The 115,343-nt window shown below is 68.7% G+C and carries 97 protein-coding genes and 1 pseudogene (1 of these 98 only partly in view); 31 read left to right on the top strand and 67 right to left on the bottom strand.

Going from position 1 to position 115,343, the window contains the following annotated elements:
- The first annotated feature begins 19 nt into the window (after nt 1-19).
- Complete coding sequence (locus C8E96_RS24395) at nt 20-1,948, top strand: putative adhesin (protein WP_133794732.1); 1,929 nt, start codon at nt 20-22, stop codon at nt 1,946-1,948.
- A 364-nt stretch (nt 1,949-2,312) separates the two neighbouring features.
- Entirely contained in the window at nt 2,313-2,672 is a 360-nt protein-coding gene (locus C8E96_RS34220; protein ID WP_228769588.1) for a CAP domain-containing protein, read from the top strand.
- Between the two features lie 32 nt (nt 2,673-2,704).
- Here the strand turns inward: C8E96_RS34220 and C8E96_RS24405 are convergent, their stop codons facing one another.
- The 4 genes from C8E96_RS24405 to C8E96_RS24420 all read right to left on the bottom strand — a co-directional run bounded on the left by C8E96_RS24405 (nt 2,705) and on the right by C8E96_RS24420 (nt 6,550).
- Nucleotides 2,705-3,499 carry an alpha/beta fold hydrolase gene (locus tag C8E96_RS24405; RefSeq protein ID WP_091368522.1) on the bottom strand — a complete coding sequence of 265 codons (795 nt, stop codon included), beginning with the start codon at nt 3,497-3,499 and terminating at the stop codon, nt 2,705-2,707.
- 141 nt (nt 3,500-3,640) lie between these two features.
- Nucleotides 3,641-4,387, bottom strand: coding sequence for a hypothetical protein (locus C8E96_RS24410; protein WP_133794734.1), 747 nt, complete (start codon nt 4,385-4,387; stop codon nt 3,641-3,643).
- 21 nt (nt 4,388-4,408) lie between these two features.
- A complete protein-coding gene (locus C8E96_RS24415) occupies nt 4,409-5,065 on the bottom strand; it encodes a hypothetical protein (protein WP_091368529.1) in 657 nt (218 codons plus the stop codon).
- A 108-nt stretch (nt 5,066-5,173) separates the two neighbouring features.
- Nucleotides 5,174-6,550, bottom strand: coding sequence for a Vps62-related protein (locus C8E96_RS24420; protein WP_166658097.1), 1,377 nt, complete (start codon nt 6,548-6,550; stop codon nt 5,174-5,176).
- A gap of 477 nt (nt 6,551-7,027) precedes the next feature.
- On the opposite strand from C8E96_RS24420, the gene C8E96_RS24425 reads away from it, so the two are divergent.
- Entirely contained in the window at nt 7,028-7,657 is a 630-nt protein-coding gene (locus C8E96_RS24425; RefSeq protein WP_091574797.1) for a VOC family protein, read from the top strand.
- Nucleotides 7,654-8,202, top strand: a complete 549-nt coding sequence (locus tag C8E96_RS24430; protein WP_091368544.1) for a fasciclin domain-containing protein — start codon at nt 7,654-7,656, stop codon at nt 8,200-8,202. The genes C8E96_RS24425 and C8E96_RS24430 overlap by 4 nt, the downstream gene beginning before the upstream one ends.
- 17 nt (nt 8,203-8,219) lie before the next feature.
- On the opposite strand, the gene C8E96_RS24435 is transcribed toward C8E96_RS24430, so the two are convergent.
- The 18 genes from C8E96_RS24435 to C8E96_RS24515 all read right to left on the bottom strand — a co-directional run bounded on the left by C8E96_RS24435 (nt 8,220) and on the right by C8E96_RS24515 (nt 29,584).
- Nucleotides 8,220-11,156: a BTAD domain-containing putative transcriptional regulator gene (locus C8E96_RS24435; protein ID WP_166658098.1), complete on the bottom strand. Its 2,937-nt coding sequence runs from the start codon at nt 11,154-11,156 to the stop codon at nt 8,220-8,222.
- 112 nt (nt 11,157-11,268) lie between these two features.
- Nucleotides 11,269-12,681 (bottom strand): hypothetical protein, encoded by a 1,413-nt coding sequence (locus C8E96_RS24440; RefSeq protein WP_091368550.1) that lies wholly within the window; start codon nt 12,679-12,681, stop codon nt 11,269-11,271.
- 4 nt (nt 12,682-12,685) lie between these two features.
- On the bottom strand, nt 12,686-13,648 hold the full coding sequence (locus tag C8E96_RS24445) for a hypothetical protein (protein WP_091368553.1): 963 nt from the start codon (nt 13,646-13,648) through the stop codon (nt 12,686-12,688).
- A 67-nt stretch (nt 13,649-13,715) separates the two neighbouring features.
- Complete coding sequence (locus C8E96_RS24450; RefSeq protein ID WP_133794736.1) at nt 13,716-14,489, bottom strand: hypothetical protein; 774 nt, start codon at nt 14,487-14,489, stop codon at nt 13,716-13,718.
- Nucleotides 14,490-14,691: 202 nt separating this feature from the next.
- The gene (locus C8E96_RS24455) at nt 14,692-15,231 is read right to left on the bottom strand and encodes a response regulator transcription factor (RefSeq protein ID WP_228769589.1); all 540 of its coding nucleotides are present in this window, start codon (nt 15,229-15,231) and stop codon (nt 14,692-14,694) included.
- Nucleotides 15,232-15,373: 142 nt separating this feature from the next.
- Nucleotides 15,374-15,949, bottom strand: coding sequence for a phage tail protein (locus C8E96_RS24460; RefSeq protein WP_091368565.1), 576 nt, complete (start codon nt 15,947-15,949; stop codon nt 15,374-15,376).
- Between the two features lie 41 nt (nt 15,950-15,990).
- On the bottom strand, nt 15,991-16,947 hold the full coding sequence (locus C8E96_RS33520) for a discoidin domain-containing protein (RefSeq protein ID WP_228769590.1): 957 nt from the start codon (nt 16,945-16,947) through the stop codon (nt 15,991-15,993).
- A gap of 893 nt (nt 16,948-17,840) precedes the next feature.
- Entirely contained in the window at nt 17,841-19,796 is a 1,956-nt protein-coding gene (locus C8E96_RS24470) for a putative baseplate assembly protein (protein ID WP_091368572.1), read from the bottom strand.
- Nucleotides 19,796-20,200 carry a GPW/gp25 family protein gene (locus C8E96_RS24475; RefSeq protein WP_091368576.1) on the bottom strand — a complete coding sequence of 135 codons (405 nt, stop codon included), beginning with the start codon at nt 20,198-20,200 and terminating at the stop codon, nt 19,796-19,798. Before C8E96_RS24475 ends, C8E96_RS24470 begins: the two co-directional genes overlap by 1 nt.
- 9 nt (nt 20,201-20,209) lie before the next feature.
- Nucleotides 20,210-22,042 carry a VgrG-related protein gene (locus C8E96_RS24480; RefSeq protein WP_091368581.1) on the bottom strand — a complete coding sequence of 611 codons (1,833 nt, stop codon included), beginning with the start codon at nt 22,040-22,042 and terminating at the stop codon, nt 20,210-20,212.
- Nucleotide 22,043: 1 nt separating this feature from the next.
- Nucleotides 22,044-23,348, bottom strand: a complete 1,305-nt coding sequence (locus C8E96_RS24485) for a phage tail protein (protein WP_091368585.1) — start codon at nt 23,346-23,348, stop codon at nt 22,044-22,046.
- Complete coding sequence (locus C8E96_RS24490; protein ID WP_091368589.1) at nt 23,348-23,836, bottom strand: phage tail protein; 489 nt, start codon at nt 23,834-23,836, stop codon at nt 23,348-23,350. The genes C8E96_RS24485 and C8E96_RS24490 overlap by 1 nt, the downstream gene beginning before the upstream one ends.
- A 9-nt stretch (nt 23,837-23,845) precedes the next feature.
- A complete protein-coding gene (locus C8E96_RS24495; protein WP_166658099.1) occupies nt 23,846-25,861 on the bottom strand; it encodes an eCIS core domain-containing protein in 2,016 nt (671 codons plus the stop codon).
- Between the two features lie 433 nt (nt 25,862-26,294).
- Entirely contained in the window at nt 26,295-26,471 is a 177-nt protein-coding gene (locus C8E96_RS33525) for a DUF6760 family protein (RefSeq protein ID WP_324187116.1), read from the bottom strand.
- Entirely contained in the window at nt 26,465-26,887 is a 423-nt protein-coding gene (locus C8E96_RS24500; protein WP_228769591.1) for a phage tail assembly protein, read from the bottom strand. Before C8E96_RS24500 ends, C8E96_RS33525 begins: the two co-directional genes overlap by 7 nt.
- Before the next feature lie 45 nt (nt 26,888-26,932).
- Nucleotides 26,933-27,415 (bottom strand): phage tail protein, encoded by a 483-nt coding sequence (locus C8E96_RS24505; protein WP_091368601.1) that lies wholly within the window; start codon nt 27,413-27,415, stop codon nt 26,933-26,935.
- A 105-nt stretch (nt 27,416-27,520) separates the two neighbouring features.
- Nucleotides 27,521-27,988: a phage tail protein gene (locus C8E96_RS24510; protein WP_091368604.1), complete on the bottom strand. Its 468-nt coding sequence runs from the start codon at nt 27,986-27,988 to the stop codon at nt 27,521-27,523.
- Between the two features lie 27 nt (nt 27,989-28,015).
- Nucleotides 28,016-29,584: a phage tail sheath family protein gene (locus tag C8E96_RS24515; RefSeq protein ID WP_091368608.1), complete on the bottom strand. Its 1,569-nt coding sequence runs from the start codon at nt 29,582-29,584 to the stop codon at nt 28,016-28,018.
- Between the two features lie 182 nt (nt 29,585-29,766).
- Here C8E96_RS24515 and C8E96_RS24520 point away from each other — a divergent pair, with 182 nt between their 5' ends.
- From C8E96_RS24520 to C8E96_RS24530, 3 genes are all read left to right on the top strand, one after another.
- On the top strand, nt 29,767-30,375 hold the full coding sequence (locus C8E96_RS24520) for a Pvc16 family protein (RefSeq protein ID WP_166658101.1): 609 nt from the start codon (nt 29,767-29,769) through the stop codon (nt 30,373-30,375).
- A gap of 72 nt (nt 30,376-30,447) precedes the next feature.
- Complete coding sequence (locus C8E96_RS24525) at nt 30,448-30,696, top strand: hypothetical protein (protein ID WP_091368616.1); 249 nt, start codon at nt 30,448-30,450, stop codon at nt 30,694-30,696.
- A gap of 141 nt (nt 30,697-30,837) precedes the next feature.
- Nucleotides 30,838-33,633: a helix-turn-helix transcriptional regulator gene (locus C8E96_RS24530; RefSeq protein WP_091368622.1), complete on the top strand. Its 2,796-nt coding sequence runs from the start codon at nt 30,838-30,840 to the stop codon at nt 33,631-33,633.
- An 11-nt stretch (nt 33,634-33,644) separates the two neighbouring features.
- Here the strand turns inward: C8E96_RS24530 and C8E96_RS24535 are convergent, their stop codons facing one another.
- Nucleotides 33,645-34,979 (bottom strand): COG1470 family protein, encoded by a 1,335-nt coding sequence (locus C8E96_RS24535; protein ID WP_091574789.1) that lies wholly within the window; start codon nt 34,977-34,979, stop codon nt 33,645-33,647.
- A gap of 311 nt (nt 34,980-35,290) precedes the next feature.
- Between C8E96_RS24535 and C8E96_RS24540 the strand changes: the two genes are divergently transcribed.
- Nucleotides 35,291-35,770: an NUDIX domain-containing protein gene (locus tag C8E96_RS24540; RefSeq protein WP_091368627.1), complete on the top strand. Its 480-nt coding sequence runs from the start codon at nt 35,291-35,293 to the stop codon at nt 35,768-35,770.
- Between the two features lie 11 nt (nt 35,771-35,781).
- Nucleotides 35,782-36,798, top strand: coding sequence for a transposase domain-containing protein (locus C8E96_RS24545; RefSeq protein ID WP_091368632.1), 1,017 nt, complete (start codon nt 35,782-35,784; stop codon nt 36,796-36,798).
- Between the two features lie 20 nt (nt 36,799-36,818).
- On the opposite strand, the gene C8E96_RS24550 is transcribed toward C8E96_RS24545, so the two are convergent.
- From C8E96_RS24550 to C8E96_RS24560, 3 genes are all read right to left on the bottom strand, one after another.
- Nucleotides 36,819-37,931: a hypothetical protein gene (locus tag C8E96_RS24550; protein WP_133794740.1), complete on the bottom strand. Its 1,113-nt coding sequence runs from the start codon at nt 37,929-37,931 to the stop codon at nt 36,819-36,821.
- Between the two features lie 91 nt (nt 37,932-38,022).
- Complete coding sequence (locus C8E96_RS24555) at nt 38,023-39,192, bottom strand: lipase family protein (RefSeq protein ID WP_166658102.1); 1,170 nt, start codon at nt 39,190-39,192, stop codon at nt 38,023-38,025.
- Between the two features lie 102 nt (nt 39,193-39,294).
- Entirely contained in the window at nt 39,295-40,113 is an 819-nt protein-coding gene (locus tag C8E96_RS24560) for a hypothetical protein (RefSeq protein ID WP_091368641.1), read from the bottom strand.
- Between the two features lie 403 nt (nt 40,114-40,516).
- On the opposite strand from C8E96_RS24560, the gene C8E96_RS24565 reads away from it, so the two are divergent.
- Complete coding sequence (locus C8E96_RS24565; RefSeq protein ID WP_091368643.1) at nt 40,517-41,782, top strand: ABC transporter substrate-binding protein; 1,266 nt, start codon at nt 40,517-40,519, stop codon at nt 41,780-41,782.
- A gap of 23 nt (nt 41,783-41,805) precedes the next feature.
- Here the strand turns inward: C8E96_RS24565 and C8E96_RS24570 are convergent, their stop codons facing one another.
- From C8E96_RS24570 to C8E96_RS24580, 3 genes are read right to left on the bottom strand one after another with little or no spacing between them, the layout of a single operon-like run.
- Complete coding sequence (locus C8E96_RS24570) at nt 41,806-43,056, bottom strand: hypothetical protein (RefSeq protein WP_091368646.1); 1,251 nt, start codon at nt 43,054-43,056, stop codon at nt 41,806-41,808.
- Between the two features lie 44 nt (nt 43,057-43,100).
- Nucleotides 43,101-44,282, bottom strand: coding sequence for a hypothetical protein (locus C8E96_RS24575; RefSeq protein ID WP_091368649.1), 1,182 nt, complete (start codon nt 44,280-44,282; stop codon nt 43,101-43,103).
- Nucleotides 44,283-44,336: 54 nt separating this feature from the next.
- On the bottom strand, nt 44,337-46,823 hold the full coding sequence (locus tag C8E96_RS24580; protein WP_133794742.1) for a choice-of-anchor D domain-containing protein: 2,487 nt from the start codon (nt 46,821-46,823) through the stop codon (nt 44,337-44,339).
- 459 nt (nt 46,824-47,282) lie between these two features.
- On the opposite strand from C8E96_RS24580, the gene C8E96_RS24585 reads away from it, so the two are divergent.
- The 4 genes from C8E96_RS24585 to C8E96_RS24600 all read left to right on the top strand — a co-directional run bounded on the left by C8E96_RS24585 (nt 47,283) and on the right by C8E96_RS24600 (nt 51,627).
- Nucleotides 47,283-48,695, top strand: coding sequence for a hypothetical protein (locus tag C8E96_RS24585; RefSeq protein WP_133794744.1), 1,413 nt, complete (start codon nt 47,283-47,285; stop codon nt 48,693-48,695).
- A 35-nt stretch (nt 48,696-48,730) separates the two neighbouring features.
- Nucleotides 48,731-49,930 carry a lytic transglycosylase domain-containing protein gene (locus tag C8E96_RS24590; RefSeq protein ID WP_133794746.1) on the top strand — a complete coding sequence of 400 codons (1,200 nt, stop codon included), beginning with the start codon at nt 48,731-48,733 and terminating at the stop codon, nt 49,928-49,930.
- Between the two features lie 117 nt (nt 49,931-50,047).
- Nucleotides 50,048-50,746 carry a response regulator transcription factor gene (locus C8E96_RS24595; RefSeq protein ID WP_091368660.1) on the top strand — a complete coding sequence of 233 codons (699 nt, stop codon included), beginning with the start codon at nt 50,048-50,050 and terminating at the stop codon, nt 50,744-50,746.
- A gap of 44 nt (nt 50,747-50,790) precedes the next feature.
- Nucleotides 50,791-51,627: a hypothetical protein gene (locus C8E96_RS24600; protein WP_091368662.1), complete on the top strand. Its 837-nt coding sequence runs from the start codon at nt 50,791-50,793 to the stop codon at nt 51,625-51,627.
- A gap of 14 nt (nt 51,628-51,641) precedes the next feature.
- Here C8E96_RS24600 and C8E96_RS24605 read toward each other — a convergent pair whose 3' ends face one another.
- Together C8E96_RS24605 and C8E96_RS33530 are read right to left on the bottom strand one after the other, a co-directional pair.
- Nucleotides 51,642-53,714: a hypothetical protein gene (locus tag C8E96_RS24605; RefSeq protein WP_133794748.1), complete on the bottom strand. Its 2,073-nt coding sequence runs from the start codon at nt 53,712-53,714 to the stop codon at nt 51,642-51,644.
- Nucleotides 53,715-53,752: 38 nt separating this feature from the next.
- Nucleotides 53,753-53,911, bottom strand: a complete 159-nt coding sequence (locus C8E96_RS33530) for a hypothetical protein (protein WP_166658103.1) — start codon at nt 53,909-53,911, stop codon at nt 53,753-53,755.
- Nucleotides 53,912-54,145: 234 nt separating this feature from the next.
- Between C8E96_RS33530 and C8E96_RS24610 the strand changes: the two genes are divergently transcribed.
- Complete coding sequence (locus C8E96_RS24610; protein WP_091368668.1) at nt 54,146-54,544, top strand: PAAR domain-containing protein; 399 nt, start codon at nt 54,146-54,148, stop codon at nt 54,542-54,544.
- Between the two features lie 14 nt (nt 54,545-54,558).
- On the top strand, nt 54,559-55,560 hold the full coding sequence (locus C8E96_RS24615; RefSeq protein WP_133794750.1) for a hypothetical protein: 1,002 nt from the start codon (nt 54,559-54,561) through the stop codon (nt 55,558-55,560).
- On the opposite strand, the gene C8E96_RS24620 is transcribed toward C8E96_RS24615, so the two are convergent.
- The 8 genes from C8E96_RS24620 to C8E96_RS24655 all read right to left on the bottom strand — a co-directional run bounded on the left by C8E96_RS24620 (nt 55,539) and on the right by C8E96_RS24655 (nt 63,930).
- Nucleotides 55,539-56,192, bottom strand: a complete 654-nt coding sequence (locus tag C8E96_RS24620; RefSeq protein ID WP_091368674.1) for a GNAT family N-acetyltransferase — start codon at nt 56,190-56,192, stop codon at nt 55,539-55,541. The two genes, C8E96_RS24615 and C8E96_RS24620, sit on opposite strands and share 22 nt — an antisense overlap.
- An 83-nt stretch (nt 56,193-56,275) precedes the next feature.
- On the bottom strand, nt 56,276-56,839 hold the full coding sequence (locus C8E96_RS24625; RefSeq protein WP_091368676.1) for a dihydrofolate reductase family protein: 564 nt from the start codon (nt 56,837-56,839) through the stop codon (nt 56,276-56,278).
- A 50-nt stretch (nt 56,840-56,889) separates the two neighbouring features.
- On the bottom strand, nt 56,890-57,720 hold the full coding sequence (locus C8E96_RS24630) for a carbohydrate ABC transporter permease (RefSeq protein WP_091368679.1): 831 nt from the start codon (nt 57,718-57,720) through the stop codon (nt 56,890-56,892).
- A complete protein-coding gene (locus tag C8E96_RS24635) occupies nt 57,713-58,669 on the bottom strand; it encodes a carbohydrate ABC transporter permease (RefSeq protein WP_091368682.1) in 957 nt (318 codons plus the stop codon). Before C8E96_RS24635 ends, C8E96_RS24630 begins: the two co-directional genes overlap by 8 nt.
- Nucleotides 58,666-59,964, bottom strand: coding sequence for an ABC transporter substrate-binding protein (locus C8E96_RS24640; RefSeq protein ID WP_091368684.1), 1,299 nt, complete (start codon nt 59,962-59,964; stop codon nt 58,666-58,668). Before C8E96_RS24640 ends, C8E96_RS24635 begins: the two co-directional genes overlap by 4 nt.
- Nucleotides 59,965-59,972: 8 nt before the next feature.
- Nucleotides 59,973-61,160, bottom strand: a complete 1,188-nt coding sequence (locus C8E96_RS24645) for a Gfo/Idh/MocA family protein (RefSeq protein WP_228769594.1) — start codon at nt 61,158-61,160, stop codon at nt 59,973-59,975.
- 159 nt (nt 61,161-61,319) lie between these two features.
- Complete coding sequence (locus C8E96_RS24650) at nt 61,320-62,465, bottom strand: ROK family transcriptional regulator (protein ID WP_091368691.1); 1,146 nt, start codon at nt 62,463-62,465, stop codon at nt 61,320-61,322.
- A 91-nt stretch (nt 62,466-62,556) separates the two neighbouring features.
- Nucleotides 62,557-63,930 (bottom strand): Vps62-related protein, encoded by a 1,374-nt coding sequence (locus C8E96_RS24655; RefSeq protein ID WP_133794753.1) that lies wholly within the window; start codon nt 63,928-63,930, stop codon nt 62,557-62,559.
- 101 nt (nt 63,931-64,031) lie between these two features.
- Between C8E96_RS24655 and C8E96_RS24660 the strand changes: the two genes are divergently transcribed.
- A complete protein-coding gene (locus tag C8E96_RS24660; protein ID WP_091368696.1) occupies nt 64,032-65,081 on the top strand; it encodes a putative adhesin in 1,050 nt (349 codons plus the stop codon).
- Nucleotides 65,082-65,156: 75 nt separating this feature from the next.
- Here C8E96_RS24660 and pntB read toward each other — a convergent pair whose 3' ends face one another.
- From pntB to C8E96_RS24675, 3 genes are all read right to left on the bottom strand, one after another.
- Complete coding sequence (pntB, locus tag C8E96_RS24665) at nt 65,157-66,575, bottom strand: Re/Si-specific NAD(P)(+) transhydrogenase subunit beta (RefSeq protein WP_091368698.1); 1,419 nt, start codon at nt 66,573-66,575, stop codon at nt 65,157-65,159.
- Nucleotides 66,576-66,586: 11 nt separating this feature from the next.
- A complete protein-coding gene (locus tag C8E96_RS24670; protein ID WP_091368701.1) occupies nt 66,587-68,113 on the bottom strand; it encodes a Re/Si-specific NAD(P)(+) transhydrogenase subunit alpha in 1,527 nt (508 codons plus the stop codon).
- Nucleotides 68,114-68,281: 168 nt separating this feature from the next.
- Nucleotides 68,282-69,424, bottom strand: a complete 1,143-nt coding sequence (locus C8E96_RS24675; RefSeq protein WP_091368704.1) for an alkaline phosphatase family protein — start codon at nt 69,422-69,424, stop codon at nt 68,282-68,284.
- A gap of 224 nt (nt 69,425-69,648) precedes the next feature.
- Here C8E96_RS24675 and C8E96_RS24680 point away from each other — a divergent pair, with 224 nt between their 5' ends.
- Nucleotides 69,649-71,187, top strand: coding sequence for an LVIVD repeat-containing protein (locus C8E96_RS24680; RefSeq protein WP_091368706.1), 1,539 nt, complete (start codon nt 69,649-69,651; stop codon nt 71,185-71,187).
- Between the two features lie 64 nt (nt 71,188-71,251).
- Here C8E96_RS24680 and C8E96_RS24685 read toward each other — a convergent pair whose 3' ends face one another.
- Entirely contained in the window at nt 71,252-71,533 is a 282-nt protein-coding gene (locus C8E96_RS24685; RefSeq protein WP_091368708.1) for a GlsB/YeaQ/YmgE family stress response membrane protein, read from the bottom strand.
- Nucleotides 71,534-71,698: 165 nt separating this feature from the next.
- On the opposite strand from C8E96_RS24685, the gene C8E96_RS24690 reads away from it, so the two are divergent.
- Nucleotides 71,699-72,703 (top strand): helix-turn-helix transcriptional regulator, encoded by a 1,005-nt coding sequence (locus C8E96_RS24690; RefSeq protein ID WP_091368711.1) that lies wholly within the window; start codon nt 71,699-71,701, stop codon nt 72,701-72,703.
- 66 nt (nt 72,704-72,769) lie between these two features.
- Here C8E96_RS24690 and C8E96_RS24695 read toward each other — a convergent pair whose 3' ends face one another.
- Both C8E96_RS24695 and C8E96_RS24700 read right to left on the bottom strand, forming a co-directional pair.
- On the bottom strand, nt 72,770-74,017 hold the full coding sequence (locus C8E96_RS24695) for a hypothetical protein (protein WP_091574783.1): 1,248 nt from the start codon (nt 74,015-74,017) through the stop codon (nt 72,770-72,772).
- A 207-nt stretch (nt 74,018-74,224) separates the two neighbouring features.
- Nucleotides 74,225-75,040: a class I SAM-dependent methyltransferase gene (locus C8E96_RS24700; protein ID WP_091368717.1), complete on the bottom strand. Its 816-nt coding sequence runs from the start codon at nt 75,038-75,040 to the stop codon at nt 74,225-74,227.
- Nucleotides 75,041-75,115: 75 nt separating this feature from the next.
- Here C8E96_RS24700 and C8E96_RS24705 point away from each other — a divergent pair, with 75 nt between their 5' ends.
- Nucleotides 75,116-75,541, top strand: coding sequence for a helix-turn-helix domain-containing protein (locus C8E96_RS24705; protein ID WP_091368720.1), 426 nt, complete (start codon nt 75,116-75,118; stop codon nt 75,539-75,541).
- A 43-nt stretch (nt 75,542-75,584) separates the two neighbouring features.
- On the opposite strand, the gene C8E96_RS24710 is transcribed toward C8E96_RS24705, so the two are convergent.
- Nucleotides 75,585-76,058: a M15 family metallopeptidase gene (locus C8E96_RS24710; RefSeq protein ID WP_228769595.1), complete on the bottom strand. Its 474-nt coding sequence runs from the start codon at nt 76,056-76,058 to the stop codon at nt 75,585-75,587.
- Between the two features lie 105 nt (nt 76,059-76,163).
- Between C8E96_RS24710 and C8E96_RS24715 the strand changes: the two genes are divergently transcribed.
- On the top strand, nt 76,164-76,871 hold the full coding sequence (locus C8E96_RS24715) for a response regulator transcription factor (protein WP_091368727.1): 708 nt from the start codon (nt 76,164-76,166) through the stop codon (nt 76,869-76,871).
- Complete coding sequence (locus C8E96_RS24720) at nt 76,864-77,970, top strand: sensor histidine kinase (RefSeq protein WP_091368731.1); 1,107 nt, start codon at nt 76,864-76,866, stop codon at nt 77,968-77,970. The genes C8E96_RS24715 and C8E96_RS24720 overlap by 8 nt, the downstream gene beginning before the upstream one ends.
- A 50-nt stretch (nt 77,971-78,020) precedes the next feature.
- Here C8E96_RS24720 and vanX read toward each other — a convergent pair whose 3' ends face one another.
- From vanX to C8E96_RS24735, 3 genes are read right to left on the bottom strand one after another with little or no spacing between them, the layout of a single operon-like run.
- A complete protein-coding gene (gene vanX / locus C8E96_RS24725; RefSeq protein ID WP_091368735.1) occupies nt 78,021-78,629 on the bottom strand; it encodes a D-Ala-D-Ala dipeptidase VanX in 609 nt (202 codons plus the stop codon).
- Nucleotides 78,626-79,666, bottom strand: coding sequence for a D-alanine--(R)-lactate ligase (gene vanA, locus C8E96_RS24730; protein ID WP_091368739.1), 1,041 nt, complete (start codon nt 79,664-79,666; stop codon nt 78,626-78,628). The genes vanX and vanA overlap by 4 nt, the downstream gene beginning before the upstream one ends.
- Entirely contained in the window at nt 79,659-80,693 is a 1,035-nt protein-coding gene (locus C8E96_RS24735) for a D-isomer specific 2-hydroxyacid dehydrogenase family protein (RefSeq protein ID WP_091368742.1), read from the bottom strand. The genes vanA and C8E96_RS24735 overlap by 8 nt, the downstream gene beginning before the upstream one ends.
- Nucleotides 80,694-80,841: 148 nt before the next feature.
- On the opposite strand from C8E96_RS24735, the gene C8E96_RS24740 reads away from it, so the two are divergent.
- Genes C8E96_RS24740 through C8E96_RS24755 form a run of 4 tightly spaced genes read left to right on the top strand, consistent with a single transcriptional unit; the run spans nt 80,842 to nt 85,227 of the window.
- Nucleotides 80,842-81,945, top strand: a complete 1,104-nt coding sequence (locus C8E96_RS24740) for a polyprenyl synthetase family protein (RefSeq protein ID WP_166658104.1) — start codon at nt 80,842-80,844, stop codon at nt 81,943-81,945.
- An 8-nt stretch (nt 81,946-81,953) separates the two neighbouring features.
- Nucleotides 81,954-83,018 (top strand): terpene synthase family protein, encoded by a 1,065-nt coding sequence (locus C8E96_RS24745; protein ID WP_091368749.1) that lies wholly within the window; start codon nt 81,954-81,956, stop codon nt 83,016-83,018.
- A complete protein-coding gene (locus C8E96_RS24750; protein WP_091368752.1) occupies nt 83,015-84,316 on the top strand; it encodes a cytochrome P450 in 1,302 nt (433 codons plus the stop codon). The genes C8E96_RS24745 and C8E96_RS24750 overlap by 4 nt, the downstream gene beginning before the upstream one ends.
- Nucleotides 84,313-85,227, top strand: coding sequence for an alpha/beta fold hydrolase (locus C8E96_RS24755; protein ID WP_228769596.1), 915 nt, complete (start codon nt 84,313-84,315; stop codon nt 85,225-85,227). Before C8E96_RS24750 ends, C8E96_RS24755 begins: the two co-directional genes overlap by 4 nt.
- On the opposite strand, the gene C8E96_RS24760 is transcribed toward C8E96_RS24755, so the two are convergent.
- The 13 genes from C8E96_RS24760 to C8E96_RS24815 all read right to left on the bottom strand — a co-directional run bounded on the left by C8E96_RS24760 (nt 85,216) and on the right by C8E96_RS24815 (nt 104,668).
- Nucleotides 85,216-85,944 (bottom strand): GAF and ANTAR domain-containing protein, encoded by a 729-nt coding sequence (locus C8E96_RS24760; protein ID WP_091368758.1) that lies wholly within the window; start codon nt 85,942-85,944, stop codon nt 85,216-85,218. The genes C8E96_RS24755 and C8E96_RS24760 overlap by 12 nt on opposite strands.
- Before the next feature lie 26 nt (nt 85,945-85,970).
- On the bottom strand, nt 85,971-86,735 hold the full coding sequence (locus tag C8E96_RS24765; protein ID WP_133794755.1) for a GAF and ANTAR domain-containing protein: 765 nt from the start codon (nt 86,733-86,735) through the stop codon (nt 85,971-85,973).
- A gap of 2 nt (nt 86,736-86,737) precedes the next feature.
- Nucleotides 86,738-87,187, bottom strand: coding sequence for an STAS domain-containing protein (locus tag C8E96_RS24770; RefSeq protein WP_166658105.1), 450 nt, complete (start codon nt 87,185-87,187; stop codon nt 86,738-86,740).
- Nucleotides 87,184-87,384 (bottom strand): hypothetical protein, encoded by a 201-nt coding sequence (locus C8E96_RS33535; protein WP_166658106.1) that lies wholly within the window; start codon nt 87,382-87,384, stop codon nt 87,184-87,186. The genes C8E96_RS24770 and C8E96_RS33535 overlap by 4 nt, the downstream gene beginning before the upstream one ends.
- A 130-nt stretch (nt 87,385-87,514) precedes the next feature.
- Nucleotides 87,515-89,452, bottom strand: a complete 1,938-nt coding sequence (locus C8E96_RS24775) for an amino acid adenylation domain-containing protein (protein ID WP_091368768.1) — start codon at nt 89,450-89,452, stop codon at nt 87,515-87,517.
- A complete protein-coding gene (locus C8E96_RS24780; protein ID WP_091368772.1) occupies nt 89,449-92,328 on the bottom strand; it encodes a type I polyketide synthase in 2,880 nt (959 codons plus the stop codon). Before C8E96_RS24780 ends, C8E96_RS24775 begins: the two co-directional genes overlap by 4 nt.
- The gene (locus C8E96_RS24785; protein WP_091368779.1) at nt 92,325-95,738 is read right to left on the bottom strand and encodes a non-ribosomal peptide synthetase; all 3,414 of its coding nucleotides are present in this window, start codon (nt 95,736-95,738) and stop codon (nt 92,325-92,327) included. The genes C8E96_RS24780 and C8E96_RS24785 overlap by 4 nt, the downstream gene beginning before the upstream one ends.
- Nucleotides 95,738-96,022 carry a phosphopantetheine-binding protein gene (locus tag C8E96_RS24790; protein ID WP_091368783.1) on the bottom strand — a complete coding sequence of 95 codons (285 nt, stop codon included), beginning with the start codon at nt 96,020-96,022 and terminating at the stop codon, nt 95,738-95,740. The genes C8E96_RS24785 and C8E96_RS24790 overlap by 1 nt, the downstream gene beginning before the upstream one ends.
- Nucleotides 96,022-98,289: a type I polyketide synthase gene (locus C8E96_RS24795; protein WP_091368788.1), complete on the bottom strand. Its 2,268-nt coding sequence runs from the start codon at nt 98,287-98,289 to the stop codon at nt 96,022-96,024. Before C8E96_RS24795 ends, C8E96_RS24790 begins: the two co-directional genes overlap by 1 nt.
- A complete protein-coding gene (locus C8E96_RS24800) occupies nt 98,282-101,461 on the bottom strand; it encodes a non-ribosomal peptide synthetase (RefSeq protein ID WP_091368792.1) in 3,180 nt (1,059 codons plus the stop codon). Before C8E96_RS24800 ends, C8E96_RS24795 begins: the two co-directional genes overlap by 8 nt.
- Nucleotides 101,462-101,649: 188 nt before the next feature.
- Entirely contained in the window at nt 101,650-102,912 is a 1,263-nt protein-coding gene (locus C8E96_RS24805) for an MFS transporter (RefSeq protein WP_091368796.1), read from the bottom strand.
- Between the two features lie 152 nt (nt 102,913-103,064).
- Nucleotides 103,065-103,898, bottom strand: a complete 834-nt coding sequence (locus tag C8E96_RS24810; RefSeq protein ID WP_166658107.1) for an aminoglycoside phosphotransferase family protein — start codon at nt 103,896-103,898, stop codon at nt 103,065-103,067.
- A 14-nt stretch (nt 103,899-103,912) separates the two neighbouring features.
- Nucleotides 103,913-104,668, bottom strand: a complete 756-nt coding sequence (locus C8E96_RS24815) for a LuxR C-terminal-related transcriptional regulator (protein ID WP_091368807.1) — start codon at nt 104,666-104,668, stop codon at nt 103,913-103,915.
- Between the two features lie 434 nt (nt 104,669-105,102).
- Here C8E96_RS24815 and C8E96_RS24820 point away from each other — a divergent pair, with 434 nt between their 5' ends.
- Nucleotides 105,103-106,506, top strand: coding sequence for an aminopeptidase P family protein (locus C8E96_RS24820; RefSeq protein ID WP_228769597.1), 1,404 nt, complete (start codon nt 105,103-105,105; stop codon nt 106,504-106,506).
- Nucleotides 106,507-106,740: 234 nt separating this feature from the next.
- Here the strand turns inward: C8E96_RS24820 and C8E96_RS24825 are convergent, their stop codons facing one another.
- The 4 genes from C8E96_RS24825 to C8E96_RS24840 all read right to left on the bottom strand — a co-directional run bounded on the left by C8E96_RS24825 (nt 106,741) and on the right by C8E96_RS24840 (nt 111,484).
- Nucleotides 106,741-107,976, bottom strand: coding sequence for an alpha/beta fold hydrolase (locus C8E96_RS24825; RefSeq protein WP_091368810.1), 1,236 nt, complete (start codon nt 107,974-107,976; stop codon nt 106,741-106,743).
- Between the two features lie 85 nt (nt 107,977-108,061).
- Nucleotides 108,062-109,513 carry a phospholipase D-like domain-containing protein gene (locus C8E96_RS24830; RefSeq protein WP_091370097.1) on the bottom strand — a complete coding sequence of 484 codons (1,452 nt, stop codon included), beginning with the start codon at nt 109,511-109,513 and terminating at the stop codon, nt 108,062-108,064.
- A 12-nt stretch (nt 109,514-109,525) separates the two neighbouring features.
- On the bottom strand, nt 109,526-110,569 hold the full coding sequence (locus C8E96_RS24835; RefSeq protein ID WP_091368814.1) for an NADP-dependent oxidoreductase: 1,044 nt from the start codon (nt 110,567-110,569) through the stop codon (nt 109,526-109,528).
- 72 nt (nt 110,570-110,641) lie between these two features.
- Nucleotides 110,642-111,484: an alpha/beta fold hydrolase gene (locus C8E96_RS24840; protein WP_091368818.1), complete on the bottom strand. Its 843-nt coding sequence runs from the start codon at nt 111,482-111,484 to the stop codon at nt 110,642-110,644.
- 76 nt (nt 111,485-111,560) lie between these two features.
- Here C8E96_RS24840 and C8E96_RS24845 point away from each other — a divergent pair, with 76 nt between their 5' ends.
- Entirely contained in the window at nt 111,561-112,493 is a 933-nt protein-coding gene (locus C8E96_RS24845) for a short-chain dehydrogenase/reductase (RefSeq protein WP_091368821.1), read from the top strand.
- A 40-nt stretch (nt 112,494-112,533) separates the two neighbouring features.
- Here C8E96_RS24845 and C8E96_RS24850 read toward each other — a convergent pair.
- Nucleotides 112,534-113,100: pseudogene (locus tag C8E96_RS24850) on the bottom strand (TetR/AcrR family transcriptional regulator); the annotation flags it as partial.
- 108 nt (nt 113,101-113,208) lie between these two features.
- Here C8E96_RS24850 and C8E96_RS24855 point away from each other — a divergent pair.
- The 3 genes in view from C8E96_RS24855 to C8E96_RS24865 are tightly spaced (at most 20 nt apart) and all read left to right on the top strand, a layout consistent with a single transcriptional unit that may run on beyond the window.
- Nucleotides 113,209-114,183, top strand: coding sequence for an enoyl-CoA hydratase/isomerase family protein (locus tag C8E96_RS24855; RefSeq protein ID WP_091368825.1), 975 nt, complete (start codon nt 113,209-113,211; stop codon nt 114,181-114,183).
- Complete coding sequence (locus C8E96_RS24860) at nt 114,180-115,088, top strand: alpha/beta hydrolase (protein WP_176926701.1); 909 nt, start codon at nt 114,180-114,182, stop codon at nt 115,086-115,088. The genes C8E96_RS24855 and C8E96_RS24860 overlap by 4 nt, the downstream gene beginning before the upstream one ends.
- Nucleotides 115,089-115,108: 20 nt before the next feature.
- Nucleotides 115,109-115,343, top strand: partial view of a class I adenylate-forming enzyme family protein gene (locus C8E96_RS24865; protein WP_091368828.1) — the 5' end (the start) only. 1,226 nt of this gene lie beyond the right edge of the window; 235 of the gene's 1,461 nt are visible here — the first part of the coding sequence; it begins with the start codon at nt 115,109-115,111; its stop codon lies off the right edge, out of view.

Here is a 115,343-nt window from a genome sequence, read left to right on the forward strand (position 1 = left end):
TGTTGTCAGGGGTAGCGTCGTGGAAGCTGATGGAGCGGGCCGGGCCGCGTCTCCGCCGCGGTCGGTGGACGTGGCGGGCCTACGTGCCCAGGCTGAGCGGGTCTACGCGCCTGTTCGGGAGCTCTGGGGTCAGGCGGAGAGCGCTCGGGCTCTATACGACCGCGGTAACGCCGCGCTGGCGTTGGCTCGTGTCGCCGTGCGGACCAGAGATCTGACCGTGGAGTTGCTGCGCTCCCACGAGCAGGAGACGGTGACGACGGCGGGCCGGGAGTGGGGAACCGGGGACTCTCACGCGCTGCTCGCGCGAGTCGCTGAGGCCGCTTATCAGGCCACCTACAACCAGTTCGCGACCCGCTTGCGGGAGGCCGCCGAGGGCTCGGCTGAGGGCTCGTCCGCGCGCACTGACGTTCTCGACGAGCTCAGCCTGCGGGTGCGGCGCTATCTGGATGAGGTTGTCGACGCCTACGGCCGGTACCTGATCGCGGTGGCCCCGACCCCACACGCCTACGCCCGAAGGTTCCCCGCAGTCGGCCTCGATGATCATGGCCGAAGCCGGGCGGTGGCCGGTCGGACGGGCACGGCGTTCGTCTGCGGCCACGGCGAAGATCTCGGCACCGGTGAGGTGCGGGTACCCCGGGGCAGGAGCGTGTCCTTCTACGCCGACCTCGACACCAGCATGGCCTCGACCGTCGCCCGGGCGGTGCTCACGGCCGGGGACATCCGCCCCCGGGAGACCTACCACGCGGGTCAGGACATCCCCAACTATGTGCTCACCACGCTGGAAGACGTCGATACGGCCGACGACCTGGCGTCGGTGTCCGATCGGCTGCCCGGCAAGGTGTACCTGGTGGGTGCGGACTGGCCCCTGGGTGATTCCCCGCTGCGGTTGTGCACCACACGGTCGGCGTGCGCCGATCCCGATCCCGCTGTGGGATACGAACCCGACCTGTCCACCCGGCACCACCCCGGCTGCGACGGGTTGTTCAACCGGCTCGCCGAAGCCGACCTGCACCTGCTCATCTGTCGCCAGGCGCCTGAGGGTCCCCCCGTGGACACGACGGAGATGGACGTGCGGCCGGTCCTCGACGACCAGGGCCGACCAGTCGGCCACGCCACCCCCTACGGGGACGAACCCGACGCCTACATCACCAGCTTGAAGGAACAGGTGGAGGCCATCTACGGGTGGGCGGCGGTCGACTTGGCCGCGGCGGTGACCTATGTGCACTCCCTGCCCCAAGCCACCCTCGCAGCCCTGCGCTCGTATGACGATTTCGCGCAGTGGCTGGAGTGCACCCAACACACCCCAGACCGCCGACAGGCCCAAGCCGCGGCCGAGGTTTTGGTGCTGGGCTACGAGCAGTCCCCGACAACGGCCCTACTCTGGTGGCGGGCCTTGCCGCGGGTCACCCGCGAGATCCTCTGGACCAGACCCGACGTGCGTCGTTGTCTTCGCCCCCACGGCGAACGGGTCGGCGAACCCCACCGGCCCCGCGGCCCGGCACCGGCCGAGTTCTCCACCGCCTGGACCGACGTCCACTGGCGCAATGCCTTCAGCACCTGGTTGGTCGCCGCCGTCCGCACACCCCCGCAGCAACCCCTTCTCACCCTCTACGCCCAATTGCATCCCGTCAGCGCCGGCACTGTCGGCGGCATCACCATGACCACCGGCTCCGCCTTCGGCGCCCTGTCCACCCTCGCCGACACCGACGTCCTCCCCGCGGCCGAGCACATCGTGGCCTACTGCGACGGCCACTTTCCCGTCCTGCGCGAACCCCGCGTCCTCGATGCCCTCGCCACCGATCTCCGCGACTCCGGCCTCGTCGCCCCTATCCGCAAGGACCTCGAACGGCTCGACATCTCCCTCACCCGCCAACTCGACACCCACTACCAGGCGTTCCGCCAGGTTGCCGTGAGCAGGTCTGCCGAACCCGCCGGAAGCGCCACCTGACCCGTTTGGCATCGACCCGAAAGGATCAAACCCCGTGTCCCACCCCTCGCGTCGCCTCTGGCTGGTCGGGGCCGGGCTCTCGGCTCTCCTGCTGACCGCGGCCGTGCCTGTGCTGCGCGTTTCGCAGCCGGTGCCCGGCTCGTCGTCTACTTCGGACGCTCGCACGACCGCGGCGACGACCCCGGCGACCGTCGGGACCCCCATTCCCACCTCCACAACGACAACCAGTGCCACGACGACCACCAGGTCCACCACCACAACGACCGGGACTTCTGGGACTTCCAGGACTTCCACGACGAGGACGAAAACGACTGGTCCGACGACTTCCTCACAGCCCTCCGCCCAGCCCTCGTCGGAGACGACCGTGCTCACCCTGGTCAACCGCGAACGCGCGGCGGCGGGATGCCCAGCGCTGCGCTGGGACGACCGCCTCGGGGTGGCGGCCCGTGCGCACAGCGTGGACATGGCCGCCAGGAACTACTTCAGCCACACCTCGCTCGACGGCCGGAGTTCGGCCGACCGGATGAGGGCGCAGGGCTACCCCAAACCGGGCGGGGAGAACATCGGAGCGGGATATCGCACGCCCGAGGCGGCGATGAAGGGCTGGATGAACAGCTCCGGGCACCGAGCCAATGTCCTCGACTGCCGGTACCAGGCCCTCGGCGTCGGTGTCGGCAAGGGCGGGAAATGGGGCATCTACTGGACCCAGAACTTCGGGTTCTGATCGTCGCGCCGCTGGTGCGCGCTGAGGCCGGGTCAAGCCGCCCGGGTCGCCACGGAGGCTCCCGCGCCGACGATGAGTCGTGCTGTCAAGCTCGGTGCCACGACTGGAAGCATGTGGCCTTCGCCTGCCGCGAGCAGGAATTCGCCATGCGGCAACAACATCGCCACCTTGCGCACGTCCGACGGCGGCGCGTCGGGGTCCCGGGCGGCCGCGACGAAACGCATGGGGAGGTGGATCGATGTCAAGTCCGCGTGCATGTCGAATCGGCTCATGGCGGACAAGGCCTGTCGCCACGCGCGGAGATCGGCGGTGAGTACCTGCTCGCGGAGGTACCACGCCTCGTACGACGTCCGTGCGGCGGACTGCCCGAGCCATTCGTGCACAAGACGTTCGACATCGGGACGGCCCTGGGACCTCAGTCGCCGCTCCAGCCTGCCCGCGGCCATGCACGGATCAACCGTGGTGCACACCAGCGATCCAGCCGACACCCGCTGCGGAAACCACCGCGCCAAGGTGAGCGCGACCTGGCCGCCGAACGCGTGCCCGACCACCTGTGCCCGCCCGATCCCGAGATGGTCGAGCAACGCCACGACATCCTTTGCCAGCCGCGGGTAGGAGAATTCGAGAGTGGCGTCGGACGCGGACCCGAACCCCCGCGGGTCGCATCGGATCACCCGCATCCCGCGCCGGGTGAGCAACGGGACCACCCCATCCCATGAGCGCAGATCCAGGGGCACCTCTGGGAGGAGCACCACGGGGTCGCCTGCGCCCTCGTCTCGGACGCACGTGCGGTAACCAGGTGCCAGTTCGACTCTGTTTCCGATCATCGCGCAACACGGCTTTCACACTGCGGCTCCATCAGTACGGTGGAACCAGCATGCGCCCGGACCTTCTCCGTGGCCCTGGGGATGGTCCCTAGGCTTCACTCGACCGCCCCCAGGTAGACCGTGGTCTGCCGCTCCGACCAGTTACTGGTTCTGCTGGTTCTGCCGGTTCTGGCGGGAACCGCCGATCACGGAGTCGCGGGTCAGCGGGTCCGCGCCCGATCGGGCCGAGGCGGTCACATCGTTGATCGCTTCGTCGAGCAGTGCCGATAGCTGACCGGTCGCGACCTTGCTGCCGCCTGCGAAGAAGTGTCTGAGCTGCTCGTCCAGGTCGTGTGCGGCCTTGTCCGGACTGACTCGCCTCGCCAGTGCTACCCGCAGGACGCGATCCTTGATGAGCTGGATCCACCGCTTCCCGATGAGAAGCACGCGTTCCTTGTCCTCGATCCAGCCGTGCGTTCGGAAGAGAGGGTGGCACATCCTGAGGGCTTGGTGGTCCGTCAGGTACCTCCGGCGGCTGACCAGCTCCCAGCATTCCTCGATGGACGGCGGGGTGCTGCCGTGGTGTTTCCACCCGGGTGTCGGAGCGCCGCTCCCGTCGGCTCCGGGATCCGTGGGCGCGGCGTCGCGGCGTGTTCCCTGTGCCAGGCGGGCCATTTCCTCGAAGGCCATGGCTCTGCGGTCTTCGTCTGTCTGCGCATGCTTCTCACGAAGATCGAACAGCGTGTTGTGCGTGACCTCGTAGCCGCGGATACCCGCTCCCTTGAGGCGGTCGACCAGGCGGCTCTTCAGGGACTGAGACGGCGGTGGCGGCTGCGCTGACCGTGGCCGCCGGTGCTCGTGTTCCTTTCCCTCGTCGTCAGAACTGTGAGGGCTGTATCCACGTTCCATCGGTGTCTCCTGGGTGGTTGGTCAGTGGTCCTGGTGTTCGCCCAGTTCGGCGGCGATCTCGGCGGCCAGGGCGGCCAGCTGTTTGTCATCGAGTTCGGCGAGCTCGGCGGCGAGGTCGGCGAGCTCGCCATCGTCTGGTGCCGGGGCGGCGGGGGAGACGCTCAGGCCGTACTGGGCGAACGCGGCGACCTTGTCCGCGCTGCCTTCGACGTAGCTCAGAAATGTCGCCGCGGCGTTGCCGACGCCTGCCTGCGCCGCGCCGCGGGCAAACCGGTCGCGAAAGCCTTTCCAGTGCCGCTCGGTCCCGTCCCAGGCCGGCCCGTTGGCGGACAGGTAGGCGTTCCAGGTGTCCGGGTCCTCCGCCTGCTCGGCCGCGTATGCCCGCGACAGCAGGACTTCGTAGTGAGTGGTGAGTTCGTCCGGGCCGTGCCTTCCTGCCACGGAGAGGAGTTCCCACGGGTTCGAGACGTACCCGAGTACCATCAGCAGGTCCTCGATCGCCACTCTGTGGTGACCCGATCCGTCAAGCTCGGCCAGCCGCGCGGCGAGGTCTCCCAGGCCGTAGTTTCCTGCCTCGGCCGCTTCGGCCTGCACTTGGCACAGCAGCGTGAACCACGCGTGGGCGGTGGGGGTATCGGCGTGCCAGGACGCGGCGATCACGCGGTCCAGGTCTTCCATGTCGGGGCCCTCCTCGCTGACCGTCCTATGTGGAACCCAGTGTCCGCGTACCGCCCGCGCGGACGGGATAGTCGAACGGGCAAGCGTTAGGGCAGGGGGCGGGGGAGTTCACTCCAAGGGCTTCAATGGGGGCTGGGAGTAGCTTTTGAACATCGGACCGGCGGGCCCGTCGTTGAGAACGCATTCGCCGCTGACCGGCTCGACCACGGCACAGCCGGACTTGGGGTTGCCCCACCGACTCGCGATGTCGAGCCAGCTGAGTGACCCGGTGTAGGAACCCTTCGGGCGCCAGGGGAACGAGATCAGATTCGTCCGGGTGTCCCATCGCGTCCCGTCGGCGGTGTCGTCGGCCAGGTCGCTTCCGTTGGGCAGGGTCCGGTACACGTGTCGGCCCGCGTCCGGGTAGGCGCCGTGTGAGCCGAGTGCGGAGTACACCCCGATGCGCCAGTTGGCCAAGGGCACGTTCTTGTCCCCGAAGGTGAACGTTTCGCCGCCCGAGTGTTGGCTGTAGAAGATCTTCTCCGGCAGCCCTTCGCGGAACCTGACGGTGATGTGCTCCCAGTCGCCGACGTGATTCCCGAAAGTCGACCAGCCGCCGACGCAGGTGCCATCCGTCTCGACCCCGATGCAGACGCGCTTGCCGTTGTTGTAGGGATAGAACATCCAGTAGATGATGTCCACGGTGTCGGTGGGGGCGCCGTTCGAGGTCCGCGGCACGATGAGTGCGTAGGCGTTGACCGCCTGCCGACCGGGATTCTGACCGTCGAGGAACGCCGGGTCCGTGCACGAATCGCAACCCAAGGGCTCGTTCGTGACCAGGTGCCCGTCGCGTTCGTGGGTGTTCGCCAGGAAGTGTTGGGTCGTCGAGGGGAAGTATCGCTCGCGCGGATGCAAAGTGACCACGGGCGCGAACAGTGTGGCTCGTGACCCGTCCATCGGAGCGGCGGACAGCGCGGCCGCGTTGGTCATGCGTTTGTCCAGCACTCGAAAAAGTGAGGGACTTCCTGGATCGGTGTGCGACGCCCTGGCAACGAACGTCGACGGCGGCAGTCCTCTGTGGTCGGAGGGGTCCGACTGCCAGATGCCCACATCACTGTCCGCGCCGGATTCCGAGTCATCCCAGATCTTGACCGGTGAACCGGCTCGGGTGTAATCGCTGCGAACGCATCGGATGCGGTCGGTCGACGGCTGCGAGTACGACGGACTCGCCACGTTGCCCAGACAGGTGTAGCCACTCGGCGGAACAGGTGCCCACAGGGAGACGTCATGCGTTCCGCCTGAGCCGTGGTCGCTCCAGACGAGCCGGTAGCCGGTGGGCCTGGCCACCACGCCGCTGTCGCCCGCTACCAGGAAGACGTTGGCCGGTCGTTTCCCATGCGCACCCATCGCCACGTCGCCCAAGGAGTAGTAGCCCGGATACGCCGTGGTGTCGGGGCGCCAGAGGGACACATCCCTGGCGGCGCCGGTCCCGGCATCGTCGTACACCCACACGAACCGGTCGACCGGCTGTATGCGCAGCGGAGCCGGTGGGGCCGCTGCGTTAGCGGCGACGGGTTGACCAACTGAGGCCAACAGCGCGGACGCCAGTAACAGAGATTTGGTTCGACCTGAGGACATCGGCTACTCCCGGTGAACAAGCCCGTGATTGCGGCGTGATTAAGGCAGCTTTTCCGTTGACTCTGATATCACCGAACGCGACCAATCTCATGAAGAAGGCGACGAAGGTCGCCGAGTTCCACCTCGTTTGATTCGTCGCCGATTCTGTTGCGATGCTATCCATCGGGTTCGAGGTGATCCATAGGGATGGCCCCAACGGGAAGGTGTTTTGCCCACAAGGGCAACGGCGGCTCGCATACAGTTATCCGACTCGGTACTGCAGCAGTGCATCGCCCTGTTTCGGAATAGAACCTGGATGGAGACGACATGCGAGGCATTTCTCGAATGCGAAGGCGGCTCGTTGCGGTGGCCGCGGTCATTCTGTCAATGGCGATGATGCTGACCGCCCCTGGCGCGCAGGCGCATCCGGGGTCCCCAGCCGATCCCGCGTCGGTCGACCGCGAAGCCGCGAAAAGATCGGCGGCGCAAGGTGCTCAGTCGGCGACGTCGGCCGGTGTCGCGGACATCCTGGGCGCGCCGGACGCCATGGGCATCGGCGTCGTCGACGTGGAAGCGGCGAAGGCTGGCCTGACGAACGCGACCGGGGTGAGCTGGCGGCCCAACCGGCCGACGGAGAACGCCGCGGTGCTCTACCCCAACGGAGTCGTGATGATCCTCGACTTCAACGTCGGCATCTCGGTGGAAGGCCCGCCGTATCTCGTGCTGGACGAGGTCCACCCACAGCTCTCCCCGTGGCAGGCCAGTGAGAACCATTCGTCCTACCACCTGATGTACATCGTGCCTGATATCGCGGCCACCTCCGCGGCGCTGGAGGCGAGAGGACTGCCCCGGATGGTGACCGCCTCGGTGGTGGAGAACCAGGACTTCGCCGTCGCGTACGCGATCCACCGCGGTGTCAACGGGATCAACATCGAGGTGATCGACGACGATTTCGGGTGCCCGCTGATCGACAACTGCGAGAACCTGCTCCCATGAGCTCGCGCCGGTCCATCCCCGCCCTGAGCCTGGTGGCTGTCGCGTCGGTCCTCGCGGGATGCACGGCAGGCGAGCCCGCCCGGGCGGCGGACCGGGTCGACTGCTCGGAAACCACGACGGAGCTGCGCACGGCGATGGCGGACAAACCGGTGTTCAGCGCGGCGTCCGCCCACCCGAAGCTGTCGGTCCTGGTCTCCCTGATGGCGGAGGCGGAGATGGCGAAGGCGCTGGACACGGCGCGCAACCTGACGCTGTTCGCCCCGACGGACGCCGCATTCGCCGCCGCGGACCCCAATGCGATGGCGGCAGTCCGCGCGGACAAGCGCAAGATCGCGAATCTGGTGAGCCACCACATCACCGGGGTTGTTCCGCAGCCCGCGAACGGGTCTCCCGCCGCGCTGCAGACCCTGCGGGGCACCTCGCTCGACGTCACGGCCGACGGCGCGGGCCTCCGCGTCGATCAGGCGAAGGCGCCGTGCGCGAGCGTCGAGATCGCGGGCGGGACGATCTACCTGATCGACTCCGTCCTGTTCCCACCCCCCTGACCCGAGGGCGCCGCCGCTTACCGAGGTGCTTTCCGCGGCGCCTGCTCGGGCGGTTCGTGAACTCCCAGCTCCGCCAGCACGTCCCGATACTGGCTCCGCGCCTGGTGTGCCGCGGCAGGCTCATTGCCGAGTTGATAAGCGTGGATCAGCAGGTTCCAGGCCGGATCGTGGAACCGGTCGATCTCGATCGCCCTGGTGCACACCGCGGCCGCGCGTCCCGGATTGCCCAGCTTCACCTCGATCCTGGCCAGGGCGCACGCCACGTCGAGTACCAGAGCCCGGTACCGCGCCCGATCCGCCAACACCCACTCGGCGGCGCCCTCCTCTGGCAGCAGATCGCCGGTATAGAGCGAGAACGCCGTGCGGAGCGGCTTGAGCAGGCTCGTCGGGTCCGCATTCCCGGTCGCTACGCGCCACTGGTGCAATGCCTCGCCGAAGCGCACGGTGTCGGCGGTGCCACCCGGCGGGATCGCCAACACGTACATGTCGCCCCGGCGTTCCACGGGAGACTGTGGCCAGCTCGGCGCCGGGGCGTCGCCGAGCACTCGGCGGATCATGGACACTGCCACGTGCAGGCTGCGGCGCGCGGAATCCAGCGGCGCCCCTGGCCAGAAGCACTGGTAGAGAGTGTCGACGTGCACACCCCGGTTGGCGCGCAGTGCCAGCAGGCGCAACACGGATTGGACCCGGGGCCGCAGACCACGCCAGTCGAGAAGCTGGTCGCCGACGGCGATCTCGAATTGCCCGAAACACCGGATCCGCATCCTGGGGTCCGGGCCGGGCCGCGGGGTCGCCACCGTGCTCGTGGGCAGCGGGGCGATGCGGGCGGGGGCGGCGGGTGATCGCTGCACGGCCGGACTGAGCGGGTGCCGGCCCGCGGGCGACACCGTGGCGTCGCCCGCCCCACGCGCGGTCTGGTCGAGCTCGGCCGAACCGGGGTCGGCCAGGTACCCGGCCATGATCACGCGTGCCCAGGTCGCGACCGCGGCGGCTTGCAGGCTCGCGGCGCGGCGCTCGCACCGGTGCAGTGCCTTGACCGCGTCCACACCGGACCGGCACCGGCCGATGGCGGCCGCGACGCAGCCGACGAGCGAAACCCATGGCCGCTCGTCCTGGTTGAGCGATTCGATTCGTTCGGCGTTCTCGATGTGCGCGGCCACCCCTGACAGCGCCGACAACGCGCGGACCACCGCCCCGACGGCGTCGAGGAAGTCGCCCTCGGCCTGTGCCGCCAGCGCTTCGAGCGCGGGTGCCATGGCGTCCGGCTTCGTCCAGTTGTCGGCCACCACGCGCACCGCCGTTCCGAGCAGGCCGATGACATCGGTTCGCGTCGGCAGGATCCTGCTCCAGTGCCGCACCGCTTCGGTGGGCCTGCCGTCCAGCAGCGAGGCGATACCCGCTGCCAACGACCAGCCGTCCGAGGTGTCGGCCATCGGGTGCTCGGCGAGCGCCGCCGGACGCTTGTCCAGCGCCCGCCGCAACTGGCCCAGCCAGTGCGCCGCCGTGGTGTCGGTCGGCGGCGCGCCTGGCGAGAAGGCGGCCACCAGTTCTTGCTCCCGCACGCAGTCCTCGTGCAGATCGGTCCCGGCAAGGGCGGTCGTCGCCTCCTGGTACGCGGCCAGCGCGGCGTCGAGCTGATCGTTCAAAGCGCGGGCGCGGGCCTGTGCCAGCAACACGGCACCGACGTCGTGGCGGTGTCCTGCCATGAGCGAAGCCTGACCCGTTCGGGGCGCGTTGAGGATCCGACTGCTCGCCCGCACATCGGCGGCGCGCAGGTACGCCACGAGCGCTTCGTGGTCGCGCCCGACGGATTCGTGGAGCCGGGCGATCTTGCGGTAGTGCTCCCGAAGTGCCTCGGGGCTGATCCGGGCGCGCAGTTCCGCGACGAGATGCGCCTGGAACAGCGGATGGTAGCGATATCGAACCTGGTCACCGTCGATATCGCGACGCACCAGGAGGTTCTGTTCCACGAGTTGGTCGAGGGTCCAGCCGCTGTTCGACCGGTCGAGCAGTGCGTCGCACCACTCGGGGACGACCGGTGTGCAGGCGCTGCTGAACAGCAGAAGGTCCACCGTGTCCGAGGGAAGGTCGGCCAGCACGGTGGCCGTCAGGTGGTGTCGGAGCAGCCGCGACCCGGCAAGTGTGGCGATGGCGGCGGCCCGCTGCTCGGGCGAGTGGCCCCGCGTCGCCGCCTGGAACAGGTGGATCGCCATGATCCAGCCCTCGGTGCGCTCAGTCAGCTCCGACACGGCGGCCTGGGTCAGGGGTGCGTCGTAGTGCTCGCGGAACAGCGACTCGACCTCGTCCTCGCGGAACCGCAGCGCCTGCCCGTCGATGCTGTGGACGTGTCCGGCGAGTCGGACCGGGGTGGACCACTCGGCGCGTTCGGTCCGGGCCGCGAGCACGAACCGGGTGTCCCGGGACAGGGCGTTGATCACGCGGCCGAGCACGACCGCCGGCTGGCCGGTCAGGAGGTGTGCGTCGTCGACCACGAGCGTGCAGGGGCCGATCGTCCGCCCCACCTCGGCCGCGAGTCTGCGCACCGAGATCTGGTGATGGTGCGGCGAGGTGCCCAGCAGTGCGTCGGCGACACCTTCGACGACCTGCCGCGGGTGGCAGAGCGAACCGTCGACGCCGAGCCAACCAACCTTCTCACCGCGCTCCCGCAGGTGTTCGGCGAACTGCGCGACGAGCTCGGTCTTGCCCGCTCCGGGCGGGCCGGTCACGATCACTGAGCCTTCGGTGTGCGCGGACACGCAGTGGTCCAGAAGTCGTCCGCGACGAAACCCGGAAGGGGTCGGAACGCCGATGGCCCCGGTGTCCTCGTCGACAGCGCGGAACTGCCCCGGCCGCGGCGGCGGGGGTTCGAGGAAGGCGGGTCGCGTCGCCGCGCGCGGCCCGCGGCGGCGGTCCAGCCAGGCCGCCGCGGCACCGATGTCGAGATCAGCCGCCATCGCGATCACTTCCACAGGTCGTGGATGTTGTCGCTTTCGAGGCTGCCCGCCAGCCGCCGTCATGTCCCTAGGGTCGGTCCCTAGTGCTGGTCCCTGTGCCCCCAGGGGCGGTTCAGAATCGACCAAAGTACTTCACGGTCGACGCGTCCGCCTTGAGGGTGCGGTTGATCAGGTCGATCTCGATCCGGCCCGCCACCCCGGCTTGTGGTGCCGCGCCGCCCGGCCAGGTCGGCTGGGCTTGCCAGTCCAGCAGAACGCGCGGGTACTGCGAGCCGACCACGTTGCCCGCTCTCGACTCCAGCACCAGGTTGACGGTGAACCCCGTCGCGTCGGCGGGCACGTCGACCCGGCAATCCGCGACACCGGCGAACGGGACGAACCCGCGCGCGCCGATCATCAGTCGCAGCTGGTTCTCGGGCTCGAGGTCGTGCTCTCCGATCTTGACGACCTTGTAGCCGCGGAACTTGCACATGATTCCGATGTCGAATTTCTCCCGTTTCCTGGGGAGGAAGCCGATGACCCGATTGCGGTGGAGAACGCGGATCCGTCCTTTGCCCCGGCGGTAGGTTCGACGTCGATGGAGCCCAGGGGCGATCTCCTCGTCCAGCTGCGCCACAAAAGGAAGAACGGACAGCTCGCCTTCGGGATCGTCGCGCTCGGTGTCGCGCAGGCCTTCCCGCTTCCGGTCGACGCCCGGGTTCTGGTCGAGGCGCGGGCGCTGTCCATGTTGGCGCTGGGCGGCGAGCATCCGCGGCAGTCGCTCCATCTCGCTGTCGGCCAGCATGACGCCGGCCCACTGCGGGTCATCGAATTTGGTGTTGAAGGTATCGTTGACCAACAGGCCGGTGATCTGATCCGGGAATGAGAACTGCGGGAACGCGCCGGTGGCCACGTGCACGGGCAGCGGAATCGCGCTGACGTCTATAGTGCGGGCCACGAAGCCTCTGCATTTCGTCCGGCTGGACAGGATGAAGGCTTTCAGCGGCATTTCTCGGCGTAAACGTTCGCGAAGGTCGCCGAGGTCGGCGAGTGTGACTCTTTCGACGTCGAGCCCCTGGGGTGGGCGGGCCTTCGTGGTCAGCTCTTTGACGACAAAGGTGTCTGATTCAGATTCGGTTTCGTCGTCTCCTTTGATGACGAAACCGCCGTCTTCGGATTCCGATTCCGATTCCTCGTCGACCTGGACGATGGCACTACCTGGGCCGGCTTCGCGGTCGTACGATACGGGATGGCCGTCTTTTTCCTTTCCTTTGGTTTGCTGTCGCTCCTCACTCCGTTTCAGCAAGGTGTCCAGTGCGGTCCAGGCCAGGCTCGGCGGAAAGTGCGCCGGAGTGGAATCCTGATCCCCGAGGCGTTCGTTGAGCACCGCCAGGAGCTCACTGTGTATCCCCGCGCCCCATTTGTGGTCCAGGTTCGCGACAGCGGTGAGGGTCACGCCATCGGCCACCTGGCTCCTCCACTGCTGCAGAAGTGCCTGGGCGTCCAAGAGCAGCATGTTGCGATCGATCTTCTCCTGGGACTGCATGGTCTTACCTCCTTGATCGCCCGGTCATCCGCCGGAACAGCCTCGCCACGCCGGTTTTCCTCGGCTGCTCGGGTTCACCTTCCGGGCTTCCCTCGCGCGGCACGGCGTGGGCGGCGTCGCGTGCCTGCCCGCTCTTGAATCGAGTCTTGCGGCCACGCTTGTCCTGCACGCTTTCCGGGAAGATCCGCGCCTGGGCTCCCTCCGGCTCCCGGCGGGTCGAGACGATCTCGCGTGCGGGCAGTTCGGGAAAGGGGGCGGGGACCACGAGGGGGTGGATCTTGAAGTATTTTCGGGAGTCCGCACCGACCGGGGTCAGCACGCCGCCATCGGTGAGCAGAAAGCGCCCGCTCTTGGCCTTGCTGAGCGCGAGCGGCATGCCGCCCGGAGCGAGCCCGCTCGAGGTGGCTGTCCAAGTGAACTCGAGAACACCACTGCGTCTGAGTGAGACCTGCCAGTTGAATACGGTGAGATCGTTGAACTTGCTGAATGGGAACGTTTTCATACCGGGATTGTCACCGATCCCGAGGCTGACATGCGCGAAGCCGTAGATCGGTTTCCCGTCGCGGTCCACCGCGGGCTCCACAATTTCGTCCCAGGAGGTCGGGGAAAGCCGGTCCTTGTAGACCGCGACGTACGGCGCGACTGATCCCGTCAACCGTAGATCCAGGCGATGGCGAACGCGCCGGACGCCTGCTACCCGGCAATGCCGCGTGTACTCGAGCCGGGTCGTGAACGGTTGGGCATCCAGATCCCGCAATCTGAATTCGACCATGTGCCCGTCTTTTTCGTCATCCGGCAGCGTGGTGCGAATCTCGGACAGCTCCGTGAGGTGGAACCTGTTGTACTGAGCTTGAGCGATCGCAAACTTTTCACTGATTGTCATGGCGGTGTTGACGATATTGAGGCCGGCGTTCAGGGTGACCGGCACTGCCGTGATCAAGGTGGTCGGGTCAAAAGGGGCAGCCATCGCGCATCCCAGCTATTCTCGACAAATTCCTTCGGCCGTGGTCGTCGGGCATTCGAGTCCAGAATGGTCAGTCGTCGTCTTCGAAGGTGATGATGCCCGCGTCGACCGCTTCCTTGACCTTCGCCATCCCCGCCTCGTCGAGCGGCTCCTCGCTTTGGAAGAGGGCGAGAATCTCCTCGACGAACTTGGGATCGATCTCCTCGTCCTGAAGCTGGTTCGTCGCCTCCCATGCCTTCGCCCCGAGGTAGAACCTGCCGATCTCGTCCATCGACAGGACGGTGCCGTCCGGAGTGGACACACCCGTGGGGAAGTCGGTCTGGAACCGGGCCACGATCGCCTCGGGCCAGAGATCCTTGCCGAACCACGAGCCGATGGTCGCCGCGTCGGGCAGGCCGCCACCCTCACTCAGGTAGTAGCTGACGTAGCTGGCGAAATCCCTGGCGAACTCGGGCTGCTCGGCCGCCGGTGCCGCCACCCAGCCGATCTGCACCGGGTCCACTCCGAGGTGCGCGGCCAGCCCGACCAGGTCGGTGGTGTCCTGGTGCCAGGTCTCCAGCGCGGTGCGCGCCATGGTGCCCGCGTAGAGCCACTGTTCGTCGGTCAGCCGAAGCGGGTTGTTCCGGTCCATCTCCGCCGCGGCGTAGAGCACCCGCTGCACGATCGCGTTGGTGCCCCAGTCCGACCGGCCGAAGGTGGTGTCGAGCTGTCGGGTGAAGTCGGTCCAGGTGGCGCCGTCGTCCGCGCCCCGCTGGTGCAGCCCGGCAGCGGTGATCTTCATCGCCTGCACCGCCCAGACGGTCGCGCTTTGCGCGTCGGACCACTCGTACCATGGCGATGCCATCCAACTGGGGTTGAAACCCGAAACCTCGATCAGCGTTTCCATCGTTGTTCGTTCCTTTCAGGATCGGTTCGATGATCTTGAGTGGCCGTCGCCAATGTGGTCTGCCACCCAGAGTCTCCAGCGCCCGAGCGGGGCCATCGAGGTAATTCGGTCCCAGTTGTTGGGGCCAAAGGATGTGCATCTCCGGGCATTTCCGAGTCGGTCAGATGAGACCTTCATGCAACGCGTAGGCCACCGCGTGCGACCGGTTGCGCAGTTGGAATCTCGTGGTGACGCCATGCAGCACGTTTTTCACGGTGCGTTCGGAGTAGTTGAGTTCGCCCGCGATCTCGCGGGTGCTCATCCCGCGGGAGACCAGTCGCAACATCTCGGTTTCCCGATCGGACAAGCCGACGACGTTGAGCCCCTGCGGCGCCAGGACGTCGTGCTGCAGACGGGACACGTGCTTGAGCAGCCTGCCCAGGACGTTGGCGGGCATGGTCGCCTCGCCCTCCGCGGCGACCCGGAGAAGCTGGACCAGCCGGGTCGCCGTCGCTTCGGCCCGTCCGGCGACGGCACACACGCCGAGTTCCACGGCGTGCATCAGCGTCATGTCCTGTTCCACACTGCTGATCAACACGAACTGCCTGCAACCGAGCGCTCGAACGTCCTTGATCAGGTCGATCGTCGCGTCGTCGAGCGCCGTCGCGGCGATGACACCCACGGTCCCGGAATCGACTTCCTCCGCGCTGACGACCGCCACTTCGGGGCATGTGTGCAAAGTGGCCGTGAGACCGGCTGCCGAGATCATGTCGAGGCTTCGAACATAAGTAGGAATACGTCTGGTCATCGGTCGTCCTCCCCGCTTGGCTGCTGGTACGAAAGCAGTCTGCGGAGCGTCCTTATCAGGCACCTATCGGCTGCACTGTTGCCTTATCGTGCAGCTGGGCCACGAGCTCGACCTGATGCAGGACATGGGCGGGCTTCGCCTCGGCCACCAGCTTCTCGACGGTCGAGACATCGACCGAACCGGACCGCGGTGGGCAAACGCGGACCGTCAGCCGCTGTTGGTCGCTGCCCGGCAGCGCGCCGCCCGGCGTGGTGGACACCGCGACGCCGCCCGAGTCGACGACGTCTATCCGCCCACCTGTGGCAGCCTCAAGGTATGCCCGCAATCCACGTGCGGTGCCCCTGGCCCGGTGTAAGTCGACCGCGTGGGCCACCGTTGCGCGCCGGTGCTCCATCAACCAGTTCTCGTCGAGCGTCACGCCGACCCACCCGGCGAGCCAGTCGAGGAAGTCCGGTGGCGCCAGGGCCGGATCGACGTAGCACCACAGGCAGTCGAGGGTGGCGATCACAGGCGTCAGCACCTCGTCCAACGCGGCCGTGATCCGCATCGCGACGGCGTCTTCCTGCAGCACGGGGGGCAGCAGGGTGCCCAGTGGATACGGAGTGCCGAGTCCTGGTGCCGCTGCCCGCATCGTTTCTCCTTCTGTAGTAGGCGTGGTCCGCACTCCCGCAGTCAGCCGATGCCGAAGAGCTCGATCTCCGTGATGGCCACCGCGCTCGCGCCCGCCGCCTGGTGAACGTCCAACACCTCGATGGTGAGGGTTTTCGCGCCGAGCCCGGCTTGCAGTTCGATCTCCTGCGGTTGCGGGGTGTCCTGCACGGCGACCGACTCGTTCCGTTCGTTCGAATACGCCAGGTGCAGCCGCGCGGGCCGATGGTGGGTCGCGAAGTCGGCGCCCCCGCCCGCGGTGATGATCAGCTTGCGCAAGGCAACCGTCTTGCCGAGGTCGATCGTGAGCTTCGGCCGGTCGCCCGTGGCCCACGGTGCGGCCCAGTAGGTGTTGGTCGCCAGGTCGAAGGCCGAGGTCGCCTGATGGGTGTCCAATGCCCCGTTGGCCTCGGTGACAGCGGGCCGCACGGGAGAGTCAGGACTCGGGAGCGCCTCGGTCACCGTGTTCCTGAGCGACTGGACTTGACTCATCACATAGGTGCGGAAAGGCGGGTAGACGCCGAACAGGACACCGCTCAACACCAGTGCCACGGCGGCGACTCCCCGCACCTTCCGGAACAGTCCGCGGAGGTTGACCCTCGAACGGGTGCCCCCGGCCCCCCGGTTCCTCGGTCGCGTACCTGCCTTCTTGACCTTCGTGCGGGATCGGAAGACGCGCCGCCACCACGGCGGCTTGACCACCTCAGCCCGCAGGAGGGACTCCCCGCACCGGTGGCAGAACTTGCGCGGCGGGCGGTTGCCCTCGCCACACTCGCCGCACACCAGGTCGCCCGGCATGAGCTTGCGGGTCGGGCCCTGCTTGCGCACTGGCGCGACTCGTCGCTGCGCGGCCTGCGGAAGCATCTCGTCCAGCCGGGTCTGGGCGTCCGACGCCGCGGCCTTTCCGACGACTGGCGCGGCCAACGCGCCGACTTCGGTGTCGATCGGGCCAGGGCGCAACTCACCTGGACCGGGGCTCACCTCGTCGACGTCCAGCTTGTCGAGCCAATCGTCATCGGTCGAGTCATCGGTCGAGTCATCGGTCGGGTTTTCGGCATCGTCCGCCGCACCGGGAAAGCCGATGCCACCAGGAGGGCGGCTCGGTGGATCCGGTGGTCGCAGAACATCGGGTACACCGGTCGTTCGAGGCAGTTCGTCCACTTCGGATGGTTCAGCGAGGCTGGGCGGTTTTCCGAGGCCGCGTGGTGGTCCGCCTGCCTCGGGGGGTCCGAGAAGGCCAGGTGGACGGCCGAGGGTCGGTGGCCCACCCGCGCCGGGTGGCCCCCCGAGGCTGGGCGGTCCGCCGAGACCGGGTGGTTTACCGAGCCCGGGTGGTTTACCAGGGCTGGGGGGTCCGCCGAGACCGGGTGGTTTACCGAGCCCGGGTGGTCCACCAGGGCCGGGGGGTCCGCCGAGACCGGGTGGTTTACCGAGCCCAGGTGGTCCACCAAGGCCGGGGGGTCCGCCGAGACCGGGTGGTTTACCGAGCCCAGGTGGTCCACCAAGGCCGGGGGGTCCGCCGAGACCGGGTGGCTTGCCGAGCCCAGGCGGGCCTCCGAGGCCGCCGCCGAACCCGCCAAAGCCGGGACCCGCCATCGCGCCGCCGTCCTTGGCCATGACAGTCGGGCCCGCGAGCACCGTTCGGACCGAGTTCTGCACTCGTTGGATGAAGCCCGCGCGCGGCGAGGCGGCCTCTTCGTCGGCCTCCGCGACCAACTCGGGGGAGACCGTGGTCTCCACCTTCTCACCGGACCACTCCAGGAAACTTCCGCAGGACCCGCAGAACGCATCGTTGTCCTTGTTGCGGAACCCGCAGTCCTCGCAGATCATCATCGCCACTCGCCGCCTCTCACCACCGGCCCCCGCGCGGTCCGTCATCGCCCTTCAACCCGGACCTTGTGTTCGAAGGAAAAGATCAAGCTGTTGGGCTCGACGTCGACCCGACCGGTCTCCGCACCACGCTCACCGGTCACCGGATTCGCGGTGAACAGCCGGACATCCTCGACCAGCTCCAAGCCGCGCACGTGCTGCAGGACGGCGTAGACGTCGCCCGACAGCACCGGGCGGCCGAACGGCCATCCCGTTCCGTCCGGCCCGCCACCCGGCAGGGGATCGAGGAACCGGTAGAGAGCCGCCGTCGCCTCCTCCCGCACCCGGTCCACCGCGACCCGCGGCCGGGCGATCAGCCGCGCCACCACCGTCACCCCCCGGTAGCGGGGCGGCTCCACCAGGACGCGGGTTCCGATAAGCCGGACTTCGTCGAGGCGACTGGCGATCCGATCGAGAACGGCGGTCGTGGGCACCAGATCGGCGAACCGGATGCGATCGTCAGTGCGTGCGGCGGCGGGCACCACCAGCACTTTGACCGCGCCCGCCGCGACATCGGCCTCGCCCGCGGTGAGGCAGCGCACCCGCGCCAGCTCCGGCGCGGCATCGCGGGCGAACACCTCGTAGTCCTCGGCGGTCACCGCGCGATCGCGGGTCCGCAACAGCAGCGGCCCGCGGCTCTTCGCCTCATCCAGGGTCTCACCGTCGACACCGCCCTGCGCGGGAGCCAGGTTCTCCACGGCGGCGACAAAGGGAATCGAGGACTTCAGGGTCTGGATCTCTCCGGTGCCGACGTTGCCCCGGGCGCCGCCACCGATCGCGTACTCCCGGATTCGGACGATGGCACCCTTCGGCGGTACGGCGCCGTGATGCGACACGCCGCCGTCTGGATTGCGCACGACCGGGCCGAACAGGACCTCACCGGCGAACGAGTCGAGCACGACATGGCGGTCGGTGGGCCCGCTCATGGCGAAGTTGTCGACCGCGCGCCACTGGGTCCAGCCATCGTCCCCGCTCACCTCGACGACCGCATCCACCACGCCTGCCAACGCGGGCCTGGCTGACAACGACAACACTTGTCCCGCCACCCCTTCAGCCTCACCGAGCACCTCGTTCACGACGATCTCGGCGTTGATCGCCTCGCCGGTTCCGCCCACCGTGCACGCGGAAAGCCCTTCGACCGAAGGGGAGGCACTGTAGGACGGCTGACCTTCCAGCGGCGGTACCACTCTCGCCCGCAGCCACCCGGCTCGGTCCTCGTCCACCACGCTGATTCTGTGCTCGGCCGGGAGGTGCACGATGATCGAGCCGGAGGCGTTCAGGCCCCCGGTTTCGTCCAGCGTCACCAGGCACTCGGTCCACTGGGTGCCCGTCCAGGCCTCCCACACCAGCGGCGGGTGCTTCGGATTGACGCCGACGCCCTTGGCCGCCCCGGTGAAGTCGAGTCGCACCGCGCAGTTCGGGACGGCCTCGCTCAGCCCCAGGAGAAGAACGTCGCCGACGCCGGGTTCGTCGCCGAACGCGCCGAAGGCGACGTTGGTCTCCATCCGCTGGGTGCGGTTCACCGTTTCCTGCCCGCCCGCTTCCTGGGTCCGGACGAACCGCAGCTCGCACGGTCGGATGTCCAGGTCGTCGCGAAGTGCGAACACGATCGCCTCGTCGTTCTCCGTGCGGACGGTCCCGACCTGGGTGCCCGCGGGGATCGACAGGGAGGTCTGCGCGGGTGTCGACAGCCAGAAGGTGACCGGTGCGCGCGCCGGGGTCGGCGGGAGGATGCGCAACCCGAGCAGATCGAGGAACTTCACATAGTGCCGGTCGGGAATCCGGTTGAGGCGGTACAGCAACTGGTCGGTCATGTAGGCGAAGGTCTCGATCAGCGTGACCCCGGGGTCGGACACGTTGTGGTCCGTCCACTCCGGACAGCGCCGCATCACCATCCGCTTGGCCTCGTCGACGAGGTCCTGGAAGCTGCGGTCATCGAGGTTGGGAGTCGGGAGCGCCATCAGTCCTCCTCGTGCTCAGGGATGGTGTAGAAGGGGAAGACCAAGTTCCGGTGGTCGTTCGTCGCCTTCACCACATACTGGATATCGATGTAGAGCAGGCTCGCGCTGTCCTCGTCCGGATACACGTCCACGCCCTCGATGTCGACCCGCGGCTCCCAGAAGTCCAAGGCGCGTCGCACTTCCTCCGACAGTGCGGCGGCGTTGTCCAGGGTCGCCCCGCGAAAGACATAGTCGCGCAGGCGCGCGCCGAAGTTCGCCCGCATGGGCCGTTCGCCGGGGTAGGTGGTGAGGATCAGCCGCATGGACTGCTCGATCTTGCGGGTTCCATTGGCCAGCGCGACTCCGCGGCTCGCGGTGAAATCGAGCGGAAAGGTCCATCCCGCGCCGGTGAAGTCGGTGGTCACGTCGTTCTCCTAGTTCAGCTTGACTTGCGCGCCCTTGATTTCCACGATGCCCTGGCTTTCGATCTTGATGCCTGTCTGCGCGGTGAGATTCAGTCGGGCACCGCCATCGATGTTCACGGTGCCGCCCGCGCCCGCCTTGATGTTGATGGTTCCCGACGGTCCACACTCGACGGTGACCGAGCCCGACGGCTGGGAACTGTTGAGCCGGACGGTCTTCTTCTGCTTGTCGATGGTCAGCGTCATGGTGCCGTCCTGCGTACCGAGGATCACCTCCGAAGCAGGCGGTTGGACCTCGTCGTGGAAGGCGAGCATGGTGCCCGACGCTCCCGCGAAGCCGCGCCAGACGACAGCCGCGGTCTGACCTGTGGCCTTGACCGGCTCGCCGCCAGGCCGGTACTTGCTGCGATTGTTGACCATCACTCCGAGCACGTACGCACGTTGCGGGTCGCCGAACTCGAAGCCGACCAACACCTCGTCCCCGACGTCCGGGACGAACATCGCGCCGCCGCGCTCACCCGCGGCGAACTGCATGACGGGTGCCCAGTCCGATTCATAACTCGGCGACAGCCAGGGCAGACACACCTTGACCCGGCACTTGCGCAACGGGTCCATGACGTTGGTGACCACACCGCACACCAGACCGGACACCGTCGGCTGCGGCCGGGCCGCTGCCGAGGTGAGGCCGAGCAGCGATCGCTGCTGACTTCCGCTGACTTCGAAGCGGGTGTGGTACCCGGCCACGTCGAAGACGTGCTGTGCCTTGGTGAGAACCCAGCTGCCCGCGAAGATCCGGGAGACCCCGGCGACGGTCACCGCCGTGCCCGCGAGCAGCCGCGGGTCGCCGATGGCTTCCCCCTCGGCCTCAGCGAAGGTGCCGCCGAGGTGTTCGGCCACACCGCTCGCGATCTCCTGCGCGGCGACTCCGATCGCCGCACCGGTCGCCATCGGCCGATCCGACACGACGAAGGCCTTGGTGCTCGGTTCCGGCCCCATGCCTGGCTGGGCGCCCTTTCCGGCAGGCTGGGCCGCCGGCCCTTTGTCGAACAGTCGGGCGAGTTGAGCGGGGGTCGAACCGTTCAGCCGCGCCGAAGATGTCTGGACCGGTGTCGTGCCGACCTTCACTGTCGCGGAAAGCGGATCCCAGACCCGGACCTCGGCCTCCGCGGCCAGGTTGCCCGCCGTAACACGGGGGAGGAATGACCTCAGGTTGTCGGGATAGGTCAGCGTGATCGGCGGCGCGGCGGTGCCGGCCGGGCTCGCGGCCTTGCGGAAGAAGAATTTTCCTTCAGTCACCCCGATTTCGTAGCCGAGCGGGCCCGCCTGTCCGCTCAGGAACTCCCAGTCCGTCTGGTTGACCTGACCGATGTGGTCGTGCGCGGTCCGGGTCTGCTGAATCTCCCCGATCGTCAACCCGGCCTCGACGGCGATCCTTCGGGCGATGTCGGACACCTTGCTGTTGAGGAACGTGCGGGTCCGGCGCGCGCGTTGCAGGCGATGATCGGCGGAATATCCCCGGATCACGGTCTGCATGGAGTCGGTGAACATCGCCTCGATCGAGGTCACCTCGCCGACGATGAGCTCGGCGGCTGTCCTGCCCGCAGGCGCGGCGCCACGGATGGTGACCGGATCGCCGATCGTGACACGGGTCAGTGCGGTGATCTCGCTCGGACCAGCGGCGAACGTGACCTCGAACATGTCGGGAAGGTGCAGGTGGCTGTCCACGACAACCCGATCCAGCTTGCCGCATGCCTCCTTCGACAGCGCGACGGACCCGATCAGGATCGTCGGGACGACTCTGATGAGACTCGCCTTGAGAGATTCCTGGCCCGGCTGCGCGCCCATGTCAGCCCACTCCTGGCAAGAGCAATGGCTTGCCGTTGCGCACCCGAAGCGGATCGTCGATCCCGTTCTCCTCGGCGATCCGTCGCCACGCCGCCGGGGTCCCGTAGGTCTCCTTGGCGATGCTCGGGAGCGAATCCCCCGCGGTGACGGTATGTGCCCGCCCGCTTTCCCGAGTACCCGATGTCGGGTTGGTTCCCTTCTTGGCTGGTTCCACCTCTTGCAGCGTGAGTTGGACATTCGCGCGGTTGGGCAGACCGGTGCGGGTGAACCTGGTGTAGTTGACGGTGACGGACTTCAGTACGGCCCGGAAGTTGATGGGCGATCGTCGGCCACCGCCCGCGCCCATCACGATCCGGAGGTGTTTGATCTCCTGTTTCGGTTCGTCGGCGCCCGTGCCCGCGGCTGTCGTGCCGCTCCCGCCCTTGGCCGTCGCGCTGGATTCCGCGCCGAGCCAGGTGAACAACTTGGCCACCGTGGCTTGCACACTCGATACGCCCTCGACGCGGAGGTCGGAGAGCGTGATGGACAGCGTTCCCGGATCGATGGCCTGCTGCTCACGGGACTCCGTCGTGACAAGTCCGGGCGTCCTGATCTGGACCGTCTTGCTGAGCGATACCTTCTGCGGGTTGTACGCGAATTCCATCGGGGGGCCGGTCACCGTCGCGTCAACCTGGGTCGACGACAGCAGCATGACCTTCAGCTTGCCGTCCTTGCCGGTCGTCCCCTTGGCCGCCGGGCTGGTCGCGGGCGAGGCGCCGCCGGACTTGCTTCCGGTCACACCGTTGTGCGAGAGGACAAGTTTCTCGATCGCCACGTCGCCGCCCTTGGCCGAGAGCGTCGGTCCGGACCACGCCACCGGGATGGCGTCCTGCAGCGTCCACTTGTAGATCGGCTTCCAGTCGCTCGCGCTGAGCATCTCGATGGTGACGGTGCTGCCCGGATTGGCCGCGGCGCCCGCGTCGTCGGCGTTCACCCAGTTTTTGATCACGTGCTGCAGCCACTTGTGCAGCGCATCGGAACTCTCCGACTCCATCGCGCGCTCCAGGGTGACCTGGCCGTAGGTCACGCGGTCCGGGAACCGCTGGACGCCGTCGTAGTCGCCGCCGGGGGCGTACTCGTCGATCTTCAGGGTGAGACCGAGACCGGAGCAGCCGGACCACCTGCCCAGCGCCATCTGCAAACCGTTGCCCGCGTACACGGTGACCTTGAACCGCATGCTGAGGCCCAGGGAGTGGCGCCTGGCAATCGGGGTCCCCGACTTCGACTTGGCGAGCGGCGACTTCGGGAGGGTGGGTAGCTGGGGCATCAGAATCCCGCCCTCAGTTCGGCGGGCAGGAAGGCGGTGTGGGCCAGTTCCAGGGTCTCCAGAGCCGGCCTGGAGTTGCCTGCGTCGAACTCGGTGATGGACCAGCTGATCGGGTAGCACTCCTTGAGTTCCCAGCTCGCCACCGTGAGGAACATCGAGTTGATCATCTGGATCTCACCGCTGAGCGGGACGATTTTCCTGGCCGTCTCGATCAGCCATTTCTGTACGGTCTGGGAGTCCGAGCACGCGGCCCTGGCGAGCTTCACGTTGCCGTACTTGGCATTGCCGGGAAAGGTCATCATCTCGTTGTCCTCCCCGCAGCGGTACTGACACGACCCGAAGTTGACCGTCAGCCCGGCGACCTTCGTCCACGTGCCGAGGTCGTAGGTACCGGAATCGATGGTCACCCGGAACTGGTGGCTCATGCCGACATCGCCGGAGAGGCCGAGCCCCTGAGCGGCCTTGAGTGGCAACATGCTTCTGCTCATCGTGTGCCCCTATCGGAAATCCGTCAGTCGACCGCTGCGTTCCCGGTCGATGATCAGCTCGTGGCGCAGCCTGCTTCGAACGTGCCGGTAGAGCTTGTCCGCGAGGGCATCCATCGAACGTGGACTGTGCAGGTCGACCTCGGACTCCGCGACGTGGGTGTTGAGCTGGGCGAGCGAACCCTCGAGCTGGTCGATCCGCTTGGTCGCCGCCGCCATCTCGGCGAGCACCGGGGCCATGACCGCGACGGCCTCGTGATCACGCGATGGCTCCACCCATATCGGGGAACTCCACCCGGAGTCGCCCTGTGGCAAGGACATCTGCTCAATCCGCGGGCCCGGTGGTTCCGTCATCGCAGGTATCCCGGCGGGGGAGAAGTGCGAGCCGCCGTCTGTTTCGCCGGATTCGATGATCCGCCGCAGCTCGTCGACGACGTGGGTTTGTGTCTCCGACTGTGCCCGCTGCACAAAGGTTCCCTCAGCCGACGACGGGAGCGCGGCGAGTTCGTTCCCCATACCCCGCACGTAGGCGGCGAGTTCGTCGGCCGTCACCGCGGCGGGAGCGGGCCGGTGGATCAGCGTGGGTGGCTCGGCCCGCGCGCCCCGGAACCATTGTTCGGTCGCCACCGCCGCCTCCTCCAGCTGCCTGCCTTCGGCACTGTCCTCTGTAGGCAGTCCGCCGCCCAGCATCCGTTGCTGTGTGGCGTGAACCAGTTCGTGCGCGAGCAGCGACCGGGCGTCGTGGCTCGACACGTCGCCCAGTTCGTCGGGCAAGTACACGTCACCGCCGTGGGCGAAAGCCTTGGCGGCCAACGAGGTCGCCATCTTCGACACCGCCGGACCACGGTGGATGGCCACGGTGCTCACGTCCACGCCGAAATGGGTGCGGAAAGCCCCTGCCACCTCACCCGGCACCGAGACGGTGACCGTGGCGCCTTCGCCGCCCGGCGGTGGGGTGGTCTCCTCGACACGCGGGGGCAACACGTCCAGCGCCGCGCGGTAGACGGGCGTGGTCGGCCGCGACAGCGTCGGTGTCGTGTCGACCGGTGGCGAGCTGCGGGCCGTGACCGGCGAGGAGGCAACGAACGGGATCAACGGAACCGCCTTGGCCGCCGGGTCCGGCGCCTGCGCCAGGCCCGCGGTGACGGGGGAGGACGCGGCAGGCGGGATCAACGGAACCGCCGTCGTCGACGGAAGCGCGTTGGGCAACGGAAGCACCTCGGGTGACGGGTCCGGCAGGTGCGCCGACACTGGTGGCACCGCCGAGGGTGGCGCGCCAGGCGTGACGGTGGTGGTCGGCGACGGGGCAGGCACGCGCGGGAACTCGTTGGTGCGGGCCGCGGGTGGCGATGGGACGGTCGCGGGTGGCGTTGGCGCCACCCCGACCGCACCAGGCGGTGCGACGGACCGCGGGTCGCGCGCCTGCCGGCGTTCGGCGGTGCGCGGTGCGTGGGTGAGCGGTGCCCCGAGTCCGAGCTTGGGTGCGGGAGGCGGATCCACGACGGCGGCTGGACCGCCACTTCGCGACCGCGCCGGTCCCGGAGCGGGGATCGGCGCGGACTGCGGATCAGTCCTGGGCGGCCTGGGAGTAGCTACCGGAGCCGCGGCCTCGACTTCTTCTGCTGGTTCCGCCTCGCCCTCCGTCGTGGTGGGCTCATCCGCCTCGCCCCGTGGTGCGTCAGGCTTTGCGCTGTCCTCGGCGCGCTTGGCGGACAAGCCCATCCTGCGGCTCTGCGCGAGTGTGTGCCGGCGAATCGTCCGGTCGGGCGCCGGCGTCGCGGGCGTGTCGAGGTTGTCCGGCGGCGGGGGCGCGACCGACGAGAGACCGGCGTCGCTCTGGGCGAATCCGTCGAACATGCTCAGATTGAACGCGGCCATCCCGGACTCGGCCTGGGCCCGCAGGGAGTCGACCATCCGGTCGTACTTCGCCGTGCTTCGGTGCGGAATGGCCGGTACCTGGGGTTCGCCCAAGTACTCGTCGACCGCGTGAATCAACTCCGGGGCCGGGTGTGGCGGATGTTCGACCACTGGCAGGACCCGCGGCGCCACAGGCTTTTCGGGCGGCGACTCGGCGGCCTGCCCGCCTGCTTCGGCGTGCCGAACCGACGCCGGCCCCGGCCTCAAGGCGGGAGTTGGCGCGGGCGGCCCATCGCCGGCATCGGTGGTCGCGCGCCGCGGTACTGCTCGCGCGATCCCGGTCACTCGACCGGATGCGGCCGGGTGCCGTAGCGGCGGCAGCGGCCGCGGCAGCGGACGGGTGCCCGCGATGTCGGGTGGCCGCAGGATCGGCGCCAGCGTCGGCGGTCGTGGCGAGGTGGTCGGGCGAAGGTGGGCGACGCGGGCCCAATCCCCTCGCGGCGGGGGGAAGCCCGCACCCCCGGTGGCAGACACGGGGGCGCTTGGAACGGCTGTCCGGCGTCGACGCCAGAAGCTCCAGTTCATCGGCTGCCTCCCGTGCTGCTCACCATTCGTGGGTGCCCGGCGGTGCCGGGGACTGCGCGTGGATCTTTCCTATCTCCTCGATCACCCTGGTCCGGGCCGGATGCTCCAGCCCCAAGATGTCCGGGAAGGACCAGTGCAGGTAGTACGCGACGTACACGACCTCCTCCCAGAGTCGGTCGGCCGTGTACGTCAGGATTCCCCCGGCGCCTCACCCGCGACATCGACACCGAAAGCGTGCCCACAACTGGGGCAGACGACGTCGGCCTCGGTGTGGCCCGCCTGGTTGATCCGCCGGTAGAGGTCCTGCAGGAACGCCAGATCGGAGGCGAAGAGGCTCTCGATGACGTAGGTGTCGACCGAGTGCACGGAGCCCAACCTGGTCACCGTGTTCGCCAGCAGCAGCACGGTGAGGAAGGCCGGGTTCTCCCGTACCCGGGAATCGGACTGCGGTGCGATCTCGTCGCGGGCGGTGGCGAGTCGCATCACGCCGTCGCGGTGGACGGCGCCGTCCTCGTCGACGTATCCGCGAGGCAGCACGAACGGATACTCCGTCGGCAGCTCCGCGACCACCCCGCCCTGTGGCGGCGCCTGACGCGCACTGGCGGCAGACATCGATGCTTGCCTCATCGGTGCGGCTCCTCACTGGTCAGGGACGGGTCACGCGGACTTCATCTGCACGGTGGGGGACAGGATCTTGCTGCAGGTGATCTTGGCCTCGAGATAGGTCACCTGGCCGTCACCCGCCTTCATCGGGCTGATCATCAACTCCGAGCACCAGGCGTCCTCGAGGAGATAGATGATCTCCGAATCCGCGCTGCCGGACGCGTCGGAGATGACCAGGCTGGCGGAGGGCGCGAGGGCCTCACTCAGCCCATCCCTGGCGGCCGCGTGCCACCTCAGCAGCACGTCGTTGCCTTCGAGGTCCAGACCACGCTTCACGGTCACGGTCGGCGGCTCGGTTTTGCCGAACTGTCGCGAGTGGATGGTCTTGCCCTTGTCATCGTTGTAGATGTACTCCGTCGAGCCGACTTTCGAGTTGATGTTGCTGATTTCGCTGAGGGCGATGGTTCCCCACATGGGAACCTCCAGGCGGAACCTCGCGGCGCTGACGACCCGGCCCTGAGTTTTCGCGTCGGCCATTGTGGTCTCCCTTTCTTTCAGATCATGCTCCGTCGGTCGGTTGTCGCACACCAGTTCCCGCGAGGTCGGTCACGGGGAAAATGTGCTTTCCCTATTGGGCACGCCTCACGTGAGCAGTACCGCATCACATTCGATCGTCGCCCGCATGGAAACGATATTTCCGCCGCCCGCCTGCACTGGGTCGAGTTCGAGTTTCGCGCACCAGGCGTTCACGAGTTCGCAGGAGAGCACTATCCCGCCCCCGGCGTCCATGATCGTGAAAGCGGCGACCATCTTCGCGGTCGGCGAATTCTGTCGAGCCAGCATGTGCCAGGCGAACAACTGCGCGAAGCCGACTTTGTCGAGCCCGCGCTCCAGCGTCAGCGACGGTGATTTGACGCGGCCGAACTGTCTGGAGTAGAAGTTCCCGACAAAACTGTTGTAGGAATACTCCGAGCTCTCCACGGTCGAATTGAATCCGCTGAGTTTGGCGAACCCCATCCCGGTGGACCAGATCGGCACGAAGATCATGAACTGCCCCGCACTGGCCACCTGTACGGGTTTGCTGTGCGTCGCACCGGGCGCGTGGGACATCGTCTGCTCCGATTCGCCTGTCGGTCATCACTCGGAGAGTTCGGAACCTTCGGAGAACTGGGCGAGTCGGAAGACCACGAACTCGGCAGGCTTGACCGGCGCGATTCCGATGTCCACCGTGAGGATGCCCGCGTCCCTGTTCTCCTCGGGATTGTTGTCCGCGTCGCATTTCACGAAGAACGCCTGGGCGGGTGTCTCGCCGAACAATGCCCCGCTCCGCCACACCCGCCGCAGGAACGCCTCGATGGTCCGTCGTACCGAGTCCCAGAGGAATCGGTCGTTCGGCTCGAAGACCACCCAGTTCGTGCTGCTCAGGATCGACTTCTCGACGTAGTTGAACAGCCGCCGCACGTTGAGGTAGCGCCACTCCGGGTCGCTGGACAACGTGCGCGCGCCCCACACACGAATGCCTTGTCCCGGGAAAGTCCGGATACAGTTGACCCCGATCGGGTTGAGCTGGTCGTGCTCGCCCCGGGTGAGTCCGGACTGCAGGTCGATCACTCCCCGGACCACTTCGTTCGCCGGTGCTTTGTGGACCCCACGGGTGCTGTCGTTGCGCGCCCACACGCCCGCGATGTGGCCACTCGGTGGCACGAACATCGGCTTGCCGCTGCGCGGGTCCATGACCTTGACCCACGGCCAGTACGTCGTCGCGAACTTCGAGTCGTAGCCCGCGATGTCGTTGCGCCACACCTTCATCTGCTGTGGGCGCAGCTCCGGCGGCGGGTCCAGGATCGCCACCCGGTCCGCCATCAGCTCGCAGTGCGCGATCATCGCCAACTGCACAGCCTTGACGCCCTCATCGTCGATCAGCTTCGACTGGTACGCGGCCATCAGGTCGGGCACGCACACCATGGTCACGTCGTCGATCGCCTCGAGGCCGGAGAATCCGGTGCGGTCAGCCGCGTCGCCGACGTAGTCCTCCGGTGAGATCCGCAGCGGCGCGGAATCGGCGCCCCCGCTGAGAGCGATCATGGCGCCCTTCTCCGGCGCGACGAGCGTGCCCGCCTTGGTCTCGTCCCCTCGGACCTCCTCGAGCGCGATCAGCTTGGACTGCTTGACCGCGGTGAGCACATTGGACTGTCCGCGCTTGGTCGTGACGTTGTCGTAGACCTCTTCCTGGTCGTCCTTGCGCACGACGAGCCGGAAGACGTCGGGTCCGGGCTCGGATGCCTCCTGCACCTCGACGCGCACGGCGTTGCCCGCCGAACCCGCCTCGAGCGCGCGCACCACGATCGGCTTTCCGGGGCCTGACACGGGAAGCTCCGCACGAGCCACCGGAGCGTCGACCGCGCTGTGCGCGCTTTTCCCCGACCCGGCGGCCGAGGAGCCGTTACCACCGATCCGCACGACGTAGGCGGCGCCGCCGCCGTTGAGGAAGTACCCGTACACGGAATGCGCGAGGTACCCATCTTCGATGGGCCCACCGAAGGTCGTGACGAACTGTTCCCAGTTCGTCACCAGGACCGGTTCGTTGACCGGCCCGTTCTCGGCGAATCCCACGAAGGCCGCCACGGCCGTGCCCACGCCTTCGATCGGCTTGGAACCCGACGGGACTTCCTCCATGTAGACGCCGGGTGACAGGTATGTCGGCATGAGCCCTCCCAGCAGTGATGACTTGCGAGGCCATCACCGTCGCACCGATCCCCACCCGAGGAGACGGCCCGACGGCCGAGACGACGCGCACACCGGGATGCCCGATCAGGCATCGACAACCGCCCAGGTCTTGTCCGCCGAGACCCTGCCGCGGGGCAGAACGCGAGGCCGATACTTCCACCGTGTTCCACCACCTCGATTCGGCGCTGCGCTCGCTGTTGCTCACGGCGATGCCCGGGGACACCGCGATCAGTTTCGACACGCCCACGCGATCCTGGGCAGGCCAAAAGCGCACGGCGCCGACGCTCAACGTGTTTCTGCACCAGGTGCGCGACGACGCGAAAACCCGGCTTGGCGGCTGGGTCGACCGGCGCGACGAGACCGGCCGGGTGGTCGCTCGCGAGCAAGCGCCCCGCGAGTATCGAACCTGCTATCTGCTCACCGCCTGGGCCGCGGACGTCGGCCGGGAACACAGCTTGCTGGGCGCCGCGGTGGCGGTTCTGGCTGCCCACGAGACGATCCAGGCACCCCATCTGCCCGAACCGCTCGTGGCGACCGGATTCCCGGTCACGGTGTCGGTGGCGGACCCGGCGCTGCCGTGCGCCGGAACGGACATCTGGTCCGCATTGGACATTCCACCGCGCTGCGGGCTGGACCTGGTCGTCACCACCTCGATCGTGCCGTCGGTGGCGACCGACCTCACGCCGCCCGTTCGCCGGATCGAGCTCGGCGTCGCCGACACGATGCCCGGTACCCCGGGTTCCGGCCGAGCGGCCCGGACTAGGGGATGACCCCAGGGTGTCGGAGGCTCGCGGGGCTGAGCATGGGACTACCCCAATCCCCAGTCAGCCAGGAGGCCCGAGATGGCCACCACGACCTCGACCGAACTGTCCGACCGAGGACGCGCGGTGCTGCGTGCCGTGCGCGCCGGTCGCTGCGAACTCTCGGGCGGTTCGATGCCCGACCTCTTTGTCGATGGCCTGCCGTTCTGCGACCCGCTGACGACGCACGCGCTGACCAGCGCGGGTCTCGTCCGATCACGGCATCCAGTCACGCTGCGTAGTCGAACGCAGGCGGAATTGACACTGTTAGGGGAGGAAGTCATTCGCTGATGGTGAACCCGCGCCCCCGTATGCGGTTTCCGACCTGCCTGGCTAGACCAAACGACGTACTGTGGTGACAATCGGTTAGAGATCGTTGCCCGAGTCGGACGCCAGGAATGTGACGGGAATGAGTGAGCGGGGGTGGCCGCGATGGATGCGGTCGCTGCGATCGGGCTCACCGACCTGACCGGGTTCGTCGGCAGGACCGCCGAGACCAAGCAGCTGCGCGCGAGCGCGGACAAGGTGCTCGCGGGCAGTCCGCAGCTTGTGCGGGTCGAGGGCGAGGCCGGAATCGGCAAGACCAACCTGGTCAACCACTTCCTGGCAGGCCTCGACAAGTTCACCGTGCTCGCCGCGAGTGGGGATCCGGCTGAGTCCACGCTCAGCTACGGGCTGGTCGATCAACTGCTCGCCCGGGTGAATCGGCAGCTTGTCGGCAGGTTCAAGCTCCTCGATCGGAGCAGGCCCTCGACGGCCACGCCGTTCGCTGTCGGTGCCGACTTCCTGGCACTGGTCGGCGAGCTGCAGGCGGACCAGCCGGTCGCGATCGTGCTTGACGACGTGCAGTGGGCCGACCGACCCTCCGCGCAGGCATTGGGCTTCATGCTGCGCAGGCTCTGGGCGGACCAGGTCCTGGCGGTCATGCTGATCCGCACGCCCGTCGTCGAGGACGAGACGGAGGTGGTGAATCAGTACCTGAGCAGACCCACGATCGACTCGGTGACGATTCGCCTTGGCGGCCTGACCTCGCACGACATCGCGGCGCTGTCCGCCGCGGTGACCAGTGGCGAACTGCCCCTGCCCGCCGCGGCGCGCCTGCGCGCCCACACCGACGGCAACCCGCTCTACGTCCGAGCGCTGCTGGCCGAGGCGTCACCCGCGGACCTGATCGCCGGTGAGTCGACCCTTCCGGTCCCCAAGTCGCTGCTGACGGCCGTGGGTCGGATTCTCAACCGGCTGCCCGAGGAAACCCGCCACCTGGTGGAAGCGCTCGCGGTCCTGAACGCTCGCTGCTCGCTGGCTCGCGCCGCGCAACTCGCGTCCGTCGACAAGCCCAGCGAGGCGCTGGCGCCCGCACTGGCCGCGGGCTTGGTGCAATGGTGGCCCACCGAGCCCGCCAACCCGGTGGCGATGCGCCACGGGCTGCACCGTGACGCCGTGTACGAGTCACTGGACCCCGTTCGGCGGGCCGAGTTGCATGCGACCGCCGCGGGGTTGGTCGACAGCACCACCGCGTGGGCGCACCGGGTCGCCGCGGCGCAGAGCACCGATGGTCGGCTCGCGCGACAGCTCGAAGTCGCCGCCACCGAGGAAACCGCGTCCGGCAGGAACGACCTCGCGGCGCGGTACCTGCACTGGGCCGCCGAGCTGTCCGAGACCCGCGACGAGTATGAGCACAGGTTGTTGACCGCCTGCGTCCAGTCATTGCTGACGTCGCAACCCGGCTGGGCGGTCAGCAGACAGGCCGAGGTGCGACGCTGCAGTGACACGCCGTTGCGCGACTGTGCCCTCGGATTGACCGCGCTGCTCGGCACCGGCGAGTTGGCCGAGGCTGAGGTGTTGCTCCAGCGCGCCGCGGACGCCGATGCCGCGACCACGCCCGCCTGGATGCGAAGCACGATCGCGGGTGCGCTGGCCGCGCTGCATGTGTGGCGCGGCCGAGGCGGCGAGGCACTGAGAATGGCTTCGAGCGCGTTGTCGATGGGTGGGCTCGTCAGCCGGTGGGAGGACTTCGTCCGCGTGATCCACGCCGTCGCGCGAGTCCGCCAGGACGGGCCTGCCGCCGGACTGGCCGAGCTCGACCACCTGCCGACGAAGGCCGCGGCGGTGTCGAGCGACGATCTCGACTGCCTGTGCTGCCGGGGCGCCTTGCACACCATGCTCGGGCACTACAGCGAGGCATTGGACGACCTGGCCACCGCCATCCGCCATCAGCGGGCGGGCGCGAACATCCTGTCCGGACCGGCTCCGCACTCCTACCTCGCCGCGGCGCAGTACGCGGTCGGCGACTGGAACGACGCGGCGATCACCATGCACCAGGCACTGTCCATCCAGTCGACGTTCGAGCAGCCTCAGCACCACACCCTCACGCAGATGACCGCCACTCTGGTGCCTGCCGGGCGTGGTGACTGGCAAGCGGCCACCGCCCACGTGCGGGAGGCTCAGCGCTGGGCGGCGAAAGTCGGGACACCACAGGACATTCGCTATGCCGCGATCGCGGGCGCGGTTGTCGCCCAGGCCCGCGCGGACCATGCCGGGATGTTGAGTTCGCTTCGTCCGCTGCTCGACACCGACCTGGACCAGACGGACTCGCTGCACGCATGGTGGGTGGCGTGGTGGCGTCCACTACTGGTGGAGGCGCTCATCGGCGTCGGCGAACTCGACACGGCTGATCGACACCTGGTCCGGCTAGGGGACACCACCCGCGATGTCCGGCACCTCGAAGACACGCTCAGCAGACTTCGGGCGGCGTTGGCCCGCGAGCGGGGGCGGCTCGACGACGCGTTCACCATCTACCGTTCGCGTCTGGACGGTGACGATGGCGAGCCCATGGTGCCCTTCGCCCGCGCGATGCTCGAACAGGACTTCGGCCAGTTGCTGTTGGGGACCGGCCACCGCCGCGAGGCTCTGCAGTGGCTGCGCCGGGCTCGGGATCGGTACACCCTGCTGTCGGCGCATCCGTTCATCCGTCGGGTCGACCAGGGCCTGGACACCTCGGGGGCTCGACACACCGCGAGGTCCGCGAGCAAGCTGCCCGACCTCACCGAACGGGAGGAACAGGTCAGCTACCTCGCGAGTCGGGGACTGACCAACGGCGAGATCGCCAAAGAGCTGTATGTGACCAACAAGACGGTCGAGTACCACCTGAGCAATGTCTACGCCAAGCTCGGCGTCGCGTCCCGCCGCGAACTTGGCGCGGCGCTGGACACCGAGCGGGTCGGCTGACCGCGACCCCGCTATGGCTTCGTGAGCCTGCCGGAGAACGAGGCTGACGGCGTGCACTGGTTCGCGCCCGCCCCAGGCGTCGTGCAGTTCACCAGGAAGACCAGCTGTTCGCCGGGCCGCAGGCCCAGTGGGACCACATAGTGGTAGTCGAGGTCCCGGAAGTTGGCCAGTCCCACCTCCAGGATCACCTCGCCGTTGAGCGCGATCCGGAGGAAGCCTGAGTCGCCGCGCGGGTTCTGCAGAACGAGATCGGTGATTCCCAGGGCTTGCCCATCGGGTGCGCGGTAGCGGAAGGGCTCGAAGGATCCGTCGGTCACGGGCCTCGCCGCGGCTTCGATGCGAAAGCTCGTCGGGACCGGTTCGGGGGCGGGTGTCGTGTCTCCCGGTGACCCAGCCGATTCCGCGGCCGGGCCGGGATCCGCGCCGTTGGCCGCGCCTGCGCCCGTGTCCGCGGGGTCATCCGTGGGGGCCCCGCCGCCCGCCGGAACGGCCGCCGCGGACGAGGCCACGTCCGCGGCCTCGTTGGCTCGTTCGGCGGCCTGGTCGGCGCGCGACGCCGCGACGTCGGCTTGTTGCCTGGCGACGCTCTCCACGGTGGGCTTGAGCAGCGCGAACCACAGGACCATCAACGCCACGAGCGCGGCCGACGCGACCACCAGTGCCTTGAACAGCCCTTTGGACACCAGTGGCAGTTGGATCATCACGCCGTCGACGGTGACGGGTGGGGGGTTCTCCGGGGCCTCGGTGACCGGCTGAACGAACAACTGGAACGGGTGCGTTCTGGGGTCACCGCGGAACATCCGCTTGTGTGGTGCCACCTTGGTCTTGACGACCGTCGCGGTCCCCGGCTGGGTGTGCAGGCTCGGCGAACCGACCAGGATCGTCAGCTGGTCGTCCTGGTCGATGCCGACGATGTCGACGCACTCTTCCTGGTTGCCGTTGTTGTCCACGACAAGTCGGTACTTGGCCCGGCGACGTCCACGCCGGATGGTCGGCACCAATTCGGCCACCAGGTCGGTGAAACCCGCGACCGCGATCTCACCCTCTTCGACCGAGGAGGCATGGGGGTCCTCGCGGGACTCGGCTCGGATGCCGAACGGCACCGTGCCCGCGGGCACCTCCGATGAGCGGGGCGGTCGAAACGTCACGCGCACAGTGGTTTCGTCGCCCGGAAGGAGGTTGACCATCGGTGGGTCGACCACTGTCCAGTCGTGGGCGTCCCCGACCACGTGCAGGGTGAGTTGATCGACCACCTCACCGGAGTTGACGACGCGGAACTCGCACGACGTCTCTTCCCCTGGCTCGACCATGAGGTCCCGCTCGACAAGGACGATCTCTGCTCCCATGCGTCGAGTATCCGGCGCGGCGAGCGTGCCGGAGAACCGTTGACGGGGAACGGGTTCGGACACCGGAGCGTGCCCCGCGCGGCCTATCGATCGGTCGCTTCTTTGCCCGTCGGGGCGAGCCATGCGAATTCGTTGGCGCGATGGGGCACAACAGGCGTCTCGGCCCCCGCAGAGGCTTGAGATCGGTGCGGGCAGGCGGGCAGACTCCGACCGCGGAGCCGACGGCGCGGCCACCAGAGCCCAGCGACCTCAGGTGATTGCCGCGGTCGGCCGACAGACACCTCCGACATCGACGCTGGAGTGGAATCCGCATGAGTGAGCACATGGTGATCGGCGCGGCCGTCATCCAGGATGGCAGGCTTTTGGTCGCCAGGCGGGCTTCCCCGCCGTGCGTCGCGGGACGCTGGGAATTTCCGGGCGACGAGATGGGACCGGACGAGAACGAACAGGCCACGGTGAGGCGAGTGTTCGCCGTCGAGTTCAACACCTTGTTGAGTCTGTGGACGGAACGAGTCCTCAGTGATCGGTGGATCCACTCCTGGCGCAAGGTGGAGGGTGAGTCCGTGCCCGCGACGCTGCGCCTGCTGCGGTGCCGGGTGGAGAACGGGACCACACTCGACCTGGCGGCGGGGGAGCCGCGACCGAATCGGCTCGCCTACGACGAGTCCAGGTGGGTGCCGCTCGACGAACTGCACGACGTCTACCCGTGGAGTGACGAACATGCCTACCTGGCAGAGGAACTAGCCGCGCTCTACCACTACGAAGCGCAGTTCCCCCACGATATCGGGTGAAAGGTCCAGGAGTGGGCGGGAGCCCACGCGCGTCGAAGGCCGCGCGCGGCCAGTTGTCCGACCGCATCGCAATCGGGATGCTGATCGCCGCTTTCCCCCCGCGGGAGGTCGATGCCGCGATCGACGCGGTCGGGGTCCGGGAGCAGCGGTCACGCGCGTTGCCCGCGCGCACGATGGTCTACTTCGCCCTGGCCATGTGGCTCTTCGGCGGCGCGGGCTACAACTCGGTGCTGACCAAGCTCACCACGGGCATGGGGTGGACCGGGATGGCCAAGGGCAAGCACGCTGCGCCGGGCACCGGGTCGATCACCAAGGCGCGCAGGCGATTGGGCCCAGAGGTGATGCGCACGCTGTTCCAGCTCCACGCCGCCGCCCGTCGGGACCTCCCGTACCGCTGGCGCGGGTTGACCGTGCGCTCACTCGACGGTGGCACGGTGGACGTGCCGGACACCGCGGCGAACCTCTTGGCGTTCAACGCCGCCGAGGTCCGCATGCTTGTGCTGGCAAGCCAAAGGGACGGCGCGCTGGTCGACGTCGCGATGGGCGCCGCGGACGATGATCTGCACTCGCGATTGCTCTCCACGGTCCCGGCCGAAACGCTGGTGGTCGCCTCCCCGGCCGCGCCGAGCGTCGAGCTGCTGCGGTCGGTGGGGAAGCGGGGCGCATACCTGCTGTGGCGGCAGAGCGCGGCGATCGAGCTGCCGTGCCTGCGGGTTCTGCCTGACAATTCCTACGTGTCGCGGCTGCTGCCGGACGGCGACCCGACGAGTCGTTCGGTCGAGATTCGCGTGGTCGCGGCGGGCCGCGACCACTTGGTGACCACCCTGCTGGACCCGGGCCGTGCCCCGGCCGCCGAACTTGTCTCCCTGCACCGCGGACGCTGGCGGTTCGAGGCCGTGTTCGACGCTTTGGAGACCGGCCCGGTCGCGCTGAGATCGCAGGACCCCCGCGGCGTCGCCCAGGAGCTGTGGGCCATGTTCTGCGTCTACCAGGCCATCCAGGGGTTGCGATCGGACCGTGATCGCTGAACGGGTCCCTCGGTGGGCCATCACCACCCTTCGAGATACTTGCCGGTGGGGAGGTCTGGCACGAGTTTCCGGTTTTGCAGGTCGATCTCGATGTGGCCGCTCACCGGGCCCGGAGACATGAGCGGACTCCCGGTGTGTTCCGCCCGCCAGGTCAGCAGCGCTCGAGGGTACGAAGAGCCTTCCACCGCGCCCTCCGTCTGCGCCATCTTGAGGTCGAACGTGAACCGCACGGACGTGGAGTTGGTCGTGCCGATCCGCAGGAGGTCGAGTCCGACGAACTGCTCGGACTTGTCGCTTCCCGACGGTCGGATCCGCAGCGGCACCACGCGTGTGGTGTTCTCGTACTTGCCCGTGGTCTCGTCTTTGCGCCGGTGCGCGATTTCGGCGTAGTAGTCGACCTTGTAGTTGACGAACCGGCACGCGATCCCGATCTGAACGGTGGCGCCCCGGGCGCCGATTACCTTGTCCTGCAAGAGGAACCTCCGGCTGCGGCGGTAGGTCAGCTGCTTGCGCAGAGTTTCCCCGACCTGGTTGCCCTTGACCGCGAGAAAGGTGTCGTCCGGGAGGAGGTCGCCTGCCACGAGGCTGCCGCCGATCGTGTTGGCGAAGGAGTACTCGACGAGTCCCGGCGCCACGGCCGATTCGACCGAGGACGACCCGACCAGCACCGTCCGCGCCAGCAGGCCTCCGTCGCCGCGGGTGCGCTCGATGTACCTGTCCGCCACCGCTTCCCGCCGCGCGTCGCCAGGTTCCGCACGCGGTTGCCGGTGGGTGTCGACGGGTTCTGGCCCGCTCGCCGCGAATGCCGCCGAGAGCGCCTCCAGTTCTTCGGCGACGCCTTCGGGCAGTGGTTCGTCGTCGGACTCGCCGGACGGCTGTTCGTCGGCGGGACGGGGCCGTTCAATCCGTTCTTTGCCGTTGTTCTCCCAGCTCACCCTCCGCTGGGGTCGCGCCGGGCTCCGGCCCGGTTGCCGCGGGGTGTCGACGGGTTCTGGCTCGCTCGCCGCGAATTCCGCGGAAAGGGCGTCCAGTTCTTCGGCGACGCCCACGGGCAGTGGTTCGTCATCGACCTCAGGCCTACCGATCTTGTTCTCCCAGTGCACTTTCCGCTGGGATCCGCTGGGTGAGTCCATTGCGTCTCCTCAATAGTCGCTTTCGCTGCCATGGGTGTGGCGGGGCCGATGGGATCGGCCCCGCCTGGGACGATGTGGGATTCGTTCTACGTCACGGACAAGCGGGCGGTGTCCCGATGTCGGGGGTCTGCCCGGCCAGCACGGCGTTGAGCCAGGTGATGACGTCCTCTTTGGCCGCCACCACGGTTCCGTCGTGGTTCACGCCGGGGTAGGTCTTCAGCCAGGCCGGGTGGGTGCCGTTGGCGCACGCGAGATCGATGCTGGCCTGTGCCTCTGGTGGAGTGACGATCTCGTCGGCGTCACCGTAGAAGATCACGAAGGGACCGGTCATCGGCTCGCTTTCGCGAGTGTTGGGCACGGCTTCCTTGTTGATCCAGCTGTGGAGCCTGTTGCGGGCGTGGGTGCCCGCGGGCTGGAACTCCGAGGCCGGTAGGTCTGAGTCCATGAAGGACAGGTACAGATCGATGAGGCAGCCGGTTTCGAGCTCGGGCAGCTTCTGCTGGGCGCCTGCGCCCAGGTAGTCGTCGAAGTCGAGGTCGGGATGCCGGGTCTTGAGACCGGACAGGATCATCAGGTAGTAGGCCTGCGATCCGTAGTCGCCGTCGCCGTCGCCGCCCTGGGGGGTGCCCGCGATGGCGGCCAGTCGCTGGTCGATGCTGGCCTCGAGGTTGATCGGCGCGCCCATCGCGACGGTGCCTTGGAAGTCCAAGCCCTCGCCGTAGGTATCGACGATCTCGGCGGCCCGGCCGCCTGCCTGGCTGCCCTGGGAATGGCCCACGGCGAACCACTTGTCGGAGAGGCTGGGGTGGAGTTGGCGCGCGGCGCGCACGGCGTCGATCATGCCGCGGGCTTCGCTCTTGGCTATCAGGTAGGGGTGCGGCCCGTCGGTGCCCAGGCCTTCATAGTCGGTGGCCGTGACCGCGTACCCCGCCTGAATCAGGGACGGGAGATAGGTGTCGTATCCGCCCAGGTTCGGCAAACTCGACGGGGCGCAGACGTCGGCCGTGCCGGTGGTGCCGTGGCCCCAGGAGACCACCGGCCAGCCGCCGGACGGCGCGGTTCCCGGCGGCAACAGGACCATGCCGGTGACCTTGATATCGGCGCCTGCCGCTCCGTCTCCGGCGCCCAGGGAGTTCGACCAGTAAGTGATCTTGTGACCGGTCGCTCCGACCGCGGTCAACGGGGCGGGCAACGTCATCGCCGAACTGGCGAACAAATCCCCCTTGTGCGGCGGGTCGGCCTGAGCCGCGGTGGTACTCACCATCGACACGCATAGCGCGGCCGTGAGACCGATGCGGAGTAAACGAGTTCGACCAAGGGCTTTTCTCAGCATGTGCTTACCTCCGGTGTCCCGAGCCGTGGCTCAGATCAGTGTGAAGCATTTCTTCGTATCGCCGGTGTAGCGCAGCCCCTTGCCCCCGGGCCCGCGGATATCGAACGTGCCGGAGGACTCGGATTCCAGGCCGCCGACCTGTTTGTGCAGCTTGAACGCGGAGGTCCAGCCCACCCTGGCCAAGCTGGACCCGTCCTGGTACGCCAACATCGTGACGTCGAAGGACAGCATCGCCCGCTTGATGATGGGGGAGCAGAACGCCGAATTCCGGCCGACTTGCACCGCGATTCCACGCATCATCTCGAGCCTCTTGCCCGCGATCGAGATAGTGCGGTTGGTTCGAGTGTCGACGAAATGTTGAGTTGAGTAGGAAAACCGCACATCGGCCGCGAGGACGGCATTCTTCTTGCCGCCGACAAGAGCTATGGGCCATCGGAATCGAGCCCACACCTCTTTCTGGTTCACGACCTCTCCGGCGGTCGCCTGGCTGAGTACCTCGTCCTCCGAGTCGTGGAGCCGCCGCGGCCACACCGTGGTCGGGTGAGCGGCGTCTTCGAAGCCGTTGATGAAGAACGGTTCCGCCTCATCCAGTTGCTGGGCGACCGGAAAATACGTCGAATGGTCGCCCGGTCCGGGACCGAACCAGATCGCCGCCACCTCCTCGGGCTCGGGTACGGCCACGTCTTCATGGCTGAAGTAGAACCTCGAGAACGGATCGTCGGTCTTGCTCTCCTCCGCGAACTCGCCCGGGTCCTCGAAGGGATCCCAATCGTCGCCCTGCTCGCCCGTCGCACCAGAGGGTCCTACCTGGCCTTTTCCCGCTTCCCGCTGGATCGGTTCCTGTTGCATCGAACCCCCTAGTCCTGATTGCGGCCGGTAACAGACGGTCGATTGACCCTAGGCGCGCCGCGGTGGCGAAGGAACGCGCCGCGGGGCTACTCGGCAATGCCAGGGACGCCGCCCACATAGGCACATCACGTTCCCTTAGGTGCACACCGTGCCGACCCGAGCCTGTGTCTGGTCACCGATTCCGGCCCGCGTGGTAACTGTCTGGTGAGGACACCCACGGATTCGCGCGATGACCTCAGCGGTGTACCACCAGGACTGTCCTTTTGAGTCACCAACCGCGTGGTTCGCCGTTATCCAGTGCAGTGCTGCTCGGTTCCGTGCCGTGGATGGACGATCGAATGGCAGGGCTCGCGGCGCCGAGCAGCTGCTGACCGCACCCAACGAGACGAGAGTGAGATCGACCATGCGGACCACGAACTCGCGCCGGGCGCTGGCTCTGACGGCAGTCGCAACGCTCTTGACGGCCTGCGCGGGTGGCGGGGCCACGGTGGGGGAGACGGGCGGTGGAAGAGACCCACTCACCGCCACCACCGGGTTCGACGGCTCCACGATCACACTCGGCGTGCTCAGCCCGCTGTCCGGGCCCGCCGCCGTGTTCGGCAGGCCGATGACCTCGGGCAACGAGGTGTGGTTCAAGCACATCAACTCCCAGGGCGGCATCGGGGGCAAGTACCCGGTGCGACTGGTCGAGGAGGACACCCAGTACCGGCCCGACCTCACCGTGCAGCGGTACAACAAGGTCAAGGGTGACGTGGTGGCGTTCACCCAGTTGGTCGGCACGACGCCGACGTTGGCGCTGCTGCCGCTGCTGACGGCGGACAAGATCCTCGCCGCACCGGCGTCCGGGGACGCCGTCTGGGTACGGAAGGACAACCTGCTGCCGATCACCGCCCCGTACCAGATCCAGTCCATCAACGCGGTCGACCATTACCTCACCGAGCGCGGCGGCACCCCGCAGTCGAAGATCTGCACGATGATCCAGGACGATGCCTATGGCGAGGCGGGCCAACAGGGCATCGACTTCGCCGCCCAGCGGTATGGCTTCACCGTGACCATGACCCAGCGGTACAAACTGGGCACCGAGAACTACGCGGGTCAGATCGGCGCGCTCGCGGGGGCGGGGTGTGAAATGGTGTTCCTCGCCGCCACGCCGACCGACGCGGGCAAGATCTGGGGCGCGGCGGCCCAGGCCCGGTTCACCCCGAAGTGGTACGGGCAGGCGCCGAGTTATGCGGGCGCCCTGGCTGAGTCGCCTCTGGCGTCGTACCTGCAGCAGCACGTGCTCATCGCATACGAGGGCACGGAGTGGGGCGACCAGTCCGTGCCGGGCATGAAGGACTTGATCGATCGCGTGAGCCGGTTCGCGCCGCAACAGCAGCCGGACCTGTACTTCACTTTCGGCTACAACCAGGCGCGGGCGATGACCGCGGTGCTGGAGAAGGCCGTCGAGTTGGGCGATCTGTCCCGCGATGGTGTCCTGTCGGCGTCCCGGGAACTCGGCACGGTGTCCTTCGACGGGCTCAGCGGCGACTACGTCTACGGAAGGACCGACACGCGCAACCCTCCGCGCACCACAACACTGTTCCGGATCGACCCGGCCAAGCCGTTCGGCCTGGCCACCCTGAAGTACAACTTCACCTCTGATGCGGCGAAGGCGTATCCCTTCTGACACCCGGCGCCGGTGCGCGATGTCTACAGGTTGAAGTACTGGGAGGTCTTCCCCTCGCAGCCGAGCACCTTGCCGTCCGGGCATCTGATCACGATGCGCCCGGTCGCGCTCTTGCTCTCGCCACCGAACTCGTCTTTGATCTTGTACTTGAACTTCCAGTGCACGTCGGCGATGCAGGTTCCGGACGGGAGCGCCCGCATGTCGACCGTGAACTTCAGGAGAGCCCTGTCCACGATGGGCCCGCATCTCATCGTCCGCGGGGCGACCTCCACCCAGAACGGCCGCATCGTCTCGAAGACAGCGCCGGCGACCATGACGAGGTCGCCGGTCCGGTCGTTGACGAATCGCTGTGGGGTGAAAGCGAACCGCAGGTCGACCGAGATGACGTCCACGGGCTCCTTGCCCACGAACATCATCGTCGGACGGAACGTGACCGGAACCCGCTTCGTAGTGCCCCGCTCCGCGGCGGTCGCCACATCGAAGGTGTGACCGCCCTCCCCGTCCGCTCGGGGGAGCCACACCCTGGCCGGGTGCGCGGCCTGCTCGGGTGCGGTCACGAGCAGGACATCGCGTGCGTCCGCGCCCACCTGGAGGTCGGCGTCGAAAGTCTCCGTGTGCTCGTGGGCGTCAAGGTTCGGGCCGAACCGCACGCCCGTCGCAGTGGCTTGCCGGGGACCTGCCGAAGCGGTCGTGCCCGGCGGCTTGGTCGTCTTGGCGGCGAGCGAATCACGCCTGCCCTTGACGAACGCGAGAACCTCGTGCGCGCTCACCGGGTCGCGGCCGTAGTACGCGACCACCTTCGTCATGACCAGGCGGGCGATCGGCTCGCTGTATACCGACTCCGAGACTCTGTCCAGGACAGTGCGCCAGGTGAACTGGGGATGGTCCCAGTAGAGCAGCAACTCGGTCAGGAAGCGGTCGAGGGCGTCCAGGGCCGCCCCCTCCGAGTCGTGCAGGTCGCCTTTCCGGTAGCCGCGCTTGCCCCGCGGTTCCTCGCCCGGTCCGAATCTGCGAAGGGTCTCCGCCACAGCGGCGGGTGCCCGATCGGTCAGGTCGCCGACTTCTTTGGGAGCTGCCCCGTCCGCGAGCAAGGTGAGCAGGACGCGGGTGGCGTCGTCGTTCCACCCCGGGATGGAGCACACCTCCGCGTACTCCAGGAGATCGGCCCAGGTCGACCCGCTCCTGGTCTTCGTCCAGAGCCGGGTCAACTCTGCGACGACGGCGTGAAGCATCCGTTCGCGAGGACTTCGGGTGACGGAATTCAGCATGCTCATCGGGATCATCGACGCACCCGCTTCCGTGAGATCCGCCCAATCGGTCAAGAGCGGGGGAGGTTGAAGTACCTTTGTGTCGCCTCATCCTCGGCGAACATCTGCCCGTTCGGATTGAGTTTGATGGCACCGTGTCGGTCAACCGTTTTGGGCTCACCCAGTGGTCGCCACAGGTGGCCGGTCCAGGACCAATTGATATAGTAGATAATGGCGCCGAGCTTGTTTTGTTCTGTTTCGACGGACAGGTCGAGTATCACCGAGTCGTCTGGCAGTTGCTTGGTCAAGCTGATCAGACGCAGGGTGAGGTTCGCGAATCGCCTTGGTCGAGGAAGTTCGGTGCCATTGATCTCGCCATGGGCCTGATCGGTGACGTAGTAGACCTGCCGGTCGAACGATACGGTGAAGTCAGCACGCACTCGGTCCACCGCATGGCTGGGGACCACGTGCATCTTCGTGCAAAACGTCAGCGGGTTGCTGATGGGCAGCTGGGAATCGTGATCGGCGATGGCGGTCCCGGTGAACGTCTCATTGTCCACTTGGTACTCGAAGGGAATCTGTTCGGGCGGGCTGACGGACTTGAATCCGGTGATCGTGACTCCACGGATATGGGTCCCGATTTTCTTGTTCGCGCGTTGTCCGCTCAGCGGCTGTTTCCGCGACACGTGGATGCTTGCTTTGGCGGCGTGGATCGCCTCACCCAGCGCGGCAGGCGGAGCGACGATGCGACGCTCGCGCTGCGCACGGTGCTCACGCAGCTCGCGCTCGCGGTGGTCCGAGAGGTCGCGCAGGCGTCGGCGCTCGCGCCGCTCGTCCCGTTCGAGCTGCTCGCGCTGCTCGCGATCTTGCTCGTCCCGGTGTTCGCGCAGGCGTTGGCGATCGCGGTCGTCGCCGTACTTGTACCCCGATTCCCTTCGCCCGTCGACCACGCGGTCGGCCGTCGGCTGTCGGCCGAACCTTCGCTCGACTGTCTGGCGCACGGCGAGCTCGGCCTTCCCGACGAGATGGTGTTCATCGCGGGGAGCGCCTCTGTAGGTGAGCCGGTCGACCAGGTCTTGGATGACCTTGTCCTGCTCGTCGATCCCTAGCTCGCGTTTCGCGTCCGCCAGGACGGTCGTCCATTCCAGTTCTTTGTTCCCGTTCCAAATCCTGGCCGCCGCGGCGACGAGTGTCTCCAGCCGCTCGGTGACGCCGGCCGGTGAGTTGGAGGAGTCGATGTCACCAGGTTGCATCGGGGTTGTCCTTCCACGCGGATTGATCTTGGTCGCTCGAAGCGAGCATGTCGGCTACCTTCGTCGGGTGAAGTCAGGCGGCGCCGCCGACCCGGGAACGACGAGAATCTCCACGGCCGAGGCGATGGGCGGACGCACTCCCGCGAAGCTGGCCTCCACCCGGCGAATCCCGAGCGACGCGTTCGGAAAAACGATGTACGACAGGGCAAACGCGCCCTGACCGTCGGTGGTCACGCTGTACTCACCGGCGCCGCCGAGGGTGCTCACGGCGATCACCTGCAGTGGTGGAAAACCCTTCCCCGTCACCATGGTGACGGCGCCGTCCCGCACGACCGAGGGGTTGACCTCAAGGGACGTCGCGGACCCGCTGCCTTCCAGCCGGATGAGGCGGGCGCCGGTACTGGCGTTGCTTGGCACGATGAGGACGGCGGGTCGGCTGCCGGTCCCTTGTGGAGTGTGCGTCACCGTGATTGCGCAGGAGCCGCCGACGCTCAGGCTCCGCCCGCGACACTCGTTCGTGGCGATGGTGTAGTCGCCGGGGAAGATCATCGCGGGCACTCCGGGTTCGGGTTGGAGCGCGACTTCGCCGATGTCCAGGGCCACGGTGCCGACATTGCGCACCGTCACCGTCCGCGGCGGGCTGCTCGTCAGGGCGAGACGATCGCCGAAAGCCACCACGTCCTGGTCGATGTCGATGCTCAACACCACTGGTTCGCCACCACCGGTGAGCGCCGCCACCCCGAGCGGAACTCCCTGTGGGGACTGGAGTCGCAGCGTCGCGGTGCGCACCCCGGTGCTGGTCGGTCTGAAGCGGACCGACACCACGCAGGCGCCGGTGGTGTGGAACGTTCGTCCGACGCAGGTCTCAGCCGGGAACACGTCGAAATCCTGCGCGGCCGGTCCGCTGATGGAGACCGACCCGACCGTCAGTGGGCCGAACCCGGCGTAGTCGAAGGCCGCGGTAGCGGTGCTGTCGTTGCCGATCAGGATCGTGCCGAAGTCGATTGAGGACGGTGTGGAGGTCATCGCGGGGCTGAACTGGCGCACGAAGACGTCGGTGAAATCGTTGGTGTCGTCGGCGACAAGGTCTGTCGCGGCGGAGTCGTAGACCACAGTGCCGGCGTCGGCGGACAAGGCCGGAGCCGAGCTGTCGCCGTCAGCTTCGCACGTGGAGTCAGGGGCAGGCACCGCGGTGCATACCTGGCGCAGGCTGGGTGAGGCGAGTTCCGCGGGCAGTCGACCGAGTCCGCTCAGCTCGCGGTCGCCATCGGTGACGAGGTCGCGAACGACGATGTCGCACACCGAAGTCGACCGCGGCTGGACACATCGGCCGCGGCTGTCCGGCGCGTCCACCCCACCATGCATGGATCGGCCGAACGTGGCGAACGCCAGATAACGGCCGTCCGCCGACAAAGCGGGGGACAACCCGCCGCCCGGTTCTCCCAGCACATTCCGGGAAGCGATACGCAGCACGAACGGCTCGTCGTTTCCGGCCCCGCTGAGCCTGCCGTCTCCGTCCGGGTCGCGATCGACGACCAGGACATCCGGCTGCGAGGTCTGCGGGTCCTCCCACGTGAACCCGACCATACGGCCGTTCCCGGACACCGTGGGCTCGCCTACCGAGCCCGGAACCGGTGAGCCGTCGGCTACGAGGTCCAGCCTCGAGGTCAGTCCATCCGGGACCGTCACCTCGACGATCGCGCGTTCGCCCGCGCCCGGGACGCCGTTCCTTCGCAGTAGGGCGGTGATCACCACTCGTCGCCCGTCGGCCGAGACCATGGGCTCGGTCGCACGGAAGTTGTCCTCATAGCCGGGTGGCCCGTTGTCGACGATGAGGTATGGGTGATCAACCGCGGGCTGGTCGAGTTGCCCATCGGGATCTTTGCCGAGCACGGCCAGGACGACGATCCCCGAAACGAGCTCGTCGTCCGGCACCGCGGCGGACAGCCGCAGTTTCGACCGCAGGGACGGCGGACCGATGTTGTGCTGCATCCAGGCCACGGTGGTTCCGTCCGCGGAGACGCTGGGCATGATGTTTTCCCACAGTCGCCCGAAATTGTCGAAGTCGGTCCGGCGTCCCACCGAGATGTAGCGGTAGGCGACGGCCCCGTCGTCGGTTCGCTCGTCGAAGACGGCATCGCCGTCCGGGTCGCGGTCCACGACGAAGACGTCCTCGACGAAGTCCTGGTCGGGCGTCCCGAAGTTCCACGCGGTCGACTGGAACGCGACGTGGCGTCCGTCGGCTGAGATCGAGGGGCCGCGGGATGCGCCATTCGGCTGTGTTTCCCCGGCGGTGCCAGGGAGCTGCCCGCGCGAAAGCATGATCGTTTTTCCGGTGACGCGGTCTCGTGCGTAGACGTCCAGGTCGGCGTCTTCGCCGTCCAACGGGTCCAACGCCGCCTCCGTCGTGAAGACCACGTGGCGCCCATCCGCCGACACCGAAGGCTCGAACGAGCCGCCCACCGCCTCGGTGCCGGTGTCGAAAACCGACACCCGTTCCGTTCGGCTGCTCACCACCTGCGCGGCCGCCGGTGCGGTCAAGTCCGCCACGACAACGGGAACGACCGCTGTGAGTACGAGGACCGCGCCTACGACACGACCTCGCCTGCCACTGAGCGGAAACGTATCCACCACCCCTCCTCATGATCCGCGGGCCACCTCGACGATGACGTCGCCGGGCGTCGGTTTCCCTCGGTGACAGGACAATCAGCCTCGGAGAACCCGGCGACAAGGTGTTGTCCGGCCAAGAGTTCGAGCACCCGCACCTCCCCGAAGGGCATTGGTGATCGCGTTCGGACGCGGTCATCCCGCGCGATCGAGAATTGGGCAGACTTTCGGGCACTCTCGATTCGACGACGGCGGCAGCGCATTGCCTGATCGCTTACCTGCTCGCCTCCGGGAAACCGGCTTCCCCGCCGATAATCTGGCCGCACGGCGTCATGTCCGTATTCCACGCGAGGGCGGCTCCGCACAATGGGATCGCCATGATGGGCAGGCAGGATGAACCCGACGAGTGAAGCCGAACGTTCCGAGCAGCGAGACGACGCCAGAAGGGCGAACTTGCGCCGGGACGCCGGGTCGCTGCTGGACAACTGGAAGAACATACTTCGAGCGCACCAAACCGGGCTCCTGGCGGATTTCCTGACCACGCTGACCTCGCCCGAGATCAAGTCAGCTTGGAGCTACGAGCAGGGCACACTGGTGTTGGACGAGTGGCTCAAGGCCAAGCTGATGACAGTCGGTGGCGACCTGCGCACGGCGTATGTCGAATTCTGTGGGGATCGGGCGCACCACTCCCCGACACTCGACGATGCCTTGGCGGGCAGAAAGATGGTTTGGGCCTCGGGGGATCACGCGACTTTTCTGCGTCTCTTCCGGGCCCAATCGGGTGCCGCTGCCGCTCCGCGCGATCTCGCGGAGCGGACCGAGGCCTTGATCCAGGCCGTAGTCACGCCTTCGCCGCCGCCACGCCCGCCGCGCCGACCGGCACCGCAGCCGCCCGCCCAGGTTCCTGCCAGGGGCATTCCCGCGCATCGGCCGGTGCCGCCCGAACGGCGACAGGAAACAGGGAGGGACAAGGGCAAGGACAAAGTGGGTGTCCCGGCTCGTGTCGTTTCGGCGCCCAGGCCTCATCCGCCTGCGACGCAACAGACACGACAGGGCCCCCCTGTGCCACCGAAGCGCAGGACCAAGGGCAACGCTCACGGCTCTCGACCCGGCGGGCAGCTCGATCTCTCTCGATGGAAAGACCCCGCGGCGAAACTCCAGAAAGCCGTGCTGAAGGAGGTGGTTCTGGATCCGAGTCCGGTGTTCAGGAATCGGGGCGGTCGTGGGCCCGTCGGATTCGACGTCGACGGCATACGGGTTTCCTCCGCGGCCAGACTCGATTCGCCCGACGTGATGTGGGTGAACCTGGTGACCGGCGAGAGGCTAAGAGCGGTCCGCAAGGACGTGGCAGGCATCCAGGTCGACCACACCCTGCGCTACCTGCGGCACGGGCGCGCTCGGAGCAGCTGGAACGACATCGCCGCGTTGTCCCGGTACCGGTTGATCGACCTCACCTGCACAGTGTCCTTCCAGCAGTCCAGGTACTGGATTCCCGCCATCGAGCGCTGGCTGTACGCCACGAGCGACGAACCCTACTTCGGCCTGACGAACCTGCAAGTGGCGTTTGCCGCGCCGACAGTCCACAAGCGATCCCAGTTCCTCAAGTCACTCGCGGTGGACTTCGAAACCAACCTGATCGAGTCGGCGAGCCTGCAGACCGTGGAAATCCTTTGGACGGCGACGAAGCTGCTGCTTGACGACTCGGGTGACGAGGTCGACGGCTACCTCACGCTGAACACCCAGTCGACCGCGCTGACCGCTGCCGACGCGCGGTCGAAGCACTACTTCACGGTGAAACGAAGCTAGAAGGCAGCGCGTGTCGGAGGTGATCCTGGATGTGGATGGGCAAGCGGCGAGCGAGGTGCCATGAGTTCGACGAGGCGCTCAAGCGCGCGGAAGCGATGACACGCCACTCCGCGGTGCTGATGACCGCATTCATGATCATTTCCGTCGCGACGGCGTCGAACGCGTCCGGATCCAACGGCACCGACCTCGGGGTCACCGCGAGACCGGGACCCGGCCTGTCGGATGACCTCGCCCCGCGCGTCGAAGACCGCATCGTCGTTCTCATCCCTCCGTGGCGGGAAGCGCGCGGCGATGTCATTGCGGTGGCCGACGTGACTCCTGAGTCGGAGTCGGGTCGGGAGGCCATCTCCGGCGCGGGCGGTTCCAGACTCGCGAGCGGCCAGCTACCGCCCGTCGCCTTCAGCGCGTACCTCAGGGCGGAGAGCAGTCTCGCCGTTCAGCGACCGTCCTGCGGGATCGAGTGGAGCCTGATCGCGGCGATCGGTCGGGTGGAGAGCAACCACGGGCAGTACGGCGGCGCTCGCCTTCGTCCCGACGGCACGACCACACGACCCATCCGCGGTGTGCCGCTCGACGGAACGCCCGGCGTGGCCTATATCGCGGACACCGATCGCGGCGCGCTCGACGGCGACACGATGTTCGACCGAGCCGTGGGCCCGATGCAGTTCATACCGGGTACTTGGCGTGCGGTGTTCCCGACCGGAAACCCGGACAACATTTTCGACGCGGCCCTCGCGGCGGGTCGCTACCTGTGTGCTGGTGGGGGAAATCTCCGGATAGGGGAGGAACGAGCCCGAGCCGTCTTTCGGTACAACCACTCGCGCGAGTACGTGAACCTGGTCCTGCGCCTCGCCGAGTTCTACCGAAGCGGCTCCGTCGACCTGGTCGATCAGCCTCCGCCGTCCGCGGCCCCGGAGGCTCGCCCGGCCCTGGCACTACCGCCACCGTCGCCGGTGCGGCCTGATGCCGCGAGTGCGCGAATCAGCACCACCTCGACGCGGGTCGGGTCGCCTTCGACCGCGACGACGACTCCGCCCGCCGGGCCACGTACCACCGTAGCTCCGGTGACGCCATCACCGGCGCCCACGTCCTGCCCGCCCGCGGGCGACGACGCTCCTGCCACCTGTGGCACCGAGCCGGGGCCCACGGCCTCGACTTCCAGTCCCAGCGCCGAGCCACAGCCTCGGGAACCCCCGCTGATCTGCACGATCCTGGGCCTCATCGTGGAGTGCTGACGCGGGTGGAGACCGGAGAACCTACCCAGATTGTCAGCGTCCGCTCGGAAGATATAGGAATATCGTGATCGCACGACCAAACCACAAGGTGACAGCGCGGATCAGGCGTGCCGCCTGATGCGAGTGCTCCTGATTGAAGAAAATCAGTACTTGTCCGACTGGGTGGTCGGCGTGCTGGCCCGACACGCCTCTCTTCTCACCGTCGCGTCGAGCGGCAAAGAAGCCATCGCCGCGCTGGCGGTCGACCCATACCAGGTCGTCATCCTGAATCCGGCTGTTCCACGTGGACACCTTCACGACTTGTGCGGCCAGTTGCGGGTAACGGATCCGTTCGCCCAGTTGCTCGCGCTCGTCGTCCAGCCACATACCGATGAGCAGATCGCCCGGCTTGGCAGGCTCGACGTCGACGGTTTCCTCACTATCCCGTGTCCCGCGCCGGAGCTTGTCGCCCGCGTTCGGGCCGCCGTTCGTCGCACGGCCGACCGGGTCGAGCGGGCCGACCTCGTCGTGGAATCCAAGAACCATGAAGTCCGCAGGGAGGGCAGGGTCATTCCGCTGGCGAAGAAGGAGTTCGCGTTGTTGATCGCGCTGATGCGTGCGAATGGCGCCGTGCTCAGCGTCGAACAGTTGAAGCGGCGAACCCGGCACTTGGGCCCTTGGCGGGTTCGGCAGACCGTGATGACGCTGCGCCGCAAGCTGGGCGAACCAGAGGTGATCCGAAGTGTGCGTGGCTTCGGTTACCGCTTCGAGCGGTTCGTTCCAGGCGATTCCCGCTCAGGTGACCTGGTGTCCTGTGGTTCGCGCTTGCCGAGTTGACGTGGACGGATGACCGTGCCCGTACGGTGTGACGAGAGGAAAAGATGCTCACGCAGCTAGGCGAGCTGCTCTGTGCGGTCAGGGAGTGGGATGCCGCGCAACAGGATGGCAATACGGCTTGGCAGACGACCATGCGAGCCCTGATGATCGAATGCGAGTTCCGAGATCCTGACGCCAGTTTGGTCGAGTCCTATGTGGACGCGGTGGTTGTCGCCAGGAAAATCGCCTGGGCAGCCCGGCTCTACAGTCTGGGAGGGCCACAAGCAGACACGCCCAGTGAGGTGGCGGGCCACCTCACCGCGGCCGCGGACCTCGCGTGTGATTCCGTCGCCGACATCGTGCGGCATATGGACATCGGCGATCGGTCATCTGTCGGCGGAGCGCAGAACCTGTTGGTGTCGACCGCTGAGACGGCAAAGCTGGAGACCCTTGCCCGAGTCGCCCGACGTCGGGTGTCGCAGGCTATGTTCTCGGCGTTCAAGGCGTTATCCGGGAGTCCTGATCAGCTGGCGACCCTTACCGCCGCGTACCAGAGCTTCACCGCGGCGGTGGACGCGACCTTTACTCGCACGTTGGAGGACAACCGCGTTTTCGAGAACGCTGTGGAATCCCTCGTCCCAGCCGTCCAGCGCTTGTCGCATCACGAGGTGATCGACTGCGTCTATCTCATGACCGCCACGCCCTCAAGGGTTCTCCACTCCATCACCCGCGCCCAGCTCATTGACGACGCTCGTTCCCAGATCGCTCACCTGGTCGGTGAGACCCACAACGCGTTTGACCGGATGCTCCTCGTCGCGAGGCGGTACGCGGACGCACGCAGGGCTCGAACGTCCGAATACGCGCACGCTGCCACCGCGTTCATCTCCATAATCGACAGCTGACGTGAAAGTCCGACCTAGTGGGGTTCACCTGGTTTGATTTCGCGGTCCCGGAACTGTTCCTGACTCGTGATGAACTTAGCGACCTTGTCGAATGTGTCGCGATTGCTGCCAGGATCCGGCGTGATCGCAAAATAGTCCTTGTTCGGCCACCATCGAGTGACGCGCCTTATTTCACCGGTTTGCCAGCCGGCGAACTTCAGCAACTTGATCACAGTGCCGTCGTACTCGCCGAACTCCCTGGTGGCCGACAGGAGCACAACTCCACGGTCAAACATGTAGAAGCAGACCCCCCGACTTTCCGTGAGCACCTCGAGAACTTTCGAACTGGTCGACTCGTCGTAGGTAGCGTCAAGCGTGAGCACTATCGACTGCAGGTCGCTGCCGAAGATCGCGTCACCAACGACGTTGCCGACCCGCACCTGGACGAGCTCTTTCGGTCTCGCCATCACCTTGCGCAGCTGGTCGATCACCCCGGGGATGGCGATTTCCGCGCGCTGGAAGGCGTCGCGAAGGTCGTCGAATGTGTGGAATCTTCGCTGGACATCCCCTCCGGCGTACAGGATGAACACAATGGTGAACTCGCTGTCCAGCGGCTTGCTCGGCTTGCCATCACCCAACTGGTTCAGCACCTCGACAACCGCCGCGCCAAACACGTCCTTGTGCACCCAGTTCCTTGTGGAGCCTCTGGTAAACCTGAGCTGCGATGTCAACATGCTTCGTGCTTCGCCGCGCAGGCGATTCATGGCCTCATCGCTCAGCTCCTTGCCTGCGCTGCCCATGCGACGCTGAGCTTGAGGGTCGAATAGATCCCAGTTCCTGCGTGCCATTCGATTGTACTCTTGCAATTTGTCAAGGAAACTGTCGACACCTTCGGCGCCCGGCCAGAGGTCGATGCCTTCGGGCAGAGTCAGCACGAGGGGGTTGTCGCCGGCCAGGAAATCCTCCGGGCGCCATCCTCTTTCCGCATTCTTGGTTTCGCCCTCGCCCTCGCCTTCGCCCGGTTTGTCTTTCCCTTTGTCGCGGCGCCCGGTGAGGAGTTCCAACAGCTGAGTATTGGCGGCGCCGAGAGTCGCCACTCGGTCTCCGCCGGACTGCAGGGTTCTTGCCAGGCCCTCGAGCAGTCTCACCATCATCTTCAGATCACTGTCGGCGAACTTTTCGGCGTACCTCCCCGCGAGCCGGTTGTAGTTCCTGATCGACCTGGCCGCGGTCGGGAACTCAACCTCGAGTTCCGCCATGAACCAGGCGTTTTTCTCGACGTCGAACCGCCAGGGGACCCTCTGCTTGTCGAGCAGGTCTTCGGCCGACGGGGCCGGGCGGACCGCGTGCTCGGCTCGCCGGTGGTCAAGCTGCTTTTCCTTGCGTTTCTGCACCTTCTCGATGTCATCCACGTGGGCGCCGCCGACTCTCTCGCCGGGCGCACGATCGTCGTCGAGGTACAGCACCTCGCCTTCGCGCGCGAGGGCCGCCGCCACCGTTTCTGGTTCGAGCCGGAGCGCGCGATGACGTTCGCGGCGCACCTCCTTGGCTGGAATCTCGCTTGCCTCTTCGTCGAGATACGTTCCGAGTTTGGGCACGACCGCGGACAATGGGCCCACGACGTCTCCCGTCGCCAACACGCTGCCATTGGGATAGAGGTTGATGTAGCCTGCCGTCTCGTGCTGCTGCCCGTACCCGACGGCGTACCACCAATAGTTGAGGCTCACCACGTAGGTCCGGTGTTCTTCGTCCCAGCCCGAATTCGCGACGATCCTGCCGTCACACGTCACGCCTGCCGGGACCGTCGGCTGTCGATCGGCATCCCAGCTCACCAGCAAGTCGCTGACATGTTTGAAGCGGCGAGCGTCAATCATCTCGCCGTAGCTGTAGACGATCCGGAACGGCAGCTCCACCTGGAGGCTTGTCGGGCCGAACCGCACGCCGAGTCCCTTGATTTCCCCGGCCGGTAGGTTGAACGACTTCGCCCAACTGAAATTCAGCACCGCAACCCTCCCCAGGCCCGACCCGACGGACGTGGGGTTGTCCGGGGCTGCCGAGGTATACCCGGTGATGTAGTTAGCGGTGGAGAGTTCCCACGTCTTTGTCACGACTGTCCTCCTATCCTCGCCAACGAGGGCGCAGGAACTCAGCTCTGCTGCGCGATCCACTCGTGTAGAGCCGCGAGCACGGTGGGATCGTCGCTGGTGAATAGTTTCCGGGTCTCGTCCTCGCCCAGCTCACGGAATTCCGCGGCAGTCGCTGCGGGAGCCGGATACTCGGCCGCTGTGTCGTCAGAGTCGCTCATGTCAGTGTCTCCAGGGTCATCAGCCTGCGGCGAGTCTGAGCTCGAACCAGCTGTCATGGTGAAGACAACGCGCACACCATCGCGCCACCGACGATGCCCCAGTAGGCAACAGCCGTTGCTCGATCTCGTGGCCGAAGCACACCTTGTTTCCCAACGCTTCCAGGCTGACGCTGCCATCAGTGCGGGAAGGAGGCAGACCATGATCGGCGACAACACCGAGACGGCCACAAGGACATGAGCAAGCCGGCCGCCAAACTGGGTGACCAAGTCCGCGGCACGGATATTCACGTCGTCATGGTCCCCGCAGGAAGTGGCACCGCGCCGAAGCCGACGTCGATGCCGTTCAACGGGATTATCACCACTGGCTGCGTCCCGACGGTCTTGATCTGTGGGAAACCGGCGGCGGTAGTGGGAAGCGTGGCGGTCAACACCCCGCCGCATGTGCCGACCGGCGGCACATTCCAAACACCACCGACCAACCAAGGCACTGTGATGGTGGGCAGCAAGACGGTGATCGTCGGTGGAAAAGCAGCCGCACGGGCCGGCGACAAAGTCTTGACCTGCAATGATCCCGCGCCCGCGCCGACTGGAACAGTGGTCGTGCCCGCGTGCACCGTGATGGTTGGCGATTGAATAGGAGCGGATCGATGGAAGCGTCATCGGCGGGAAGCGATGAACAGCAAGTGCGAGAACTCCTCACGAACGTGAACTCGCTGCTGGCGCAACGCTGGCAGCGACACGAAAACTGGAGTTGGCAAACGCTCGTCGACGATCTGCATCGGCAGGACACCTGGATCGCGAGTGACACCAGCTGCAAGTCGCTGTTGGCGGCGTTGAACAACCCACCAGACCTGGCGACCTTCATGAATCGGGCGCGCGCTGCTGTCGAGCAGGTCGTCAACGGCCGGACCGCGGGAACCAGCACCATTTCCGCGGAGTCACGCAGGACGGTGGAGAAGCTTGCGGCATTCTGGGATTCATGTCCCGAGAAGAGCTGGAATGAGCTTATCGGCTACGCGTATATCAAGAAAATCATCGTTCTGGATGCGACCGATAAGGCAGTGATCGCAAGGTTGGGCCAGAACTGGCCAAGGTGCGCGCAGGACCTTCGTGCCGCGACGGATCGCTCGGTGGTCCCGGGTGACGAGAACGTGCCTGCGAGTCCCGAGCAGCCGCGGCGCCATCGGGCAGCCAGTGGCATCAGTCCGCTCAGCACGCCGCTCGTGCCATCCGCGATCGACGAGCCTCGCAGCCAGGCGCAGGGCCGCCGGCTCGGGGACGAGGAGCTTTGGTACCAACTCCGACGCGCCACGAGCGAGAAGCTGCGGCACACCTATCCGCTCGCCGTCGTCAAGAAGGCGATTGCCGCAGGCTCGAAGCCTGGGTTCGAGCACTGGAACCTCCGGCGTTCGCTTGGCCCGCCGGTCGACGCGTGGGGCGAGCTGTTCGGGCTCTTTCTCGACGAACGCTTCCCGGCGCTGCGTGGTCACTATGACGACCTGTGTGCACGGACCAGAACTCAGACCGAGTCGGACATCTACGCGAGCGCGTCGTACAAAGCGCTGGACCAGATCTATCTGAGAGAGTTCCGGCACACCGTCGAAACGATTGTCTCAACGAGCAAGAACTACCTCGGATCTGGATCTTGACTGGTTACCGGCCGACAGCAACGCAGCGGAACCCACTCCTCGGCGGTCAGAGCGAACTTCTCACAGTCGCGCCAGCGCCCGTTCAGCAGTTGGAACCGCGGGGACCTGCCCTCATGCCGAAAGCCGAGTCGTCGCGCCAAGGCGATCGAACGAGCGTTCTCCGGCTCGCAGTTGATCTCAAGACGGTGCAACTCCAGCCCATGGGGTGCGGCCGCGAAACACGTGTCGACGATGAGGACCAGGGCTTCCCATGTCCGACCGGTTCCCGCGTACGGTAGGAATGCGTTGTATCCCAACATGGCGGATTGCGACGAACCTCGTAGCACGTTGTACACGGTGAATTTCCCCGCGATACCGCGATCGTCGCGATCGACGGATATGAATGCCGTTTCCAGTCCCAATTCGACTTGGGCGAGGATGTTCCAGAAGTCGCGGTCATCGCACATGACATAACTCCATGGTGCGGTGAGGCTCGCACTGCTGCGGGCGGCGTCCAAGAATTGCTCCCGGTCACCTTCCTTCAGGGGTCGAACCCGGACGCGACCACACTCGTGAAAGTCAAGCGGGATAGCGGAACCACTATTCTCGGGGACGATAGTAAAATCGTCCAGACCGGTGGATGATTTGACCATGGCCCACTATGTTCTCCGATTGAGGTCATCTTCGTGCCCGAGCGGGCAATCATTCGGACATCCTCACCCGCTGGAGTCGGAACTCAGCGCCTCTTCTCGTACCTGGTCAGCACCACGCCGCCGGGGAACCTCCGCGTCTCCACCAGGTTCAGGTTCACCCAGCTGTCGAGCGCGGTGAAGAACGGCGTGCCGCCGCCCACCATCACCGGGTGGGCGGCCAGCAGGTACTCATCGATCAGCCCGGCCCGCATGGCGGCGCCTGCGAGCGTGGCGCCGCCGATGCTCATCGGGGCGCCGTCCTCGGCCTTGAGCCGGGTGATCTCGGTGACCGCGTCGCCAGTGACCAGGCGGGTGTTCCAGTCGACACTGTCGATCGTCGAGGAGAACACCACCTTCGGCGTGTCCCGCCAGTTCCGCGCGAACTCCATCTCCGCCGGGGTCGCTTCGGGCTGCTGGTCGCCGGTCGGCCAGTAGGAGCTCATCGTCTCCCAGAGCTTGCGCCCGTACAGCGTCAGGCCGCTCGCCCGCTCCTGGTCGAGCCACCACTGGAACAGCTCGTCGCTCGGCCCGCTCCAACCGATGTCGTCACCGGGCGCGGCGATGTAGCCGTCCAGGGTCACGTTCATGCCGTAGACCAGTTTCCGCATGCTGCCAGCTTTCCTCGAGTCGGGCTGGTGCGCGATCCGGGTAGTGGGTGCTACTTCAGACCGGTGTGCGCGATTCCCTCGATGACCCGGCGCTGCAGGGTGATGAACAGGACCAGGATGGGCGCCATCGCCAGCAGGCTCGCCGCCATCACCAGCGGGATCTGGGTGCTGCGCTCACCCTGCAGCGACGCCAGGCCGACCGACAGCGGCATCCTCGTGCCGTCGGTGGTGACGACGAGGGGCCACAGGAGGTCGTTCCACGACCACAGCACGGTGATGATGGCCAGTGCGACGAGCCCGGGCCGGGTGAGCGGCAGCATCACCCGCCAGAACACCTGGAACGGGTTGCAGCCGTCGAGGCGGGCCGCTTCCTCCAGTTCGATGGGCAGCGACGCGAAGAACTGGCGCATCAGGAACGTGCCGAACGCGCTGAACAAGCCGGGGGCGACCACGCCCTGCACCGTGTTCAGCCACTGCATCGACTCGACGATCTCGTACTGCGGGATCAGGTAGACCTGGCTGGGCACCATGAGGACCGACAACGTCACCGCGAGCAGCGCGTCGCGGCCGCGGAACCGCATCCGGGCGAACGCGTAGCCCGCCATCGAGCACAGGACCAGTTGGGCGACGGTGCGGAGCACGGTGATCAGCACGGACACCCAGAACTGGGACAGGAACGGCAACCGCTCGAAGACGAGCGCGTAGTTGTCCAAATTGGGCGCGGCCGGGAACGTCGGGGTCGCGCTCGTCGCCTCGCTCTGCGTGGACAGGCTCAGGATGATCTGCCACGCGAACGGGAACACCATGGTCGCCGCGCCGACCGAGAGGACCACGTGGGTGGGCCAGGTTCGGCCGCGGTTGATGGCGGCGGGCTCAGACATCGTGCACCCACTTGCGTTGCAGGAGGAACTGGACGGCGGTGACGCAGGCGGTGATCACCAGGATGGCGATCGCGATCGCGGCGCCGTAGCCCTTCTCGTTGTCCGGGAAAGAGGCCTCCCAGAACAGGTAGACCAGTGACTTCGTGTCCCGCATCACCGGGTTCGCCGTGCCGACGAGCGTGTAGAGCAGGTCGAACAGCTGCAGGCCCGCGATCACCGTCACGACGGTCAGGAAGAACACCGACCGGCCGACCATCGGGATCGTGATGGACAGGAATTGCCGCATGGGCGACGCACCGTCCAAGGCGGCCGCCTCGTACAGGTCGCGGGGAACGTTCTTCAGCGCCGCCGACAGGATGATGATGTTGAACCCGAGGGACAGCCACAATCCCAGGACAGCGGTGGCGATCAGCGACCAGCCCGGTGTCGACACCCAGTAGGTGCCTTCGATCCCGACCAGGCCGAGCGCCCAGTTGAGGACGCCGTAGTCACCGTTGTAGATGATCTTCCACACCTGCGCGACGGCGACCGGCATGGCCACGTACGGCAGGAAGAACAGCGTCCGGTACAGGGTCGCGCCGCGCAGTCCGGGACGGTTCAGCAAGGCGGCCAGGACCAGCCCGATGGGCACGCCGAGCACCACGACCCCGGTGTAGATGAGCGTGTTGAGCGCGGCACGGCCCAGCTCCGGGTCGGAGAGCAGCCGCTCGTAGTTCTCGAGGCCGACCCACGTGGACCCGCCGAACACACCCCACTCGGTGAAGCTGAAGTAGGCCGTGCGGACGATCGGCCACAGGTAGAACACCGCGATGCCCAACACCAGCGGCCCGACGAACAGTACCGGCCACGCCCCGTGGCCGGTGTGCGCCTTCTTCTTGCGCGGCCGGGCCGGGGGACCCGGGGCGGGGGTGATGATCCCCGCCCCGGGCGCCGTCGTGGACGCCGTCATTCCTTCTCCAGCGCCTTGTTCATCGCGTCCGCCATCGCCTTGGCCACCTCGCCGACCGGCTTGGCGCCGGAGAACGCGTCGGGCAGCAGGTCGACCTCGAACTTGCCCCAGGCCGAGGAGTTCTTGCTCACCGGGTAGGGCACCGCGTAGTTCTCGGCCCCGTCGAGGAAGACCTTCAGGTCGGCGCCGGGAAGCACCTTGAGGAAGGACTCCTGGGTGCCCTTGTACGCCGAGATCACGCCGCTGAGCTTGCTGAGGGTGACCGCGGCCTCCTGCGAGGACAGGTAGGTCAGGAACGCCTCCGCGGCGGCCTGGTTCTTGGTGTCGGCGCTGATCACGTTCGCCAACCCGTGGATGACGGTGGCCTGCCGCTTGTCCCGCGGCAGCGGCGCGACCGCCACGTCCGCGGCGATCGGGCTCTCGGCGAGGAGCTTGGTGTCCCAGGAGCCGGTCCAGAACATGGCGGCCCGGCCGCTGGTGAAGCGGCTCAGCGCCGGGGTGTCGGCGTCCTGCGACAGCGACGGCATGGCGTCGGCGGCGATCAGGTCCGCCCACACCTGCAGGCCGCGGATGGCCTCCGGGGTGTCGAAACCGGACTTCTTGCCGTCGGCGGAGATGACTTCCCCGCCCGCGGCGGCGATGGTGTCGTAGTAGGTCTGCTGCCCGCCGTCGACGAGTGCCGCGGTCACACCGAAGACGTCCTTCGCCTTCAGCTTCGCGCGGATGTCCTTCGCGGCCTGGACGAACTGCTCGACCGTCCAGTCGGACTTCGGCTCCGCGACACCGGCCTCCGCGAACAGCTTCTTGTTGTAGAACACCGCGATGGTGTCGTAGTCCTTCGGCACGCCGTAGCGGACGCCCTCGTAGGTGTAGAGCGTGTCCAGCGCCTTCGGGTACTGCGCCGGGTCGATCTTCTTGCCGTCCACCAGGCCGGTGATCGGGGCCAGCTTCTTGTTGGCGGCGTAGAGCTGGAAGTTCGGCCCGTTCATCCAGAACACGTCGGGCGTGGTCTTGGACCCGGCCTGGGTCTGCAGCTTGGTCCAGTACTCCTTGTACGGCGTCACCTGGACGTTGACCTTGACGTGCGGGTAGGTCTTGTTGAAGTCGGCGACCACCTGCTGGGCGGCCCCGGCGATGTTCTCGCCCCACACCCCGTAGGAGATCTCCGCCTTGAGGTCGGCGGGATTGGCGGGCTGCGCGGCGGCGCCGCTGTCGCCGCCGGAGCCGCCGCCGCATCCGGCCAGGGCGACCGACGCGGCGACGAGGGCGGACAGCACGGCTAAGTGCTTCTTCATCTGTGCTCCTAGTGGTGGGGCAGGGGAGGGGCGGGTTGGTGCGTGGCGAAGTAGGTGGCGATCTCCGGTGCGACCGGGGGCACGTTCTGCGGTGTCGAGCCAGTGCGCAGGGACCGGGTCGCGGCGACCCCGGCGGCGATGGCCTCGCGCGCGGAGACCGGGTCGGTGTCGGTCGGCGTGCCTTCGCGGACGAACCGCAGGAACTCGGTCATCGTCAGCTCGTCGGCGTCGCCGTGCCCGCCGTCGTCGCCGACGATCGGGTAGGACTGGTCGCCTTCGGGGCGGTAGCCGGTGCGCTTGTTCCACACCCGCACCACGCCGCCCGCGCTGTCGCCGAAGTTCTCGATCCGGCCCTCGGTGCCGATGACGGTGTAGTTGCGCCAGTAGTCCGGGGTGTAGTGGCACTGCTGATAGCTGGCCAGCACCCCGTTGTCCAGTCGCATGAGGACCATGGACAGGTCCTCGACGTCGATGGTCTCGTTGAGGTCGGTCTGGGCCAGCGGCGGCCAGTTGTCCAGGGAGAACCAGTCGCGCATGGTGCGGTCGCCGTTGTCCCGGCGCGAGTCGACGCGGCCGTAGACCGTCAGGTCGCCCATCGCGACGACCTGGCGGGTGACGCCACCGGCCAGCCAGTGGATCACGTCGATGTCGTGCGCGCCCTTCTGCAGCAGCAGTGACGTCGTCTTCGCGCGTTCGGCGTGCCAGTCCTTGAAGTAGAAGTCGCCGCCGTGGCCGACGAAGTGCCTGCACCAGATCGAGGTCACCTCGCCGATGTCGCCGCGGGCGATGATCTCCCGCATCAGCCGCACGACGTGCATGTGCCGCATGTTGTGTCCGATGTAGAGCTTGGCGCCCGAGGCGTGCGCGGCGGCGAGCACGCGGTCGGCGTCCTCGATGGTGGTCGCCAGCGGCTTCTCCAGATACACCGCGACTCCCGCGCTGAGCAGTTGCTCGCTCACCTCGGCGTGGGTGTGGTCGGGGCTGGTGACGATCGCGGCGTCCAGGTCGGGGCATGCCCGCAGCAGTTCCGGGATGTCCCGGTACACGGGCACCTCGCCGAACCAGCGCGCCGCGCGGTCCGCGGCCCGGTCGTCCGGGTCGACCGCGGCGACCAGGGTGGCCCCCGCGGCGACCGCGTGCTCGGCGATGGGTGCTCGCGCACCCACTCCGATGACGGCGATGGTCAGGTCGTTCATCAGGCGGTCTCCGTGTGACATCCGGTCAGTAGTGAAAATGGCTTTTCTTACTGATGGATGACGAGAATTGCCGGAGATGCCTGGTCAACACAAGGCCTAGCCCGGTGGGTTATCTAACTGTTACCTAATATGGCGCGGTTAGGCAGGTGGGTTTCCCAATCACGCGTGGGTGCGCTCAGGCGACGGAACCGGGCGCGGGCTGATCGCCGGAGTGCTGACGTCGGGGCTGCGCAACAGCGCCGCGCCCACGGTGTCGAAGGACCGCAGGACGCCGCCGAGCGACACGTCGAGCTCGCCGAGCGCGTGCCCGACGATGGGGTACTCGAAGGACAGGTTGAGCTGCGCGGCGACCTTGGGACGCAACATGGGCACGAGCAGGTCGGCGTAGCGGCCGAGCCGTCCACCTAGCACGACGAGGTCCGGGTCGACGGCGGCGAGCAGACCGCCGACCGCGAGAGCCATCCGGTCGGTCAGCTCCTCGGCGAGTTGGAGCCCGTCCGGCCCACCGGCCGCGAGCCGCGCGTCCGCCGCCTCGACGTGCGTCCACGGCCCCTCGTCACCGCGCACCGGCCCGGCGAGAACCCGCAGTGCCAGCAGTTCTCCCGCCTGGTGGTGGCGGCCGACGTGCACCCGCCCACCGATGACGAGCCGGGCGGAGACGTGGAACCAGGTGAGCAGGTACAGGCTCGTGTCGGCGAACTGGGAGGCGCCGAGCGTGGCTTCGGCGCCCGCGGCGAGCACGAGGTCGTTCTCCACCGTGACCGGGCAGCCGAACAGCTCGGTCAGCCGACTCGCCATGTCAACGTCCTGCCACTCCCGCACGGCGGGGGAGTGCGAGAGCCTGCCGTCGCCGCCGACGATGCCGGGCACGGCAACGGTGAGCCCCGCCAGCGTCCTGAGGGGGAGCCGGGCCGCCTCGAACGCCCGCGCGACATGGTCGCGCAGGGCAGTGAGGTCCGCGGTGCCCGTGCGCGGGCTGGCAGGCCCGTCGAGGTCGGTGTGCACGATGTCGCCTGCCAGGTTGGCGATCGCCACCCGCTGGCGGACGTCGGACAGATCCAGCCCGACGACGTGGTGGCGCTCGGCTCGGAAGCGGTACCGCCGGGCGGGCCTGCCGCCGCCGGAGCTGGGCGGCGCGGGCGTGACGTCGGTGTCCACCAAGCCCTCGGCCTCGAAGTCACCGATCAGCGCCTCGACCGTGGGCCGGGACAGCCCGGTGCGCGCGGCCAGCTCCCGGATGGTCGCGACCCGCGCGTCGCGCAGCCCCTCCAGGCAGCGCCCCCTCGGTGTCGTCGCCCTCAGCATCCAACGGCCCCCAACCTCGTCCAACGGTTCCGGCTCCGAGCTTATTGCCGATGGACCTGACTGGTCGCGCTTCGACACCAGGTGAGCGCGCCTACTGCTTGGCGAGCAGGGCGGTCGCGGTGACCCGGCCGCCCTTTTCCTGGTAGGCGTAGCGCAGCCCGCCGTCGACCACGCTCAGCGTGACCTCACCCGCCTTGATGCAGGTGCTGCCTGGGTCCTTGTCGATTGCCTCGGCGAGCACCGCCCGCTCCGGGCCCGCCTCGATCAGGCGCAGCGGCCCGGAACACGCGAGTTCGGGGTAGGAGGATTCGCCGACCACGGTGCCGACCGCGCCGGCGCGCAGGGTGATCACCGCGTTGTAGACCTTGGACGTGCTCGGCTGGTCGACCGCGGTGGTGGACCGCCAGGTCCCGACGAGACTCTCGTCGACGACCTCGCCCACCCGCGGCTCGCCCTCGTCACAGGGCACCGCGTTCCACGGGTCGCCGGGTCCGCGGCTGGGCCGGGGCCCCGCCGGTCCGGTGCGATCGGCGGCCCACAGGCCCGGCCTGCCGACCGAGCCCCAGCCGCCCGCGTACCCCCACCACGGCTCGGTCTCGATCGGCCGCAGGCGCGCGGCGGCGTCCCAGCGTTCGCCCTCGCCGGTCACGTCGTAGATCTTGCCGAAGTAGCCGACGGTCGGGTACGAGGCGTGGGTTCCCTTGGCGGAGAACGCCGTCGGCCTGCCGTCGGACTTCTCCACCTCATCCCAGTCGAGCCTGCACTGGTGTCCGTGGCCGTTGAAGGTGACGCCCTGCGGGGTGTCGGACTTGTCGGTGAGCACGGTGACGCGCTCCCAGTCGCCTTCGTGGTCGTAGTCGATGCCCGCCAAGACGGAGCCGGGGCCGACGATCGGGATCTCGCTCGGAACGTTCCTGGCGTTGTTGTAGGGATAGAACATCCAGTACACGTAGCCGAACTTGGTCTTCTCCTTGTTCTCGATGTACTGCCAGTACACCGGGGCGGCCGCGCCGACACCGCCCCGCTTGTCGTCGTCGCCGTCGAGGTAGAACCCCTCGGCGCCGAGCACCGTGCCGTGCGGCCGGGTGTCGTCGGTCGACTGGTAGGTGGGGCCGCCGTGCTCGCAGCCGGGCGGGCCACCCTTGCCTTGGTGCTCGTAGGGCGAGGTGAGATGCCGGAGCTTCCCGGGGTCCGGCGGGTCGGCGATGTCGTCGTCGCCGCAGCCGTCGTCGTGTGCCCACTTCAGGGCGGCGTCACCGAGGTGGGTGGTCGCGTCAGCGGGCCCGTTCTCCTCGCCTTCGGCCAGCCACATCACCGGCGCCAGCCGCGCCGCCGCTTCCGCGTGCGGCACAGTGCTTTTCGGCGTGCTTGGCGTGGTCGGCGCCGTCGTGGTGGGTGCCGGGTCGGCGGGCCCGCAACCGGCCAACATGACAACCGCGACCCCGAGCGCCGACATCCTCCGCATGCGATCAACGTAGCCGAGCCCCACCTGGCTGCACCCGTTACGCCGGGCGGGCGGCAGGCGATGATCAACGGTCGGGACAGCTACCCAGGTGGAGGACCGCGATGGTGGGCGTTGTGATCGGGCATGGGTCGTTCGGCGGGCCGGAGACGGTCGTGGTGCCCGCCGGGTTGACGGTGCACTTCTTCGCCGACGAGGGGACGTCGATGGTGATGGTCAACCTCCTCGAGTTGCTCAAACACGACAACCCCAGGATCCCCATGCACGTCGCGAAGCCTGGCCTGGCAGTGCCCAACTACAAATACGAGCCCTTCAAGGACCACGAGCGGCGGGCGATCACCGCGCTCAACCAGTACGCCGCGCCGCAGATCGTCGTCGGATCCGCGGAGACACCCAACACCTTGATGCTGTGCGCGGACGTCAAGGGCTGTCCCAAGGACGGCCCGCACACCTGCGACGGCGTGTTCGGCCGCGCCGCGAAGGCGCGGTGGAACTACCTGATGATCTTCTCCTGCCGGTACGACACGCGGGCGAATCTGGAACCCACCTTCGACCTGATGGCCCCACACGGCGAGCGGGACCGGTCGGTGCACCAGGCGCTGGTCGACTGGGTGCAGACGTTCGTCGGGCTGACCAACGCTCAGCAGGACGCGATGTGGGCGGGGCTGGCCCCGAACGAGCGGCTCCGGTTGATCGCTTCCGATGACGAGGTGCGCGAGTGGGACGACTGCCGGGCCGCCCGCGCGGCGGTCGCGGCGGCGGGCGACCCCGCGAAGGCCGCCGCTCCCGCGTCCACCGCGGTCAAGATCCGGCTGATGCGCGACTACCCGGAGCACCGCGCCGCCGTCCGAACCGGGCTGCACCCAGACCCGTCCGACGCCCACGACATCGCGACGTTCCTGCCTCTGCCGTTCAACGACAAGGTCGTCTGGTGGCAGGACCTGTCGGCCTATGAGCAAGCGCGGTGGATGGTGAATGAGGACGTCACGCACTGGGCCGCCGGGTTCAACGCCTGCGAGCTGTTCGGCTACGGCCTGCGCGGTGACCGACTCCTGGGACTGCTGCGCAAGCTCGAACCGCAGGCCCTGGCGGTGGCCAAGACCGAGGTGGCGTTGACCAAATACCTCGCCGACAACGCCCTCCACGCACCCTGATCATGGACGAAGCCGCACCCGCCGAACGGGTGCGGCTTCGTCCATCAGCCGGTCTTGCCTAGAGAGAAACTCGCCTTAGAGAGACACGAGGATGTCGTCGACCCGGTCCTTGGCGTCGCCGAACAGCATCGCCGAGTTCTCACGGAAGAACAGCGGGTTCTGCACCCCGGCGTAACCCGAGGCCATGGACCGCTTGAACACGATCACGTTGTCGGCCTCCCAGACCTTGAGCACCGGCATCCCGGCGATCGGGCTGGCCGGGTCGTCGGCCGCCGACGGGTTGACCGTGTCGTTGGCGCCGATGACGAGGACGACCGCGGTGGCGTCGAAGTCGTCGTTGATCTCGTCCATCTCGAGCACGATGTCGTAGGGCACCTTGGCCTCGGCCAAGAGCACGTTCATGTGCCCGGGCAGCCGGCCCGCGACGGGGTGGATGCCGAACCGGACGTCGACGCCCTTGTCGCGCAGTTTGCGGGTCAGCTCCGCCACGCCGTACTGCGCCTGCGCCACGGCCATGCCATAGCCGGGGGTGATGATCACGGTGTCGGCCGACGACAGCATCTCGGCGACGCCCTGCGCGGTGATCTCCCGGTACTCGCCGTAGTCCTTGTCCTCGGCCGGACCCGCCTCGATCCCGAAGCCGCCCGCGATCACCGAGATGAACGACCGGTTCATCGCGCGGCACATGATGTAGGACAGGTACGCACCCGAGGAGCCGACGAGCGCGCCGGTGATGATCAGCAGGTCGTTCTCGAGCAGGAAGCCCGACGCCGCCGCGGCCCAGCCGGAGTAGCTGTTCAGCATCGACACCACGACCGGCATGTCGCCGCCGCCGATGGAGGCCACCAGGTGCCAGCCGAGCAACAGGGCGACCACGGTGACCGTGACGAGCAGCCACAACTGCGGGTCGATCACGAACCAGACGGTCAGGCCGGCGAACACGAGCAGCGCGCCCAGATTGAGGAAGTTCTTGCCGGGCAGCATGAGCGGGTTGGACTTGATGCGGGCGGACAGCTTGAGGTACGCCACGATCGAGCCGGTGAGGGTCACCGCGCCGATGAAGACACCGATGAACACCTCGGCGTGGTGAATGCCCAGAGTGTCCACCGCGGCCAGCGCCGCGGCCTCCGGGCCCTCGGGGTGGTGCTCGACGTGCAGGTAGCCGTTCCAGCCGACCAGCACCGCGGCCAGACCGACGAAACTGTGCAGCAGGGCGATCAGCTCGGGCATCCCGGTCATCTCGACCTTGCGGGCCCGGTAGAGCCCGATGGCCGCTCCGATCAGCGTCGCGCCGATCAGCAGGCCAAGACCGATGGCCTCGATGCCGCGGTCGGCGGCGAGCGCGATCGTGGCCGCGAGCGCGACCACCATGCCCGCCATGCCGAACGCGTTGCCCGCCTTGGCGGTCTCGTGCTTGGACAGCCCGGCCAAGGCCAGGATGAAGAGCAGGGCGGCGACGATGTACGCGGCCTGCGCGGAGATCTCGATGGTCATCTGTCAGCCCCTCAGCTTCGCGAGAACATGGCGAGCATGCGACGAGTGACCGCGAAGCCACCGAAGACGTTGATGCTGGCGAACAGGATCGCCACGGCCGAGAGCACGGTGATCGCCGTGTCACCCTGCCCGATCTGCAGCAGGGCGCCGACCACGATGATCCCGGAGATCGCGTTGGTCACCGACATCAGCGGCGTGTGCAGCGCGTGGTGCACGTGCCCGATCACGTAGTAGCCGATCACGATCGCCAGCGCGAACACGGTCAGGTGACCCTGCAGCGCCTGCGGCGAGAGAGCCGCGAGCACGAACAGCAGGGCGGCGGCGATCCCGACGACCACGAAGCGGCGGCTCGCGGGCGCGGGCTGCTTGACGTGCGCCGCCTTCACCGGGGCCGCGGGCGCGGCGGCCGCGGGTGCGGCGGACACCTGCACGGGCGGGGGCGGCCAGGCCAGTTCACCGGACTTGACCACGGTCATCGAGCGCTGCACGACGTCGTCCCAGTCCAGGACCAGCTCGCCGTCCTTGCCCGGTGTCATCAGCTTCATCAGGTTGACCAGGTTGGTGCCGTAGAGCTGTGACGCCTGCGCGGGCAGCCGCCCTGCCAGGTCGGTGTAGCCGATGATCGTCACGCCGTTGTCGGTGACGGTGGCCTCCCCGGCCACGACACCCTCGACGTTGCCGCCGTTCGCGGCCGCCATGTCGACGATCACGCTGCCGGACTTCATCGAGGCCACCATCTCGGCGGTGATCAGCGTCGGCGCGGGACGCCCCGGGATCAGCGCCGTGGTGATGATGATGTCGACGTCCTCGCACTGCGCGGCGTACAGCTTGGCCGCCCGGGCGTTGTAGTCGTCGGACATCTCCTTGGCGTACCCGGTCGCGGAGACCTCGACGTCGGGCGCCTCGACCGCGAGGTACTCCCCGCCCAGCGACTTGACCTGGTCGGCGACCTCGGGGCGCGGGTCGGTGGCGCGCACGATCGCGCCCAGGGAGCCCGCGGCGCCGATCGCGGCCAGTCCGGCGACCCCGGCGCCCGCGACCAGCACCTTCGCCGGTGGGACCTTGCCCGCCGCGGTCACCTGGCCGGTGAAGAACCGGCCGAACACATGCGCGGCCTCCACCACGGCCCGGTAACCCGCGATGTTCGCCATCGAGGACAGCACGTCGAGCGACTGCGCCCGCGAGATCCGCGGCACCGCGTCCATCGACAGCGCCGTGATCGGCCGCTTGGCCAGGTCCTCGACCAGGTCGGGGTTGAGACCGGGGCTGAGCAGGCTGATCAGGGTCGCGCCCGGCGCCAGCCCGTCGAGCTGCTCGGTCGACGGCGCGTTCACCCCGAAGACGATGTCGGCGGCGAGGGGCGTGCCGATCACCGCGCCCTGCTCGACGTACGCGTCATCGGTGAAGCTCGACGCCACGCCCGCTCCGGGCTCGACGACCACCTCGTATCCGAGTTTGCGCAGCTGCGCCACCGTCGCGGGTGTGGCCGCCACCCGCGTCTCCCCGGGCCGAGCCTCTTTGAGAACACCTATCTTCATGCGTGAGTTCCTTCGACTGTCGTCAACGTCCACCGAGCGCATGGTTAGCAAGGGCAGCAGCGTACGGCGTACCGACTCGTCGAAGGGGGATCCGGCCTGGTGATATTCGTCGCTACCGGTCAGTAGGTTATGGGTCGCGGGGAGATCGGGCTGGTCTGAGGCCCGCCGCTAGTCCTGTCGCAGTTCGATGAGTGGGACCAGTTGCTCGTCGGCGGACCAGGCGCCGTGGTGGCCGAGCAGGGAGGACTCAATCGGCTCGCTGCCCGGGCGCAGCAGGACGCTGTTTCCCTCGGCGACGGCGATGACATCGCCGATCCGGTCGGCGATGGCGGACGCGGGCGGAGTCCGGCCGAACCAGCGCTCGTCCAACGCCTGCTCGCGGCTCACCACGCGCGCGTGCGTGGACAGTTCGTCGACCCAGGCGGCCAGCACGGCGGGCAGCGCGTCGGGACGATCCAGGTAGACATGGCGCACCCTCGCCTCGCCGCCGATCAGCCGCACGTCGCGGTGCAGCCGGGTCAGCGTGTCGAGGTCGACCGCCGTGTCCGCCCTGATCATCCCGTGGTCGCCGGTGACGAGCAGCGTGCAGGTGGCGGGCAGGTCGGCCACCAGGTCCGCCACGCACGCGTCGACTGCGCGCAGGACCTCCAGCCACTGCGGCGACTCCGGCCCATGCAGGTGGCCCGCCGTGTCCAGGTCGGGGAAGTAGGCGTAGGCGAAGCGGGAGCCCGCGCCGGGATGGTCGGCGACCGTGAGGATTCCGGCCCGCACCTCGTCCAGGCAGGCGGCCGGGTGCACCGTGCCCGCCGCGCGGAATGCGGCCCTGGTGAGACCGGAGTTGCGCTGGTACGCGGGGACCACGTAGTGCACCGCCACCCCGTGGGCGGCGAGGTCCTGCAGGCGGCTGGGCCGCTGCTGCACCGTCTCGGGCGGGTAGTGCTCGCGCGCGTCGTCGCCGGTCGCGGTGTCGAGCCGCCAGCGCAGCGAGTTGAACAGCCGGGGGCCGTCCGCGCCGGGCATGGCGAAGCTGTAGCCGATGATGCCGTGCGTCGCGCAGGGGGCGCCTACGGCCAGGCTGGTGAGGCTGGTCGAGGTGGTCGCCGGGAAGCCGGCGGCCAGCGTGGTGCGGACGTGCGCGGCCAGCGTGGGCGCGGCGTCGCGATGCCGGGCGAGCGACTCGGCGCCGAGCCCGTCGATCAACAGCACCACGACGTCCCGGTTGGGCGCGAGGCCCAGGGGGTTGGGCCCGTCGACTCCGAACGAGGACGCGACGGAGGGGAGGACGTCGGCGAGGGTGTGCGGGTTTGTCATCGCGGTCCTTGTGCTGTCTCGCTGCGGGCGGAAACAGGGCCTGGTGAACATCTCACGAGTACGAGCCCGCGTGCGCGTCGTTTCGCCCGGCTGCGGGCGTGGAGCCGCCGGAGCGGTCTTGATCGTCCACATGGCAGCGTCACCCAGTGGCCGGTTCCGGCGTTGTACGAGTACCCCGACCTTCGTGCCGGGGCCTGGTTGCCCTCGAACTGGAGGTACCACCCGTGTCGTTCGGAAACCGTCGGGGCCGCGTGCTGATCCGCGCCGCCTCCGTCGTCGCGCTCTCGGCCGGGCTCGCGCTCACCGCGACGGCCCCAGCCCTCGCCCATGATCCCGAACACGGCGACAAGCCCGCGTCCGCGAAGGCCAAGCGGGAGCAGTACACCGCGGGCGTCTCGGTCCCGCTCGTCTCGACGCCGAATATCCGCCACGTCGGGAACTTCCCCGAAACAGCGGCGATCTCCGGGGTTTTCGCCAAGAGCGCACCGTACTTCTATGTGTCCTCTTTGGACTCGGTGAGCGTCTTCGACGTCTCCGACCCGCTGCGGCCCAGGCTGACCGGCACCCTGCCGAACCTGCTGTTCGAGAACGAGGCGGTGAACTACGGCGAGGTCAGGCGCGGCGACCGCGTCGAGCGGTTCCTGCTGCTCGGCGTCGACCTCTACCAAGCCTCCCCAGGCGACATCTCCCACGTCAACGCCGGTGGCGGCGAAGTCGTCGTGGTGGACGTGACCGACCCCGCGAACCCGCGGATCCGCTCCCGCGTGAGCGCCCCGACCAGCACCCACACCGTCGCGTGCGTCCGCGAGACCGACTGCCGCTACGCCTACACTGCGGGCGACACGGGGCAGGCGTCGATCATCGACTTGACCGACCTCGACGCGCCCGCGCTCGCCGTGGACCGGTTCCCCAGTCCCGCCGCGGGCCCGAACCCGGTGTTCAGTTCCGGGGCGGGCCACAAGTGGAACTTCGACAACGCCGGGTTCGGCGTCCATACCGGCAGCGGCGGCACGGCCATCTTCGACGTGCGCGACCCGGCGCGGCCCGCGCTGGTGACCACGACCGGCGCCGACGGCGTGGCCGCCGGGTGGAACGACTTCATCCACCACAACTCCGACCGCCCCAACGCCGACCGCTTCACCCCGGGCAGCGCGCCCAGTGTCGAGAACGGCAACGTCATCCTCGTGACCGAAGAGGACTACGAGAACACCGACTGCGCCACCGCCGGGTCGTTCCAGACCTGGCACGTGGAGACGCTCGACGGCACGCCGAGCGCCATCAAGAAGCTCGACAAGATCAACCCGGTCGACCTCGGCGAGGGGGTGGTCGCCCCGCACATGGCGTTCTGCTCGGCGCACTGGTTCGACTACCACTCCAGCGGCATCGTGGCGGCGGGCTTCTACGAGGCGGGCCTGCGGCTGCTCGACGTGCGGGATCCGCGCGACATCAAGGAATACGGCTACTTCGCCTCGGGCCTGTCCGAGGTGTGGGACGCGTACTGGGTGCCGGAGCGCACCAGGAACGGCGTGGCCACCGGCAAGAAGACCAACATCGTCTACACCGCCGACCTGGTCCGCGGCCTGGACGTGTTCACCGTCGCCCTGCCCGGCGCCGCAGCGGCCCCGAGTCCGCTGCCGGTCGTCACCGCGGCCATGCCGACGCCGGTGAACGCGGTCTTCCCCGGTGGCGCGATCGCGGCGGTGCTCGGACTGGTCACGCTGATCGCGGGCGGCCTGCTCTATCGGCGCCGCCGCACGGCCTGACGAAACAAGCCGGGTGCGGCGGCAACGATCGCCGCCGCACCCGGCTCACTAAGTGCGCGTTAGGTCAGTGCCGCAGGCCGCGCCGCCTCCCGTACATCCCCGAGACCAGTGCGACACCCGCCATCGCGACGAGCACCTGCACGAGCAGTTCCATCCAGTCGACCCCCGAGGTGGTGGTCGGGATGCCGAGCGCCCGGGCCAAGGCCGTGCCCAGCAGTGCCGCGACGATGCCGACGACGATCGTCAGCCAGATCGGGATGCTCTGCCTGCCGGGCAGAATCATCCGGGCGATGACGCCGATGACTAGACCGATGATGATCGCGGTGATGAATCCGGTGACGGTCACAGGTCCTCCAAGTTGACTCGACGTGCGGTTCTGTACCCAGAAATCGACCTTGTCAAACCAATCGGGACTGGACTGGACCGACGCTATCGCGAGGGCCCGGTGGACCGTGACCATGGGCGTTCTTCGAAACAGTATCGATGCACCACACCAATGGGATAATGCTGTATGGATCGTCCCCTGACCGCGGCCGCGCCCGACGGCGGCCCCACCGCCGATCATCCGCTGCGCTGCCTCGGCGTCAGCGAGACCGCGGAGCGGGCGTACTTCGCCCTGGTGCGTGACGGCGCCGTCGACGTCGACGACCTTGCCGCACGGCTGGGTACGCGTGGGGAGCACGCCTCCCTGGCCGTCGAGGAGTTGGCCGGGCTCGGCTTGGTCGAGTTGGACGGCGCGACGGCGCGTGCCGTGCCGCCCCGTGGGCCCTTGGACCTCCTTGCCCACCGGTACGCGCTGAGTTCGGAGCTCGCGCGGGAGAGCGCATCGGTGCTCTCGGCGGTGTGGGCGCAGCACACCCATGCACCGTCCTACCTTGAGCTCGTGCACACCACGTCGGGCGCGCTACAGGTCCAGCGGCAGCTGCACGAGTCCGCCCAGGGCTGGGTGGTCGCCCTCTCCATCGGCGGCGTCGGTCCGCAGGCCCCCAAACCGGAGGTCGCCCCGGGCACCCTCGCGGCGCTCGCCCGGGGCGTGGAGTACCGGGTCGTCTACGGATCCCAGGTGCTGCATCGACCGGAGGCCTTGGCGGCCGTGCGGATGAGTATCGAGGCCGGGGAGCGCGCCCGGGTCTTCCCCGACGTGCCGTTCAACCTCCAGATCAGCGAACGCGTCGCCGTGCTGGCCATCGCCGGACGTGGCTCGGAGCGCCTCAACGCTGTCGTCGTCCACCACTCCAGCCTCTACGACGGGCTGATCGGCGTCTTCGAGACGTTCTGGCGCGTGGCCGTCCCGGTCCCGGTGGCCGCCGAGGAGCCCGTCGGGTCGATGACCCCGGTGGAGCACCGCGAGCTGCTGACGCTGCTGTCGGCAGGTCTCACCGACGAGTCGATCGCCCGCGAGCTCGGTGTCAGCCAGCGCACCGTCGCCCGGCGCATCGCCCAGTACCAGCAGGCACTGGGCGCGAAGAGCCGGTTCCAGCTGGGTGTGCAGGCCGCGCGTCAGGGGTGGTTGTAGGCACGTCGGGGAAGCCAGACCGGCGGCCACCATGATGGTGACCGCCGGTCCGCTTGGTGCCACCGGTCAGGGCGCGTCCGGCAGCAGGATGGTGGGCAGCACCTTCGCGAACTCGGCGACAGCGGCCTTGGCGGGCAGCATCGTGCCGTTCGAGCCGGTCTCCGCGAGCGCGGCGCCTGCCTCGGCGGCCTTGCGGCGCTGGTTCGGCGTGCCGTGGTGGCCATTGCTCGTGAAGTTGCAGTCGCCGACGGCCCCGAAGGAGACGATGGAGTCGACGACGCGGCGGTCGTTGCGGGCAAGGCCCCGCTTGTGCGCGACGAAGTAGGTGGCGAGGAAGTCGGCTTCCAGTTCCGAGCGCCGGGTCAGCTCGGGCGAACCGCCGGTGGCCTGACCGAGCTCGAACTGCACGTGGTGACCGAACTCGTGACCCATGACGGCCTGGGGTCCGGCGTCGCCGAGGCCGATGGCCTCCAGCGATTCGAGGATGCCGTCACCGAAGACGAGCTTGTCCGGCAAGCCCTGCACGTCTGGGTCGGGGTCGCCCTCGGCCGTGAACGCGTACGCGTTGAGGGTCAGCAGGGGGTTGTCGTAGCCGCCGACAAGGCCTGCCGTGGTGTTCACGACGAGCTTGGCGATGGCAGGCGCGCCCGCCGGGGACGAGTCGCCGAAGTAGATGACCATCTTCCGCACCCGCTCGGTGTCGGCGAGCATGTCGCCCTGCATCGCGAGGAGCTGGACGTCGGAGGTGTCGACGTCCCAGAAGCGGTCGGCCGTGTGGAAGGCCCGGGACAGCCGGTCGGCGTAGTCGGGGTGCAGGGTGTAGTCCGGGGCGCCGGGGGTTCCGTGGAAGAGCGCGTCGTAGGTGGGGTAGTCGAGACCGTGGGTGAGCAACCCGAGGACGATGATCTGGAAGAAGCTCAACTCGGCGATGAGGCCGTCGATGTAGTCGTTGAGGGCCGTGGGCGCGCACTCGTAGTCGGCCGGGTTGATGGCCGCGCGCAGCCGGGAGATCAGGGTCTCGCGCAGGGGGCTCTCGACGAGGTCCTTGTCGGTCTGCGGCTGCAAGCGGCGGTCGGGGAACAACGGGGCGATCTCGGTCAGCTGGGCGCGGTCGCGCTCGGTGATCCCCGCCCAGATGTCCTGGGGCACGCCGAGCTGTGCCGCGACCTCGCTGACCTCCTCGACGGTGGACGTCGCGGTCGTCGGGACCGAGGTGTCGGTATCGGCCTGGGCAGGGGTCACGGCGAGCGTGCCCAGCACCAGCACGGACGCCATGGCGACACCCGAGATCCGGCGGAGGGGGCGATGGGTCATCAGAACTCCTGGTGAGTGTCCTGGGAGAATCCCTCGGTCTGAGGGCGATGAGCACACGCTGCCTCGCCCGGAGGTGGGTGGGAAGCATCCGCGCCGGCGCGAACCGGCATGGCAGGAACCCGACACGGCCCGGGGAACCAGCTCTCGGGGCTGTCACGCACCCCGCGAGCGCCGATTCGCCGGGCACGTGACCTGGGCCGATCCCGATCAGGCGGTCGCGGTCACCAGCCAGCAGGCCGCGGTGAACCGGACCTCGCCGCCATGGACGAACGGGGCGAAGGCGGGCCGGACGGCGGCCGTCACCGCGTCGCGCGTCGGCGCGTCCGCGGTGCTCAGCGCGATCCCCACCGGACCCAGCCGGGTGAAGTAGCCGACGAGTTCGGACTCCGGGAACGCACACTCGACGTTCAGCGCCCGCAAATCCGCGTCGTGCCAGCCCGCCTCGGACAGGGTCCGTTCGACCTTGCCGGGGTCGGCGAAGGCGAACTGCCCGGGGCCGTGCGGGTCGCGGGCGGGCAGGTCGGGCAGCAGCGGCGCCGCGGCGGTCTCGGCGACGGTCATGAACGGGTTGTCCGCGATGTCGCGCCACACGATCATCCGCAGCGCGGCGCCGTCGGCCGCGGCCTGCCGCAGGGTGGTGAACGCCGCGGTCGGATCGGCGAAGAACATCACGCCGAAGCGCGACACCACGGCGTCGAAGGCCCCCGGCTCGAACTCGTGCGACCCGGCGTCGGCGGTGAGGAACCGGGCGTCGACACCCGCCTGCCGGGCCCGCTTCTCGGCCGCGGCGACCATCGTCTCGGAGATGTCGACGCCGACGCACTCGGCCCCGCCGCGGGCGATGGCGACCGTCGTGCCGCCGGTCCCGCAGCCGACGTCGAGCACCCGCCGTCGCCCCGCGACCTCCTTGGCCAGCAGGTCCTCCAGCGGTCGGAAGATGCCGTCCAGCAGGCCCTGCGCCTCGACCCAGGCGTTGCCCGCGGTCCCGTTCCATCGGGCGTGCTGTTCGTCTTCGAGCTTCATCTGCCCATTCTCTCCTTGATCGTCACAACCCGTCGGCGCTAGCCTCCTACTTCAAGCCGACTTAAGGTCAAGGTCATGCTCGACATCGGTGAGGTGGTGCGGCGCACCGGCGTTCCCGCGTCCACTCTGCGCTACTACGAGGAGAAGGGCCTGCTCGCCGCGAGCGGCAGGCGCGGCCTGCGCCGCCAGTACGACGAGGGGGTGCTCGACCGGCTCGCCCTGATCGCCGTGGGCCGGGCGGCGGGCTTCTCCCTCGACGAGATCGCGGGCATGTTCGCCCCCGACGGCGCCCCGCGCATCGACCGGGTGCTCCTCACCGCCAAGGCCGACGAACTCGAGGCGACGATCACCAGGCTCACCGCCCTGCGCGACTCCCTCCGCCACGCCGCCGCCTGCCCCGCGCCGAGCCATCTGGCCTGCCCAACCTTCCGCCGCATCCTGGACGAGGCGACCTGGAACCAGCCGCCAGGTGTGGGGAAACTGGTGCCCATCCCGCAATGACGCGCGACCTCGTTGTGGCAGAACGGATCCATGCCCGGCGTGGTCACCGCCGCATCCGCGGATCGTGCGAGGGGTCGGGATACAGGGGCGGGCAACCGCGATGGGCCGCCTCGGGGCGCAGCTCGAAGTGCCAGGGCTCGTTGCGGTAGATCTGGCACAGCCCGTACCTGGCGCCGTGTTCCGACAGCCACGCCCTGGCGTCGAAGCCGACGTCGATCGCCTTCCCGGCGACATGAGGGGAGGTTTCGGGCGTGGCGACCCACCGCGCGGCCTCGGCCGCGGACCCGTACTTGGAGATCGCCCCGCGCAGCAGCCGGTCCTGGTACCTCGGGGAGCGCCATCCGCTGTTGACGACGAACTTGACGCCGTCGGCGGCGGCGTCCGTCGCCGCCACGCGCAGGGCGTGGAGAAGCTCGGGGTCGAGGTTGGCGACGCCGGGATACTCGTCGTCGAACACGGTCACACCCGCGGGGAGGGCGCCGTCGTCCGTACTCGCGCCCAGGGTCGTCGTTCGCACTGATGCCGTTTGACTCATGCCGCGAGTCAAGTGAGCGTGGCGTTGCCGACCCGTATGCGGTTTTCGATAGGCCGACGATATCGGCGGCCTCGTAGCATCGAGACCATGCGCGTATTGATCGTCGAGGACGAGCCCTATATGGCGGAGGCCATCCGTGATGGGCTGCGCCTGGCGGCGATCGCGGCCGACATCGCCGGTGACGGTGACACCGCTCTGGAGCTGTTGAGCATCAACGCCTACGACATCGCCGTGCTCGACCGCGACATTCCCGGGCCCTCCGGCGACGAGATCGCCGAAAGCATCGTCGCCTCCGGCAGCGGCATGCCGATCCTCATGCTCACCGCCGCCGACCGGCTCGACGACAAGGCCTCGGGGTTCGGCCTCGGCGCCGACGACTACCTCACCAAGCCGTTCGACCTGCGTGAGCTCGTGCTCCGGCTTCGAGCGCTCGACCGCAGGCGTGCGCACAACCGGCCGCCCGTGCGGGAGATCGCGGGCCTGCGGCTGGACCCGTTCCGCCGCGAGGTCTACCGGGACGGCCGGTACGTCGCACTGACCAGGAAGCAGTTCGCGGTGCTCGAGGTTCTCGTCGCCGCGGAAGGCGGTGTGATCAGCGCCGAGGAGTTGCTGGAGCGGGCATGGGATGAGAACGCGGACCCGTTCACCAACGCCGTGCGCATCACGGTCTCGTCCCTGCGCAAGCGGCTCGGCGAACCCTGGCTGATCGCCACGGTGCCCGGCGTCGGCTACCGCATCGATGCCCAACCCGATACCCATCCCGACGCCGGGCGTGGGGGAGTGAACGGTGGATAGGGAACCTGGTTTGAGTGTCCGGCTCAAACTCACCCTCAGCTATGCCGGGTTCCTGATGATCGCCGGAATTCTGCTGCTCGCGGTCGTGTGGGTGTTTCTGCTGAGGTACGTGCCCGAGGAGATCTACATCCCCGCGAGGTCCGAGCCGCCCGGGTTCCCCGGTCCGCCCTTCGTGCCCGACCGTGACGCACTAGAGCGCGCCTTCGCCCCGAAGGTACTCGCGGCGCTGGCGTTCCTGCTGGTGTTCGGCCTCGTCGGCGGATGGGTTCTCGCGGGCCACATGCTCGCGCCGCTGAGCCACATCACCAAGGCCACCCGCCTGGCCGGGGACGGATCGCTGTCGCACCGGATCCAGTTGGACGGCCGCAACGACGAGTTCCGCGAACTCGCCGACACCTTCGACACCATGCTCGCGCGGCTCGAGGCGCACGTCGCCGAACAGCAGCGATTCGCCGCCAACGCCTCCCACGAGCTGCGCACCCCGCTGGCGATCACACAGACCCTGCTCGACGTGGCCCGCAACGATCCGAATCAGGACACCGGCGAACTCGTCAACCGCCTGCACCTGGTCAACACCCGGGCGATCGACCTCACCGAGGCACTGCTCCTGCTCAGCCGCGCCGACCAGCGGGCCTTCACCCGGGAACACGTCGACCTGTCGCTCATCGCGGAGGAAGCCACGGAAACGCTTCTCCCGCTCGCCGAGAAACACGGCCTCACCATCGAGACCTCCGGTGACATCGCCCCCACCACCGGCTCCCACGCGCTTCTGCTGCAGGTGGCCACGAACCTCGTGCACAACGCGATCGTCCACAACCTGCCCGAAGGGGGCACCGTGTGGGTGAGGACCCACGTTCGCCCCAAGACCGTGGCGTTCACCGTCGAGAACACCGGCAAGAAGCTCTCCGCGCACCTGGTCGCCACGCTTGTCGAGCCGTTTCAGCGTGGCACCGAACGCATCCGCACCGACCACGCCGGCGTCGGCCTCGGCCTGGCCATCGTCAAGAGCATCGTCCAGGCGCACGACGGCACCCTCACCCTGACCCCGCGCCAGGGCGGTGGGCTTTCCGTCACGGTGGAACTGCCCGCCGCTCGGTGACCGGACTGGCGCCCCGCGGTGATGTCGCGGGACGCCAGGTCACTGGTCGACTACGTGATGGGAAAGTCGAAATAGGTGTCCGGATACGGTTCGCCCTTCAGCGTGTAATGCCACCACTCGCGCTCGTACGAGCTGAAGCCGCAGTCCTCCATGAGGGAACGAAGGTGTTGGCGGTGCTGGGTTTCGACCGGCGTGATCCCCCTCGCCCCATGATGTGAGAGTGAATCCATCAGATCATGGTGACCGCCCATGGGAGCGAGTTCACCGGTGCCCAAGTGGTAGAGCGTCAAGTCGACGGTGCTGCCGCGACTGTGGCCCGACTTGGCCGCCACATAGCCTTTGTCGAACATCTCGGCCCGGTCGAGGTTCGGATAGTGGCGCGACTTCGTCCGGCCGTCCTCCGGCTGCGTCGACCAGCGCCGAAAGCAGTCCACGGCGCGTTGCGGGCGGTAGCCATCCCAGACGAGCAAGCCGAAGCCAAGGGAGGCGGCCTTCTCCTGGGCACTCTCCAGGGCCGCGCACAAGTCCCTCGTGCCGACAACCCGGTTCGCCTCGTACCCGTCCACCGGCTTGCCGGTGAAGTTGTCCCACGTGGCGTACTTGGCATCCCACCGGATCCCGGGCACACACTCGTCCAAGTAGACGAAGTCGTCCTTCATCGGGTTTTCCCGCGCACTGCCAACGACACGATCCGGTCGATCACTGCGGCGAGCGGCAACCCCGCGGCGGCCATCATCCTCGGGTAGCGGCTGTACGAGGTCAGGCCGGGCAGCGTGTTGACCTCGTTGAGCACGACTGTCCCGTCCTCCTTCAGGAACAGGTCCACGCGCGCGAGGCCCCGACAGCCCAGAGCGCGATACACGGCCTTCGCGGTCTCCTGGACGAGCGAGCGCGTCGCTGCCGGGATATCGGCGGGCACGGTTATCGTCGAGTTCTCGGAACCACTCTCCGGCGCGCTTTCCTGGTGGATTCGGAAAATGCCATGGGAGAGCGTGATCTGGTCCACCTCGCCCGCGATCAGGTCCGACCCGTCACCCAGGATCGCGCACCCGACCTCGCTGCCGACGACAGTCTCCTCGATCAACACCTTCGAGTCGTACTGCCTCGCGCTCTCCACCGCAGCAGGCAGGTCCTCTTTGCCGGACACCTTGGTGACACCGAACGACGACCCGGAACGGGCGGGCTTGACGAAGACGGGATAGGCGAACTGGCCGGGATCAAGCTGTCCGTCCGCCGGGACCGTCCAGAAATTCGGCGTCGCGATTCCCGCGCTCCTGGCGACCAGGTAGGTCAAGGACTTGTCCATGCACAGGGCGGAGCTTTGGATATCGCAGCCGGCGTAGGGGATGCCGGAGAGCTCCAGCAAACCCTGCATCGCACCGTCCTCGCCAAACCTGCCGTGCAGGATGGGCAACACGGCGTCCAGCCTGACCGCTTCGGGTCGACCACCATCCAGGACAAGCAGTCCGTGGACGTCTCGGTCCGGTGACAGCATGGCCGGACGGCGACCGCGGTCCTCCCACCCTGTCTCCGGGCCGTCGCACAGCAGCCAGGCGCCGCCCTTGGTGATCCCGATCCAGAACGGTTCGTACTTCTCGGTGTCGAGGTTCTTCGCGACCTCTTGCGCGGACTTGACGGAGACGGGATGTTCCTCGGAGAAGCCCCCGAATATGATCCCGACCTTCAACTTATCCATGCTGGTTTCCGCTTTCGAATCTCAGGCAGTTGAGGATGGAATTTTCCACGGTGTCGCTCAACGCGTGGTCGGTGTAATAGGCCGTGTGCGGGCTGATGAGCACATTCGGCAGTTCCTGCAGCCGCAACAGCGGCTTGTTGTCGACCGGCTTGTCCCGGTGGTCGGCGTAGAAGATCCCTTCCTCGCCCTCGAGGACGTCCAGCGCCGCGCCGCTCAACCTGCCGCTCTCCAATGCCGAAAGGAGGGCTTCGGTGTCGAGAAGCGGACCGCGACCGGTGTTGATGACGAACGCGCCGTGCTTCATCCGCGCGATGCGTCGGCGATCGAGGAGATGGCGCGTGTCCGCGGTGAGCGGCGTATGGAGCGTGACGACGTCGCTCAGCCGGAGCAGTTCATCGAGAGGGACGTACTCGGCCGAATCTCCGGGACGGTTGTCGTGGGCCACCACCCGGCAGCCGAACCCCCGGAGCCGGTCCATGACCGCCGCGCCGATGCGTCCCGTCCCGACCACGCCGATGGTCAGATCGCGGAGTTCTCTCCCTCGCGTGTCATCCAGCCGGTAATCATGGATATCCGTGCGGCGAATGATGGATTTGGCGTTTCGCACCACCATCAGCATCAGCATCAGCGTGTAATCGGCCACGCTGTCCGGCGAATAGGTGACATTCTCGACGGCAACGCCGATGCTTTCGGCGTAGGGCACATCGAGGTGGTTGTACCCGATGCTTCTCGTGGAGATGTACTCCACCCCGGCCCGCCTGAGCGCGAGCAGAGTGGGGTTGGCGATGCGCGTCTTGTGGCCGACGCTGACGCAACGGTTCCCGAACGCCAGGTCGACGTTGGCCTCGGATACGGGCGCCTCGGTGATGGTCGGCGTGACACCACAGCGAGGTGCCAGCTCTCGGAACAGAACCGCCTCGTCCGGGCCGCAGCCGTAAATCGTGATTCCCGTCGTCGGGGCAGCCGAGGAGGGCGTCGGCGATCGGGTGCGCAGGGCCGCTGAGCTTGCTCGTTCGCTGGAGGACATGCCTCCAGTCAAGGCAGTGGCGTGTCGCAGGCGCGTATGCGGTTTTCGATATGCGGGCAACAAGCTACCGGTCGGTAATGGGATGACGGTGCGGCAGGATGATCTAGGGAGCCTGCCGTCCTGGTGCGGGCGTGGGGGAGGGGGACGCGTGTCGGTCGCGGGTTTCGCGGAGCGTGACAGTGGGCAGGCAGAGGAGTGGCTCGATCCTGCCCAGCTCCGTTCGACAGTGGAGGCTCTGCTCACCGACTTCTTCGCTGGGCAGGAACGGCTGGCGCCTGAGTTGGCGGAGTTGGGGATCTTCACCGAGCGGCTGCGGGATCTCTTCGCCGCGGGGGGCAAACGCATCCGCCCGCACCTGTGTGTGTGCGGCTGGCGTGCGGTCCGCGACGACCCACCACCACCAGCGTTGTGGCGGGTCGCCGCCTCGCTGGAGTTGTTCCACGCGTTCGCCTTGGTCCACGACGATGTGATGGACCGCTCGGAGTTGCGCCGGGGGAGACCTACGGCGCACCGCGCGTTCGCCGCCCGGCACGGGCACCGGCCCGACGCCGACGCGTTCGGCACCGACGCGGCGATCCTGCTTGGCGACCTGGCGCTGGGGTGGTCGTTCGAGATCCTGCACAGCCCGGACCTCGCGCCGGAACAGCGCGATCGCGTGTGGCCGATCCTCAACTCCCTGAGGAGCGAGACCCTGGTCGGCCAGTACCTCGACCTGTCGTCGGCGGGCCAGGAGGTGGACGGGCATGAGACCGCTTGGCGGATCGTCCGGCTGAAGACGACGAAGTACACCTTCGAACGCCCGCTCCAACTCGGCGCCGTGCTCGCGGGCGCGGATGGCGACCAGGTGCGCGTGCTGTCGGATTACGCCGTGCCGCTGGGGGACGCGTTCCAGTTACGGGATGACCTCCTCGGCGTGTTCGGCGATCCCCGGCAGACCGGGAAGGGCGCGCTGGACGATCTCCGGAGCGGCAAGAACACCGTCCTCGTCGCGACCGCCCATGACCGCGCCACCCCCGGCCCAGGCCGGGATTCTGCGCGCGCACCTGGGGAACCCGGACCTCGACGAGGCAGGCGCCGACGAGGTTCGGCAGGTGCTGACCGACACCGGCGCGCGGGCGCGGGCGGAGCGCCTCATCGACACTCTGCGCGTCCAGGCGCTCGCCGCACTCGACACGGACCTGTTGCGGCCCGGCGCGGTGGCTGCACTGCGCGAACTCGCCTGCGCCATCGCCACCTGAGCACCGCATCCTGAGGAGCACCATGCCAGAGCTGTCCGTCGAAACCGGCACCCTAGCCCTGTACTGCCCGATCCCGTTGGTCCTGCACCCGAACGCCGCCGCTGTGCAGGGCCGATCGTTCGCCTGGATGGAGCGGTTCCGCCTGTTCGGGGACGGCAGGATCCCGCGAGAGAACGCGTTGGCCACCGAAAGCGCCCGGGTCACCGGCAGCATGATGCCCAGCGCGCCGGACGACCTGTTGCTGCTGTTCGTGACCTACATGTACTGGGGCTTCATGGTCGACGACCTGGTCGATGTCGGCACCCCGGAGCAGCGTTCCCAGCAGTACCGCGAGCTCGCGCCGCGCCTGCTGCGCGCCCTCGAATCGCCGCTGGTCGACGCGCCGGACGACCCCCCGTACGTCGCGCTGTTCCGTGACATGCGCGGCTACGTCGCCCAGCACGCCTCGCCCGCGCAGACCCGCCTGTGGGTCGACGCCTTCCACGAGTGGCTGCTCGGCGTCGCCCTGGAACTGGTCGACGCGCGATGCGGTGTGCTGCCGACGGTCGATGGGTATTTGTTCATCAAGATGTTCTCCAGTGCCGCGCGCGCGGTCACCTCCACGTTGGAGATCTGCGGTGGCGGCGGCGAGCTGCCCGCGGAGGAACGGGAAAGCCCGGCGGTGACGGCGCTGACCCAGGCCGTCAGCGTGCTGATGAACCTCTACGCAGACCTGTTCTCCCACGGCAAGGAGGCCTCAGGCGACTACAACATCATCAACGTGCTGATGGCCGAGACCGGCGTCGACCGCGATGCGGCGGTGGGCGAGGCGATCGGCCTGTGCGACCGCGTCATGGTGCTGTTCCTCCGCCTGCGCGCCGAGGTCGCTCCCCGAGTCACGCCGCAGACCCGCGCCTACCTGGACAACCTGGGGGCCACCTTGAGCGGAGTGCTCGACTGGTGCGCGACCGCCGCCCGGCTCAAGTCGGGCCGCGCCACCCGCCTCGAGCGCGTGGACCAGCCGTCCCGCGCGGATACCGGAGCGCCGCCGTACCCGAACATCGCGTGGTGGTGGGACCAACTCGACTCGTCCCAGGGATCCCGATGACCTTCACGACCGGGCGCGCGCCCGGCGCGCTCCCGTTGGTGGGACACGGGCTGCGGCTGCTCCGCAGGCCCGTCGGGTTCCTCGCGTCGCTCCCGGCGCACGGCGACCTCGTCGAGGTGCGGCTGGGCCCGCGGCCCGCGTACGTGCCATGCCACCCACGCCTGCTGAACCAGGTGCTGACCGACGACCGCACCTTCGACAAGGGCGGCCCGCTGATGGAGAAGGCCAGGGAAGTCGCGGGCAACGACCTGCTCACCTGCCCGCACCGCGACCACCGGCCTCTGCGCAGACTCGTCCAGCCTGCCTTCAAGAAGACCGATCTCGGCCAGTACGGCGAGGTGATGGAGCAGGAGATCACCGCGCTCGTCGAGTCCTGGTCGCCCGACCGCGTCGTCGACACGTTCGCCGAACTGTCCCGCGTCGGGGTGCGGATCATCGCCCGGGCCCTGTTCGGTGCCGACCTCGATCTGGCCACCGCGGACGGCCTGCATCGCGCTTTCAAGGCGTTCTCCGCCCAGGTCGGTGTGCGAATGTTCGTGCCGGACCTGCTGCAGGCGCTCCCGGTGCCGGTGAACCGCCGCTACCGGCAGTCGATCCACGACCTGCACACGATCGTCGACCAGATCATCGCGGACAGCCAGGGCGGGCTGCTGTCAGTGCTCGCGGGCGCGGACAAGGACCACGCCGAGATCCGCGACGAGGTCATCGGCCTGCTCGGCGCGGGCACCGAGACCACAGCGGTCGGCGTGACCTGGGCGCTGCATCTGCTCACCCGGCACCCGCAGGTCCAGGACCGCCTGCGGCGCGAGGTCGATACCGTCCTCAATGGACGTTCGCCGCGGTTCGCGGATCTCCCGACCCTGCCCTACACGGCGAACGTGATCACCGAGGCCCTGCGACTGCATCCGCCGATCTGGCTGTCCACCCGGGCCACGACCGCGCCGGTGGAGGTGGCCGGAACGCGGCTGCCCATCGGGGCGACCATCCTCTACAGCCCGGCCGTCGTCCACCGTCGCGCCGACGTCTTCGACCGCCCGGACACCTTCGAGCCCGACCGGTGGTCGCCCGGCCGAGGTCTGACCGTGCCCCGCGGCGCCTTCGTCCCCTTCGGAGGCGGCGCACGCAAATGCCTCGGTGACGAGTTCGCCATGGCCGAGGCGACGCTCACCCTCGCGGGCATTGTCGGCCGCCTCCGAATCGAGCCATCGACCGGATCCGACCTCCGCCCCGCGCCGCTGGCAGGCATCAACCACCCGCGCAAGCTCATGCTGCGCACTCGCCACCGCGACCCGTCGTGACCGGCCCGCGTACGTTGACGATCCCGCTGCCCACGCTCACTGTCCAGGCACTGAGTTGGGGACCGGATGAGGGCCCGCTCGCGCTGCTGCTGCACGGTTTCCCGGACTCGCCGTCAACCTGGCGGCACCTCGGCCCGGAACTGGCCGCGCGCGGCAGTCGCGTGGTCGCCCCGTACCTGCGCGGATACGCCCCCACCGGCCCGGCCCCGGACGGCAACTACCAAGCAGGCGCACTGATCGCCGACGTCATCGCCATCCACCACGCGCTCGGCGGCGACGAACGCGCCATCCTGATCGGCCACGACTGGGGCGGACTCATCGCCAACGGCGTTGCCGCGCACGCCCCGCACCTGTTCTCCGCCGTGGTGCTCCTGGCAGCCCCGCCGCCTGCGGCCATCATCGCGCTGCTGACGCGGCCCCATCCCCGTCACCTCACTGTGGTCGCGCGCCAGGCGCCCCGCAGCTGGTACGCGGCTGTCGTATCGATCCCCGCCCTCGCGGACCTAGTCGGCGAACGCCTGATCCGAACGCTCTGGCGACGATGGGCACCCGACCACGACCACACCGACGACCTCAGCTCCGCCCTGCGCGCACTACCGGACCGAACCCACCGACAAGCCGCGTTCACGTACTACCGCGCCGTCTGGAACCCACGACACCGTGCCGCCGCCTACGCCCGCGAGCAGAGCGCCGCCTACCAGCCCAGCCGAGTCCCGACCCTCTACCTCCACGGCGCCATCGACCGTTGCGCCCTGGCCGAGCTCGGCGAAGCGGCTCTGACGATCCTTCCTCCCGGCAGCAGACGAGTCGTCGTCCACGACGCGGGCCACTTCCTGCACCTTGAGAAACCCGCCGAAACCACCACCGAGATCGTTCGCTTCGTCCACCACACCCAGCCGTCAGCGCGTTGACCGAAGCTGGTTCTCGTCGAGTGTCCCGTCGATGATCTGCGCGGCGACATCGCTGAGCCTGCGGTTGTGGCCGCGGGCATAGGCGCGCATCACCTGGAAGGCCTCGGCCATCGGCAGCCCGGCGCGTTGGGCGAGCACGCCCTTGGCCTGTTCGAGCTGGACGCGGCCGCTCAGGGCGGTCTGCAGCTGGGTCGCCAGCAGTTCGCCCGCGGAGATCGCGCGTTCCTGGATCAGTCCGACGGTGGCCACGTCGGCCATGGCCTGACCGATCCGCAGATCGGCGTCGCTGAGGCTGCCGGGTTCGAGCCGGAACAGGTTCAGCGCCCCGATGGTCTCCGCGCGCAGCCGCAATGGCAGCGCCTGCGCCGAGTGGAACCCGAGCCCCTGCAACTGCTCGGTGAACGCGGGCCACGACGCGCGCATCGCGAGCAGGTCATCGCGGGCCACGGGACGCCCGGACCGGAAGCAGTCCAGGCACGGGCCTTCGTTGTTCTGCAGCTCGTAGAGTTCGAGCAGGCGGGCCTCCTCGGCGGAGGAAGCCATCACGTGCAGGCCACCGTGCGGGTCGGCCAGCATGATCCCGGCCGCGTCGACGTCAAGCAGCTCGACGCTGCGCGTGGCCAGCGTGTGCAGGAAATCGATGACGTCGAAGTCGGCCACCAGTGTGTCGGCCAGGCTCACGAATGTGCTCGCGAGGAGTTGTTCCCGGCTCGTCATGAGCCCACCGCCTGTGTCTCGTCGGGTCATGGCCGATCGCGCCCAGTGGTGGTGCCGGGCTCCGTGGTGCCGGACTCGCTGTCGTCGAAGGACACGCGCCGGTCGACCACATCGGCGGCGACGGCCGACACCGTCCGCCCCGTAGCGTACGCGTGCGCCCGAAGCCGCAGCAGTGCCTCGGCGAGGCTGACACCGAGTTGGATCGTGATCATCCCCGTCGCCTGGTGGACCACGGCCTGGCTGTCGATCGGCCCGGTCAGGGCGGCGTTCACACCACCGTGCTCGTCGGGGTCCTGCAGGTGCAGCACCATGACGGTGGCCGCGTCGGCGAACGCCAGCGCGTCGGCGAGTTCGGTGCTGTCGAGCGGTCCCGGGGTGTCGCGGTAGAGGTCCAGGACACCGACCCGGATGGCGCCGACCCGCAGCGGGAAAGCGAAGATGGCCCGCACGCCCGCGTCGAGTACGGCGGCCCCGAACCGGGGCCACCTCCCCGACCCGGCCGAACCGACCGCGCCGAGGTCCGGTCGCAGCACCGGGCGACCACTGCCGGAGGCCTCCACGCAGGGCCCCTCCCCGAGGGCGAACTGCAGTTCCTCCAGTTGACGGGCCCGGTCGTCGGTGGCCGCGAGCACTACGCCGCTGGGCCCGTCGGCGGTCATCAGCGCCACCCCGGCACCACTGACTGACAACGCCGAGAGGCATTCCGCGCACAACCTGGCGGGCAGCGCGTCCTCCTCACCGCCGGGGGCGGTAATCACCGACAGGATCTCGGCCACTCGGGGATTGCGCATCGTTATCCGGCCGGGCCGCCGCCCAGACACCGCAGAGCCTGGGGGAGGTCCGGGTGGAGGTCGAACACGCGGTCCAGTCCGGTGATGGTCAGTGGCCGCAGCACGGGGCGGCTGTGGGCGACCACGCAGAGCTTGATTCCCGCCGCCGTCGCCGCGTCGCCCGCGGTGGTCAGGACGGTGAGTCCGGCCGCTCCGAGGAAACCCACGTCGGTGAGGTCGATGACCAGGCCTGAGCAGGGGGGCCGCAGGTGGGCGAGCAGGGATTCCCGCAGCAGCGGGCTGGTGCACAGGTCCACCTCACCGCGTGCCGCGATCACCACCGCGCTGGGCGGGACCGGACGCGCGGTGACGGTCAGGATTTCCTTGCCTGGGCGTCGGCCAGTCAGGACAGCGGCGGGAGGCGGACCAGTCGGCGCGGGCGGGAGGGCGGCGGTGGTCGGCGCCGTAGTCAAGAGACTGTCCTGTTCGGACGGCGTGGGAGAACGACATCTGACGCGCGCCCACGGACCCGGTCGATCAGCAGGTCGGCTTCCGCCGCGGTGAACAGACCCAACCCGGCGGCGCGCAGGATGGCCGCGACCGTGCTCTGATGAGGTTCCGCGATTCCCGCGACCGACGTGGAGCCGTGGGTGACGTCGAGCTGTGCCATGGGAGTTCCCTCGGTTGACTGGCGTCACACCGGGGTCCAGGGCGCTTGTCTGATGACTCTACGCGCTCCGCGGGGGTATGGACCAACTTCCGGGGAATTGTTCTTGCCGTTCAACCGGGTCCACGGCAGGTCAGCCCGCCCGGCGGCGGGTCCTCGGCTGGGGAACCGGCAGCGCCCGCCGGTCGACTTTCCCGTTTGCCGTGGCCGGTAGCGCCGCCAGGGCCACATACCGCAGTGGCACCATGTGGTCCGGCAGGTGTTCGCCCAAGTGGGCCCGCAAGGCGAGGTCGTCGCACGCGGCATCCGGTTCGGGGACCACATAGGCCACCAAGGCCGGTGTGGTGCCGAGGTCGGTGCGCAGGACCACCACCGAGTTCGCCACCAGCGGGTGCCGGTTGAGCACGGACTCGATCTCGCTCAGCTCCACCCGCTGGCCGCGGATCTTGACCTGGGTGTCGATCCGCCCGACATAGTTGAGGTGTCCGGCGGGTGACCACCAGACCAGGTCGCCGGTCCGGTAGACCCGCTCCGCGGTCCCCGACACCTCGACCCGCACGAACCGGTCCGCTGTCAGGTCCGGTCTGCCCGCGTAGCCGCGGGCCAGGCAGTGCCCGCCGAGGACGAGTTCGCCCGGGGCGCCCAGCGGGGCCAGGTCGCCGTCGGCGTCGAGGACGTAGGTCGCGACGTTGGTGATCGGCCTGCCGATGGGGACGCCGCTGTCCGGCTCGGGCTTGCGGCACGCCCACGCGGTGACGTCGATCGCCGCCTCCGTGGGGCCGTAGAGGTTGTGCACCTCCACGTCCGGCAGGGACTCGGTCAGCTTGTTCACGACCTTCGGCGGCAGCGCCTCGCCGCTGCAGATCACTCGGTGCAGACTGGCGCACCGGCTCACGTCGTCCTCGCCGACGAACAGGGACAGCATCGACGGTACGAAGTGGACAGTCGTGACGCCCTCGCGCTCGATCAGGTCGACCAGTTCGCGCGGGTCGCGGTGGGCCTGCGCGGGCGCCACCACCAGCCGCGCGCCCGCGGCGAAGGCCCACAGCAGCTCCCACACCGACACGTCGAACGTGTACGGCGTCTTGTGCAGGACCACGTCGTCGGGCCGCAGGCGGTACTCGTCCTGCATCCACGCCAGTCGGTTGGCCAGGCTCAGGTGCGTCATCTGCACCCCCTTGGGCTGCCCGGTCGACCCCGAGGTGAAGATGACGTACGACAGGCCATCGACGACCGAGGCAGGTGCCTGATAGTCCTGCCAGGCAACGGGTTCAGCCCCCGCGGTGAGCGGCCGGACCGGGACCCGGTGCCCCTCGAACAGCGGTGCGGCCTCAGCGCTGACCAGCACCAGCGCCGCGTCGGCGACGTCGAGCATGACGTCGAGCCGGGCGCGCGGGTGCGTCGGGTCCAGCGGCAGGTAGGCCGCGCCCGCCAGCAGGATGCCCAGCACGGCGACCACCATGTCGGCGCTGCGCTCGGTGCACAGGCCGACCACCGACCCCGGCCCGACGCCGTCGGCGCGCAGCCTGCCGGCGACCCGGGAGGCGTCGTCGAGGAGCTGTCGGTACGTCCGGTCGACGCCGTCGCCGCGCAGGGCGAGCCGGTCGGGCGTGCGGGCGGCCTGGCGGCAGATCAGCTCGTGCACGGGGATCCGCGGCGCCGCGGTGGGCGGCGGGTTGAAGCTGAGCAGGAGTTTGCGCTCGGTCGGGCCGACCACCGCGGCCCGCCGCACCGGCAGGCCGGCGTCCAGGGACTGCAGCAGCGTCTCCAGTCGCTCGGTCGTGTGGTCCGCGCCCACCCAGTCGAATCCGAACGACAGCGTGACCGGGCCGAAGTCGGCCACCGTGGCGCCCTCGACCGGGCCGGTGACGCCCACGACGACGTCGGCCCGTCCCGGTGACCTCGGCGCGCTGCGGACCTGGGACACCACGCCGGACAGCGTGCTGTCCGGTCCCACCGCGACGGTGACCGTGCCGTCGGGCAGCGCGACACCGACCGCGTCGAGCCCCTCCAGGCGGTGCACCAGCACGGCCGCCACGGCAGCGGCGGTGTCGAGATCGATCCTGGTCATCCCTCTAGTCCTTCCGCGATCTGGGCGGCGAGTGCCCGGGGAGTCGGCGCCGCGCTGAGCTCCGCGACCGACACGGTGACGCCGAATTTGCGCTGGGTCTGGGACACCATCCGGATGAACAGCAGCGACTCGCCGCCCACCTCGAAGAAGCTGGTGTCCGCGGTGACGTCGGCGCTGCCGAGCAGGGACCGCCACTGGGCGATGATCTTGTCGAGCACCGAGTCGGCCTCTTCCGCCGCCTCGACAACCGCGGTCACGGGAGCGGGCTCGACGTCGAGCCAGTGCCGGGTCCGGGCGAACGGGTACGTGGGCAGCGTGACCCGACTGTGGGTTCGGCCGGTGCGTGTCGCCTCCCAGTCCATCGCGACGCCGAGCGACCAGAGCGTGCCCGCGCCCGCGAGGACGTCGCAGCCGCCTTCCCGCGCGGTGCGGCGCGGTTGCAGGGACACGACGGCTTTGCCGCCCGCTTCAGGGATCTGGCGCGTCATCCCGGACAGTGCGGTGCCGGGCCCGACCTCGACGAACACCACGTTCGCCAGGTCGGCCGCGGCGAGCACCGCGTCGCGGAACCGCACTGGGCTGCGCAGCTGCCCCTGCCAGTACGCGCTGTCGCGCGCCTGGCCACGCGGCAGCGTCGCGCCGTCGACGCTGCTGATCACCTCGCAGGTCCGCGGCCGGTGCGCGACCGTGGCCGCTTCCCGACCGAGATCGGCGGCGGCGTCGGCCATCATCCGCGAGTGGAACGCCCGGCGGGCGGGCATCGTGCGGTGGGCGACGCCTGCCGCGTCGAGCCGCGAGCGCAGCGCGTCCAGCGCGGGCACCGGGCCCGCCACGACGGTGACCTCCGGCGCGTTGACCGCGGCGACGTCGAGGTCGGGCAGGTCGGCGAGCCGTGCCCAGACCTCTGCCTCGCCCGCCATGACGACGACCATGCCGCCCTCCGGGGCGTCCTGCATGAGCTGCCCGCGCGCGGCGACGAGCCGCAGGGCGTCGTCGAGGTCGAGTTCGCCCGCCAGGGCAGCGGCGGCGAACTCGCCGACGGAGTGGCCGATGAGCGCTGAGGGGCGGATGCCCCAGGAGAGCAGCAGCCTGCCCAGGGCGTATTCGTGCAGCACCAACGCGGGCTGGGTGATGTCGGTGCGGTGGATCAGGCCGTCGGGGTCGTCGCGCAGGAGCACGTCGCGCAGGTCGACGCCGATCAGGTCGCGTAGCTGCTCCGCGCCCCGGTCGATGTCCGCGGCGAAGGACGGGTACCGCTCGTAGGCCCCGCGGGCCATGCCGGGGGATTCGGCGCCCTGTCCGGGAAGCAGGAAGACGATCTTCGGGCGGCGCAGCTGTTCGCGTCCGCCCGCCCGGCCCAGCCGCGCCAGCGCCGTGGGGACGTCGATGGCGGGCACGGCCAGTCGGTGCGCGAAGTGTCGGCGGTGTGACTGCAGCGTCATCGCCACGTCGTGCGGGTCGAGGTCGGGCCGCTCGCGCAGGTGCGCGGCGAGCCGGTCGGCCGCCTCGCGCAAGGCTTCGGGGGTGCGTGCCGAGAGGGTCAGCACCGCTTCCGCCGGAGCGGCCTCAGCTGCCGGTTTCGCCGCGGGCACGTGCTCTTCGAGCACGACATGGGCGTTCGTGCCGCCGAGACCGAACGAGCTGACGCCCGCTCGGCGCGGGTGTCCCTCGGCGGGCTCCCACGCCCGGCCGACCGGGTCGACGGTGAACGGGGTCGACCCGTCGAGCAGTTCCGGGCGCGCCTGCTTCAGCGCCGCCAGCGGCGGGATCTGCCCGTGGCGCAAGGCAAGCGCCGCCTTGATCAGGCCCGCCACACCCGCCGCCGCGTCCAGGTGGCCGATGTTGGCCTTGACCGAGCCCAGCGAGCACGGCCGCGAACCACGCGTGAAGACCTCGCGCAGCGCGGAGAGCTCGATAGCGTCGCCCATCTCGGTGGCCGTGCCGTGCGCCTCGAGGTACCCGACTGTCGCCGGGTCGACGCCCGCGTCCTGGTAGGCCCGGGTGAGCACGTCGATCTGGCCGGTGATGCCCGGCGCGGTGTACCCGACCTTCGCCCCGCCGTCGTTGTTGATCGCCGAGCCCTTGATCACCGCGTACACGGTGTCGCCGTCGCGGTAGGCGTCCTCGGCGCGCTTGAGCGCGACCATCGCGACGCCGTTGCCGGGGACGGTGCCCTCGGCGTCGGCGTCGAACGGGCGGCAGGAGCCGTCGGGGGAGGTGATTCCCTTGGTCTCGTAGAGGTACCCGGCCTGCTGCGGCACCGCGACGCACGCCCCGCCCGCCAGCGCGATGTCGGAATCACCCGCGCGCAGGCTCTGGCAGGCCAGGTGCACCGCGACCAGGGAGGTGGAGCAGGCGGTCTGGACCGTGATCGCGGGGCCGCCGAGGTTGAGCCGGTAGGCGACCTTCGCCGCCAGGTGGTCCTTCTCGTTGCCCAGCACCACCGACAGCAGGCCGTGCGTGTCCACCACCTCCGGGCGGGCCAGCACCTGGTTGAGCAGGTAGTAGTTGAACCCGGCGCCCGCGAACACCCCGACCCGGCCGAACGGGTTCTCGGTGGTGAGGTTGCCCGACTCCAGGGCCTCCCAGGCGGTCTGCAGCAGCAGCCGGTGCTGCGGGTCCATGATCGCCGCCTCTTTCGGCGTGATGCCGAAGAAGTCCGCGTCGAACAGGTCCGGGTCGGTGATCGTCCCGCGCGCGGCCACGTACGCCGGGTCGTCGAGCTGGGTCTCCGGCACCCCGGCCGCGAGGAGTTCGCCGCGGGTGAGGTCGGTGATCGTGACCCGCCCGGAGACGATGTTCGACCAGTACTCGGCCACGGTCGCGGCGCCGGGGAACCGGCCCGCCATCCCGATGATCGCGATGTCGTGTGTCATGAGGCCCCCTCTGCCTGCCGCGCGTGCAACTGCGCGGCGAGCGCCTGCACGGTCGGGAATCGGTACATGTCGGTCATCGGGATCGGCGCCCCGCCGAGCCGCTTCTGGATCAGCTTGCGGGCCACCGCGAGGCTGAGGCTGTCGCCGCCGACCTCGAAGAACACCTCGTCGAAGTCGAAGTCGTCGGTCCCCAGGGCCTCCGCCCAGGCGGCGGCGACCAGGTCCTCGACCTCGGCCAGGGACGCGGTCCGGGCAGGTGGCGGCGCCACCGGGTCCGGCGTGGACGTGTGGGCGGCGAGCGCGCGCAGGTCGACTTTTCCGTTGCGGTCCAAGGGGAACTCGTCGACGGTGAACCAGCGCTGCGGTCGGGCGTAGGCGGCGAGTTCGGCTTCCACCGCCGGTCGCGCCGCGGGCAGCGGGTCCGCGTCGGGCGCGGCCTTGACCGCCGCGCACAGGCGCTCCCCGGCGAGGAACACGACCGCGTCGAGCACCCCCGGCTGCGCCTTGATCCGGCTCTCGACGTCGACCAGTTCGATCCGGTGGCCCGCGATCTTGACCTGCCGGTCGTTGCGGCCCAGGAAGCGCAGCGTGCCGTCCGCGCCCCAGCGCACCAGGTCGCCGGTGCGGTAGACGCGCCTGCCGAGCCCGGGGTGCGCGCCGAACGCCGCAGCGGTGCGGCCGGGGTCGTCGAGGTACCCGTCGGCGAGGCCTTCGCCCGCCGCCTGCAGTTCACCGATCGCCCCGCGCGGGGCCAGGCGCCCGCTCGGGTCCACGACGTGGATCTCGGTGCCGTGGACGGGGCGCCCGATCGGCAGCGGGTCCGGCACACCCGCCGCACTGTCCACATGGAACGTGGAGGTGAACGTGGTGTTCTCGGTGGGGCCGTACCCGTTGGTGACGCGCAGGCCGGGGCAGTGCTCCAGCACCTTGCGCACGTGGACGGGCGAGACGACACCGCCGCCGGTGAACAGCTGCCGCAGGCCGCGGAAGGCGTCCGGCCGGTGGTCGGCGACGAGGTGGAAGAAGCCGGACGTCAGCCAGGCGTGGGTGACCGGTTCGGTGCGCAGGAACTCGGTGAGGTCCAGCGGGGTCGGGTCACCGGCGGGGTACACGCTGACGGAGTCGCCTTTAGCCAGCGGCACCAGCAGTTCCAGGGTGGACGCGTCGAAGGCGAGCGGCGCCAGGCGCAGCATCCGCGTGCCCGCGCCATCGGCGAACAGGTCCGGGTCGGCGGCCAGCCGCAGCACCGCGCGGTGCGAGACCACGACGCCTTTGGGGACACCGGTCGAGCCGGAGGTGAACGAGACGTACGCCGCCCGGCTCGGGTCCGGGATGATCGCGGGCAGGTCCGGGGTGGTCGTGTGGCGTGGGTTCGGTACCGGAGCGCCGGCAGCTGTCGCGAGGGCACATTCGGGAATGCCTGGCCAGTGCGCGGACGCGCCGCCGATCCGGGCGCGTGGCGTCGCGGCGGCGGCGAGGTGCTCGCGCCACTGCGCGGTGGCCGAGCGGTCCACGGCCACGTAGGCCGCGCCCAGCCGCAGGATCGCCAGCACCGCCACCGCCTCCGCGGCCGAGCGGTCCACCTCGAGCAGCACCCGGTCACCCGGGCCGACCCCGGCCGCGTGCAGCGCCGCTGCCTGGGCCAAGGCCTGCTGATGCATCTCCCGGTAGGTGAGGGTGCGGCGGTTGTCGGTGACGGCGGGGGCGTCCGGGGTGGTCTCGGCGTGCCGTTCGAAGGCGCTCCAGAGGTCGTCCGAGGTGTCGAAACTCCCGCCGACGCCCAACGCCCGCAGGTGCCGCGACTGGCAGGCGGACAGGCCGGTGACGGTCCCCAGCGGCGCGTCGGGGTCGCGGGCGAGGTCGATCAGCACCGCCCGCAGCGACTCGGCCAGCTCGCCCGCGTCGGTCGCGGCCAGCACCGACGTCGCGTACTCCAGGGCCAGCCGCGGTCGCGGGCCCCACGACTGCAGGTACAGCAGCGCGTCGAACACGCTGCCGTGGCAGTGGCCCTCATGCACCCGCCACGGCTTGCCCTGGGCGGTGAGCGAGTCGGGGACCAGTTCGTGGTGCGCGGCGAAACCCAGCTGTGCCAACGGGTTGCGCCCAGCGTCACCGGTCAGGCCCAGTTCGGCGACGACCTGCTCGAACGGCAGGTCCGAGTCGGCGACGGCGTCGGCGACCGCGGCACCGGTGGCCCGCAGGTAGGCCCCCACGGGCAGGTTGTCGTCGGTGCGGCACCGCACCGGCACGACCCGCGTGCACAGCCCGACAATGCGGTCCATGCCCGCCTCGAACCGCCCGGACGCGGGCATCCCCAGCACGAGGTCGGATACGCCGGCCCGGCGGGACACCGCGAGCGCCCACGCCGCCATGAGCACCGTCGTGACCGTCACCCGGCCGCGGCGGGCCAACGTCTCGGTGGCCTCGGTCGCCTCGGCGGACAGCTCGAACATCAGCCGGGCGCCGCGGCCGTCGGCCTCGGTGAGCGGCGGGAGGTCGGTCGGCAGGTCCAGCGAGGTCGGCGCGCCGTCGAGCCGCGCGGTGACCCGGGACATCGCCGCCGCCAGCGCGCCGGACGCCGCACCCGCGGCCAGCCGTGACCCGATCCAGTCCGGCGCGGGCGCGTTGCCCGCGCCTGCACCCTGGTAGAGCTCGACGAAGTCGCGCCACAGCACCCCGATGCTCCACCCGTCGACCAGGACATGGTGCACCAGCACGGTCAGCAGGCTCCGATCGCCCGCGCTGGTGAGAGCGAACACCACCGGCGGCTGCTCGAACGGGCGCAGCAGCTTGCCGCTCTCACGGCCGTAAAGGTCGTGCACGGTGCGGACGTCGGCCGCGGGCAGCGTCTGCAGGAGCAGCCGCGGCTGGTGCGGGGCGGGCAGCACGACCCGGTCGACGCCGTTCGCGCCCTGGGTGAACAGGGTGCGCAGGGACTCGTGTCGGGCGGCGAGCGCGCCCAGTGCCTCGCGGGTGCGGGCGAGATCCAGCGGCCCATCCGGGTCGAGGGTGAACATCAGGTGATACGGCTGGTCCTGCTCCAGCACGTGCGCCGCCAGCATCGCCTTCTGGCCCGGCAGCAGCGCCCGGTGGCTCGGACCCCGCGTCGGGTCGGCGGGCAGCGGCGCGGACTCGACGAACACACCGGCGCCACGCAGTGCCTCGGCGAGCGGGCGGGCCGACAGCACCGCGGCGATGTCGGCGTCGCGGCCCAGCCGGCATTGGCCCGCCGAGACCAGGCCGATGGCCTGCAGCGACGTGCCACCCAGGGCCACGAACGACTCCGTGGCGACGGCGGCGGGAACCTCGGCCTCGGGAAGGCCGAGGATCTCGGCGACCAGCGGCAGCCAGGCCGTGAGCTGGTCGTCTGCTCTGGGGGTGGCCGTCTCGGCCGCGACTGTGATCGACATCAGGCTTCGGACACCATCTCGGTTCGGGCCGCGTCGGGCTGGTCGGGCGGGGACTGCCGGGCGATCTCGCGCAGGTCGGCGAAGACCGGGTTCTCCAGCACGTGGCCGAACATCACCGCGAGGTTGAGCTCCTGGCGGATCAGCGTGCTCAGCCGCAGCGCGCTCAGCGAGTGGCCGCCGAAGTCGAAGAAGTCGTCGTGGTCCTCGACGCTGTCGACGCCGAGCACCTCCATCCACAGCTGCTCGAACTGTGCTTCCCAGTCGGCGGTTTTGGTGTCCTGCATCAGCTTTGCCTCTCTGTGGTGGTCGCGCCGGGCGCGTCGAAGTAGTGCCGGGTGGCCGCGAACGGGTAGGTGGGAACGGGCACACGCCCGCGTCCGGCGTCGTGTGCCGGATCCCAGTCCCCGCCGAATCCGAGTTCCCAGAGCGCGCCGACGGCGGTCAGGAACCGGGCGTTGCGGTCGGTCGGGGTCGCCGCGGGCCCGCCGGGCAGGTGCGCGGTGACGGCGGTCCCGATCTCGACCCACGCCGCGGGTGCGAGCCGGGCGACGGTCCGCGAGACCATGTCCCCGGTGGGTTCGGCGAGCAGGGCGCGCCAGAAGTCGGGGTCGAGTGCTTCGTCGTCGGTCAGTTCCGCACCGGTGACCGGGGAGTACACCGGGAGCTGGGGCGTTCGCGGCCGGATCCAGTTGTCCGGCAGGGTCGCGGCGACCAGGCCGAGCCCTTCTGACACGGTGAGCACCTCCGCCGCGCACGCGGCGGCGATCGCGCCGACGCCGTGCCCGATCACCGCGTCCGGGCGCACACCGCGGCCGCGCAGGGCGGCGGCGAGTCCGGCCGCGGCGAGGAACCGTTCGCTGCGTGGGTCGACCGTGGCACCGGCCGCCCGCAGCTCGCCGACGCCCTGGTCGATGACCGCGCGGTACACCGGGTCCGCGTCGTAGTTGGGCCGGTTGCCCGTCAGCTCACCGTCGGCGGTCAGCGCGAACACCAGGCCGCGGGCGCTGCCCGCCCGAACCGGCGTGCGGTCCGCGTCCGTGCCGGTGACGAAAGCCGCGCGGTACGGCAGCACCGCCCGCCCGGTCCGCAGCGTGTAGGCGACGTCGGCGAGCTGGTGGTCCTCGCTGCCCGCGACGAATTCCCTGACCCGAGCCAGGCTTTCCTTCGCCGCGGCCTCGGTCTTCGCCGAGACGAGGATCAACTCGGCGCACCGCCGCCGTCGCACCGGTCTCGGCGGCGGGGCCTCCTCCATCACCACGTGGGCGTTGGTCCCACCGATGCCGAACGCGCTGACGCCGCCACGGCGGACACCGTCGATCGGCTCCCACGGCCGGGCCGCGGCGGGCACCGAGAACACCGAGTCCTCCAGCTTGAGCGCCGGATTGGGTGACTCGAAGTGCGCGACCGGCGGCACCGTCCGGTGCGTGAGCGCCAGCGCCATCTTGATCACGCCGACCACCCCCGCGGCGGTGTCGAGGTGCCCGACGACCGACTTGAGCGCGGTCAGCGCGCACGGCGCCCGGTCCGCCCGGTCGGTGTCGAACACCTGGCGCAGCGCGGCCACCTCGATCGGGTCGCCCAGCGCGGTCCCGGTCCCGTGCGTCTCGATCACGCCGATGGTGTCCGGGTCGACCTCGGCCACGTCGAGCGCGGCGGCGATCACCGCGGCCTGTCCCGATGGGCCGGGCGCGGTGAACCCGGCTTTGCGGGCGCCGTCGTTGTTGACCGCCGAACCGGCGATCACCGCGTGGATGGTGTCGTTGTCCCGCAGGGCGTCTTCCAGGCGCTTGAGCACGACCATGCCCGCGCCGTCGGCGGGCACCGTGCCCCCGGCCCGGCTGTCGAAGGTCCGGCAGCGGCCGTCGGGGGAGAAGATCCCACCAGGCTCGTGCAGATGCCCCCGCCGGGTCGGCGGCGCCACGGTCGCCCCGCCCGCGAGGGCGACGTCGGCCTCATAGGTGAGCAGGCTCTGCGCCGCCAGGTGCACCGCGACCAGCGAGGTCGAACACGCGCTCTGCAGCACGATGCCGGGCCCCTGCAGGTTGAGTTTGTAGCCGATGCGGGTGGCCGCGAAGTCCTTGTCGCTGGAGATGACCAGCTGCAACCCGCCTGCCGCCTTGAGCGCGCGCTCGTTGGGCCACAGGTTGTCCAGCAGGTAGACGTTCATCCCGGTGCCCGCGTAGACCGCGGTCCGGTTGCCGTCCTGGGCGATGGGGGAGTACCCGGCGTGCTCCAACGCACCCCAGGCGCACTCCAGCAGGACACGCTGCTGCGGGTCCATCAGCGCGCAGTCCTGCGGGGAGTAGCTGAACAGGCGCCCGTCGAAACAGTCCGCGTCGCGGATGATCCCGCGGGCGGGCACGAAGTTGGGCTGGTCCACGGTCTCGGCCGGGACACCCCAGCCGATCAGCTCGTCGCGCTCGAAGAAGCTGATCGAGTCCACACCCTGCTCGACGTTGCGCCAGAACAGGTCCAGGTCCCGCTCGGCGCCCGGCACGCGCACCGCCATCCCGACGATCGCGATCCGGCCCGACTCCACCGACTCAGCCATGGTCGCCACCGCCGCTCCGCCTGCGCCGCTCGGCGAGCAACACGCGGCCCGCGCGGCGCTCCTTGACGTGCACCTGGGGCAGCGTGGCCGCCGCGGGCTGGAACTGGGCGGCGCACGCCGCCACCGTCCCGGATCGGAAAAGATCGGTCACCGAGATCTCCAGTCCTTCCCTGGCCATCCGCTCCTGCATGGTGATCAGGGCGAAGCTGTGCCCGCCCAGGTCGAAGAAGTTGTCGTGCAGCCCGACGTCGGGGTTGCCAAGCACGTCCACCCAGATCCGCCGGATGCGTTCCTCCAGCGAGGTTCCCGCGGAGAGGGCCGCCCGCGGCGCGGGCACGACCGTCTCGGCCAGCAGCCTGCGCGTGTCGACCTTGCCGTGCGCGGTCAGCGGGATCGCCGCCACGACGGCGATGCGCGACGGGACCATGTAGCCGGGCAGCAGGGTGCGGACATGGGCGCGCAGCTCGCGGTCGGCGTCGGTGCCGAGGTCGCCGGAGACGAACGCCACGAGGGTGTCGCCCTCGGCGGCCACCGCGCAAGACCGGACCCGGGGGTGACTCAGGAACGCCCGCTCCACCTCGTCGCACTCGACCCGGTGGCCGCGGACCTGCACCTGGGTGTCGTTGCGTCCCAGGTAGACCAGGTTCCCGTCGGTGCCCCACTTCACCACGTCGCCGGTCTTGTAGACGACACCGTCGCCGAACGGGTCGGGCAGGAACCGCTCGGCCGTCAGCTCGGGGTTGCCCAGGTAGCCCTTGGCGACCAGCGGCCCGCCGATGTACAGCTCGCCCGCCACGTTGACCCCGACCGGGGTTCGCCGCTCATCGAGCACGTAGCAGCGGCCCGACGGCAGGGCGACGCCGATGTTGCCCTGCCGCACCTGGGACAGCTCCGCCGCGGGCACCTCGGCGATCGTGACGTGGATCGTGCCCTCGGTGATGCCGTACATGTTGACGAACACCGTGTCGAGCCACGGCGCCGACGAGGTCAGCGACGCCAGGCGCGACCAGCTCAGCGCCTCCCCGCCCAGCACCACGTACCGCGGCGGGGAGGACTCGCCCAGGCCGAGGAACGGCGGGAGGACCCGGTAGAGCGAGCCCGGGGTCTGGCTGAGCACGGAGACCCGCTCGTCGCGGACCAGCCGGGCGAGCCGCGCGGGGTCCACCAGGTCGGGCTGCTCGGCGATCACCAGCCGGGCGCCGGTCGTCAGCGCGCCCCACACCTCCCAGACGGAGAAGTCGAACGCGAACGAGTGCGCGCACAGCCACACGTCGTCGGCCGAGGTGTCCAGGCCCGCCGGGGTCGGATCGAACAGCGCGCTCACCCCGGCATGGCCGACCATGACGCCCTTGGGGACACCGGTCGACCCGGAGGTGTAGATGACGTAGGCGAGGTCAGCGGCTTCCGGGAAGGCTTGGGGGACAAGCGAATCCCCGTCGGCGGTGAACACGTCGAGCACAGTGCCCGCGGTGAGCTGCTCGGCCAGGTCGACGGTGTCGGGCTCGGCCAGCATGACCGGGGTCGACGCGCTGCCCGCGATGAGGTCGAGGCGCTGCCGCGGGTACTCGGGGTCGAGCGGGACGTAGGCGCCGCCTGCCTTCCAGATCCCCAGGATGGCGGCGACGACGGCGGGGGAGCGGCGCAGCAGCAGGCCCACCAGGTCGCCTTTGGCCACCCCGGCGGCGGCCAGGCCAGCGGCGACCCGGTCCGACCAGCGGTCCAACTCGCCGTAGGACAGGTCGCGGCCCTGGTGCCGGATTGCCACGCCGGCCGGGTTGCTCTGGGCCTGCTCCACGAACCGTGCCAGGACCGAAGGGTGGCCGGTGCTCACGGGCGGGTAGGTGGTCAGCTGGGCGCGCTCGTCGGCGCCGACCATGCTCGGCTCGGCTTCTTCGTCCACAATGGAGGTGAGGAACGTCAGGTAGTGGTCCAGCAGGGTCGTCGCGGTTGACGGGTCGAACAGCTCGGTGCTGAACTCCGCGCGCAGGAACGGGATGTCGGTCGAGACGTCGAGGGTCACGCCGAGGTCGAACTTCGCCGCCTCGATCTCGACGTCGACCTCGGTGAGCTTCACCCCGTCGAGGTCGGGGAAGGCGAACGGGAAGTTCTGCACGGTGAGCGCGGTCTGGAACAGCGGCGCGTGGCTCAGCTCCCGCTCCCCGGCGGTGGCGTGCACGATCTGCTCGAAGGGCACGGACTGCCAGGAGAAGGCGGACAGCGACGCGGTGCGCGCCCGGTGCACCAGCTCGGTGAACGTCGGCGCGCCGGACAGGTCGATCCGCACCGGCAGGGTGTTGACCAGGCAGCCGACGAGGGCGTCCTCGCCCTCCTCCATCCGGTTGGCGACCGGGACGCCGATGACGACGTCGTCCTGGCCGGTGTAGCGCGACAGCACCGAGGCGTAGGCCGCCAGGCTGACGGTGAACAGCGTGGTGCCGTGGCGCTTGGCCCAGCCGGTGAGCCGGTCGACCAGGTCGGTGTCGACCCGCCGGCGGACGACCGCGCCCGCGCAGCCCAGCACGCTGGGGCGGGGGAAGTCGGTGGGCAGCGCGAGCTTCGGCGCGCCGTTGAGTTCCTTGCGCCAGAAGGAAAGTCCGGCCCGGTTGTCCTCCCACTCGGCGCGCTGGGCCTGCGAGTACCGAAGGTAGGACTCCGCTTCGCCGGGGTACTGGGCGCCCTCGGCGCCCGCCGTGATGGCGTTGTACTCCGCGGCGAGGTCGTTGAGTACCAGGCCGACCGACCAGCCGTCGCACGCGATGTGGTGAATGAGGACGACAAGCGCGTGCTCGTCCGGGCCCCAGCTGCGGATCCAGGCGCGCAGCAGCGGCCCGGTGCCCAGCGTGAAGGGCTTGGCCGACTCGGCCGCCACCAGCTCGCGCAACTGCTCGTCCTGGCTGTCCTGGTCGGTCCACGCCACTGCGCTGACGTCGATGTCCGGTTCCGCGTTCGGCTGGATGTGCTGGTGCAGCACGCCTTCGGCGACCTGGTACGTGGTGCGCAGCGAGTCGTGCCGGGCCACCACGCGCCGCAGCGCGTCGGTCAGTGCCGTGACCCGCAGCTCGCCCTCGACGCGCAGCGCGAAGGCCACGACGTACGCCGGGTTGCCGGGTTGCAGCTCGTTGAGGAAGTAGAGCCGTTCTTGTGCGAACGACGCGCGACCGGTGAGGACCATAGGTCAATCATGTGAGCGGGGCACTCCCGTCGAACAGGTCATTCATCTCCGGGACATCCGGGAAACTCTCCCCGTTCACCGGGAATACTTGTGGCCGAACAAAAGCAACCCGGGTGGCGCCGAAGTCATCGGCGCCACCCGGGCTCTTGGGTGAGGTAGTTCAGCCGTACAGACGGATTCAGTCGGACTCAGGCGGACACTGTGGACAGTTCCGCGGGCTCGGGACTCGACGCCGCCAGCTTGCGTTCGCTGCGCCGCGCGGCCGGGGCGATGAGGGCCGACGCGACGAGCACGACGGCGGCGATGGCCACCCAGCCCCAGAAGCCGAACGCGATGACGATGCCGGAGAGAATCGCCGGGCCGATGATGTTCTGGCTGATCACATGCAGGTCGAACGCGCCAAGGTACTCACCCTGGGCGTGTTCGGGGGCCAGGCCGAAGCCCAGGCCCCAGGCCGAGGCCGACTGCATGATCTCGGCGACCGAGAGCACCAGCACCGCGGCGATGATGGCGCCCGACACGAGAATGACGTTGCTGTTCAAAGCGGTCACGGCCACCGTGAGGCAGCCCGCCGCGAGCCAGTAGCCCGATCGTCGGGCGATGCGGGACGCGCCCAGCACCGTCTCGGCGCCCTTGCTGGCCCGGACCTGGAACAGGATCACGAAGACCGTGTTGAAGATCAGCAGCAGCGGGACGACGAAGTGCGGCATCGAGGTGCGGGTCAGCGCCCACAGCGGCAAGGTGACCAGGACGATGGTGACGTGCGAGGCGAGCACGGTCGAAACCCCGATGACACCGAGGAAAGGCAGGTCGCGCACCGCGGCGAAGCGGCGCAGTCCACTCGGGATCGGCTTGGCCTCACCCTCGGGCAGCCGGGTCACCAGCACCGCGGCGGCGATCATCAGCACCGCGGTGGTCAGCGGGATCATCACGAGCAGTCTCGGGCTCAGGGCGGCGGCCGCGGCGACCCCGATGCCGAGGCTGAAGCCGATGTTGAACACCGACCGCATCATCGCCTTGAGCCGGACCCGCTCCTCCGGTGGCACGAGCGTGCCCAGCAGCGCGCTCGTGGTCGGACTCGTGCCGTACTCGACGAAACCGACGCACATGACGAGCACGTAGAACGCGATGACGTTGTCCACCAACGAATACAGTGAGAACCCGACCGCGAGGGTGACGAACAGGATGCTCAGCAGCCTGCGCCGGTTCATTCGGTCGGCGACCATGCCGAACGCGATGGACGAGAGCAGTCCGGAGAAACCCGCGGCGGACAGGCCGAGGCCGACCTGGCCCGCGCTGAGGCCGACGTGCAGCGTGAAGTACACGACGCTGCCGCTGATGAACACGCCCTTGCCGATCGATTCGGCGAGCCGGATCGCGATCAGCTTGCGGCGCAGCGAATCAGCCGGGATGAACCGGGCGGAGAGGGTGGCGAGACGGGACAGGGGCATCGGTACACGTCCTGTGCTGAGGGAAACGGTGGAGTCAATGCTGCGGGTGCCCGCGTCCCGGCGGCAGGGTGCCGCGACACCCGAATCGGGAAGATCGCCCGACTGTCCGGGTGTGCGGCACCCGCCACCGGGAACGCGCTTCTGCTATGCGGTCAGTACTCGCCGCGGCCGAACGCGGCCAGTTCCGCGCGGTGGCCGGGGTTGCTGACGTGCGTCGCCCCGATCGGCGCGGTCACCCGGCACCACGCGTCGAGCCGCTGGACGTCGATGTCGGCCGCCGCGGCCAGTTCGTCGCGCCGCCGGACCATCTCCGCGCGGTCGAGTCCTTCCAGGACGTAGTCGACGGCGTCGAAACAGGGGTCACCCGCGCAGGCCATCGGGTCGATCGCGACCAGGCCGCGGGTGTCGTCGGTCAGCACGTTGCCCAAGTGCAAATCGCCGTGGAGCAGGACCGTGTCGGTGGGAACGGCCAGCAGTTCGTCGCGCAGCTTCCGGGACGTGGTGAGGTCGGCGCCCCGCTTGGTCGCGGAGTTGAACAGCACGTCGATCCAGTCCGCGAGCTTGCGCGGCGCGCTCGCCGGGTCGCCCGCGGAGTGCAGGTCGGTCAGGAACGCGGCGTACTCGGCGGGGGAGGGCGGCACCGGCAGCTTCTCCACCAGGGCACCGGGATGCACGGCTTCCAGGAGTACCGCCCCACGTGCGGCTTCGAACACGGCGGGCACCCGGCCGGAGGCCGCGAACTGGCGCAGCATCTCGGTTTCCTCGCCCACGGCGTACGCGTCGGGGGAGAGCTTCAGGATCGCGTCCCCGGCCGGGGACTTGCAGCTGAGCACGACCGAGGAGTTGCCGGACTTGAACTCGGCGCCGAGCCGCAAGTCCCACTCGCTGACCAGTGCCGCCACCCGGTCCGGGAGGCCGGGCACCCATCTGTGCGTCGCCTTGCCGAACCGGGGTTCCAGTCGGGCGGTGATGGCGTCGAGATCCAACAATGTGGTGACTCCTAGGAATTCGCGGCGGCGCCGGCCGGGACGCGGCCCGCCGACAGGGGATGGGAGTGGGCCTGCCCGGTGGCGGGCCGAGGGATGTCGCGCACCAGCTCCAGCGGCGCCCGGCCGCGGATCGCGGCCTTGGCCAGTTCGACGGCTTCCATCCGGCTGGCCACGTGCAGCTTGTTGAAGATGGTGGAGATGTGGTTGGCGATCGTCTTGGGAGACAGGTGAAGCTGCGCGGCGATGCCCGCGTTGCGCATGCCGGACACCATGAGCTCCAGGACGTCCTGCTCGCGGGCGGTCAGCTCGGGAAACAGGTCCTGGTTGCGGGCCGCCCGGCTGCCGATGCGGTTGATCAGCTGGTCGGCGACCCTGGGCCCGAGGACGGCGTCGCCCTGGGCGAGACCGGTGACCGCGCGGATGATGCCGCCGTCGTCGCAGCTCTTGAGCAGGTAGCCGCGGGCTCCCGCGCGCAGCGCGGCGACCACGGTGTTCTCGTCGTCGACCGCGGTGAAGACCAGGACCGCCGTCGACGGCGAGGTCCGCAGCACCTCGCGGATGGTGGCGTCGACCTGGCTGCCCGGTAACTCGGCGTCGATGACCAGCACGTCCGGTCTGTGTACCGCCGCGAGTCTCGTGACCTCCCGTGTGGTCGACGCTTCGCCCACCACGGTGATCTCCGATGACCTGGACAGCAGCGCGATCAGCCCCCGCCGAACGATCGGCTGCTCGTCGGCGAGCACGACAGTGACTCTTGCCAATTCCACATTGACCCCTCAACCCCAGCGGACCGCCCGGTCCGCATGACCGGCCCCGGATTCGAGGCCGCTGATCACTTCGCCCGCGGCGCGATCGCCCCGCTGGACTGCACCCCCACCTACCGCGCACCGGTCCGTGTCGACGGGCCAATGGGCAACAGGTTGGATATCGCGCCCTTGCTCTCGGGCGTGACGGTCCGGCCCTTCCGGCTTTCACACCACAAGACGGCCATCCGCCACCGAGGTTGCGGGCAGGACGCGCCGCCGGGCCTGGACACTCTCCGAAGTTCAGTAACGCGAACGGTTGATGCCCGGTCGTTTGTCACCATCCGGGCGTATCTCTCCATTAGAGAGGCATCTATGGCACGTTGACGGCGCCCTTGTCGGATGCTTCACTGGCCGCAAGTGTTCGTCTTAATGAACGGGGTGTAGGGGTGGACCTGGTGGGCAAAGACGCTCGCAACATCATCAAGCCCGCCGAGGCCGCCGGCTTCCGTGACTTCATCCAGCGCGACTGGGGTCCGGCTGACCGCACGCCGCGGCTGCCGGACGGTAACGCCAAGGCCTCCGCGGCGCACCGCTCGCGGCTCAGTGCCGCGCTGCCCGGGGTGCGGATCGCGGTGGCGGCGGGCAACGCTCCTGTCCGGTCGAACACCACCGACTACGGCTTCCGGCCCGACAGCGACTTCGTCTGGCTCACCGGCTGCCAGGCCGAGGGCGCTGTGCTCGTCATGCACCCGGTGCCGGGCGGGCACGACGCCGAACTGTTCCTGCGGCCCCCGAAAGGCCCCGAGAGCCCCGAGTTCTACGCCAACGCCCGCGATGGCGAACTGTGGGTGGGCCCGGCGCCCGGCTTGCTTGACTGGGCCGCCGCACTCGACCTGCCGTGTCGCCCGGTGGACGAGTTGGCGGGCGCGCTGCGCGGCCCCGCCGCGGCCACGGTCGGGGTCGACCCGCTGCTGGACGCGCTGACCTCGTCGACCTACGAGCAGGCGCTGACGCTGCGCCGGACCCTGGCCGAGCTCAAGCGGGTCAAGGACTCCTGGGAGCAAGCGCAGCTGCGCCACGCCGTGGACGCCACCGTTCGCGGGTTCGCCGACGTGGTCGGCGACCTGCCTGCCGCGATCGACGGCGGCGGCGAGCGGTGGCTGGAGAGCACCTTCCACCGGCGCTCCCGCGCCGAGGGCAACGGCCCCGGCTACGGCACCATCGTCGCCGCGGGCCCGCACGCCCCGGTGCTGCACTGGACCCGCTGCGACGGCCCGGTGCGGCCCGGCGACGTGCTGCTCATGGACGCGGGCGTCGAGGCGGACACGCTCTACACCGCCGACGTGACGCGGACCCTCCCGATCTCCGGGGAGTTCACCCCCGCCCAGCGCCAGGTGTACGACCTGGTCCACGCCGCCCACCTGGCCGCGATCGAGGAGGTCCGGCCCGGCAGGCCGTTTTCGTCGTTCTTCCACGCCGCCATGCGGGTCCTGGCCGAGGGGCTGCACGACTGGGGGATGCTCCCGGTGTCGGTGGAGGAGGCGCTGAGCCCTGACGGGCAGCACCACCGCCGGTACATCTGCTGCGGCGTCGGCCACCACGTCGGACTCGACGTGCACGACTGCGGCTCACTTCGCCCGGCGGCCTACCAGCTCGACGCCCTGGCGCCCGGCATGGCGCTCACTGTCGAACCCGGCCTGTACTTCCACCCCAACGACCTGACCGTCCCCGCTGAGCTTCGCGGCATCGGCGTCCGGATCGAGGACGACCTGCTGGTCACCGAGACCGGCGCCGAGATCCTCTCCGCGGCGCTGCCGATGTCGGCGAGCGGGATCGAGGAATGGATGGCCCGAATTTAGCTGTTCCTACGGGCGGAAAAATGCGTTCTGTTCGACTTCGGTAACCGGCTGATTCGCCGCGGGCGACAACCGTGGCCGATAGCGTGTAATCACGGGCTCGTCGGGAGTCGATCGCCGCTCTGGTGGTGAATATCTCATGGTCGACCGCGTTCGGTGTCGTGCCATTTCGTTTCTTATTTGAATACGCGAATCGGGGGTCTGCGGGTTCGAATCGACCCGCAGACCCCCGATCGGTCACGCGCTTCCGCGAGCGAGGTTGATCAGCCGGTCCAGAATGATTCCACCGGACGACCGCAAACCATTGTGCTCGAATTCGTTGGTCAGCCACGGCCGCAACCCGCGAACCTGCGCCGCCGTGTCGAGGGAGAATTCCCTCTCCACATACGGGTCGTCGGCATAGATCACCGCGGCGGTCGGGACCTCGTTCTTCGCGAGCACCTCGGCGTCGTAGAGCGCGGGCCATTCATGGTCGGCCACCAGGTTCGCGGTGTCCTTCCACGGGCGCAGATCCTGGTATTCGTCGAACATCCACGAGTACACATGCTCACCGGTGAACAGCTCCACGTCGTCCTCGAATTCCGTGGGCAACGTCCGCTCCGCCGACCACCGGGTGGCGAAGCCGTCGGCGTAGGACGATTCGTGGATCACCGCGTACAGCGGGTTGCGGCCGTCGAACGGCGTGAGCGCCAGCGCGTCGTACCGGAACGCGGTCGCGTCGACGTCGCGTTCCAGCAGGTAGTGCAGCCTTTCGGCGCCATCGCTCATGCCCAGCAGGTGGCCGAGCTGCCGGAACCGGCGCCCGGTGAGCCGGTCCCCGTTGGGCAGCCGCACATCGTCGTCGGCCAGGCGGCGGTGGATCTTCCGCACGCGCTCTGCGTCGCCCGGGTAGCGCTCGAAATACATGCGGCTGCGCAGCGCCATCTTCTCGTAGGTGGTCCGGTAGATCTCATCCGGGTGCGTGGCGATCGGCGGCAGTCCGCCGGTGAAGAACGCTTCCCGAAGACCTTCGGGAGCGGTGCTGAGATAGGCGAGCGTGGTGAATCCGCCGAACGATTGCCCGAGCACGCTCCACGGCTGTCCACCCAATTGCGCGCGAATGTGCTCGGCGTCGGCGACGATCGAGTCGGCTCGGAAGTGCGTGAGATACTCGGCCTGCTCCGCTGCTGTCCCAGCGAGCGGCGTCTGCACGGGCGTCGACAATCCCGTCCCACGCTGGTCTAAAAGCAGGATACGGTAGTCGCGAAGCGCCCGCTCCAACCATCCGGGAGTGGCCGGGTATTTCGTCGGTCGCGGCGATTCCTGCCCCGGCCCGCCCTGCAGATACACCAGATATGGGCGGTCGCGCCCGTCGGGGTCGGCGACCTCACGTGCGAACACCGTGATCGTTTCGCCGGTGGGCGTCCGGTGGTTCAACGGGACGGTGAAATGGTGCTCTGTCATCACATAGCCGGGGGTTCGCACAATGGTCATACGGCCATCCTGCCGGAAAGCGCGTGCACATTCCAATCACCCGACCAACCCCGCGGCGGGGCGTTTTCGAGTCCGCGGCAGGTCCTCACCCATCCACCAACAGCCCCCGCAGCGGACCTTGCAGCCTGCCGGACCTGCGGGACACACCGGGAAGCAGCGTGAGGCGGTGGGTCCGCGGCAGGTCTTGGGCCTCCCGGTCGGCCTGCTCGCGGGCCGTCGGGCGCCAGAGGTGGTCGACCACGTCGATGGGGTCCCCGGCCACCTCGTCGGCCGGGCGCTGCAGGTGTTCGGCCCACAGGCGCAGCCGGGTGGCCCGGATCAGCTCCGCGTCGTCGGTCGCGATGTTCACCTCGGTGTCGTTGAACAGCGAGTGCTCGTTGAGGTTGGCCGACCCGATGGTCATCCACTCGTCGTCGACGATGGCGACTTTGGCGTGCACGTAGACGGGTGCGGACTGCTCACCGTCGTGGGCGCTGATGGTGGTGGCGAGGAGGCGGTGGTTGCCGTCGTCGGCGTCGAGCAGTCTGCCGAGTTGCCCGCGGGTGGTGTCGGCGCCGTTGCTCGGCTTGCGGGGGAGCAGGAGCACGAGGCGGAAGCGGTCCTCCGGTGGGTCGCACAGCTTGTCGATGAGGACGTCGGCGATCTCCGGCGACCAGAGGAACTGGTTCTCCAGGTACACCAGCCTGCGCGCGGACCGCAGGGCCCGGAGGTAGCCGTCGAGGACGGTGAAGTCGCCCCGCGGGGCGAAGTCGTAGGTCTTGTCGGGGACCGTCCGCAGCAGTTGCGCCCTGCTGGGCCCGGCCGGGGCGCTGACCCGGGGTGCGGGCAAGTCTTCGCCCGCCACCTCGGTCCATCTTCGCCGGAAGTGCTCGGCGACATCGGCCACGATCGGCCCTTGGACCTTCACGACCACGTCGTGCCAGCCGATCGGGCGGTCGGCCGGGTGGGCGTTGCTGTCGTGCCGGTCGCCCTGCAGGGCGGTGAAGTCCAAGCCGCCGACGAACGCCGTCGAGTCGTCGATGACGAGGATTTTCTCGTGGTGGCAGTGCAGGGTTCGCTCCCGCGCGTCGAGGACGCACCGCACCTTTGTCCCTCGGGTGAACTCCTCGCGCGCGTCCCGCACCAGTTGGCGGCTCGGCTGGAACAGCGGCACCGGCGGCCCGGCCCAGAGCAGCAGCCGCACGTCCACCCGCTCCGCGGTCGAGGCGAGCAACTCGCGAAGCGGGCGCGCACCGGGTGATCGGGTCAGCCGGAAGTCCGGGCTCGCGTGCCAGTTCGCGATGTGCACGTGCGAGTCGGCCTGTTCGATCGCGGCCTGCATCCCCGCGAGGGCTTCCTCCCCGTCGACGAGCACCTCGATCCGGTTGCCGGACCGGACCGGCGCCCGCTCGCTGAACCCGCCCTGGGTGCCGGGGGAGAACACCTCCGACCAGCCGAGCGCGCGCAGCCGCCGCTGGTGGTGGGCGCACAGCAGGTGTTCCACGCCGTCGCCCAGCCGCTCGTCCACCTTGTCGATCAATGCTCGGAGAGGGGTCACCACCTCATCGCACTACAGATCCCTGGTGATCGCCGAAGTTCCACCGTCGGGCTCATGGCTCATCGAGACGACGACCTTGCCTGCCTTGGTGCGGCCCTGTTCGACGAACGCCATGGCCTCGAGTGTCCGCTCGAACGGGAAGGTCCGGTCGATGACCGGGCGGAGCGCGCCGCTGTCGTACAGGGCGGCGAGTTCGCGCAGCTGGGAGCCGTCGGCTCGCATGAAGAAGAACTCGTAGCGCACGCCCAAGGCTTTGGCCTGCTTGCGAATGGTGCGGCTGAGCGCGTTCATCGCCACACCCAGGACCGACGGAGCGCCGAGTTGCTTGGCGAATCCGGCGTCAGGTGGGCCCGCGACACCGATGGCGAGGCCGCCTGGCTTCAGGACTGTCAGCGACTTCTTGAGGTTGTCCCCGCTCAGGGAATCGAGCACCAGGTCGTAGTCGGACAGCCTGGTTGAGAAGTCTTCCTGGGTGTAGTCGAGGACAACGTCGGCGCCAAGGCTCCGAACGAGGTCCACGGTCGCAGTGTTGGTGGTCGTGGCGACGGTGGCGCCGAGGTGCTTGGCGAGTTGGATGACCGTCGAGCCGAGGCCGCCCGCCCCGGCGTGGACGAGCACCTTCTGACCCGGCTTCACTGCCGCGCGATCGACAAGGATCTGCCACGCGGCCAAGGCCACCAGCGGGACCGCGGCTGCCTCGTGGAGGGTGAGCGAGGCAGGCTTGGGCGCCACGTCGCGCTGATCGATGGCGATGAACTCCGCGAAGCCGCCGATCCGCAGGTCGCGTGGACGGGCGTAGACCTCGTCGCCGACCTGGAAGCCGCGCACGGCGGAGCCGACCCGTTTCACCACGCCTGCCACGTCGTGGCCGAGGACGAACGGCTTCCGGTACTTCAGGAGCTGCTTGAACTCGCCGTCGCGGACCATCTTGTCCAGCGGGTTGATGCTGGTGGCGCTCACCCGCACCAGGACGTCGTGGTCTCCGACGACCGGCTCGGGTACCTCGGCGGCGCGCAGCCCGTCCTTGCCGTACTTCTCGACGACGAATGCCTTCATCTCAGTCAGCCTTCTCTGGAGTGTCCAAGCAGGATATAACGAAGTTATACGGAAGGCAAGGCGGCACCCCGATCATTCCGCCAGGAACGCCAGGGCCTGTCGGACGAACTCGGCGTGGTTCTGGAAGATGCCGCCGTGGCCCGCGTCGGGATAGATCTCGAGCCGCGCGTTGGGCAGCCGCCGGGCGAGGTCGGTCGAATTGCCGGTCGGCACCATCCGGTCCTGGTCGCCGTTCGCCACGAACACCGGCTGGTGGATGCCGGACAGGTCGGCAGGCTCATGGCGCCCCCAGCCGCTGATGGCCTTCAGTTGCGCCCGGAACGATCGGGCCGAGATCGCCTTGTCGCGGTTGTTCGTGCGTTCCTTCAGTCGTTTCAGGAACGCGCGGGCATGCGACCGGCCGTTGGCTGTGCGGGTGAAGAAGAGGTAGTACTTCGCGTCGCGGAACGTCAGCGCACCCCTGGCCATGTCGGCGAGGGTGAGCGCGGTGACCTTGTCGATTCCCTTGCCGCCCGCGGGTCCGGTGCCCGCGAGGATCAGTTTGCGGACAAGGCGCGGCTCCCGCTCCGCGATCACCTGGGCGACGAAACCACCCATCGAGAGGCCGAGGAGGTCGACCTCGTCGAAGCCGAGCGCCCGGATGAATGCGACCGCGTCCTTCGCCATGGCGGCGATCGAGTCCGGCGTCGCACCCCCGGAGGCGCCGACGCCGCGGTTGTCGAAGGTGATGACCCGGCGCTTCGCGGCGATGCCATCGACGACTCTGGGGTCCCAGTTGTCCAACACGGCCGCGAGGTGGTTGAGGAAGACGACCGGCACTCCCGTGCGGGGACCGAGATCCCGGTAGGCGAACGGCGTTCCGCCGACGTCGACCGTCCGGGTGTCGACGTCCTGGTGTGGGGTGATCATCGTCATGGCTGCTCCCGGGCGGCATTGGAGGGCGTCACTCAAGTCCATTGCCAGCAGCATATAACAAAGTTATCCTCTGTGCATGAAACGAGACTTGACGGGCCGAAGGCTTGTGGTGACCGGGGCCGCACGCGGCATCGGGGCGAACGTGGCACGGTTGGCGGTCGCCCGGGGTGCACGCGTCGCGTTGATCGGTCTTGAGGCCAACCGACTGAAGGCGCTAGCCGACGAGCTGGGTCCGGCCGCGTCCTGGCGTGAAGCCGACGTCCGCGATGGCGGGTCCCTTCAGCTCGCGATCGACGAGAGCGCGGACGTGATGGGAGGCATCGACCTCTTGGTGGCGAATGCGGGAGTGGTGGCCTACGGGACCGTGCGACAGGCCGAGGACACGGCTTTCGAGCGGGTAATCGACGTAAACCTCACGGGCACTTTCCGGACCCTCAAGTACGCGACGCCGCACCTCGTGCGCAGCGGGGGACACGTGACGGTGGTGGCCTCGGCGCTCTCGTTCCTCGCCCTGCCCTCGATGTCGTCCTACGGCGCGAGCAAAGCGGGCGTCGAGATGCTCGCCCTGGCCTACCGCCAAGAGGTGGCCCACCTGGGTGTCACGGTGGGCCTGGTGCACCCCTCGTGGGTCGAGACCGATCTGGTCAAGGGCGCGGAGCGCGACATCCCCTCGTTCGTCCGGATGCGCAGTGAACTGCCGTATCCGGGCAACGTCACGACCAGTGTCGAGAAGGCGGCGGGTGCGATCGTCGACGGGCTGGCGACTCGTCGGGCCCGGGTGTACGTCCCGCGCGCGGTCGGTGCGGTGGCCTGGGCGAAGGCCGCCGCGGGCTCCGCGGTCGGGTGGCTCTGGGTGCGGCGCTTCGCCGGCAGGTGGGTGCCTACCCTCGAACGTGAGATCCAGGCGCTTGGGCGGAATGAGCAACTCGTGCCGGGTGAAGCTGAAGCGCGGTCTCGTGCGAGGTCCGAGCCCGCTCTGGATCGTCGCCAAGGCCGACCGAGAACGTGATTCCCATCGGCAGCATCACCTGCGCCACCGGGTCTTCGAAGTCGGTGAAGTGGTCGCCGAGTTCAAGGGTGACGTAACCGTGCACGAAGCTCCACAGCGCGGCGGCGGCCACCCTGGGGTCGAGCGCCTCGACCCGACCGGACTCCGCGAGCCGGGCGCACGCATCGATGACGTGCTGGTAGGCGGCTTGGAACGCGGGCGAGTGTCCACTGCGGCGAACGTCTCGGTCGGCGGTGGGGCGGTACGTCGCCCGGGTCGACAGGCCGAACATCAGGTCGTACAGATGTGGGTTGGCGCGGGCGATCTCGCGGGTGGCCAGTGCCATCGAGAAGAGGTCGGCTATCGGGTCCTCAGTGATCGGCACCTGCGAGAACGCCTTCTCGATCCGCGAGAATCCGTGGTCTACCACGGCGCGGATGAGCTCGGGGATGCCGCCGAAGTGGCTGTACACGACCATTGTCGACATTCCGGCTTCGGCCGCCACCGTGCGCGCCTTGATGGCTGAGGGCCCCTCTTCGGCGAGCAGCCGGATCGTGGCCTGCACGAGACGTTCCGGAACGCCGTTCGACGTCGGTTCTTCGGACATGGCCCTCATGCTCTCACTCATGCCGTCGTTTACGTCGCGGCGACAGCCGAAGAAGCATTGCCCGCCCAGTATAACTTGGTTATATTGAGCGTGGGCATCGTCCCGCAACCTCCACCCAAGGACTCAGCCATGGCAGCAGAAGTCAGAGGAACGCTCGAGATCGAGGACCGTGGCGCCGTGCTGGTCGCACGGGTCGACGGCGGTCCGCTCGGGCTGTTCGGCAACGACATCGCGGAGCAGTTGGCCGCTCTGGTGGACCGGGCCGATGGTGACCCGAACGTCCACGCGGTCGTCTTCACCGGGACACATCCGGAGCGTTTCGTCAGCCACGCCGAGGTCCGCTGGCTGCAGGAAGGGGGAGCGGCGGTCCCGCCGGTCGGCGTGCGGGGCGCGTCCGCGCTCGCCTACACGGCCAAGGGCGTCAATCGTGCGGGCGGGCTGCGGGCGCTGCTGGGCAAGACACCACTGTGGCCCGCGGTCCAGCTCGAGCGGGTGCATCAGACGTTCCTGAAGATGAACCGCAGCGGTGTCATCTTCGTCGCGGCCCTCAACGGTTCCGCGCTGGGCCTGGGCGCGGAGTTCAGTTGGGCCAACGACCTGCGGGTCATGGCTGACGGTGACTTCTTCATCGGCCAGCCTGAGGTGCTGTTGGGCATCATGCCCGGCGGTGGCGGGACTCAGCGGCTCACGCGGCTCATCGGCACCCACCGCTCGCTCCTCGCCATCATCGAGGGCAAGCCGTTCACCCCCGCTGAGGCAGTGGCGATCGGGGCCGTCGACGACGTTGTCGCACCGGAGCAGGTCCTGACGCGGGCCATCGAGCTGGCTGAGCACTTCGGTTCGCGGACGAAGGGTTCCATCGCCGCGATCAAGCGGTCGGTGTACTTCGGTGGCTCGATGCCGCTGACCGACGGTCTGCACGTGGAGCGCGCGGAATTCCTCGCCACCGCACTGTCCACAGTGGGGCAGGGGCTGATGCTCGACTACATGGCGACAACCGACGCGACCGGCGAGTTGCCCCTCTACAGCCCGGGTGTCTACGCGGAGGCCCTCGAAGCGGGCACAGTGCCGGGAATCCGCAACGGAACAGCGGTGAAGCCATGATTGCCGACTCGAAGCCCTATACCCGCCACGATGTCTCCTTCACCTCCGGTGACGCAGGCTGCGCCGCGTGGCTCTACCTGCCCGCGGGTGTCAGAAACCCGCCTGTCGTCATCCTCGGTCACGGCTTAGGTGCCATCCGCGAGATGCGCCTGGACGCCTTCGCGGAACGGTTCGCCGCGGCCGGGATCGCCGCCTTCGCGTTCACCTACCGACACTTCGGCGACTCCGGCGGGCAGCCCCGGCAGCTGCTGTCGATCAAGCGACAGCTCGCCGACTGGGATGCGGCGATCGCGCACATCCAGGGCCGCGATGATGTCGACGGCGGGCGCGTGGCGGTCTGGGGCAGTTCCTTCGGTGGTGGCCACTCCATAACCGTGGCCGCACGACACCCGGAGTTGCTCGCGGCCGTCTCCCAGTGTCCCTTCACCGACGGCCTCGCGTCGGCACGCGCACTCGGAGTCGTTGCGTCGCTGAGGATTCTGCCGGTCGTCGCCCGCGATCTCGCGGCCAAGGTCCGGGGTGCGGACCCGGTGACGGTCCCGTTGGCAGGCCCGCCGGGAACCCTGGCGTTGATGAACGCGCCCGACGCCCTGCCCGGCTACCAGGCGTTGATCCCGCCCGGCGAGTCATTCGTGAACGCGGCGGCGGCGCGAGTGGTACCGACGATCGCGATGTACCGGCCGGGGCGGTCGGCGAAGAAGGTGGCCATGCCGATCCTCTTCTGCGTCAGTGAACACGACACAGTCACCCCGCCGGAGCAGACACTTCGCTACGCGAGCAGCGCGCCCTACGGGGAGATCAGGACCTACGAGGCGGGCCACTTCGCGTTCTACCTGGGCGAGCCGTTCGAGCAGCTCGTCACCGACCAGCTCGAATTCCTGACCCGCCACCTCCAGCCGCTCTGAACCCTGTCGAAAGGCCCGCCATGGAATTCGTCACCCTTCCGGATCGACGCGCGGCCCAGGATCCCCACGGACCCGCTGTCGCGGACAGGTCGGGATCACTTACGAACAGCGAACTGCTGGACGCTGTGGTGGTGGTCGCCCGTCGGCTCCATGCCCTGGGCATCGGCGCCGGTGACGTGGTCGCGGTGCGGCTGAACAACCGGATCGAGTTCGTGCTCCTGCTCTTCGCCGCCTGGCGGCTGGGGGCGGTCGTGA

Source organism: Actinokineospora alba (assembly GCF_004362515.1).
GTDB classification, from domain to species: domain Bacteria; phylum Actinomycetota; class Actinomycetes; order Mycobacteriales; family Pseudonocardiaceae; genus Actinokineospora; species Actinokineospora alba.

Bases quoted from the DNA above. Each gene is read 5' to 3' on its own strand.
- C8E96_RS24405 (WP_091368522.1), bottom strand. From the start codon at position 3,499: ATGATCGGAAACAGAGTCGAACTGGCACCTGGTTACCGCACGTGCGTC.
- C8E96_RS24410 (WP_133794734.1), bottom strand. From the start codon at position 4,387: ATGGAACGTGGATACAGCCCTCACAGTTCTGACGACGAGGGAAAGGAA.
- C8E96_RS24415 (WP_091368529.1), bottom strand. From the start codon at position 5,065: ATGGAAGACCTGGACCGCGTGATCGCCGCGTCCTGGCACGCCGATACC.
- C8E96_RS24430 (WP_091368544.1), top strand. From the start codon at position 7,654: ATGAGCTCGCGCCGGTCCATCCCCGCCCTGAGCCTGGTGGCTGTCGCG.
- C8E96_RS24435 (WP_166658098.1), bottom strand. From the start codon at position 11,156: ATGGCGGCTGATCTCGACATCGGTGCCGCGGCGGCCTGGCTGGACCGC.
- C8E96_RS24440 (WP_091368550.1), bottom strand. From the start codon at position 12,681: ATGCAGTCCCAGGAGAAGATCGATCGCAACATGCTGCTCTTGGACGCC.
- C8E96_RS24445 (WP_091368553.1), bottom strand. From the start codon at position 13,648: ATGGCTGCCCCTTTTGACCCGACCACCTTGATCACGGCAGTGCCGGTC.
- C8E96_RS24450 (WP_133794736.1), bottom strand. From the start codon at position 14,489: ATGGCATCGCCATGGTACGAGTGGTCCGACGCGCAAAGCGCGACCGTC.
- C8E96_RS24460 (WP_091368565.1), bottom strand. From the start codon at position 15,949: ATGCGGGCAGCGGCACCAGGACTCGGCACTCCGTATCCACTGGGCACC.
- C8E96_RS24470 (WP_091368572.1), bottom strand. From the start codon at position 19,796: ATGGCGCTCCCGACTCCCAACCTCGATGACCGCAGCTTCCAGGACCTC.
- C8E96_RS24480 (WP_091368581.1), bottom strand. From the start codon at position 22,042: ATGGGCGCGCAGCCGGGCCAGGAATCTCTCAAGGCGAGTCTCATCAGA.
- C8E96_RS24485 (WP_091368585.1), bottom strand. From the start codon at position 23,348: ATGCCCCAGCTACCCACCCTCCCGAAGTCGCCGCTCGCCAAGTCGAAG.
- C8E96_RS24490 (WP_091368589.1), bottom strand. From the start codon at position 23,836: ATGAGCAGAAGCATGTTGCCACTCAAGGCCGCTCAGGGGCTCGGCCTC.
- C8E96_RS24500 (WP_228769591.1), bottom strand. From the start codon at position 26,887: ATGTCTGCCGCCAGTGCGCGTCAGGCGCCGCCACAGGGCGGGGTGGTC.
- C8E96_RS24505 (WP_091368601.1), bottom strand. From the start codon at position 27,415: ATGGCCGACGCGAAAACTCAGGGCCGGGTCGTCAGCGCCGCGAGGTTC.
- C8E96_RS24510 (WP_091368604.1), bottom strand. From the start codon at position 27,988: ATGTCCCACGCGCCCGGTGCGACGCACAGCAAACCCGTACAGGTGGCC.
- C8E96_RS24515 (WP_091368608.1), bottom strand. From the start codon at position 29,584: ATGCCGACATACCTGTCACCCGGCGTCTACATGGAGGAAGTCCCGTCG.
- C8E96_RS24525 (WP_091368616.1), top strand. From the start codon at position 30,448: ATGGCCACCACGACCTCGACCGAACTGTCCGACCGAGGACGCGCGGTG.
- C8E96_RS24530 (WP_091368622.1), top strand. From the start codon at position 30,838: ATGGATGCGGTCGCTGCGATCGGGCTCACCGACCTGACCGGGTTCGTC.
- C8E96_RS24535 (WP_091574789.1), bottom strand. From the start codon at position 34,979: ATGGGAGCAGAGATCGTCCTTGTCGAGCGGGACCTCATGGTCGAGCCA.
- C8E96_RS24540 (WP_091368627.1), top strand. From the start codon at position 35,291: ATGAGTGAGCACATGGTGATCGGCGCGGCCGTCATCCAGGATGGCAGG.
- C8E96_RS24550 (WP_133794740.1), bottom strand. From the start codon at position 37,931: ATGGACTCACCCAGCGGATCCCAGCGGAAAGTGCACTGGGAGAACAAG.
- C8E96_RS24560 (WP_091368641.1), bottom strand. From the start codon at position 40,113: ATGCAACAGGAACCGATCCAGCGGGAAGCGGGAAAAGGCCAGGTAGGA.
- C8E96_RS24565 (WP_091368643.1), top strand. From the start codon at position 40,517: ATGCGGACCACGAACTCGCGCCGGGCGCTGGCTCTGACGGCAGTCGCA.
- C8E96_RS24570 (WP_091368646.1), bottom strand. From the start codon at position 43,056: ATGAGCATGCTGAATTCCGTCACCCGAAGTCCTCGCGAACGGATGCTT.
- C8E96_RS24575 (WP_091368649.1), bottom strand. From the start codon at position 44,282: ATGCAACCTGGTGACATCGACTCCTCCAACTCACCGGCCGGCGTCACC.
- C8E96_RS24585 (WP_133794744.1), top strand. From the start codon at position 47,283: ATGAACCCGACGAGTGAAGCCGAACGTTCCGAGCAGCGAGACGACGCC.
- C8E96_RS24590 (WP_133794746.1), top strand. From the start codon at position 48,731: ATGGGCAAGCGGCGAGCGAGGTGCCATGAGTTCGACGAGGCGCTCAAG.
- C8E96_RS24595 (WP_091368660.1), top strand. From the start codon at position 50,048: ATGCGAGTGCTCCTGATTGAAGAAAATCAGTACTTGTCCGACTGGGTG.
- C8E96_RS24600 (WP_091368662.1), top strand. From the start codon at position 50,791: ATGCTCACGCAGCTAGGCGAGCTGCTCTGTGCGGTCAGGGAGTGGGAT.
- C8E96_RS33530 (WP_166658103.1), bottom strand. From the start codon at position 53,911: ATGAGCGACTCTGACGACACAGCGGCCGAGTATCCGGCTCCCGCAGCG.
- C8E96_RS24610 (WP_091368668.1), top strand. From the start codon at position 54,146: ATGAGCAAGCCGGCCGCCAAACTGGGTGACCAAGTCCGCGGCACGGAT.
- C8E96_RS24615 (WP_133794750.1), top strand. From the start codon at position 54,559: ATGGAAGCGTCATCGGCGGGAAGCGATGAACAGCAAGTGCGAGAACTC.
- C8E96_RS24620 (WP_091368674.1), bottom strand. From the start codon at position 56,192: ATGGTCAAATCATCCACCGGTCTGGACGATTTTACTATCGTCCCCGAG.
- C8E96_RS24625 (WP_091368676.1), bottom strand. From the start codon at position 56,839: ATGCGGAAACTGGTCTACGGCATGAACGTGACCCTGGACGGCTACATC.
- C8E96_RS24630 (WP_091368679.1), bottom strand. From the start codon at position 57,720: ATGTCTGAGCCCGCCGCCATCAACCGCGGCCGAACCTGGCCCACCCAC.
- C8E96_RS24635 (WP_091368682.1), bottom strand. From the start codon at position 58,669: ATGACGGCGTCCACGACGGCGCCCGGGGCGGGGATCATCACCCCCGCC.
- C8E96_RS24640 (WP_091368684.1), bottom strand. From the start codon at position 59,964: ATGAAGAAGCACTTAGCCGTGCTGTCCGCCCTCGTCGCCGCGTCGGTC.
- C8E96_RS24645 (WP_228769594.1), bottom strand. From the start codon at position 61,160: ATGAACGACCTGACCATCGCCGTCATCGGAGTGGGTGCGCGAGCACCC.
- C8E96_RS24650 (WP_091368691.1), bottom strand. From the start codon at position 62,465: ATGCTGAGGGCGACGACACCGAGGGGGCGCTGCCTGGAGGGGCTGCGC.
- C8E96_RS24655 (WP_133794753.1), bottom strand. From the start codon at position 63,930: ATGCGGAGGATGTCGGCGCTCGGGGTCGCGGTTGTCATGTTGGCCGGT.
- C8E96_RS24660 (WP_091368696.1), top strand. From the start codon at position 64,032: ATGGTGGGCGTTGTGATCGGGCATGGGTCGTTCGGCGGGCCGGAGACG.
- pntB (WP_091368698.1), bottom strand. From the start codon at position 66,575: ATGACCATCGAGATCTCCGCGCAGGCCGCGTACATCGTCGCCGCCCTG.
- C8E96_RS24670 (WP_091368701.1), bottom strand. From the start codon at position 68,113: ATGAAGATAGGTGTTCTCAAAGAGGCTCGGCCCGGGGAGACGCGGGTG.
- C8E96_RS24675 (WP_091368704.1), bottom strand. From the start codon at position 69,424: ATGACAAACCCGCACACCCTCGCCGACGTCCTCCCCTCCGTCGCGTCC.
- C8E96_RS24690 (WP_091368711.1), top strand. From the start codon at position 71,699: ATGGATCGTCCCCTGACCGCGGCCGCGCCCGACGGCGGCCCCACCGCC.
- C8E96_RS24695 (WP_091574783.1), bottom strand. From the start codon at position 74,017: ATGACCCATCGCCCCCTCCGCCGGATCTCGGGTGTCGCCATGGCGTCC.
- C8E96_RS24700 (WP_091368717.1), bottom strand. From the start codon at position 75,040: ATGAAGCTCGAAGACGAACAGCACGCCCGATGGAACGGGACCGCGGGC.
- C8E96_RS24705 (WP_091368720.1), top strand. From the start codon at position 75,116: ATGCTCGACATCGGTGAGGTGGTGCGGCGCACCGGCGTTCCCGCGTCC.
- C8E96_RS24715 (WP_091368727.1), top strand. From the start codon at position 76,164: ATGCGCGTATTGATCGTCGAGGACGAGCCCTATATGGCGGAGGCCATC.
- vanX (WP_091368735.1), bottom strand. From the start codon at position 78,629: ATGAAGGACGACTTCGTCTACTTGGACGAGTGTGTGCCCGGGATCCGG.
- vanA (WP_091368739.1), bottom strand. From the start codon at position 79,666: ATGGATAAGTTGAAGGTCGGGATCATATTCGGGGGCTTCTCCGAGGAA.
- C8E96_RS24735 (WP_091368742.1), bottom strand. From the start codon at position 80,693: ATGTCCTCCAGCGAACGAGCAAGCTCAGCGGCCCTGCGCACCCGATCG.
- C8E96_RS24745 (WP_091368749.1), top strand. From the start codon at position 81,954: ATGCCAGAGCTGTCCGTCGAAACCGGCACCCTAGCCCTGTACTGCCCG.
- C8E96_RS24750 (WP_091368752.1), top strand. From the start codon at position 83,015: ATGACCTTCACGACCGGGCGCGCGCCCGGCGCGCTCCCGTTGGTGGGA.
- C8E96_RS24760 (WP_091368758.1), bottom strand. From the start codon at position 85,944: ATGACGAGCCGGGAACAACTCCTCGCGAGCACATTCGTGAGCCTGGCC.
- C8E96_RS24765 (WP_133794755.1), bottom strand. From the start codon at position 86,735: ATGCGCAATCCCCGAGTGGCCGAGATCCTGTCGGTGATTACCGCCCCC.
- C8E96_RS33535 (WP_166658106.1), bottom strand. From the start codon at position 87,384: ATGGCACAGCTCGACGTCACCCACGGCTCCACGTCGGTCGCGGGAATC.
- C8E96_RS24775 (WP_091368768.1), bottom strand. From the start codon at position 89,452: ATGACCAGGATCGATCTCGACACCGCCGCTGCCGTGGCGGCCGTGCTG.
- C8E96_RS24780 (WP_091368772.1), bottom strand. From the start codon at position 92,328: ATGACACACGACATCGCGATCATCGGGATGGCGGGCCGGTTCCCCGGC.
- C8E96_RS24785 (WP_091368779.1), bottom strand. From the start codon at position 95,738: ATGTCGATCACAGTCGCGGCCGAGACGGCCACCCCCAGAGCAGACGAC.
- C8E96_RS24790 (WP_091368783.1), bottom strand. From the start codon at position 96,022: ATGCAGGACACCAAAACCGCCGACTGGGAAGCACAGTTCGAGCAGCTG.
- C8E96_RS24795 (WP_091368788.1), bottom strand. From the start codon at position 98,289: ATGGCTGAGTCGGTGGAGTCGGGCCGGATCGCGATCGTCGGGATGGCG.
- C8E96_RS24800 (WP_091368792.1), bottom strand. From the start codon at position 101,461: ATGGTCCTCACCGGTCGCGCGTCGTTCGCACAAGAACGGCTCTACTTC.
- C8E96_RS24805 (WP_091368796.1), bottom strand. From the start codon at position 102,912: ATGCCCCTGTCCCGTCTCGCCACCCTCTCCGCCCGGTTCATCCCGGCT.
- C8E96_RS24825 (WP_091368810.1), bottom strand. From the start codon at position 107,976: ATGACCATTGTGCGAACCCCCGGCTATGTGATGACAGAGCACCATTTC.
- C8E96_RS24835 (WP_091368814.1), bottom strand. From the start codon at position 110,569: ATGAAGGCATTCGTCGTCGAGAAGTACGGCAAGGACGGGCTGCGCGCC.
- C8E96_RS24840 (WP_091368818.1), bottom strand. From the start codon at position 111,484: ATGACGATGATCACCCCACACCAGGACGTCGACACCCGGACGGTCGAC.
- C8E96_RS24845 (WP_091368821.1), top strand. From the start codon at position 111,561: ATGAAACGAGACTTGACGGGCCGAAGGCTTGTGGTGACCGGGGCCGCA.
- C8E96_RS24855 (WP_091368825.1), top strand. From the start codon at position 113,209: ATGGCAGCAGAAGTCAGAGGAACGCTCGAGATCGAGGACCGTGGCGCC.
- C8E96_RS24860 (WP_176926701.1), top strand. From the start codon at position 114,180: ATGATTGCCGACTCGAAGCCCTATACCCGCCACGATGTCTCCTTCACC.